General features: G+C 57.5%; 98 protein-coding genes (2 of these 98 cut by a window edge). 70 read left to right on the plus strand and 28 right to left on the minus strand.

The genetic code is table 11. The annotated features are described in order from the left end of the window. The 3 genes from fadI to sixA form a co-directional block, all read left to right on the plus strand. Window positions 1-424, plus strand: partial view of an acetyl-CoA C-acyltransferase FadI gene (gene fadI / locus IEX01_RS16760; protein ID WP_048888519.1) — the final stretch only. It extends 887 nt beyond the left edge of the window; the window shows 424 of its 1,311 coding nt (coding positions 888-1,311); its start codon lies off the left edge, out of view; the stop codon is at window positions 422-424. Beyond that, window positions 424-2,586 (plus strand): fatty acid oxidation complex subunit alpha FadJ, encoded by a 2,163-nt coding sequence (gene fadJ, locus IEX01_RS16765; RefSeq protein ID WP_188724203.1) that lies wholly within the window; start codon window positions 424-426, stop codon window positions 2,584-2,586. The genes fadI and fadJ overlap by 1 nt, the downstream gene beginning before the upstream one ends. 193 nt (window positions 2,587-2,779) lie before the next feature. Continuing rightward, window positions 2,780-3,268, plus strand: a complete 489-nt coding sequence (sixA, locus tag IEX01_RS16770; RefSeq protein ID WP_024558222.1) for a phosphohistidine phosphatase SixA — start codon at window positions 2,780-2,782, stop codon at window positions 3,266-3,268. Between the two features lie 105 nt (window positions 3,269-3,373). On the opposite strand, the gene smrB is transcribed toward sixA, so the two are convergent. Continuing rightward, window positions 3,374-3,925, minus strand: coding sequence for an endonuclease SmrB (smrB, locus tag IEX01_RS16775; RefSeq protein ID WP_024561606.1), 552 nt, complete (start codon window positions 3,923-3,925; stop codon window positions 3,374-3,376). A gap of 165 nt (window positions 3,926-4,090) precedes the next feature. Here smrB and prmB point away from each other — a divergent pair, with 165 nt between their 5' ends. The 6 genes from prmB (at window position 4,091) to IEX01_RS16805 (ending at window position 8,674) form a co-directional block, all read left to right on the plus strand. Next, window positions 4,091-5,023: a 50S ribosomal protein L3 N(5)-glutamine methyltransferase gene (prmB, locus tag IEX01_RS16780; RefSeq protein WP_188724204.1), complete on the plus strand. Its 933-nt coding sequence runs from the start codon at window positions 4,091-4,093 to the stop codon at window positions 5,021-5,023. Window positions 5,024-5,096: 73 nt separating this feature from the next. Then, window positions 5,097-6,182, plus strand: coding sequence for a chorismate synthase (aroC, locus tag IEX01_RS16785; protein WP_024561607.1), 1,086 nt, complete (start codon window positions 5,097-5,099; stop codon window positions 6,180-6,182). A 4-nt stretch (window positions 6,183-6,186) separates the two neighbouring features. After that, complete coding sequence (gene mepA, locus IEX01_RS16790; protein ID WP_188724205.1) at window positions 6,187-7,011, plus strand: penicillin-insensitive murein endopeptidase; 825 nt, start codon at window positions 6,187-6,189, stop codon at window positions 7,009-7,011. Between the two features lie 10 nt (window positions 7,012-7,021). Further along, window positions 7,022-7,819, plus strand: a complete 798-nt coding sequence (locus IEX01_RS16795) for a sulfite exporter TauE/SafE family protein (RefSeq protein ID WP_024558227.1) — start codon at window positions 7,022-7,024, stop codon at window positions 7,817-7,819. Beyond that, entirely contained in the window at window positions 7,819-8,367 is a 549-nt protein-coding gene (locus IEX01_RS16800; RefSeq protein ID WP_024558228.1) for an elongation factor P hydroxylase, read from the plus strand. Before IEX01_RS16795 ends, IEX01_RS16800 begins: the two co-directional genes overlap by 1 nt. A 28-nt stretch (window positions 8,368-8,395) precedes the next feature. Then, window positions 8,396-8,674, plus strand: a complete 279-nt coding sequence (locus IEX01_RS16805) for a YfcL family protein (RefSeq protein ID WP_024558229.1) — start codon at window positions 8,396-8,398, stop codon at window positions 8,672-8,674. 112 nt (window positions 8,675-8,786) lie between these two features. Here the strand turns inward: IEX01_RS16805 and mnmC are convergent, their stop codons facing one another. Continuing rightward, entirely contained in the window at window positions 8,787-10,787 is a 2,001-nt protein-coding gene (mnmC, locus tag IEX01_RS16810; protein WP_188724206.1) for a bifunctional tRNA (5-methylaminomethyl-2-thiouridine)(34)-methyltransferase MnmC2/FAD-dependent 5-carboxymethylaminomethyl-2-thiouridine(34) oxidoreductase MnmC1, read from the minus strand. A 156-nt stretch (window positions 10,788-10,943) separates the two neighbouring features. Here mnmC and fabB point away from each other — a divergent pair, with 156 nt between their 5' ends. Both fabB and IEX01_RS16820 read left to right on the plus strand, forming a co-directional pair. Next, window positions 10,944-12,161 (plus strand): beta-ketoacyl-ACP synthase I, encoded by a 1,218-nt coding sequence (fabB, locus tag IEX01_RS16815; protein ID WP_024558231.1) that lies wholly within the window; start codon window positions 10,944-10,946, stop codon window positions 12,159-12,161. 798 nt (window positions 12,162-12,959) lie between these two features. Then, window positions 12,960-15,794: an autotransporter serine protease gene (locus tag IEX01_RS16820; RefSeq protein WP_188724246.1), complete on the plus strand. Its 2,835-nt coding sequence runs from the start codon at window positions 12,960-12,962 to the stop codon at window positions 15,792-15,794. A gap of 51 nt (window positions 15,795-15,845) precedes the next feature. On the opposite strand, the gene flk is transcribed toward IEX01_RS16820, so the two are convergent. Next, window positions 15,846-16,847 carry a flagella biosynthesis regulator Flk gene (gene flk, locus IEX01_RS16825; RefSeq protein WP_024561727.1) on the minus strand — a complete coding sequence of 334 codons (1,002 nt, stop codon included), beginning with the start codon at window positions 16,845-16,847 and terminating at the stop codon, window positions 15,846-15,848. A 121-nt stretch (window positions 16,848-16,968) separates the two neighbouring features. Here flk and pdxB point away from each other — a divergent pair, with 121 nt between their 5' ends. The 15 genes from pdxB (at window position 16,969) to hisP (ending at window position 31,251) form a co-directional block, all read left to right on the plus strand. After that, window positions 16,969-18,105 carry a 4-phosphoerythronate dehydrogenase PdxB gene (gene pdxB / locus IEX01_RS16830; RefSeq protein ID WP_188724208.1) on the plus strand — a complete coding sequence of 379 codons (1,137 nt, stop codon included), beginning with the start codon at window positions 16,969-16,971 and terminating at the stop codon, window positions 18,103-18,105. 67 nt (window positions 18,106-18,172) lie between these two features. After that, the gene (locus tag IEX01_RS16835) at window positions 18,173-19,186 is read left to right on the plus strand and encodes an aspartate-semialdehyde dehydrogenase (RefSeq protein WP_024561728.1); all 1,014 of its coding nucleotides are present in this window, start codon (window positions 18,173-18,175) and stop codon (window positions 19,184-19,186) included. After that, window positions 19,186-19,998, plus strand: a complete 813-nt coding sequence (gene truA, locus IEX01_RS16840; RefSeq protein WP_024558236.1) for a tRNA pseudouridine(38-40) synthase TruA — start codon at window positions 19,186-19,188, stop codon at window positions 19,996-19,998. The genes IEX01_RS16835 and truA overlap by 1 nt, the downstream gene beginning before the upstream one ends. Before the next feature lie 25 nt (window positions 19,999-20,023). Then, complete coding sequence (locus tag IEX01_RS16845) at window positions 20,024-20,683, plus strand: DedA family protein (protein WP_028020010.1); 660 nt, start codon at window positions 20,024-20,026, stop codon at window positions 20,681-20,683. A 151-nt stretch (window positions 20,684-20,834) separates the two neighbouring features. Next, window positions 20,835-21,758, plus strand: a complete 924-nt coding sequence (gene accD, locus IEX01_RS16850; protein WP_188724209.1) for an acetyl-CoA carboxylase, carboxyltransferase subunit beta — start codon at window positions 20,835-20,837, stop codon at window positions 21,756-21,758. A gap of 71 nt (window positions 21,759-21,829) precedes the next feature. Further along, window positions 21,830-23,098 (plus strand): bifunctional tetrahydrofolate synthase/dihydrofolate synthase, encoded by a 1,269-nt coding sequence (gene folC, locus IEX01_RS16855; RefSeq protein WP_188724210.1) that lies wholly within the window; start codon window positions 21,830-21,832, stop codon window positions 23,096-23,098. Further along, on the plus strand, window positions 23,088-23,807 hold the full coding sequence (gene dedD / locus IEX01_RS16860; protein ID WP_024556195.1) for a cell division protein DedD: 720 nt from the start codon (window positions 23,088-23,090) through the stop codon (window positions 23,805-23,807). The genes folC and dedD overlap by 11 nt, the downstream gene beginning before the upstream one ends. Window positions 23,808-24,037: 230 nt before the next feature. Beyond that, window positions 24,038-24,523, plus strand: coding sequence for a colicin V production protein (gene cvpA / locus IEX01_RS16865; RefSeq protein WP_024556196.1), 486 nt, complete (start codon window positions 24,038-24,040; stop codon window positions 24,521-24,523). A 39-nt stretch (window positions 24,524-24,562) separates the two neighbouring features. After that, window positions 24,563-26,080: an amidophosphoribosyltransferase gene (purF, locus tag IEX01_RS16870; RefSeq protein WP_024556197.1), complete on the plus strand. Its 1,518-nt coding sequence runs from the start codon at window positions 24,563-24,565 to the stop codon at window positions 26,078-26,080. 72 nt (window positions 26,081-26,152) lie between these two features. Then, window positions 26,153-26,776, plus strand: a complete 624-nt coding sequence (locus tag IEX01_RS16875) for a UbiX family flavin prenyltransferase (protein WP_505675670.1) — start codon at window positions 26,153-26,155, stop codon at window positions 26,774-26,776. A gap of 326 nt (window positions 26,777-27,102) precedes the next feature. Continuing rightward, the gene (gene argT / locus IEX01_RS16880) at window positions 27,103-27,885 is read left to right on the plus strand and encodes a lysine/arginine/ornithine ABC transporter substrate-binding protein ArgT (RefSeq protein ID WP_024556199.1); all 783 of its coding nucleotides are present in this window, start codon (window positions 27,103-27,105) and stop codon (window positions 27,883-27,885) included. A 281-nt stretch (window positions 27,886-28,166) separates the two neighbouring features. Continuing rightward, a complete protein-coding gene (gene hisJ / locus IEX01_RS16885) occupies window positions 28,167-28,949 on the plus strand; it encodes a histidine ABC transporter substrate-binding protein HisJ (RefSeq protein WP_024561365.1) in 783 nt (260 codons plus the stop codon). Window positions 28,950-29,064: 115 nt separating this feature from the next. Continuing rightward, window positions 29,065-29,751, plus strand: coding sequence for a histidine ABC transporter permease HisQ (locus IEX01_RS16890; protein WP_024556201.1), 687 nt, complete (start codon window positions 29,065-29,067; stop codon window positions 29,749-29,751). After that, window positions 29,748-30,467 carry an ABC transporter permease gene (locus tag IEX01_RS16895; protein ID WP_024556202.1) on the plus strand — a complete coding sequence of 240 codons (720 nt, stop codon included), beginning with the start codon at window positions 29,748-29,750 and terminating at the stop codon, window positions 30,465-30,467. Before IEX01_RS16890 ends, IEX01_RS16895 begins: the two co-directional genes overlap by 4 nt. Window positions 30,468-30,477: 10 nt before the next feature. Next, window positions 30,478-31,251 (plus strand): histidine ABC transporter ATP-binding protein HisP, encoded by a 774-nt coding sequence (gene hisP, locus IEX01_RS16900; protein WP_024556203.1) that lies wholly within the window; start codon window positions 30,478-30,480, stop codon window positions 31,249-31,251. Between the two features lie 33 nt (window positions 31,252-31,284). On the opposite strand, the gene IEX01_RS16905 is transcribed toward hisP, so the two are convergent. Further along, window positions 31,285-32,232, minus strand: coding sequence for a sugar-binding transcriptional regulator (locus tag IEX01_RS16905; RefSeq protein ID WP_188724211.1), 948 nt, complete (start codon window positions 32,230-32,232; stop codon window positions 31,285-31,287). 191 nt (window positions 32,233-32,423) lie between these two features. Between IEX01_RS16905 and dalD the strand changes: the two genes are divergently transcribed. The 3 genes from dalD to IEX01_RS16920 all read left to right on the plus strand — a co-directional run bounded on the left by dalD (window position 32,424) and on the right by IEX01_RS16920 (window position 36,649). Further along, window positions 32,424-33,818, plus strand: coding sequence for a D-arabinitol 4-dehydrogenase (dalD, locus tag IEX01_RS16910; protein WP_188724212.1), 1,395 nt, complete (start codon window positions 32,424-32,426; stop codon window positions 33,816-33,818). Between the two features lie 11 nt (window positions 33,819-33,829). Beyond that, the gene (xylB, locus tag IEX01_RS16915; protein ID WP_188724213.1) at window positions 33,830-35,299 is read left to right on the plus strand and encodes a xylulokinase; all 1,470 of its coding nucleotides are present in this window, start codon (window positions 33,830-33,832) and stop codon (window positions 35,297-35,299) included. Between the two features lie 69 nt (window positions 35,300-35,368). Further along, a complete protein-coding gene (locus tag IEX01_RS16920) occupies window positions 35,369-36,649 on the plus strand; it encodes an MFS transporter (protein ID WP_188724214.1) in 1,281 nt (426 codons plus the stop codon). A gap of 28 nt (window positions 36,650-36,677) precedes the next feature. Here IEX01_RS16920 and IEX01_RS16925 read toward each other — a convergent pair whose 3' ends face one another. From IEX01_RS16925 to yfcG, 3 genes are all read right to left on the minus strand, one after another. Then, a complete protein-coding gene (locus tag IEX01_RS16925) occupies window positions 36,678-37,571 on the minus strand; it encodes a TIGR01777 family oxidoreductase (RefSeq protein ID WP_048888511.1) in 894 nt (297 codons plus the stop codon). Window positions 37,572-37,589: 18 nt separating this feature from the next. Continuing rightward, entirely contained in the window at window positions 37,590-37,955 is a 366-nt protein-coding gene (gene folX / locus IEX01_RS16930; protein ID WP_024556209.1) for a dihydroneopterin triphosphate 2'-epimerase, read from the minus strand. Between the two features lie 77 nt (window positions 37,956-38,032). Next, window positions 38,033-38,662 (minus strand): GSH-dependent disulfide bond oxidoreductase, encoded by a 630-nt coding sequence (gene yfcG, locus IEX01_RS16935; protein WP_024556210.1) that lies wholly within the window; start codon window positions 38,660-38,662, stop codon window positions 38,033-38,035. 153 nt (window positions 38,663-38,815) lie between these two features. On the opposite strand from yfcG, the gene yfcF reads away from it, so the two are divergent. From yfcF to yfcD, 3 genes are read left to right on the plus strand one after another with little or no spacing between them, the layout of a single operon-like run. Continuing rightward, window positions 38,816-39,460: a glutathione transferase gene (gene yfcF / locus IEX01_RS16940; protein WP_188724215.1), complete on the plus strand. Its 645-nt coding sequence runs from the start codon at window positions 38,816-38,818 to the stop codon at window positions 39,458-39,460. 59 nt (window positions 39,461-39,519) lie between these two features. Next, window positions 39,520-40,071 carry a phosphodiesterase gene (gene yfcE / locus IEX01_RS16945; protein WP_188724216.1) on the plus strand — a complete coding sequence of 184 codons (552 nt, stop codon included), beginning with the start codon at window positions 39,520-39,522 and terminating at the stop codon, window positions 40,069-40,071. A gap of 55 nt (window positions 40,072-40,126) precedes the next feature. Further along, a complete protein-coding gene (yfcD, locus tag IEX01_RS16950; protein ID WP_024556213.1) occupies window positions 40,127-40,669 on the plus strand; it encodes an NUDIX hydrolase YfcD in 543 nt (180 codons plus the stop codon). A 65-nt stretch (window positions 40,670-40,734) separates the two neighbouring features. On the opposite strand, the gene pta is transcribed toward yfcD, so the two are convergent. Further along, window positions 40,735-42,873: a phosphate acetyltransferase gene (pta, locus tag IEX01_RS16955; protein ID WP_024556214.1), complete on the minus strand. Its 2,139-nt coding sequence runs from the start codon at window positions 42,871-42,873 to the stop codon at window positions 40,735-40,737. An 84-nt stretch (window positions 42,874-42,957) separates the two neighbouring features. Continuing rightward, window positions 42,958-44,160, minus strand: a complete 1,203-nt coding sequence (gene ackA / locus IEX01_RS16960) for an acetate kinase (protein WP_024556215.1) — start codon at window positions 44,158-44,160, stop codon at window positions 42,958-42,960. Window positions 44,161-44,494: 334 nt separating this feature from the next. Between ackA and yfbV the strand changes: the two genes are divergently transcribed. From yfbV to IEX01_RS16980, 4 genes are all read left to right on the plus strand, one after another. After that, window positions 44,495-44,950 (plus strand): terminus macrodomain insulation protein YfbV, encoded by a 456-nt coding sequence (gene yfbV / locus IEX01_RS16965; RefSeq protein WP_024556216.1) that lies wholly within the window; start codon window positions 44,495-44,497, stop codon window positions 44,948-44,950. 89 nt (window positions 44,951-45,039) lie between these two features. Next, window positions 45,040-45,534 carry a YfbU family protein gene (locus IEX01_RS16970; RefSeq protein ID WP_024552764.1) on the plus strand — a complete coding sequence of 165 codons (495 nt, stop codon included), beginning with the start codon at window positions 45,040-45,042 and terminating at the stop codon, window positions 45,532-45,534. A 12-nt stretch (window positions 45,535-45,546) separates the two neighbouring features. Then, window positions 45,547-46,212: a sugar phosphatase gene (locus IEX01_RS16975; RefSeq protein ID WP_024556217.1), complete on the plus strand. Its 666-nt coding sequence runs from the start codon at window positions 45,547-45,549 to the stop codon at window positions 46,210-46,212. Between the two features lie 138 nt (window positions 46,213-46,350). Further along, entirely contained in the window at window positions 46,351-48,180 is a 1,830-nt protein-coding gene (locus IEX01_RS16980; RefSeq protein WP_188724217.1) for an SLC13 family permease, read from the plus strand. 13 nt (window positions 48,181-48,193) lie between these two features. On the opposite strand, the gene yfbR is transcribed toward IEX01_RS16980, so the two are convergent. Continuing rightward, entirely contained in the window at window positions 48,194-48,793 is a 600-nt protein-coding gene (gene yfbR / locus IEX01_RS16985; RefSeq protein WP_024556219.1) for a 5'-deoxynucleotidase, read from the minus strand. Window positions 48,794-48,872: 79 nt separating this feature from the next. Then, window positions 48,873-50,087, minus strand: a complete 1,215-nt coding sequence (gene alaA / locus IEX01_RS16990; protein ID WP_188724218.1) for an alanine transaminase AlaA — start codon at window positions 50,085-50,087, stop codon at window positions 48,873-48,875. A 958-nt stretch (window positions 50,088-51,045) separates the two neighbouring features. Here alaA and lrhA point away from each other — a divergent pair. The 14 genes from lrhA (at window position 51,046) to nuoN (ending at window position 67,729) form a co-directional block, all read left to right on the plus strand. Further along, window positions 51,046-51,981, plus strand: coding sequence for a transcriptional regulator LrhA (gene lrhA / locus IEX01_RS16995; RefSeq protein ID WP_024560396.1), 936 nt, complete (start codon window positions 51,046-51,048; stop codon window positions 51,979-51,981). Between the two features lie 640 nt (window positions 51,982-52,621). Then, window positions 52,622-53,068 (plus strand): NADH-quinone oxidoreductase subunit NuoA, encoded by a 447-nt coding sequence (gene nuoA, locus IEX01_RS17000; RefSeq protein WP_034882306.1) that lies wholly within the window; start codon window positions 52,622-52,624, stop codon window positions 53,066-53,068. Window positions 53,069-53,083: 15 nt separating this feature from the next. Continuing rightward, window positions 53,084-53,758 carry a NuoB/complex I 20 kDa subunit family protein gene (locus IEX01_RS17005; protein ID WP_024552772.1) on the plus strand — a complete coding sequence of 225 codons (675 nt, stop codon included), beginning with the start codon at window positions 53,084-53,086 and terminating at the stop codon, window positions 53,756-53,758. 88 nt (window positions 53,759-53,846) lie between these two features. Next, window positions 53,847-55,658 carry an NADH-quinone oxidoreductase subunit C/D gene (nuoC, locus tag IEX01_RS17010; RefSeq protein ID WP_024556224.1) on the plus strand — a complete coding sequence of 604 codons (1,812 nt, stop codon included), beginning with the start codon at window positions 53,847-53,849 and terminating at the stop codon, window positions 55,656-55,658. Between the two features lie 2 nt (window positions 55,659-55,660). Further along, window positions 55,661-56,161 (plus strand): NADH-quinone oxidoreductase subunit NuoE, encoded by a 501-nt coding sequence (gene nuoE, locus IEX01_RS17015; protein WP_024560395.1) that lies wholly within the window; start codon window positions 55,661-55,663, stop codon window positions 56,159-56,161. Further along, window positions 56,158-57,495 (plus strand): NADH-quinone oxidoreductase subunit NuoF, encoded by a 1,338-nt coding sequence (gene nuoF / locus IEX01_RS17020; protein ID WP_024556226.1) that lies wholly within the window; start codon window positions 56,158-56,160, stop codon window positions 57,493-57,495. Before nuoE ends, nuoF begins: the two co-directional genes overlap by 4 nt. A 128-nt stretch (window positions 57,496-57,623) precedes the next feature. Beyond that, window positions 57,624-60,350, plus strand: coding sequence for an NADH-quinone oxidoreductase subunit NuoG (gene nuoG, locus IEX01_RS17025; protein ID WP_024556227.1), 2,727 nt, complete (start codon window positions 57,624-57,626; stop codon window positions 60,348-60,350). Continuing rightward, window positions 60,347-61,324 carry an NADH-quinone oxidoreductase subunit NuoH gene (nuoH, locus tag IEX01_RS17030; protein ID WP_024556228.1) on the plus strand — a complete coding sequence of 326 codons (978 nt, stop codon included), beginning with the start codon at window positions 60,347-60,349 and terminating at the stop codon, window positions 61,322-61,324. The genes nuoG and nuoH overlap by 4 nt, the downstream gene beginning before the upstream one ends. 14 nt (window positions 61,325-61,338) lie before the next feature. After that, window positions 61,339-61,881, plus strand: a complete 543-nt coding sequence (gene nuoI, locus IEX01_RS17035; protein WP_024556229.1) for an NADH-quinone oxidoreductase subunit NuoI — start codon at window positions 61,339-61,341, stop codon at window positions 61,879-61,881. 10 nt (window positions 61,882-61,891) lie between these two features. After that, window positions 61,892-62,455, plus strand: coding sequence for an NADH-quinone oxidoreductase subunit J (gene nuoJ, locus IEX01_RS17040; RefSeq protein ID WP_024556230.1), 564 nt, complete (start codon window positions 61,892-61,894; stop codon window positions 62,453-62,455). Beyond that, window positions 62,452-62,754 (plus strand): NADH-quinone oxidoreductase subunit NuoK, encoded by a 303-nt coding sequence (gene nuoK / locus IEX01_RS17045; protein ID WP_024556231.1) that lies wholly within the window; start codon window positions 62,452-62,454, stop codon window positions 62,752-62,754. Before nuoJ ends, nuoK begins: the two co-directional genes overlap by 4 nt. Then, window positions 62,751-64,589 carry an NADH-quinone oxidoreductase subunit L gene (gene nuoL, locus IEX01_RS17050; protein ID WP_024556232.1) on the plus strand — a complete coding sequence of 613 codons (1,839 nt, stop codon included), beginning with the start codon at window positions 62,751-62,753 and terminating at the stop codon, window positions 64,587-64,589. The genes nuoK and nuoL overlap by 4 nt, the downstream gene beginning before the upstream one ends. A 116-nt stretch (window positions 64,590-64,705) precedes the next feature. Then, the gene (nuoM, locus tag IEX01_RS17055) at window positions 64,706-66,235 is read left to right on the plus strand and encodes an NADH-quinone oxidoreductase subunit M (RefSeq protein ID WP_024556233.1); all 1,530 of its coding nucleotides are present in this window, start codon (window positions 64,706-64,708) and stop codon (window positions 66,233-66,235) included. A 6-nt stretch (window positions 66,236-66,241) separates the two neighbouring features. Continuing rightward, on the plus strand, window positions 66,242-67,729 hold the full coding sequence (gene nuoN / locus IEX01_RS17060) for an NADH-quinone oxidoreductase subunit NuoN (protein WP_024556234.1): 1,488 nt from the start codon (window positions 66,242-66,244) through the stop codon (window positions 67,727-67,729). A gap of 52 nt (window positions 67,730-67,781) precedes the next feature. Here the strand turns inward: nuoN and rnz are convergent, their stop codons facing one another. Then, entirely contained in the window at window positions 67,782-68,696 is a 915-nt protein-coding gene (gene rnz / locus IEX01_RS17065) for a ribonuclease Z (protein ID WP_188724219.1), read from the minus strand. Window positions 68,697-68,769: 73 nt separating this feature from the next. Here rnz and IEX01_RS17070 point away from each other — a divergent pair, with 73 nt between their 5' ends. The 8 genes from IEX01_RS17070 to menE all read left to right on the plus strand — a co-directional run bounded on the left by IEX01_RS17070 (window position 68,770) and on the right by menE (window position 76,726). Next, on the plus strand, window positions 68,770-69,219 hold the full coding sequence (locus tag IEX01_RS17070; RefSeq protein WP_028020009.1) for a GNAT family N-acetyltransferase: 450 nt from the start codon (window positions 68,770-68,772) through the stop codon (window positions 69,217-69,219). Window positions 69,220-69,289: 70 nt separating this feature from the next. Next, window positions 69,290-69,598, plus strand: a complete 309-nt coding sequence (gene elaB, locus IEX01_RS17075) for a stress response protein ElaB (RefSeq protein WP_024556236.1) — start codon at window positions 69,290-69,292, stop codon at window positions 69,596-69,598. A gap of 111 nt (window positions 69,599-69,709) precedes the next feature. Further along, entirely contained in the window at window positions 69,710-70,999 is a 1,290-nt protein-coding gene (gene menF / locus IEX01_RS17080; RefSeq protein ID WP_024560393.1) for an isochorismate synthase MenF, read from the plus strand. Between the two features lie 82 nt (window positions 71,000-71,081). Continuing rightward, complete coding sequence (menD, locus tag IEX01_RS17085) at window positions 71,082-72,752, plus strand: 2-succinyl-5-enolpyruvyl-6-hydroxy-3-cyclohexene-1-carboxylic-acid synthase (RefSeq protein WP_188724220.1); 1,671 nt, start codon at window positions 71,082-71,084, stop codon at window positions 72,750-72,752. Further along, on the plus strand, window positions 72,749-73,531 hold the full coding sequence (menH, locus tag IEX01_RS17090) for a 2-succinyl-6-hydroxy-2,4-cyclohexadiene-1-carboxylate synthase (protein ID WP_188724221.1): 783 nt from the start codon (window positions 72,749-72,751) through the stop codon (window positions 73,529-73,531). The genes menD and menH overlap by 4 nt, the downstream gene beginning before the upstream one ends. Further along, window positions 73,528-74,385 carry a 1,4-dihydroxy-2-naphthoyl-CoA synthase gene (gene menB / locus IEX01_RS17095; protein ID WP_024556240.1) on the plus strand — a complete coding sequence of 286 codons (858 nt, stop codon included), beginning with the start codon at window positions 73,528-73,530 and terminating at the stop codon, window positions 74,383-74,385. Before menH ends, menB begins: the two co-directional genes overlap by 4 nt. Beyond that, window positions 74,385-75,350, plus strand: coding sequence for an o-succinylbenzoate synthase (menC, locus tag IEX01_RS17100; RefSeq protein ID WP_188724222.1), 966 nt, complete (start codon window positions 74,385-74,387; stop codon window positions 75,348-75,350). Before menB ends, menC begins: the two co-directional genes overlap by 1 nt. Further along, window positions 75,347-76,726, plus strand: coding sequence for an o-succinylbenzoate--CoA ligase (gene menE / locus IEX01_RS17105; RefSeq protein WP_188724223.1), 1,380 nt, complete (start codon window positions 75,347-75,349; stop codon window positions 76,724-76,726). The genes menC and menE overlap by 4 nt, the downstream gene beginning before the upstream one ends. A gap of 18 nt (window positions 76,727-76,744) precedes the next feature. Here the strand turns inward: menE and IEX01_RS17110 are convergent, their stop codons facing one another. Next, a complete protein-coding gene (locus IEX01_RS17110) occupies window positions 76,745-78,193 on the minus strand; it encodes a catalase (RefSeq protein WP_188724224.1) in 1,449 nt (482 codons plus the stop codon). Window positions 78,194-78,471: 278 nt separating this feature from the next. On the opposite strand from IEX01_RS17110, the gene IEX01_RS17115 reads away from it, so the two are divergent. From IEX01_RS17115 to glpQ, 4 genes are all read left to right on the plus strand, one after another. Further along, window positions 78,472-79,014 (plus strand): YfaZ family outer membrane protein, encoded by a 543-nt coding sequence (locus tag IEX01_RS17115; RefSeq protein ID WP_024556244.1) that lies wholly within the window; start codon window positions 78,472-78,474, stop codon window positions 79,012-79,014. Window positions 79,015-79,106: 92 nt separating this feature from the next. Next, the gene (locus IEX01_RS17120; RefSeq protein ID WP_188724225.1) at window positions 79,107-80,303 is read left to right on the plus strand and encodes a nicotinamide mononucleotide deamidase-related protein YfaY; all 1,197 of its coding nucleotides are present in this window, start codon (window positions 79,107-79,109) and stop codon (window positions 80,301-80,303) included. A 348-nt stretch (window positions 80,304-80,651) separates the two neighbouring features. After that, window positions 80,652-82,004, plus strand: coding sequence for a glycerol-3-phosphate transporter (glpT, locus tag IEX01_RS17125; protein WP_024556246.1), 1,353 nt, complete (start codon window positions 80,652-80,654; stop codon window positions 82,002-82,004). Window positions 82,005-82,013: 9 nt separating this feature from the next. Further along, entirely contained in the window at window positions 82,014-83,072 is a 1,059-nt protein-coding gene (gene glpQ, locus IEX01_RS17130; RefSeq protein ID WP_188724226.1) for a glycerophosphodiester phosphodiesterase, read from the plus strand. Window positions 83,073-83,110: 38 nt separating this feature from the next. On the opposite strand, the gene yfaE is transcribed toward glpQ, so the two are convergent. The 4 genes from yfaE to ubiG form a co-directional block, all read right to left on the minus strand. Further along, window positions 83,111-83,365, minus strand: a complete 255-nt coding sequence (gene yfaE, locus IEX01_RS17135; protein WP_024556248.1) for a class I ribonucleotide reductase maintenance protein YfaE — start codon at window positions 83,363-83,365, stop codon at window positions 83,111-83,113. A gap of 1 nt (window position 83,366) precedes the next feature. After that, the gene (gene nrdB / locus IEX01_RS17140) at window positions 83,367-84,497 is read right to left on the minus strand and encodes a class Ia ribonucleoside-diphosphate reductase subunit beta (protein ID WP_024556249.1); all 1,131 of its coding nucleotides are present in this window, start codon (window positions 84,495-84,497) and stop codon (window positions 83,367-83,369) included. A gap of 141 nt (window positions 84,498-84,638) precedes the next feature. Beyond that, window positions 84,639-86,924, minus strand: coding sequence for a class 1a ribonucleoside-diphosphate reductase subunit alpha (nrdA, locus tag IEX01_RS17145; RefSeq protein WP_024556250.1), 2,286 nt, complete (start codon window positions 86,922-86,924; stop codon window positions 84,639-84,641). Between the two features lie 343 nt (window positions 86,925-87,267). After that, window positions 87,268-88,002, minus strand: a complete 735-nt coding sequence (gene ubiG, locus IEX01_RS17150) for a bifunctional 2-polyprenyl-6-hydroxyphenol methylase/3-demethylubiquinol 3-O-methyltransferase UbiG (protein WP_048888501.1) — start codon at window positions 88,000-88,002, stop codon at window positions 87,268-87,270. 158 nt (window positions 88,003-88,160) lie between these two features. Here ubiG and gyrA point away from each other — a divergent pair, with 158 nt between their 5' ends. Then, complete coding sequence (gyrA, locus tag IEX01_RS17155; protein ID WP_024556252.1) at window positions 88,161-90,806, plus strand: DNA topoisomerase (ATP-hydrolyzing) subunit A; 2,646 nt, start codon at window positions 88,161-88,163, stop codon at window positions 90,804-90,806. Window positions 90,807-90,933: 127 nt separating this feature from the next. Continuing rightward, window positions 90,934-93,783, plus strand: coding sequence for a two-component system sensor histidine kinase RcsC (gene rcsC, locus IEX01_RS17160; RefSeq protein WP_188724227.1), 2,850 nt, complete (start codon window positions 90,934-90,936; stop codon window positions 93,781-93,783). A 77-nt stretch (window positions 93,784-93,860) separates the two neighbouring features. On the opposite strand, the gene rcsB is transcribed toward rcsC, so the two are convergent. Next, window positions 93,861-94,511 carry a response regulator transcription factor RcsB gene (rcsB, locus tag IEX01_RS17165; protein WP_024554072.1) on the minus strand — a complete coding sequence of 217 codons (651 nt, stop codon included), beginning with the start codon at window positions 94,509-94,511 and terminating at the stop codon, window positions 93,861-93,863. Window positions 94,512-94,527: 16 nt separating this feature from the next. Next, the gene (gene rcsD, locus IEX01_RS17170) at window positions 94,528-97,179 is read right to left on the minus strand and encodes a phosphotransferase RcsD (protein ID WP_034882303.1); all 2,652 of its coding nucleotides are present in this window, start codon (window positions 97,177-97,179) and stop codon (window positions 94,528-94,530) included. 865 nt (window positions 97,180-98,044) lie between these two features. Between rcsD and IEX01_RS17175 the strand changes: the two genes are divergently transcribed. From IEX01_RS17175 to IEX01_RS17200, 6 genes are all read left to right on the plus strand, one after another. Continuing rightward, on the plus strand, window positions 98,045-99,166 hold the full coding sequence (locus IEX01_RS17175) for a porin OmpC (RefSeq protein ID WP_024556255.1): 1,122 nt from the start codon (window positions 98,045-98,047) through the stop codon (window positions 99,164-99,166). A gap of 107 nt (window positions 99,167-99,273) precedes the next feature. Next, complete coding sequence (gene apbE / locus IEX01_RS17180; RefSeq protein WP_188724228.1) at window positions 99,274-100,317, plus strand: FAD:protein FMN transferase ApbE; 1,044 nt, start codon at window positions 99,274-99,276, stop codon at window positions 100,315-100,317. A gap of 73 nt (window positions 100,318-100,390) precedes the next feature. Next, window positions 100,391-101,461: a bifunctional DNA-binding transcriptional regulator/O6-methylguanine-DNA methyltransferase Ada gene (gene ada, locus IEX01_RS17185; RefSeq protein WP_188724229.1), complete on the plus strand. Its 1,071-nt coding sequence runs from the start codon at window positions 100,391-100,393 to the stop codon at window positions 101,459-101,461. Continuing rightward, window positions 101,461-102,108: a DNA oxidative demethylase AlkB gene (alkB, locus tag IEX01_RS17190; protein ID WP_188724230.1), complete on the plus strand. Its 648-nt coding sequence runs from the start codon at window positions 101,461-101,463 to the stop codon at window positions 102,106-102,108. Before ada ends, alkB begins: the two co-directional genes overlap by 1 nt. Before the next feature lie 78 nt (window positions 102,109-102,186). Continuing rightward, on the plus strand, window positions 102,187-103,833 hold the full coding sequence (locus tag IEX01_RS17195) for a multidrug ABC transporter permease/ATP-binding protein (RefSeq protein ID WP_024556259.1): 1,647 nt from the start codon (window positions 102,187-102,189) through the stop codon (window positions 103,831-103,833). A gap of 281 nt (window positions 103,834-104,114) precedes the next feature. Further along, window positions 104,115-104,561, plus strand: a complete 447-nt coding sequence (locus tag IEX01_RS17200) for a type II secretion system protein N (protein WP_188724231.1) — start codon at window positions 104,115-104,117, stop codon at window positions 104,559-104,561. Window positions 104,562-104,655: 94 nt separating this feature from the next. Here IEX01_RS17200 and iagB read toward each other — a convergent pair whose 3' ends face one another. The 9 genes from iagB to gspI all read right to left on the minus strand — a co-directional run. Beyond that, window positions 104,656-105,090 (minus strand): type III secretion system invasion protein IagB, encoded by a 435-nt coding sequence (gene iagB, locus IEX01_RS17205; RefSeq protein ID WP_024556261.1) that lies wholly within the window; start codon window positions 105,088-105,090, stop codon window positions 104,656-104,658. 57 nt (window positions 105,091-105,147) lie between these two features. Then, a complete protein-coding gene (locus IEX01_RS21755; RefSeq protein ID WP_188724232.1) occupies window positions 105,148-107,727 on the minus strand; it encodes a PKD domain-containing protein in 2,580 nt (859 codons plus the stop codon). A 229-nt stretch (window positions 107,728-107,956) separates the two neighbouring features. After that, on the minus strand, window positions 107,957-110,677 hold the full coding sequence (locus IEX01_RS17215) for a glycosyl hydrolase family 18 protein (protein WP_188724233.1): 2,721 nt from the start codon (window positions 110,675-110,677) through the stop codon (window positions 107,957-107,959). Between the two features lie 213 nt (window positions 110,678-110,890). After that, window positions 110,891-111,694 (minus strand): prepilin peptidase, encoded by an 804-nt coding sequence (locus IEX01_RS21760; RefSeq protein ID WP_281732752.1) that lies wholly within the window; start codon window positions 111,692-111,694, stop codon window positions 110,891-110,893. Beyond that, window positions 111,691-112,170, minus strand: coding sequence for a type II secretion system protein M (locus IEX01_RS17225; RefSeq protein WP_028020006.1), 480 nt, complete (start codon window positions 112,168-112,170; stop codon window positions 111,691-111,693). The genes IEX01_RS21760 and IEX01_RS17225 overlap by 4 nt, the downstream gene beginning before the upstream one ends. Beyond that, window positions 112,167-113,333 (minus strand): type II secretion system protein GspL, encoded by a 1,167-nt coding sequence (gene gspL, locus IEX01_RS17230; RefSeq protein ID WP_188724234.1) that lies wholly within the window; start codon window positions 113,331-113,333, stop codon window positions 112,167-112,169. The genes IEX01_RS17225 and gspL overlap by 4 nt, the downstream gene beginning before the upstream one ends. 13 nt (window positions 113,334-113,346) lie before the next feature. Further along, window positions 113,347-114,399, minus strand: coding sequence for a type II secretion system minor pseudopilin GspK (gene gspK, locus IEX01_RS17235; RefSeq protein ID WP_028020005.1), 1,053 nt, complete (start codon window positions 114,397-114,399; stop codon window positions 113,347-113,349). After that, window positions 114,396-115,118 carry a type II secretion system minor pseudopilin GspJ gene (gene gspJ / locus IEX01_RS17240; protein ID WP_024561810.1) on the minus strand — a complete coding sequence of 241 codons (723 nt, stop codon included), beginning with the start codon at window positions 115,116-115,118 and terminating at the stop codon, window positions 114,396-114,398. Before gspJ ends, gspK begins: the two co-directional genes overlap by 4 nt. Next, window positions 115,111-115,343, minus strand: partial view of a type II secretion system minor pseudopilin GspI gene (gene gspI / locus IEX01_RS17245; protein WP_024556269.1) — the 3' portion only. 142 nt of this gene lie beyond the right edge of the window; only the last 233 of its 375 coding nucleotides appear in the window; its start codon lies off the right edge, out of view — the gene reads right to left on this strand; it ends in the stop codon at window positions 115,111-115,113. Before gspI ends, gspJ begins: the two co-directional genes overlap by 8 nt.

Here is a 115,343-nt window from a genome sequence, read left to right on the forward strand (position 1 = left end):
GCCGCTGGGCTACCTGAGAAGCTACGCTTTTACCGCAGTCGATGTGTGGGAAGATATGCTGCTCGGCCCCGCCTGGTCGACGCCGCTGGCGCTGGAGCGCGCCGGACTTACGCTTAACGATATAACTCTGTTCGACATGCATGAAGCCTTCGCCTCGCAGACGCTCACGAATTTAAAAATGCTGGCAAGCGATCGTTTTGCCCGTGAGGTGCTTGGACGCGATCGCGCGACGGGCGACGTGGATGAGTCAAAATTCAACGTGCTGGGCGGCTCCATCGCCTACGGGCATCCGTTTGCCGCCACCGGCGCGCGCATGATTACCCAAACCTTAAACGAACTGCGCCGCCGCGGCGGCGGCTTTGGCCTGGTGACCGCCTGTGCGGCGGGGGGCCTTGGCGCGGCAATGGTGCTGGAGGCCGAATAATGGAATCGACATCCGCGTTTTATCTTCACGTTCGCCCGGATAACGTGGCGGTGGTAACTATCGACGTGCCGGACGAGAAAATGAATACCCTGAAGGCGGAGTTTGGTCCGCAGGTGCGCGCCATTCTTCGGCAAATTCGCGATAACAAAGCGCTGGAAGGGGTTGTGTTTATTTCCGGCAAGCCGGACAACTTTATCGCCGGCGCTGATATCAACATGATAGCCAGCTGCAAAACGGCCCAGGAGGCGGAAGCGCTGGCGCGCCAGGGGCAGCAGATCATGGCGGATATTCATGCGCTGCCGATCCCGGTCGTGGCGGCGATTAACGGTCCGTGTCTCGGCGGTGGGCTGGAGCTGGCGCTGGCCTGCCATCGCCGCGTCTGCACCGACTCCCCTAAAACGCTGCTGGGCCTGCCGGAAGTGCAGCTGGGGCTGCTGCCCGGTTCCGGCGGCACTCAGCGCCTGCCGAGGCTGACTGGCGTTAGCACGGCGCTGGAGATGATCCTCGCCGGCAAGCAGCTGCGTCCGCGCCAGGCGCTGAAAGTGGGGCTGGTGGACGATGTGGTGCCATCCTCTATTTTGCTGGATGCCGCCGTAGCGCTGGTAAAAAAAGGGCGCGGCAACGGGCGGCGTTTGCCGGTGCGCGAACGCGTGCTCGCCGGGCCGCTGGGCCGTGCGCTGCTGTTTAAAATGGTGACAAAGCAAACCGAGCAGAAAACCCATGGCAACTATCCGGCGGCGCGGCGCATCATCGATGTCGTACGCACCGGGCTTGAGCAGGGGAGCGCGAGCGGCTACGACGCTGAAGCGAAAGCGTTTGGCGAGCTGGCGATGACGCCGCAGTCGGCGGCGCTGCGCGGTATTTTTTTCGCCAGCACCGAGCTTAAAAAAGAGACTGGCAGCGAGGCGCAGCCGAGGCCTCTTCGCGCAGTGGGCGTGCTGGGCGGCGGGCTGATGGGCGGCGGCATCGCTTATGTCACCGCCAGTAAGGGCAAGCTGCCGGTTCGCATCAAGGATATTAATGAAAAAGGCATCAGCCACGCGCTGAAACACAGCTGGGATCTGCTTGAGAAAAAGGTGCGCCGCCGCCATCTCAAAGCAACAGAGCGCGACAGCCAGATGGCGTTAATTTCCGGTTCCACCGATTACCGCGGCTTTCATCATCGCGATATCGTGGTGGAAGCGGTCTTTGAAGACCTGGCGCTCAAGCAAAAGATGGTGCAGGAAGTGGAGCAGCACGCCGCGCCGCATACGATTTTCGCCTCGAATACCTCTTCACTGCCGATTGGCGATATCGCTGCGAACGCGGCGCGGCCTGAACAGGTCATCGGCCTGCATTATTTTAGCCCGGTCGACAAAATGCCGTTGGTGGAGGTGATTCCGCACGCCGGCACCAGTGCGGAAACCATCGCCACCACCGTGCAGCTTGCCAAAAAGCAGGGCAAGACGCCGATTGTGGTGGCCGACTGCGCCGGGTTTTACGTCAACCGTATTCTTGCTCCCTATATGAATGAAGCGATGCGCTGCCTGATGGAAGGGGAGAGCATTGAACATATTGATGACGCGCTGGTGAAGTTTGGTTTCCCGGTTGGTCCGATCCAACTTTTGGATGAGGTAGGCATTGACGTAGGCACTAAAATTATCCCGGTGCTGGAAAAAGCGTATGGCTCCCGCTTCAGCGCGCCGCACGACGCCGTTGCAGCAATATTGAAGGACGATCGCAAAGGCAGAAAAAATGGCCGCGGTTTCTATCTTTATCCTGCGAAAGGGCGTAAAAGCAAAAAACAGCCAGACCCGGCTATTTATACGTTAACCGGCGTGAAGCCCGTCAACCGGCTTACCGGGGCGCAAATCGCCGAACGCTGCGTCATGATGATGCTTAACGAGGCGGCGCGCTGTCTGGATGAAGGGGTAGTGCGCTCGCCGCGCGATGGGGATATCGGCGGCGTGTTCGGCATTGGTTTTCCGCCGTTTCTTGGCGGCCCGTTCCGCTATATGGATAGACTGGGCGCGGGTGAGGTGGTCGCGACGCTGCAACGTCTTACCGCCCAATATGGGGAGCGTTTCGCCCCTTGCGACAGGCTGATACGGATGGCCGAAGAACGCCTCGTTTTCTGGTCTGAATTGAACCAGAAGGAAAAAATTGAGGTCAAACAAGAGTAACATCCGCTGTGGATGAAGCGCCGGTCGGTCAGTTTGTAAACGTTGATTGACTATACTTGCAGCAATAAGGTAAAAAACAGCGTTTCATCTGAAGTACGGATCAGGCACAATGCCCGGCCGCCCTGATAACCTTACTGGTTGTGTTATACCCGAAGGGGAAAAGGGCGATTCTGGTTAACAAAAGCGGTGCAATATGCAAGTTTTTATCATGCGTCACGGCGACGCAGCACTCGATGCCGCCAGTGATTCGGTTCGTCCGCTAACCCATTGCGGTTGTGATGAATCCCGTCAAATGGCGACCTGGTTAAAAGGTCAAAAGGTGGATATCGAACGTGTTCTGGTGAGCCCTTTCCTGCGAGCCGAACAGACACTGGATGTCGTACGGGAGGCAATGAATTTGCCGGAAACACAAGACATCCTGCCGGAGCTGACGCCTTGCGGCGATGTTCATCTGGTAGGGGACTATCTGCAGGCGCTGGCGAAAGAGGGGATAGCCTCGGTGCTGGTGATTTCGCACCTGCCGCTGGTCGGTTATCTGGTCTCTGAGCTTTGCCCTGGCGAAACGCCGCCTATGTTCACCACTTCCGCTATCGCTAACGTTACGCTGGATAACGAAAGCGGCAAAGGGGTGTTCAACTGGCAGATGAGCCCCTGCAATCTCAGAATGAAAAAAGCGATTTAACGCCAGTCGCATGAAAAAAGAGCCGCTCAGTGCGGCTCTCTGCTTTTTTGGCCCGGCGCGTTCTTTATATGCCCGCCATCTGCTTTGCAGCGCGCAAACGTCGGTTCAGGGCAACTGCGGCGGCTGCCACTCTTCCACTTCAATCAGCACCACCAGCGCGGCGTCGCCGCCATACTCTTTCGGCGCCTGATGAAACGCCATCACGTGAGGATGCTGCGCAAGCCACAGCGGCGTCTGCTGCTTAAGAATATGTTTGCCGTGGCCGTGCATCACGCAGGCGCAAAAAACATGCTCGCGGCGGCAGGCGGCGATAAGCGCGCCCAGTTCCTGTTTCGCCTGCATCTGCGTCAGGCCGTGCAGGTCGAGAAACAGCTCGGGGGAGTAGTCGCCCCGGCGCAGCTTTTTCAGTTCGAAATGATCGACGCCCGGGCGCACGTAGCGCATCGGCCCGTCGCTGTTCAGCAGCGGCTGGAACTCATCGGAAAAATAGTGGCTGTTATCCACTTGCTCCTGCAACAGGCGCTTTGGCGGCACCTCGCTCAGTTTCTTACGCGGCGGCGGATGGACGATGGTGTCCTGCTTTATCTGGCGGGTTCCGCGCATCAACTCACGGAACAGCGCGCTTTCTTCCTCGCTCAGCGATGGCTTCTTTTTCATCTCGTTCTCGTCTTAAGCATTTTGGGGCAGTTTACCTGACTTCGTGCGCGTGCCAAATAAAACGCCCAATTCCCGGCCTGCCGCGTCGGCGAATGCTGATTTATCGCCGTCTTCATGGCAAACTAGCCGCCGAATGTAAACGCGGTGCGGCCTGCGGAGGGCAATGTGGATAAAATTTTCGTCGATGAAGCAGTTAATGAACTGCACACCATTCAGGATATGCTGCGCTGGGCGGTTAGCCGGTTTAGCGCGGCGAACATCTGGTATGGTCACGGCACGGACAACCCGTGGGATGAGGCGGTGCAGCTGGTGCTGCCCACGCTCTGGCTACCACTGGATATCCCGGAAGATATGCGCACCGCGCGCCTGACCTCCAGCGAGCGTCACCGCATCGTTGAACGCGTGATTCGCCGCGTTAACGAGCGTATTCCGGTGGCCTACCTCACTAACAAAGCCTGGTTCTGCGGCCACGAGTTTTTTGTGGATGAGCGCGTGCTGGTGCCGCGTTCGCCCATCGGCGAGCTTATCACCAACCGCTTCGCCGGGCTGATTGACCATCAGCCGCAGCACATTCTGGATATGTGCACCGGCAGCGGCTGCATCGCCATCGCCTGCGCTTATGAATTCCCGGAAGCGGAAGTGGACGCAGTCGACATCTCCACCGATGCGCTGGCGGTCACCGAACATAATATTGAAGAGCACGGCATGATCCACCACGTTACGCCGATCCGCTCCGATCTCTTCCGCGACCTGCCGAAAGTGCAATACGACATCATCGTCACAAACCCGCCTTACGTGGATGAAGAAGATATGTCCGACCTGCCGGGCGAATACCGCCATGAGCCGGAGCTGGGGCTCGCTGCGGGCAGCGACGGGCTGAAGCTGGCGCGCCGCATCATGGCCTGCGCGCCGGATTACCTCACCGACAACGGCATTCTGATTTGTGAAGTGGGTAACAGCATGGTACATCTGATTGAGCAATATCCGGATGTCCCCTTCACCTGGCTTGAGTTTGACAACGGCGGTGATGGCGTCTTTATGCTGACCAAAGCGCAGCTTATCAGCGCGCGCGAACACTTCAGCATTTACCGGGATTAATCCGTACCTTGCGGGCCTGCGCGCCCGCATTCACTCCTTTCACATATAACGATGACAACGGTAAGGAGCCGTGATGGCAGGGAACAGTATTGGACAATTCTTTCGCGTAACGACCTTCGGTGAATCCCACGGTCTGGCGCTGGGCTGCATCGTGGACGGCGTGCCGCCGGGCATTCCGCTTACCGAAGCGGACCTGCAGCACGACCTCGACCGCCGCCGCCCCGGCACCTCTCGCTATACCACACAGCGCCGCGAACCGGACCAGGTGAAAATCCTCTCCGGCGTGTTTGAAGGTGTCACCACCGGCACCAGCATCGGCCTGCTGATTGAAAACACCGATCAGCGCTCGCAGGATTACAGCGCTATTAAAGATGTGTTTCGTCCCGGCCATGCTGATTACACCTACGAACAAAAATATGGCCTGCGCGACTACCGCGGCGGCGGGCGCTCCTCAGCGCGTGAAACCGCGATGCGCGTGGCGGCGGGCGCCATCGCTAAAAAATATCTGGCGCAGAAATTCGGCGTGCAGATCCGCGCCTGCCTGACGCAGATGGGCGATATTCCGCTGGAAATCAAAGCGTGGGATCAGGTGGAGCAGAACCCGTTTTTCTGTCCGGACCCGGATAAAATCGACGCGCTGGATGAACTGATGCGGGCGCTCAAGAAAGAGGGCGACTCGATCGGCGCGAAGGTGACTGTCGTGGCGGACGGCGTACCGCCGGGCCTCGGCGAGCCGGTATTCGACCGTCTTGATGCTGATATCGCCCATGCGCTGATGAGCATCAACGCGGTGAAAGGGGTGGAAATTGGCGAAGGTTTCGGCGCGGTGGCGCTCAAGGGCAGCCAGAATCGCGATGAAATCACCAAAGCGGGATTCCAGAGTAACCATGCGGGCGGCATTCTCGGCGGCATCAGCAGCGGCCAGCAGATCGTCGCGCATATCGCGCTGAAGCCCACCTCCAGCATTATGGTGCCGGGCCGTACCCTCAACCGCTTCGGCGAAGAGGTTGAGATGGTGACGCGCGGGCGCCACGATCCCTGCGTGGGGATCCGCGCGGTGCCGATCGCCGAAGCGATGCTGGCTATCGTGCTGATGGATCACCTGCTGCGTCAGCGCGCCCAGAACGCCGACGTCAGCACAACACTGCCTCGCTGGTAAACGCATGAAAAAAGCACTCTGCGCGCTGCTGGCTCTCTGTGCCAGCAGCGCGGTTTTCGCCGCCACACCGTGGCAAAAAATCAGTCGTCCTATTCCCGGCAGCGCCCAGTCTATCGGCGCGTTTTCCAACGGCTGTATCGTGGGCGCGCAAGCGCTGCCGCTTAACGACGATGCTTATCAGGTGATGCGCACCGACCAGCGTCGCTATTTCGGTCATCCGGATCTGGTGCGTTTTATCCAGCGCCTCAGCGGTGAAACGCATCGCCTCGGTATGGGCACCGTCCTGGTAGGTGATATGGGAATGCCCGCGGGCGGACGGTTTAACGGCGGTCACGCCAGCCACCAGACCGGGCTTGATGTCGATATCTTCCTGCAACTGCCGAAAACGCGCTGGAGCGCCGCACAGCTGCTCAAGCCCCAGGCGCTGGATCTGGTGGCGCGCGACGGAAAATCGGTTGTGCCTTCATTGTGGAAACCGGAAATCGGTGGGCTTATCAAGCTTGCCGCGCTGGATGATGAAGTGACGCGTATTTTTGTCAATCCGGCCATTAAGCAGCAACTTTGTCTGGACGCCGGGCCGGATCGCGACTGGCTGCGCAAAGTGCGCCCGTGGTTCCAGCACCGCGCCCATATGCATGTGCGCCTGCGCTGTCCGGCTGACAGCCTTGAGTGCGAAGAGCAAGCGCCGCCGCCGCCAGGCGATGGCTGCGGCGAGGAGCTGCAAAGTTGGTTTATCCCCGCCAAACCAGGCGGACAGGCGCCAGTGAAGAAAGCGCCACCACCGCCACCGCCTTCCTGTCAGGCGCTGCTGGATGAGCATGTACTTTAAGGATAAGTAAATGGATCTCTTTATGGTTTCCCCGCTGCTGCTTGGCGTGTTGTTTTTCGTCGCCATGCTGGCGGGGTTTATCGACGCGCTGGCGGGCGGCGGCGGGCTGCTGACCGTGCCTGCGTTGCTGGCGGCAGGCATGTCGCCCGCGCAGGCGCTGGCCACCAATAAGCTGCAGGCGTGCGGCGGTTCAATCTCTTCCTCGCTCTATTTTATCCGTCGCGGCGTGGTGGATCTCAAATCGCAGAAGCTTAACATTCTGATGACCTTCATCGGTTCGACTACCGGCGCGCTGCTGGTGCAGCATGTGAAATCTGACGTGCTGCGCCAGATCCTGCCGCTGCTGGTTATCGGCATCGGCCTCTATTTTCTGCTGATGCCGCGCCTTGGCGAAGAGGACCGGCAACGTCGTCTCTATGGCCTGCCTTTTGCGCTGGTGGCCGGGGGCTGCGTGGGCTTTTATGACGGCTTCTTCGGCCCTGGCGCAGGCTCGTTTTACGCGCTGGCCTTTGTCACGCTCTGCGGCTATAACCTTGCTAAATCCACCGCTCACGCCAAGGTGCTGAACGCCACCTCGAATATTGGCGGCCTGCTGCTGTTTATTATCGGCGGCAAAGTGGTGTGGGGGACCGGATTTATTATGCTGGCGGGGCAGTTTTTGGGCGCCCGCCTGGGTTCAAGACTGGTGCTGAGCAAAGGCCAGAAGCTTATTCGCCCGATGATAGTGATTGTCTCGGCGGTCATGAGCGCCAAACTTTTATATGACAGCCATGGAACGGAAATTCTGCAAGCCTTAGGGATAAACTAATGAGTAAAGAACACCATTACCAACAGCTAATAGAGATATTCGACGGCTGCTTTGCCGGAGAATTTAATACCCGTCTGATTAAAGGCGACGATGAGCCTGTTTATCTTCCGGCTGACGACGACGCGCCTTACAACCGGGTGGTTTTCGCCCACGGTTTTTACGCCAGCGCTTTGCATGAGATTTCGCACTGGTGTATTGCGGGCAAAGCGCGGCGCGAGCTGGTGGACTTCGGCTACTGGTACTGCCCGGACGGACGCGACGAAGCCACGCAGCACCAGTTTGAAGATGTTGAAGTAAAGCCGCAGGCGCTGGAATGGCTCTTTTGCGCGGCGGCGAATTTTCCGTTTAACGTTAGCTGCGACAACCTGAGCGGCAATTTTGACCCGGATCGCATCGCTTTTCAGCGTCGGGTGCACGCTCAGGTGATGACCTATCTGGAGCAGGGGATCCCGACGCGCCCGGCGCGTTTTATCGCTGCTCTGCAAGATTACTACCAGACGCCGCCGTTTACGGCGGAGCAATTTCCATGGCCGGAAGACTTGTGCTGATCGCCATAGTACTGAAAGAGGAAAGAAGATGATCGCGGAATTTGAAGCACGCATTCTGGCGCTGATTGACGACATGGTAGCGCATGCCAGCGATGATGAACTGTTCGCCAGCGGCTACCTGCGCGGGCACCTGACGCTGGCGGTAGCCGAGCTTGAGCAGGGCGACGACCATTCGCCGGAAGCGGTGTATGCGAAAGTGACCAACAGCCTTGAAACCGCCATTCACGCCGGCGAGCTCTCCCCGCGCGACCAGGCGCTGGTGCTTGGCATGTGGGATAACCTGTTCCAGCAGGCGAAGTTGAAGTAACCCTCGGGGCTTAACTTGCATCGCTCCTCTTCCTGACGGCGAGGAGCGGTTCAGGTATGCATGAACCGCTCCGGGCAGGTAAACGTAGCGCCTTTCCCACCCGCTGCGACACTCACTTCACCGCTTTTCCTTTCAGCAGCTTTCGCACCCACAGACGGTTGGGGTTCAGCGCCGCAAGCGTTGCGCTATCCAGCGGCAGCGGGTCATCGTTCATTTGCGAAGCGAGAATTTCCGCAGCCAGCGGCGCGCTGCACAGCCCGCGGGAGCCAAGCGCGCCCAGCATAAAGAGATTGGCGTGAACCGGGGCGGGGGCGGCGTTTTCCGGCGCGGCGGCAAGCGTCGCGTATTGCGAAAGCGTGGCTTCGTAGTCCGCCACGTTGCCCACCATCGGCAAATGGTCGCGCGTTGCGCACCTTACGCCGCAGCGCGCTTCGCCGCCGCTGACATCGACTTCCTGCGTCCAGTCAGCTTGCGGCAGGCAGTCAATCAGCCGCTGGCGGTTATGCTGCTGATCCGCTTCGTTATAAACCATTTGCTCGCGTCCGCGATGATAGCTTGCGCCGATACAGTGCATGCCGTTGGCCGGGTTTTGCGGCGTCAGGTAACCGTCATAGCAGAGCACCTGGCGCAGCTTGGCAAGCAATGGCGCGGTAGGAATATGGCTTACCTGGCCGCCGACCGGGTAAACCGGCAGCGGCGCCGTCTGTTCAAAGCGGCTTATCTGCCAGCCGTTCGCCAGCACGGCGGCCTGATGGTAAGCCTGCTCGCCGTTATCAAAATCGAGCCTCCAGCCGGTTTGCTCCTGCGCGAGCGCAGTAACGCGGCGACGATAATGCGTTTTTAACCCCAGCTTGCAGGCAAGCTCCAGCACGCCCGCCGTGAGTTGGGCGGGGCACAGCCAGCCGCCCTGCGGATATTCAATGCCGCCGCAGCCGGTGCGTACGCCCGCACGCGCTTCCACTTCCTGCGCCGTAACCGCCCGCGCCAGCGGCTGGGGCAAATCCAGGCTCAGCATCTGGTCAATCTTCTGCTGGCTTTTTTCATCGAAGCCGAGCTGCGTGACGCCGCACCAGTCGTGGTCGAATGACACCGGCAGGCTGTCGTAAAGACGACGCGCAAACGTAAAAGCAGCGGGGAAAAAGCGTGCCAGCGCGGCGTCGTGCTGGCTTAGCAGCGGATAAAGCGCGCCCTGGCGGTTGCCGGATGCGCCCTGAGCCGGATCCTCATCTTCACAATAAAGCGTCACCTGCCAGCCGCGGCGTAACAGCGCGAGCGAGAACAGGGCGCTGGCGATGCCGCCGCCGATAACCGCGGCTTCCCGGGCGGAGGCAGGCGAACGGGCAAACCAGGGCGCGCGCGAAACGGCGTCGTCTCGCTCTTCAAGGATGCCGGTCAGCATTTCGCGCTTGCGCCCAAAGCCTTTGCGCTTTTGCATGGTAAAACCCGCCTCCTGCAAACCCCGGCGTACAAACCCGGCTGAGGTGAATGTCGCAAGCGTGCCTTCTTTACGCGCCAGGCGCGCCATCGCCGAGAAGAGCTTCGGCGTCCACATATCAGGGTTTTTCGCTGGCGCAAAGCCGTCCAGAAACCAGGCGTCTACCTGCTGGTTGAGCGAATCATCCAGTTCATCGACAAGCGAGTTGATATCCCCAAACCAGAGATCGAGCGTGATGCGCCCGTCGTCCAGCAGCAAACGCTGGCAACCCGGCAGCGGCAGCGGCCATTGCTGCTGCAGCTTTTGCGCCCACGGCGCGAGTTCAGGCCAGTGGGCGTGCGCTTGCCTGAGATCCTGCGCGGTTAGCGGAAATTTTTCGAAGCTGATGAAGTGCAGGCGCTGAAGGGGCGCCTGCGGGTGGGCATGGCGAAAAGCGTCAAAGGCCTGCCAGAGCGTTAAGAAGTTGAGACCAGTGCCGAAGCCGCTTTCGGCGACGACTAACGACGAACGGGGATGCGTGAGGAAGCGTTCCGGCAAGTGATTGCCGCCGAGAAAAACATAACGGGTTTCTTCCAGCCCATTATCATTAGAAAAGTAAACGTCATCAAAATCTCGGGAAACAGGTGTACCCTCACTATTAAAGTCAAGGCTGGCCGGTTGTATCGCGTTAAGTTTCACGTAAGTTGCTCGTCTGACAGGCGGTGGCACGATCTTAACGATGTGTGTAAAGCGGTGCAAATTTCCTGATATTTTGGCTGATCGGACTTGTTCGGCGTACAAGTGTACGCTATCTTGCGACACGAATCTTACAAAGTGCGACTACAGAGGTATTGAATGAAACGTGCAGTGATTACTGGCTTGGGCATCGTTTCCAGCATCGGTAATAACCAGCAGGAAGTCCTGGCATCTCTGCGTGAAGGGCGCTCGGGGATCACTTTCTCTCAAGAATTTCTCGATTCCGGTATGCGCAGCCACGTCTGGGGTAACGTAAAACTGGACACCACGGGCCTGATTGACCGCAAAGTGGTTCGTTTCATGAACGATGCCTCTATCTATGCGTACCTTTCGATGCAGGAAGCCATCAAGGATGCAAACCTGAGCGAAGAGGTTTATCAGAACAACCCGCGCGTTGGCATCATCGCCGGTTCCGGCGGCTCTTCCAAAGCACAGGTATTTGGCGCAGACGCAATGCGCAGCCCGCGCGGTCTGAAAGCGGTTGGTCCGTATGTTGTGACCAAGGCTATGGCTTCCGCGGTCTCCGCTTGCCTGGCGACGCCGTTCAAAATCCACGGCGTGAACTATTCCATCAGCTCCGCTTGCGCGACTTCCGCACACTGCATCGGCAACGCGGTTGAGCAGATCCAGCTTGGCAAACAGGATATCGTTTTTGCCGGCGGCGGCGAAGAGCTGGGCTGGGAAATGGCCTGTGAGTTCGACGCCATGGGCGCGCTCTCCACCAAATACAACGAAACGCCGGAAAAAGCGTCCCGCACCTATGATGCGAACCGCGATGGCTTTGTTATCGCAGGCGGCGGCGGTATGGTCGTTGTGGAAGAGCTGGAGCACGCGCTGGCGCGCGGCGCTCACATCTATGCTGAAATCGTCGGCTACGGCGCGACGTCTGACGGCGCAGATATGGTTGCTCCGTCGGGCGAAGGCGCGGTGCGCTGCATGAAGATGGCGATGCAGGATCTCGACGCGCCAATCGACTACCTGAACTCGCACGGCACTTCCACGCCGGTGGGCGACGTGAAAGAGCTGGGCGCTATCCGTGAAGTGTTCGGCAACAATACCCCGGCCATTTCCGCCACCAAAGCGATGACCGGCCACTCTCTGGGCGCCGCAGGCGTGCAGGAAGCTATCTACTCCCTGCTGATGCTGGAGCACGGCTTTATCGCGCCGAGCATTAACATTGAAGAGATGGATGAGCAGGCGGAAGGTCTCAATATCGTAACGGAACCGACCGTGCGCGAGCTGACGACCGTGATGTCTAACAGCTTCGGCTTTGGCGGCACCAACGCCACGCTGGTTATGCGTAAGCTGAAAGCGTAAAACGCTACCCGATAAAAAGAGCGCGAAAGCGCTCTTTTTTTTGCCTTTTTACCAGCTTCGCCCGGCGGCATCGCTGCTTCAGGCTCCCCTCAATGCCCGCTATTTTTCGGTACTGATAGTAAAGGAAATCATAAACAGGCTGTTTCAACTGGCTATTAATTCAGGGTTGTGTCTCTTTAAAAGAAATAGTTCCCCGACAGGTGGTATTAAAACCCGACGTCTTATTTTTATATTGAGAACCGCCGGGATTTAGATATTAAAAGGAAAGGAAAATACCGCTAATAATAAGGCGGAGGATTAATTCTTTAGTCTGCTAATTAATAAGGCTGCATCACCCTTGTTGTTAAAAAGTTGGATGCTCGTTTTGTCTGTATCATCCTCCGGTTTTCCTCACCGCCCCAGCCCTGGCAAGGGCTCAGGAGACGAGCCTGGCCTGGGGGTTGCCTCCGCCTAAGCAAAATTTATCTCCTTGTATTTAAACTAATTACATAAAAAACATTCTGCTGCATATATCTAAAATTAAAGTTTTACTGAATCAGGCCGATAGAGTTTAGCGCCACTAAAGCAAGCAAAAAGAAATATCACCTGTTTATTTTGATAATTCTTCCTGCAATGAGCAGTGCCATTCTGCTGCTGGCGGCATTTATGCAGACATACGAAAGCCGAAATTTTTAATTTGCGGAATTCAGGGAAAACTTTTTTATAAAGGCGTTAAATCGCCCGGGAGTTGTTATGCCCTCAAAAAAGTCTTTGGGTAAACGGACTTTTTCGATTACAGGGAAATCAGTTTTGATTGTGATGCTCTCTGCTTGCAGCGGTGGCGGTGGCGGCGGTGGCGGTGGCGGTGACCACAGCGGCACCGTTAACGGCGTCACGGGCGACGGCGCCAGTAAGACGAGCGCGCAAAACAGCGGCGGCGCGGGTAATAACGCCAGTCCGGGCAACGACAGCGGCGTTGTGGCAACCCCGCCGGCCAACAAGACGATTTTAAAAGCGCCTGTTGCTCAGCCTGGTGGGCCTGCGCTTTCCGCAGGTGAAACCGTTGTCAGCACGCCATGGAACCAGAACCTTTTCACCACCAACGCGGCGGCGGCGCGCGCGGCAGGCGTGAACGGCGCAGGCGTTACCGTTGGCGTTGCGGATACGGGCATCGACAGCCAGAACCCGGCATTGCAGGGCGCCGTGACGGGCGTGCTCAATTATGTCGACCCGGCAACCAACAACCTTAACGTAGAAGATGTGCGCGGCCACGGCACGTCGGTCGCCCAGACGCTGGCGGGACGTACAGCCAGCGTTTTCTCCGGCGGCACCGCTTCCGGCGCGTCGCTTATCAGCGCCCGTATTATCCCCGACAGCAGCAACACCGCCTACAGCCTTTCCCTGGCTCAGGTGAACAGCGACCTGGCGCGCGCGGGCGCGAAAATCATCAACAATTCATGGGAAATCCCGAACTGGGACACGACGAATAGCGCGACAACCAACTATTACGTCAACGCCTGGAAGCCGTTTATCGCCCAGGGCGGGCTGGTGGTTTTTGCAAGCGGCAACAGTTCCGCCGCTAACCCGAGCACCATCGCCAGCCTGCCAGTTGTTTCAGGCTCGCAGGAACTGGAAAAAGGCTGGCTGGTGGTGACGGCGACCAACAACCTGAATGCTATCGCCTCTTACGCGAACCGCTGCGGCATCAGCAAATACAATTGCCTCGCCGCGCCGGGTAACGTTTATGTGCTTGAGGAAGACGAGCAGGGCAACGCGCAGCTGCGCCTGGTGAACGGCACCTCTTTCGCCGCGCCGCAGGTCTCAGGCGCGGCCGCGCAGGTCTGGCAGCAGTTCCCCTATTTCTCAAACGATCTGGTACGCCAGACGCTGCTTGGCACCGCCGCCGACCTCGGCGCGCCGGGGGTGGATGAGGTTTATGGTTACGGCATGCTCGACGTGGGCAAAGCCATCAAAGGCCCGGCGAAGTTCGACTGGGGCGATGTCAGCGTCTCGTTTGATGGTTACAGCTCGACCTGGCGCAACCCCATCAGCGGCGCAGGCGGGCTGATCAAAAACGGCACCGGCACGCTGGTGATGACGGAAGAAGCCACCTATACCGGCGCGACCCGCGTACTGGGCGGTATTCTCTCCGGCAAGAGCATCGCCTCTTCCGCAAGCGTCGGCAGCGCAGGCGCTCTCGACATGCGCGGCGTAAAGGGCGATGTTGATAACCGTGGATATGTGATCCTGCGCGATGGCGAAACCCGCTTCGGCGGCAACTACACGCAGTATGGCGAAGGGCATCTTGCTTTCATGCTGGGCTCTACGCTTAACGTTGCGGGTAATGCCGCGCTGGATGGCGATCTTCATGTGTTGGGCGTGCCTCAGGGTTACGTTACCAAAAGCCAGCAGGAGGTGATCAACGCCGGGTCGGTGCAGGGGCAATTCAGCAGCTTCACGCAGGAGCCAGGCGTGTTCCTGGACGCTTCGGTAGGTTACAGCGCAAACCAGGTCTGGCTGAATATTCAGCGCCTTCAGGCCACGCAGGTGAGCGGCGTAAATTACACGCCAGCCGCCGCTTCCGGCGCAACGCGCCTTGAGCAGGCTTTTGTGCAACTGGATAACCAACCGGCGGACGCGCAACAAACCGCGTTTGCGGCGACGGCGGCGCAAATTCAGCAAGCGCCGACGGCGCAGGCGGCGCAGGCGACGCTTGAGAGCCTTTCCGGGCAGCTTCCGGCGGCGGGCAGCGCGATGGCCTATCAGTCCATCAACCTGAGCCAGCGCCGCGACGCAGAGCATATCGCGCAACTGATGGACGCGCCGCAAAGCCGCCAGTGGGCGGAGCGTTTCTCCTGGAACGGCAGCCTTGGCCATGCCGGTTTTGCGCCAGTCAACTACGCCGCGAACGGCTGGGTAACGGGGCAGGATACCTTTATCGACAGCAACACCTTTATCGGCAGTTCGCTGATGTTTGGCGACACCTCCGGCAGCCTGAGCAGCGGCGGTGAAAGCAGTCGCGGCACGCTGAATGAAGCGGCGCTTTACGGCGGCAAAATCGTTGGCGGTTACTATGTGACCGGCCGTATGGCTTCCGGCTACTACGACGGCGATCAGCGCCGTATGCTGTGGCTTGGCAGCCAGGCCGAGCGCGTCAGCAGCCGTCAGAGCGGCAGCTGGTTTACGCTTGGCAGCGAGAGCGGTTACCGCTTCAGCGGCGAGCAGTGGCAGGTTACGCCGTTTGCGGACGCGCAGTATATCAGCCTGCGTCAGAGCGCCTTCGAAGAGCAGAGCCGCAGCGGCTTCGGTCTGAAGGCGGATGACCAGACCACCGGCCGCTGGCAGGCAGGCGTGGGTTTGCGCACCCGCTATACGCAGGAACTGCTGAAATATGGTCGCATTGGCGTCGGTTTCCAGACGCATTATCAGCGCACCGTCAGCCAGGAAAGCGGCCGTTATCAGGCAAGCTTTACCGGTGTTGACCAGGCTATGCCGCTGGCGGGTGTCACGGCGCCGCAGGATGTCTGGACGACGGGCGTGAGTGTGATGTGGCAATTTAACGATGATTACAGCCTGTCGTTTGGCGGTGAGCATACCCTCAGCGACGGCCGGAGCGACGCGCAGCTCGAAGCAGGCTTCAGCGTCGGCTTTTAATCCCGAGTAATAAAACAAAAGGCTCCCTGCGGGGAGCCTTTTTTATTGCGGCTAGATAACCAGCCAGAGCAGAAGCAGCACGATGACAAACGCGAACAGCGCTAGCCCCGGGCGGGCCGAGAGGTTTTTCATCGGCTCGATAACCGAGGCGATAAGCGGGTTATAGATAGGCTGGATGTTACGCACTTCAAGGCTTTCCGGCGAACGTTCGGCGCGGCGGACAAACACCTGGTTTAGGATATCCTGCACCTGGGCGGTGGTCAGCAGAGTTTGCGGCGTGGCTTGATAGCGCTGCTGGGCGTAATCGCTCATCTCTTGCCATTCCCGCGGCTCCATCGGCTGGCGCAGCGCGGCCTGCACGCTGTGCAGCGTGGGCGAAGGCTGCTGGGCGAGCGTCTGGCGCGCCGTAAGCCAGGTCGTCAGCAGGGCGAAATGTTTCGCCGGGATCAGCTCGCCGGTTTTCACGCCGGAGAGTTCCAGCATCGACTGCCAGATGAGCTTCGGCGACTCGCCCGTGGCGGCGGCAAGCTTCGTCACCAGTTGGTTAAGCGTATTGTGCTCGGCAGGCTGCAACGGGCGGTCGGTGGCCGGGCGCTGCTGCGGCTGCGGAATATTCAGCTGATTATTCTGTAAAAGCGTCAACACGCTTTTAAGCTGGTCCGGCGTAAGCTGATTCAGCGCCGTATGGCCAAACTGCTGGCGAATGTAATCGCTCGCCGCCTGGCGGTTGTTGCCCACGCTCAGCAACTCGGTAAGCTGCGACAACACCTGGCGGTTGGCATGGGTTTGCTGCGCGCTGGTCAGGCGCTGGTTCAGGTTTTGCTCGGCGGCGGGAAAATGGCGCGAGAGCAGGGGGGCGTCGCTTTTAAGCCCTAAATCATGCTTCATGCCTGCCCACACTTCCGCGCTCTGTTGCTGAGTCAGCGCAACAAGGCGGGTAATGAGGCGCTCCAGCACGGTGCGCTGCTGAGTGGAAAGCGGCTGCTCTTGCGGTGGAAGTGCGGAGGGCGGCTCGCCGGGAGGGCGCGCCGTAGCGCCCTGAATGGGTTGCATCATCAATAATCCTTAACTGACCGGATGTTGTCGCGAAACATTAGCAGGCTGTTAAGTATGCCTGGCGGCGAGATTATGGCACACTTACCGGTTATCTCCCGCACAAAACAGGTACTGAAACGTGAAAATCCTCGTTGATGAAAATATGCCTTACGCCCGTGAGCTTTTCAGCCGCCTTGGCGAGGTAAAAGCGGTGCCGGGCCGTCCAATCCCGCAGAGTGAACTGGACGACGCCGAAGCGCTGATGGTGCGCTCGGTGACGAAGGTCAACCGCGACCTGCTTGCCGGTAAACGCATAAAATTCGTCGGCACCGCCACCGCCGGTACCGATCACGTTGACGAAGCGTATTTACGCGAGGCGGGCGTCGCCTTTTCCGCCGCGCCCGGCTGTAACGCCATCGCTGTGGTGGAGTATGTTTTCTCCGCGCTGATGGGGCTTGCCGAGCGCGACGGCTTTGCGCTTACCGACCGCACCGTCGGCATCGTCGGCGTCGGCAATGTCGGCTCCCGCCTTCAGGCGCGGCTGGAAGCGCTGGGCGTGCGCACGCTGTTGTGCGACCCGCCGCGCGCAGAGCGGGGCGACGACGCCGATTTCCGGCCGCTGGACGAGCTGGTTAATGAGGCGGATATCCTGACGTTCCACACGCCGCTTTATAAAGAAGGCGCTTACAAAACGCTGCATCTGGCCGATGAGGCGCTGATCCGCCGCCTCAAGCCCGGCGCCATTCTTATCAACGCCTGCCGCGGGCCGGTGGTGGATAACGCCGCGCTGCTGAAATGCCTGAACGAAGGGCAGAAGTTAAGCGTGGTGCTGGATGTGTGGGAGCCGGAGCCGGAACTCAACCGCGACCTGCTGAATAAAGTGGACATCGGCACCGCGCACATCGCCGGTTACACCCTGGAAGGCAAAGCGCGCGGCACGACGCAGGTGTTTGAAGCATTCAGCGCGTTTATCGGCCAGGCGCAGCAGGTTGCCCTCGATACGTTGCTTCCCGCGCCGGAGTTTGGCCGCATTACGCTGCACGGGTCGCTCGATCAGGCAACGCTAAAAAGACTTATCCATCTGGTGTATGATGTGCGCCGCGATGATGCGCCGCTGCGTAAAGTGGCGGGCATCCCGGGTGAGTTTGATAAGCTTCGCAAGAACTACCTTGAGCGCCGCGAATGGTCGTCTCTGTATGTGCAGTGCGACGACGCCGCCAGCGCTGAACTGTTGCAAAAGCTTGGCTTTAACGCTGTTTATCATCCGGCCCGTTAACCACTTTCTCTCATTCCCCGCCCGTAGCGCGCGGGGAATGCTTTTTTATTGTCTGGAGTAAACCACCATGTCTGAAGGCTGGAACATCGCCATACTGGGCGCCACGGGCGCCGTGGGAGAGGCCCTGCTCGAACTGCTTGCCGAGCGTCAGTTCCCGGTGGGCGAACTTTATCCTCTGGCCCGTGCGGAAAGCGCGGGCGAAACGCTGCGTTTCGCAGGCAAAAGCGTGCAGGTTCAGGATGCCGACGCGTTTGACTGGACTCAGGCGCAGCTCGCCTTTTTCGTTGCCGGCGTCGAAGCTTCCGCGCGATATGCGGAAGAGGCGACTAACGCGGGGTGTCTGGTTATCGACTCCAGCGGCCTGTTCGCGCTGGAGCCGGATGTGCCGCTGGTCGTGCCGGATGTTAACCCGTTTGTGCTGGCCGATTACCGCAACCGTAATCTGGTGGCCGTGGCGGACAGCCTGACCAGCCAGCTGCTGTGCGCGCTCAAACCGCTGATTGACGAAGGCGGCCTTTCCCGCATTCAGGTCACCAGCCTGCTTTCCGTTTCCGCGCAGGGCAAGGCGGCGGTGGATGCGCTGGCGGGGCAGAGCGCGAAGCTGCTCAACGGCATTCCGATTGATGAAGACGATTTCTTTGGCCGCCAGCTGGCGTTCAACCTGCTGCCGATGCTGCCAGACAGCGAGGGCAGCGTGCGTCAGGAGCGCCGTCTGGTGGATGAAGTCCGTAAAGTATTGCAAGACGAGGGACTGATTATCTCTGCAAGCCTCGTGCAGTCGCCGGTTTTCTACGGCCATGCGCAGATGGTGAATTTTGAAGCGCTGCGCCCGCTGGCGGCGGAAGAGGCGCGCGACGCCTTCGCGCGCGGCGAGGATATCGCCCTTTCTGAAGAGAGCGAATTCCCGACGCAGGTGGGCGACGCATCCGGCAATGCTCAGCTTTCCGTAGGCTGCGTGCACAACGATTACGGCATGCCGGAGCAGATCCAGTTCTGGTCGGTGGCGGATAACGTCCGCTTTGGCGGCGCGCTGATGGCGGTAAAAACCGCGGAGAAACTCCTTCAGGAGTATTTCTACTGATGTCGGAAAGTCTGGAAAAGTCGGTAATGAAAATCGCGCTCGGCATCGAGTACGACGGCAGTAAATATTATGGCTGGCAGCGTCAGCAGGAAGTGCGAAGCGTGCAGGAGAAGCTTGAGAAAGCGCTTTCGCAGGTGGCGAACGAGCCTGTCACCATCTTTTGCGCCGGGCGCACCGACGCGGGGGTACACGCCACCGGGCAGGTTGTGCATTTCGAAACCACGGCGCAGCGTAAGGACGCAGCCTGGACGCTGGGCGTAAATGCGAATTTACCTGGTGACATCGCCGTACGCTGGGTAAAAGATGTGCCGGAAGATTTTCACGCGCGTTTTAGCGCCACGGCGCGCCGCTATCGTTACGTTATCTATAATCATCGCCTGCGCCCGGCGGTGTTGCAGCAGGGCGTGACCCATTACCACCTGCCGCTGGACGCCGAACGTATGCACCGGGCGGCGCAGTGCCTGCTTGGCGAAAACGACTTTACCTCGTTTCGCGCCGTGCAGTGCCAGTCGCGTACGCCCTGGCGCAACCTGATGCACATCAATGTAACGCGCTATGGCGCTTACGTGGTGGTGGATGTCAAAGCGAACGCTTTTGTACATCATATGGTGCGCAATATCGTCGGCAGTCTGATGGAAATCGGCTGCGGCAACCAGCCGGAAACCTGGATGGCGGAACTGCTGGCGGCGAAGGACAGAACCCTTGCCGCCGCCACAGCGAAAGCGGAAGGGCTCTATCTGGTTTCGGTGGACTACCCGGCGCATTTCGCGCTGCCCAGACCGCCGATGGGACCCCTTTTTTTAGCTGACTGAATGCTGTTGAGGAAGGCAAAACATGATGGATGCTATCCGCTTTATCGTTGATTTTATTTTGCACATCGATGTGCATCTGGCCGAACTGGTGGCCGCCTACGGCGTCTGGGTTTACGCCATACTGTTCCTGATTTTGTTCTGCGAAACGGGGCTGGTGGTGACGCCGTTTTTACCGGGCGACTCGCTGCTGTTTGTGGCGGGGACGCTCTCCGCGCTGCCTTCCAACGATCTCAACGTGCATCTGATGGTCGTACTGATGGTGATTGCCGCTATTCTTGGCGATGCGGTGAACTACACTATCGGGCGTCTGTTCGGCGCGAAGCTTTTCAGCAACCCGGACTCGAAAATCTTCCGGCAGAGCTATCTTGATAAAACGCATGCGTTTTACGAGCGCCACGGCGGCAAGACGATTATTCTGGCGCGCTTCGTGCCGATTGTGCGTACTTTCGCGCCGTTCGTCGCTGGCATGGGCCATATGTCCTACCGCCATTTCGCTTTCTATAATGTGATTGGCGCGCTGTTGTGGGTGCTTATCTTTACCTACGCTGGATATTTCTTCGGCACCATACCGTTGATTCAGGAAAACCTGAAAGTGGTTATGGTGTTGATTATTCTCGCGTCTGTCTTGCCGGGCGTTTATGAAGTGGTGCGCCACAAGCGCGCCGCGGCGCGGCAGTCAAAATAACGGCCATAAGCGGTTCGACCACTTTTTTATCCAAAGTCGCGGGCCGTTATGGTTTAATGAACAGCATTTATGGTCTGTCGGGGGCAAAAATGGCATTATGCGCCCCCACAGAAAAACTGGCATCGACCAGGTTCAGGCAGAAAGGTCATCAATGAGCTGGATTGAACGAATTCTCAATAAAAGCAATATTACCCCCACCCGCAGGGCGAACATTCCGGAAGGCGTGTGGACCAAGTGCGACAACTGCGGCCAGGTGCTTTATCGCGCCGAGCTGGAGCGCAACCTGGAGGTCTGCCCGAAGTGCGACCACCATATGCGCATGGCGGCCCGCGATCGTCTGCACAGCCTGCTGGACGAAGGTTCACTGGTGGAACTGGGTAGTGAGCTTGAGCCGAAAGATGTGCTGAAGTTCAAAGATTCCAAAAAATACAAAGACCGTCTGGCAACCGCCCAGAAAGAGACCGGCGAAAAAGACGCGCTGATCGTTATGAAAGGCACCCTGCATGGGATGCCGGTTGTCGCGGCGGCCTTTGAGTTTGCTTTCATGGGCGGCTCCATGGGTTCTGTCGTCGGCGCGCGTTTTGTCCGCGCCGTTGAGCAGGCGCTGGAAGATAACTGCCCGCTGATTTGCTTCTCCGCCTCCGGTGGCGCGCGTATGCAGGAAGCGCTGATGTCGCTGATGCAGATGGCGAAAACCTCTGCGGCGCTGGCGAAAATGCAGGAGCGCGGCTTGCCGTATATCTCCGTGCTGACCGACCCGTCCATGGGCGGCGTCTCCGCGAGTTTCGCAATGCTGGGAGACCTTAATATCGCCGAGCCGAAAGCGCTGATTGGCTTCGCCGGCCCGCGCGTTATCGAGCAAACCGTACGTGAAAAACTGCCGCCGGGCTTCCAGCGCAGCGAGTTTCTGATCGAAAAAGGCGCTATCGATATGATTGTCCGCCGTCCGGAGCTGCGCCTGAAGCTTGCCAGCATTCTGGCGAAGCTGATGAATCTGCCGGCGCCGAACCCGGATGCGCCGCGCGAAGCGGTCGTGGTTCCGCCCGCGCCGGAACAGGGTCAGCAAGAGGCCTGATAGTCTTGAAGGGCAGGCCGCACCGGCGCTGCCCTTTTTCTTTTCTGAACCGTAACCAGGATACGGGCATCATGGAACAGCAATCTATTCCGCAAGCCACGTCGCCTCTGGCCACGTGGCTTTCTTATCTGGAAAACCTGCACAGTAAAACCATCGACATGGGTCTTGAGCGCGTCTCCCGCGTGGCGGCCGCGCTTGGCGTAACCAAACCCGCACCGTTCGTTTTCACCGTCGCGGGCACTAACGGCAAGGGCACCACCTGCCGCACGCTGGAAGCGGTGCTGATGGCGGCCGGCTACAAGGTCGGGGTGTACAGTTCCCCGCATCTGGTGCGGTATACCGAACGCGTGCGCGTGCAGGGCAAAGAATTGCCCGAGGCGCGCCATACCGCCTCCTTCGCGGAAATCGAAACGGCGCGGGGCGAAACCTCGCTCACCTATTTCGAATACGGCACGCTCTCGGCGCTGTGGCTTTTTAAGCAGGCGCAGCTGGATGTGGTTATCCTCGAAGTCGGGCTGGGCGGCCGTCTGGATGCGACTAACCTGGTGGACGCGGATGTGGCTGCGGTCACCAGCATCGCGCTCGATCATGTTGACTGGCTGGGGCCGGATCGCGAAAGCATCGGTCGCGAAAAAGCGGGCGTTTTCCGCCAGGGCAAACCGGCCGTGGTGGGCGAGCCGGATATGCCCCACACCATCGCCGACGTGGCCGCGGAGAAAGGCGCGCTGCTGCTGCGCCTCGGCGCAGACTGGAACTATGAGGTGAGTGAAAGAGGCTGGCGGTTTACTGACGCTCAGGGCGCGCTTGAAAACCTGCCGCTGCCGCAGGTGCCGCAGCCTAACGCCGCCACGGCGCTCGCCGCGCTGCGCGCAAGTGGGCTGGCGATAAGCGAAGAGGCTATCCGCGAGGGAATTGCCCGCGCAACGCTGCCGGGACGTTTTCAGATTGTGAGCGACTCCCCGCGCCTGATCCTCGATGTGGCGCATAATCCTCATGCGGCGGCTTACCTGGCCGAACGCCTGCGTCAGTTGCCAACGCGCGGCCGGGTGCTGGCGGTGATCGGCATGCTGCATGACAAAGATATCGCCGGGACGCTGGCCTGTCTGGAGCCTGTAGTCGATAGCTGGTATTGTGCCCCTCTGGAAGGGCCCCGTGGCGCCAGCGCAGAGCAGTTAATTGAGCATCTCGGCGCAGGCGAGGTTTTCGCAAGCGTGGCCCAGGCCTGGCGTGCGGCGATGGCGCAGGCGCAGGCGTCAGATACGGTGCTGGTGTGTGGGTCGTTCCACACGGTAGCGCAGGTAATGGAAGAGATGGACGCGGGGAGAACCGGTGGCGAGTAAGTTTCAGAACCGATTAGTGGGAACCATTGTGCTGGTGGCGCTCGGGGTAATCGTGCTGCCCGGGCTGCTTGACGGAAAGAAAAAGCATTATCAGGATGAGTTCGCCGCTATTCCTCTGGTGCCGAAACCAGGCGACACGAACGAACCCGATATGCTGCCGGCGGCCACTCAGGCGCTGCCGGCTCAGCCGCCGGAAGGGGCGGCGGAAGAGGTGAGGGCGGGCAACGCGGCGACCTCTTCTATTGATACCACGCGCCTGCCGGCGGAAACCGGCGCGGGCATTGACGAAGTACCGGAAGAGGTGCAGCCGAAGCCCAAACCGAAGCCGGTTGAGAAACCTAAGCCGGTAGAGAAGCCGCAGAGCAAACCGCAGCGCGATAAAACCGATGAGCAGTTGGCGATGCTGAGCGAAGAGGAAAAGCCTGCCGCGAAGCCGACCCAGAACAAACCGGAAGCGCCGCCTGCCGGTAAAGCCTACGTGGTGCAGCTGGGCGCGCTGAAAAATGCCGACAAAGTAAATGAAATTGTTGGTAAACTTCGCGCCAGCGGCTATCGCGTTTATACCTCGCCTTCAACGCCGGTGGCGGGGAAAATCACCCGCATCCTGGTTGGCCCGGAAGCGTCAAAAGATAAGCTTAAAGGTTCGCTTGGCGAACTGAATAAGATTTCCGGCCTTAATGGCGTGGTGATGAACTATAGCGTGAACTGATAAAAGCGCGCCGGTCAGGCGCGTGAATCGGCCAGCCGCCAGCGAAGCGGTCAGGGCAATAAGTAAGCGAAACGGGCCTTAACCGCGGCGCGCGGGATAATGGCGTTGAATCTTTTTTCAACGCCATTTTTTATTGAAGTGGGATAAGGAAACCCTACGCAAACGTTTTCTTTTTCTGTTAGAATGCGCCCCGAACTGGACGTCAGGGCGATTTATCGTGGGACACATTCATGGTCTGGATAGATTACGCCATTATTGCGGTGATCGGCTTCTCCTGTCTGATTAGCCTTATCCGCGGGTTTGTGCGGGAAGCGTTATCACTGGTGACGTGGGGCTGTGCTTTCTTTGTCGCCAGCCATTACTACACTTACCTGGCAGTCTGGTTCACTGGCTTTGAGGACGAACTGGTACGAAATGGGATTGCTATCGCGGTGCTGTTTATCGCGACGCTTATCGTCGGTGCGGTGGTCAACTATGTGATTGGCGCGCTGGTGGAGAAAACCGGCCTGTCGGGGACAGACAGGGTGTTGGGGATCTGTTTCGGTGCTTTACGAGGAGTGCTGATTGTCGCCGCCATTCTGTTCTTTCTGGATACCTTTACCGGCCTGTCGAAAAGCGAAGACTGGCAAAAGTCGCAGCTCATTCCGCAATTCAGTTTCATCATCAGGTGGTTTTTTGATTACCTGCAAAGCTCGTCAAGTTTCTTACCCCGGTAATCGTGCCGGGGGCAGGCTTTGAATTGAGGAAAAGACAACATGTGCGGTATTGTCGGTATCGCCGGTGTTATGCCGGTAAACCAGTCGATTTATGACGCGTTAACGGTGCTTCAGCACCGTGGGCAGGATGCCGCAGGCATCATCACCATTGATGCTAACAACTGCTTCCGTCTGCGTAAGGCAAACGGTCTGGTGAATGATGTATTCGAAGCCCGCCATATGCAGCGTTTGCAGGGCAATATGGGCATCGGCCATGTGCGCTATCCGACCGCAGGCAGCTCCAGCGCTTCCGAGGCGCAGCCGTTCTACGTCAACTCCCCGTATGGCATCACGCTTGCCCACAACGGCAACCTGACCAACGCCCATGAGCTGCGCAAAATGCTGTTCCAGGAAAAGCGCCGCCATATCAACACCACCTCCGATTCCGAAGTTCTGCTGAATATTTTTGCGAGCGAATTAGATAACTTTCGCCACTATCCGCTGGAAGCGGACAACATTTTCGCCGCCATCGCCGCCACCAATCGCCTGATTCGCGGCGCTTACGCTTGCGTGGCGATGATCATCGGCCACGGCATGGTCGCTTTCCGCGACCCGAACGGCATCCGTCCGCTGGTGCTGGGCAAGCGCGACGTGGGCGACGGCCGCACCGAGTATATGGTCGCTTCTGAGAGCGTGGCGCTGGATACGCTGGGCTTTGAGTTCCTGCGCGACGTGGCGCCGGGTGAGGCAGTTTACATCACCGAAAAAGGCCAGCTCTTTACCCGCCAGTGCGCGGATAACCCGGTGAGCAATCCGTGCCTGTTTGAATATGTGTATTTCGCGCGTCCGGACTCGTTCATCGACAAGATCTCTGTCTACAGCGCCCGCGTGGGCATGGGCAAAAAGCTCGGCGAGAAAATCGCCCGCGAGTGGGAAGATCTGGATATCGACGTGGTTATTCCTATCCCGGAGACCTCCTGCGATATCGCGCTCGAAATTGCCCGCATTCTGGACAAGCCGTACCGCCAGGGGTTTGTGAAAAACCGCTACGTGGGCCGCACCTTTATCATGCCGGGTCAGCATCTGCGCCGTAAGTCGGTGCGCCGCAAGCTTAACGCCAACCGCGCCGAGTTCCGCGATAAGAACGTGTTGCTGGTGGATGACTCCATCGTACGCGGCACCACTTCTGAGCAGATTATCGAGATGGCGCGCGAAGCGGGCGCGAAAAAGGTTTACCTCGCTTCCGCCGCGCCGGAGATTCGCTTCCCGAACGTTTACGGCATTGATATGCCAAGCGCCAATGAGCTTATCGCCCACGGTCGCGAAGTGGACGAAATTCGCCAGATTATCGGCGCCGACGGGCTGATTTTCCAGGATCTCAACGATCTGATCGAGGCGGTGCGCGCTGAGAACCCGGACATTCAGCAGTTCGAATGCTCTGTGTTTAACGGCGTGTATGTGACCAAAGATGTGGATCACAACTATCTGGAATACCTGGATTCCTTGCGTAACGACGACGCCAAAGCGGTGATGCGGCAGAACGAAGTGGAAAACCTCGAGATGCATAACGAAGGCTAAGCTTTCCGCTTCACTTTGATAAAACGCGAACTTTTCAGTTCGCGTTTTGTTTTTCAGGGGCGGCAGATTTGCATCTCGCGGCGTCTTGCGGCAAAGTCAGCGCAACATCAAAGCAGGGGCGATAGCATGAAACGACTCATAGTGGGCATTTCCGGGGCGAGCGGCGCGATTTATGGCGTGCGCCTGTTGCAGGTATTGCAGAACCTTGCGGAAATTGAAACCCATCTGGTGATGAGTCAGGCGGCGCGCCAGACGCTGTCACTGGAAACGAATTTTTCCCTGCGCGAAGTGCAGGCGCTGGCGAATGTGGTGCATGACGCCCGGGATATCGCCGCCAGCATCTCTTCCGGTTCGTTTAAAACCGACGGCATGGTCATTTTGCCTTGTTCGATTAAAACCCTTTCCGGCATTGTTAACAGCTATACCGACGGGCTGCTCACCCGCGCGGCGGACGTGGTGCTGAAAGAGAGAAGGACGCTGGTGTTGTGCGTACGCGAAACGCCGCTGCACCTGGGCCATCTGCGGTTGATGACCCAGGCGGCGGAACTGGGCGCGGTGATTATGCCGCCAATGCCGGCGTTTTATCACCGTCCGCAAAGCCTGGACGACGTGATTAACCAGACCGTTAACCGGGTGCTGGATCAGTTTGACATTACGCTGCCGGAAGATCTTTTCGCCCGCTGGCAGGGCGCCTGATCGCGGTAAGCTGCGCCAATAACGTGCAATACCGTGCGGCGCGCCTCATTTTGGGGCGATTCTGTAACAGCGATCATATCCTGCAAAATTAATCCCACCTTTTTGCTTTTCCCGCTGAGATTCCGAGGCGGGGAGTGCTATCTTTCCCTCAGATAACGTTGTTGCAACCTTCCATTAACATTATTTGGCGCAATTTTCAGGCGCAGAAAAGTGGCATGAGAAGTGCAATACGATAGCTGTTACACACAACAACACAACACAACACAACACAACACAACACAACACAACGCAACAGATAATAAAATCAGCAAACTTGAGGGTAATGTATGAAGAAGAAGGTGCTCGCTCTGTCTTTACTGCTCGGCCTGACTGGCGCGTCGAGCGTATTCGCAGCGCTCCCACAGACGGTTCGTATTGGTACGGATGCCACCTATGCGCCGTTCTCTTCAAAAGATGCGAAGGGCGACTTTGTCGGCTTTGATATCGACCTTGGCAACGAGATGTGCAAGCGCATGCAGGTGAAATGCACCTGGGTTGGCAGCGACTTTGACTCCCTGATCCCGTCTCTGAAGGCGAAGAAAATCGACGCCATTATCTCCTCACTCTCCATCACCGAAAAACGTCAGCAGGAAATCGCGTTTTCCGACAAGCTCTACGCTGCCGATTCCCGTCTGATCGCCGCGAAAGGCTCGCCCATTCAGCCGACCATCGACTCGCTGAAAGGCAAACACGTGGGCGTGTTGCAAGGCTCCACGCAGGAAGCGTATGCCAATGAAAAATGGCGCAACGCGGGCGTGGATGTGGTGGCTTACCAGAACCAGGACTTGATCTACTCCGACCTGACGGCAGGTCGCCTGGATGCCGCTTTGCAGGATGAAGTGGCCGCCAGCGAAGGCTTTCTGAAACAGCCGGCCGGTAAAGGGTACGATTTTGCCGGCCCGTCGGTGAAAGATAAGAAATATTTCGGCGACGGCACCGGCATTGGCCTGCGCAAGGATGACGCCGAGCTGAAAGCGGCATTCGATAAGGCTTTCGCCGAGCTGCGTAAAGATGGCACTTACGACAAAATGGCGAAGAAATACTTCAACTTTAATGTCTATGGCGATTGATACTCATCGGTAACGCGACGGCCCGGTAACACGGGCCGTCAGATTAACTGGCGGTTCGCTTGTAAAGGCGTGCTTTTTCCTGGTGCGCGCCTGGCTAAGTTGCATCATCGCGGTGCAATTGACGCACCAGAATGGGGCGATACTGCATAGTTAAGCATTTGAGAGCGGAAAAGGTGCATGCGCACCGATAATTTTTTGCTTTAGAATGCACAAAAATGGCACGATAACTGCACCTTCCAGGTTATAAAAAAGTGTCCATTGCGCGTTTACTGAGGATTAATATGAAAAAACGGCTGTTATCGCTTTCTCTGGTGCTGGCTTTTTCCAGCGTTTCCATGGCCTTCGCCGCGATCCCCCAAAAATTACGTATCGGTACCGACCCCACTTACGCGCCTTTTGAATCCAAAAACGCGCAGGGCGAACTGGTGGGATTTGATATCGATCTGGCGAAAGAGCTTTGCAAGCGTATTCAGACGCAGTGCACCTTTGTGGAGAACCCACTTGATGCGCTCATCCCTTCGCTGAAAGCGAAAAAAATCGACGCCATCATGTCTTCGCTCTCCATTACTGAGAAGCGCCAGCAGGAAATCGCCTTCACCGACAAGCTTTACGCCGCCGATTCTCGCCTGGTGGTGGCCAAAGGCTCGCCCATTCAGCCCACTCTTGAGGCGCTGAAAGGCAAACGCGTGGGCGTGCTGCAGGGCACCACGCAGGAGACGTACGGCAATGTGCACTGGGCGCCGAAAGGGGTTGAGATTGTCTCCTACCAGGGGCAGGACAATATTTACGCCGACCTGACGGCGGGCCGCATCGACGCCGCGTTCCAGGATGAGGTAGCTGCCAGCGAAGGCTTCCTCAAGCAGCCCATCGGCAAAAACTACCAGTTCGGCGGCCCGTCCATTAAAGACGAGAAACTGTTCGGCGTGGGCACCGGCATGGGGCTGCGTAAAGAAGATAACGAGCTGCGCGAAGCGCTGAATAAGGCGTTTGCGCAAATGCGCGCCGACGGCACCTACGACAAGCTGGCGAAGCAGTATTTCGATTTCAACGTATACGGTGACTAACGTTCGCCTGTAGCAGCACGTTTAAGGAGAAAGGCTTGCGGGCCTTTCTCTTAACGTCAGCGGCAAGGCGAAACGCGTTACCCGCAAAGACCGCACTGACGACAGGACTGGCAGCATGTTGTATGGGTTTTCAGAAGTGATTTTACAGGGGGCCATCGTCACGCTTGAACTGGCGATAAGCTCCGTCATCCTTTCCGTTATTATTGGCCTTGTCGGCGCGGGCGCGAAGCTTTCCCGCAACCGTCCGCTGGCATTGGTGTTCGAAGGCTATACCACGCTTATTCGCGGCGTACCGGATTTGGTGCTGATGCTGCTGATTTTCTATGGCCTGCAGATTGCCCTCAACACCGTTACCGACGCGATGGGAATGGATCAGTTTGATATCGACCCGATGGTCGCGGGCATTATTACGCTGGGCTTTATCTACGGCGCGTACTTTACCGAAACGTTCCGCGGCGCCTATATGGCGGTGCCGAAAGGGCATATCGAGGCGGCGACCGCTTTTGGCTTTACGGGCTCGCAAACCTTTCGCCGCATTCTGTTTCCGGCCATGATGCGTTACGCGCTGCCGGGCATCGGCAACAACTGGCAGGTGATTTTAAAAGCCACGGCGCTGGTTTCCCTGCTGGGGCTGGAAGATGTGGTCAAAGCGACCCAGCTTGCCGGGAAAAGCACCTGGCAGCCGTTCTACTTCGCGATTGTCTGCGGGGTTATCTATCTGGTGTTTACTACCGTGTCAAACGGCGTGCTGCTGCTGCTTGAGCGCCGCTACAGCGTGGGCGTGAAGAGGGCAGACCTGTGATCGAGATTATTCAGGAATACTGGAAATCCTTGCTGTGGACCGACGGTTACCGCTTTACCGGCGTGGCTATCACGCTCTGGCTGCTGATCGCTTCCGTGGTGATGGGCGGCATTCTGGCGCTGTTTCTGGCGATTGGCCGCGTCTCCAGCAATAAGTTTATTCAGTTCCCCATCTGGCTGTTTACCTATGTGTTCCGCGGTACGCCGCTCTATGTCCAGCTGCTGGTGTTCTACTCCGGCATGTATACGCTTGAGGTGGTGAAGGGCACCGAGCTGCTCAACGCCTTCTTTCGCAGCGGGCTGAACTGTACGGTGCTGGCGCTGACGCTTAACACCTGCGCCTATACCACGGAGATTTTCGCCGGCGCCATTCGTTCCGTGCCGCACGGCGAAATCGAAGCGGCGCGCGCCTACGGCTTTTCGCGCGTGAAAATGTATCGCTGCATTATTCTGCCTTCGGCGCTGCGCATCGCGCTGCCGGCTTACAGCAACGAAGTGATCCTGATGCTGCACTCTACGGCGCTGGCCTTTACCGCCACGGTGCCGGACCTGCTGAAGATAGCCCGCGACATCAACTCCGCTACCTATCAGCCGTTCACCGCCTTTGGCATTGCCGCGGTGCTCTATCTGATAATTTCTTATGTTCTGATTAGCCTCTTCCGCAAGGCGGAAAAGCGCTGGCTGGGGCACGTTAAACCCGTTTCCTCGTCGCACTGAGTGATCACGCATGTCTGAGAATAAATTAAACGTTACCGATCTGCACAAACGCTACGGCGAACATGAAGTGCTGAAAGGGGTTTCGCTGAAAGCGAACGCCGGGGATGTTATCAGCATCATCGGCTCTTCCGGCTCCGGGAAAAGCACATTCCTGCGCTGCATTAACTTCCTCGAAAAGCCGAGCGAAGGGTCTATCGTCGTTAATAACCAGAACATTACGCTGGTGCGCGATAAAGATGGCCAGCTTAAGGTGGCGGACAAAAATCAGCTTAGGTTGCTGCGCACCCGCCTGACCATGGTGTTCCAGCACTTTAATCTCTGGAGCCACATGACGGTGCTGGAGAACGTAATGGAAGCGCCGATCCAGGTGTTGGGCTTAAGCAAGCACGAAGCCCGCGAACGCGCGCTGAAATACCTCGCTAAGGTAGGTATTGACGAGCGCGCCCAGGGCAAATACCCGGTGCACCTCTCAGGCGGCCAGCAGCAGCGCGTTTCCATCGCCCGCGCGCTGGCGATGGAGCCGGAAGTGCTGTTGTTCGACGAACCCACCTCCGCGCTCGACCCGGAGCTGGTGGGCGAAGTGTTGCGCATTATGCAGCAGCTCGCCGAAGAGGGGAAAACGATGGTGGTGGTGACCCACGAGATGGAGTTCGCCCGCCACGTTTCCACCCACGTTATCTTCCTGCATCAGGGAAAAATTGAAGAGGAGGGGGCGCCGGACGAACTCTTCGGCAACCCGAAAAGCCAGCGCCTGCAACAGTTTCTGAAAGGGTCGCTGAAGTAATATGCAGGCTGCCGGCTTGCCCGGCAGCCTTTATCACAGCGACAGTAGCCGGTTCGCCGTGGCTTCATCCGTCACCAGTCCGTTTACCCAGCGCCCCGCCACAGCCGCGCGAATGGCGGCAAACTTACGCTCGCCGCCCGCGAAGCCGATAATATTTCGTGTGGTGTTCGCCTCAAGCGGCACGCTGGTCAACAGCGCATCCAGTTCACTGTAGATTCGCTCTCCTTGCTGGTTGAAAAAATGGCCGAGCATTTCGCCCGCGGCGCCTTTGCTTTGCAGGTCGCTGACCTGTTGATCGGTAATAAATCCTTCCGCGTTCAGGGGGCAGCCTGGCGAAACCTCGCCGATGCCAAGGAAGATGACGCTGGCGTTTAATGCGCGTTGAGTGACGCGCTGATAAACCTGATGTCGGCACCACATTTCACGATCGTCAGGGCTGTCGGCATAGAGCGGCGCGGGAATAAAGAAATATTTACCCTGCATCTTTTCCGCCATTTTCAGCGGCACATCGTAGCGCGTGCCTGAGTCATCCCGCGCGATAGCGCCAATCATAGAAACGCAGTGATGCTGCGGACGCTCTGTCCAGGGCAGGGCATCGATAATGGCGCGCAAGGTTTTACCCGAACCGATGCCGAAGGTGTGCGGTGTGTCTTCGCTAATAAACTGCGACATCACTTCTGCGCCTTCTACCGCCAGCATCTGCTGTACGGCGTCATCATCAAGCTGGCCTGAAGGAACCACGCGGCAAAGCGTTAGCCCGAACTTTGCGCTCAGCGCCTGCGCCAGGGCAAGACAATGGGTAACCGGATGCGCAATCTTAACGCTCACCATGCCTTGCTCGCGGGCGGTAGATACTAATCTCTGGGCGACCTGGCGAGAAAGCCCCAGCGACTGAGCAATCTCCTGCTGTGTTAATCCCGCCACGTAATACATCCATGCGGCGCGCGCCGCCAGCTCCTGTTTTTTCTCTTCTTTGTTCATGCCCGCTCCTCAATTTTTCTGCCGCTAGTTTACGGCCTGACGCTATGTTTTGTTAGCCGGGCAATTGTCATGTTAAAGAGCAAATGACCATTTTGTGATGGTTGTCGCTGAATAGTTTCCGGGGTCGCAACTACCATATAACAAACGGGCAAATGCTCAATTAAATGGCAAATGTTTAAATGGGAGGGTGTATGGCTGCTCAGTCTGTCTGGATGCATATTGGCGCAGGGTCTTTTCATCGGGCGCATCAGGCCTGGTATCTGCATAAGCTTATTGAACAGGGCGACGATAGCTGGACTATCGCATTGGGCAATGTGCGTGACGATGCGCGCGACCTGCTGGAGCGGCTCGCGGCGCAAAACGGCGAATACATGCTGGAGACCGTGTCCCCGCAAGGCGACCGCCGCTACGAAAAAATCACCTCTGTACGGAAAGTACTGAAGTGGGATAGCGAAATTAGCGAGTTGGTGAAGCAGGGCGCCAGCGAAGAGACCCGCGTTATTGCCTTCACCGTTACCGAAGGCGGTTATTATCTTACGCCGGAGCACGAGCTCGATAGCGAGCAGTCCGATATTCAGGCGGACCTGAAAGGGGAAATCCGCACTCTGTATGGCGCGCTTACCCGCATACTTAAACAGCGTATGGCCGAAGGCGGCGCGCCCGTCACACTGTTGAATTGCGATAACCTGCGTCACAATGGCGAACGTTTTCGTCACGGCTTTCTCTCATTCCTGAAAGCAAAAGAAGAAACCGCGCTTTATGCGTGGGTGAATCGCCAGACGACCTCCCCCAATACCATGGTCGACCGCATTACGCCACGTCCCACTGCCGATGTAGCGGAGCGGGTAAAAGCCGCGACCGGCATGGCGGACCGTGCACCTGTCATGGGCGAATCGTTTATCCAGTGGGTGATAGAAGATGACTTTATCGCCGGCCGCCCGGCGCTGGAAAAAGCCGGCGTTGAGCTCGTTGATTCCGTCCTGCCGTGGGAAGAGGCGAAAATCCGCATCCTTAACGCCACGCATAGTTGCATCGCCTGGGCGGGAACGCTGGCAGGGCTTTCTTATATTGACGAAAGCACCCGCGAGCCCGCCATACGGCAAATGGCATGGGACTATGTTTCGCAGGATGTCATTCCTTCTCTCACACCTGGTACGCTTGATTTAGCGCAATACCGGGATGTGGTGCTGGCCCGTTTTAGCAACCCCTACATCAAAGACACCAACCAACGCGTAGCCGCCGATGGGCTGTCAAAAATTCCGGGCATGGTGACGCCTACGCTTATCGCTTGCTATGCGCGAGGCCACGAACCGCGAGCCAGCGCGGTGTTGCCTGCGCTTTTCTTCCTGTTCCTGCGGCGCTGGGCGCAGGGGCAACTGCCTTACGAATATCAGGATGGCGTAATGCAGCCCGCGCTGATGGCCGCGCTTTTCGCAAGCCCCGATCCCTTAAAAGCGTTTACCGCCAACGAAGCGCTGTTCGGCGAGCTGGCGCATCAGCCCTCGTTCCATGCGCTGATGAAACGTACCGTCGCTCGGTTAGAGGAATGGGTAGAAGAAACCACCGGGCAACCGCTGACAGCCTGACGGGAGGCGCTATGTACCTCGGCATTGATATTGGCACATCAGAGCTTAAAGCCTTGCTGCTGGATGAGCAGGGGGAAATCGTGGCGTCGCAGCATGCGACGCTGACGGTACAGCGTCCGCACCCGCACTGGGCGGAACAGGATCCGCACGCCTGGTGGCAGGCGACCTGCCAGGTTGTGGCAGCGTTACGTCAGCAGGCGCCGCAGGCCTGGTCTTCTGTGCGCGCCATAGGACTTTCGGGCCAGATGCACGGAGCCGTATTACTGGATAAGAGTGGAAACGTATTGCGTCCCTGCATTTTGTGGAATGACACGCGCAGCGCTCCGGAGTGCGATGACCTGCGCGTGCGCCACCCGGAAATGATGGCGATAAGCGGCAACATGATCATGCCGGGGTTTACCGCCCCGAAGCTGCTCTGGGTGGCGCGCCATGAGCCAGAAATATTCCAAAAGGTTGATAAGGTTCTGCTGCCAAAAGATTACTTACGCTGGCGCCTGAGCGGCGAATTTGTCTCCGATCCTTCCGATGCGGCAGGCACGCTGTGGCTTGATGTAGCAAAACGCGACTGGTCAGAAACGCTGCTGGCGGCAACTGACCTGCGTCGTGAACAAATGCCGCGCCTGGTGGAGGGCAGTGCGGTGAGCGGCGTGTTGCGGGCTTCACTCGCGACGGAATGGGGACTCAGCGCGGATGTCGTGATAGCGGGCGGCGGTGGCGATAACGCCACGTCGGCGGTGGGCGTGGGGGCAATAAACCCCGGCGATGCGCTGATCTCGCTTGGCACCTCGGGTGTCATTTTTGTCGTCAACGATGCGCTTCAGGCGGACCCAACATCCGGAGTACATGCGTTTTGCCATGCTCTGCCGACGCGCTGGCACCAGATGAGCGTTATGCTCAGCGCCGCAAGCTGTCTGCGTTGGATATGTAACCTGTTGGGCGTTACGGAAAGCCAACTGATGGCGGAGATGGCGCGTCTTTCTGATGAGGAAAAAAGGCGGGCGCCGATCTTTCTGCCCTATCTGAGCGGCGAACGGACGCCGCATAACGATCCCCACGCCACCGGCAGCTTCTTTAACCTGCGACATGAAACCTGTCGCGCGCTATTAGGGTACGCGGTGATTGAAGGGGTTACCTTCGGCCTGGCTGATGGCATGGCGGTGCTGGGAACGGCCCGGGATACCATTACGTGCTGCAGCCTGACAGGCGGAGGGGCGCGCAGCCCGCTCTGGGCGCAACTTATCGCCGATGTGCTGCAGGTGCGCGTGGTAACTCATCCTGCAAGCTCCTCGGGCGCGCTTGGCGCGGCGCGGCTCGGCTGGCTGGCGAAAGGAGGCGAAGAGCAAAAGGTCTGCCGCAAACCGCCCGTCTTACACACCTTTGAACCCGATGATGCGCGTCATCCCTGGCTTGCGCAGCGGCTGGCTCTGTTCCGCCTGCTTTATCAACAGCAGCAGCAGGCCCGCGAATTATTACCCGACTAATTAAGACAAACGACCCGGAAACTGTCGTCGTTTCCGGTCTACCTGTACCCAAATTAAGAGGACGGTGTTATGCAATCTCAACAATACTGGTTTGGCCTGCCCAGACATTTGCTGTGGGGGTTTATCGCTATTGCCATCTTCATGAGCGGTGATGGCTTTGAGATGGCGTTTTTATCCAAACACATTACCGATCTCGGGTTCAGCCCGGCGCAATCGGCGATGGTTTTTGCCGTTTACGGCTTTGCCGCCGCGCTGGCGGCCTGGGCATCGGGCGTCGTCGCGGAGCTTATCACCCCGCAAAAAGCGATGCTGATCGGCTTTGTGCTGTGGATTGTGATGCATGCGTTGTTTATGGCGCTCGGCTTAGGACTGCGCAATTATCCTTTAATGCTGCTGTTTTACGGCATCCGCGGGCTGGCTTATCCGCTGTTTATTTACTCTTTTATGATGATGCTGGTACAGGTACTGCCGCGTGAGAAGCTGGCGGCGGCGACGGGCTGGTTCTGGGCGATGTACTCGGTCGGTATTGGCGTGGTGGGAAGCTATCTGCCAAGTTTTACCATTCCGATGATAGGCGAAAGCGGCACGCTGTGGATGGCCATTGGTTGGGTTGCGCTGGGCGGCATCACCGCGTTTATTAGTCTGCGCACCGTGCCGGTGGACCGCTCGCGGGTAAATTTGCCGATGAAAGAGAAAATGGCCGAGTTGAGCCGGGCGGCGACCATTCTGTTTACCAACCGCGACATTTTTTACGCCTGTCTGATTCGTATTATTAACACGCTGTCGCTTTTCGGTTTTGCCATCATTATGCCGCTGCTGTTCGTTGACCGTCTTGGCTTCACCATTTCCGAATGGCTGCAAATCTGGGCAGTGTTCTTCTTCGTAACGATTTTTACCAACATTATATGGGGGATTACCGGTGAGTATATCGGCTGGATCCGTCAGGTGCGCTGGTTTGGCTGTCTGGGCATGGCGGTCTCCAGCCTGACCTTTTACTACCTGCCGCTCTGGGCGGGACACAACTTCGCGATGGCGCTGATCCCGGCGGTTATGTTGGGGATTTTCGTCGCCGCCTTTGTGCCGATGACGGCAGTGTTCCCGACGCTTGAGCCGCATCACAAGGGCGCTGCGGTATCGATTTATAACTTGTCCGCTGGCATGAGTAACTTTCTCGCCCCCGCGATCGCATCGCTCATTTTGCCTTTCTTCGATATAGAAGGCGTAGTATGGGCCTATACCGGGCTGTACGTTTTTGCGGGCGTGCTGACTTTCATTATCAACGTTCCACAGCCGAAACGCGCCTCAAAAGCGGCGAAAGCCGCCGACGCCTACGCTGAACAACGTATCTGAATGCCGGGCCACGCAAGTGGCCCTTTTTTCACCGCACCACATCATGCAGCGCTTCTTCCAGGTCATACCAGCGAAAGCCGAAGCCGGACTCTTCAAGCCGCTTCGGCAGCGCGCGCTGGCCGCCCAGCACCAGCACGGCGGATTCGCCCATGATCAGGCGCACGGCGCTTGCCGGCGCGCGCATAAAGGCGGGGCGGTGCAGCACGTGGCCGAGCGCATGCGCGAACTGCTCGTTGCGAACCGGATAAGGGGAGACCATATTGAACGGCCCGCGCAGGTCGTTGTTCAACAGCCAGAGGATGGCGTTGACCATGTCATCAACGTGGATCCAGGCGAGATACTGACGGCCGCTGCCGATAGGCCCACCGAGACCGGCGCGAAAAAGCGGCACCAGTTTGCCAAGCATGCCGCCTTTCGGCGCCAGCACCGCGCCGGTGCGCAGCAGGCAGACGCGGGTTTTGTCGCTCTGCGCCCCGCAGGCGATTTGCTCCCAGCGGGCGCAAAGTTTATGGGTGAATTCGTTATGCGGCGGCTCGTCTTCATTTACCACCACTTCGCCCAGATCGCCGTAATATCCTGTAGCGGAGCCGGAAATCAACACCTCTGGCGGGTTTTCGCCGGCGTGAAACATCTCCACCAGCCGCTGGGTTGTCTGCCAGCGGCTCTGGCATAACCGCTGCTTTTGCGCCTCCGTCCAGCGCTTGTCGGCTATCGGCTCGCCCGCAAGGTTAATGACGGCGTCAAACTCGTCGAGATTTTCATGATCGGTAAGCCCCTTCCACAGATTGACGCGGGCGTCGAACGTGGCGCGGGCTTTGTTGAGATCGCGAGTGACGACGGTGACGTGGTGACCCAGCTCCAGCAGGCGCGGCACAAGGTGACGGCCAATCAGGCCGGTGCCGCCAGTTATCAGGATATTCATGCAACCTCCCGGTTGCGCTTAGCGTCGCCAGCTCATGGTCATTGAGACGGAATCGGCGTAACGCAGCGCGTGAAGTTTATCTATCTCCACTTCAGCATAGGTGACCCAGGCGTGATCGCGCGCGATATTGAGCACATCCTGGGTTAATTTCTCCAGCAGGGAGAAGCGGTTGCTCTCGACATGCTGAATTATCTGCTTGGTAATGGTGCGGTAGTTCAGCGCGTCGTTGATGTCTTCGCTGGCGCGCGCTTTCTCCGCCGGATAGTGGATCGTCACGTTAATGACGATATCCTGTCGGTTTGCTATCTCTTCTTCTTTAATACCGATAAAAGTGCGCAGGCGCAGGTTTTTGACGCGAATAATGGCGTCTGGCTGCTGTGTCATGCCGGTTTCCTCCGTGGGGCTAAGTGGCGCCTATCATACAGGAGGAAGCGAAGCGCGCCCATGCCGGGCGCGCATTGTCAGACGGTTTCCGCGCGTTTCCAGGCGCGCTCCGTGGCCGGGCGGTTCTGAATGCGGGTAAACCAGTTATTGACTGCCGGATAGGTGTTGAGATCGATACGCTGGCGCTCGTGAGACACCACCCACGGATAGGCGGCGATATCCGCGATGCTGTAGCCGTCGCCGCCGAGCCAGGGCGTCTTCTCCAGCCGTTTGTTGAGCACGCCATACAGGCGCTGCGTCTCCACCTGATACCGTTCAATGGCGTAGGGCACCGGTTGCGGCGCGAAATGATTAAAGTGGTGATTTTGCCCAAGCATCGGGCCGAAGCCGCCTACCTGCCAGAAGAGCCACTGCAGGGTCGCCTGCCGCTCGCGCAGTTCAGGACTCAGCAGCTTGCCGGTTTTCTCTGCTAAATAGAGCAAAATGGCGCCGGATTCGAAAATGCTCAGCGGGCCGCCGCCGTCGGCGGGGGCGTGGTCGATAATGGCCGGAATTTTATTATTGGGCGAAATGGCGAGAAATTCGGGTTTGAACTGCTCTCCTTTGCTGATATCCACGCGGTGCAGGCGATAATCGAGTTCAGCTTCCTCCAGAAACAGCGTCACTTTGTGACCGTTCGGGGTGGGCGCGTAGTACAGGTCGATCATAACAACTCCCGTCAGAACGTAATGAAAATTCCTCTTCCGGCAAGTATAGGCGCAAAGCGTGCGCACGCAGGTGACGCGGGGGGTACTGGCAGGTGACAGCCCGATGTTTTGCTGTATATTTTTTAATTTTACCCCTGAAGCCTGCGAGGAAATATGTCCACACCTGCTATTACGCTATGGTCCGATGCCAATTACTTTAGTCCGTACGTTATGTCCGTTTACGTGGCGCTTCAGGAAAAGGGGCTTGATTTCTCGCTGAAAACCATCGATTTGTCGAGTGGAGAGCATCTCAAGCCCGGCTGGCGAGGCTTTGACTCAACCCGCCGGGTGCCGCTGTTGCAGGTGGGCGATTTTTTTCTTAGCGAATCCTCCGCGATTGCTGAATATCTGGAAGAGCGTTTCGCCCCGCCGGTCTGGAGCCGCCTTTATCCGCATGAGCTGGAAAAGCGCGCCCGCGCACGGCAGGTGCAGGCGTGGCTGCGCAGCGATCTGCTGCCGATACGCGAAGAGCGACCTACGGAAGTGGTGTTTGCCGGCGAGAAAAAAGCGCCTTTAAGCGAGGCGGGTCGCCGGGCGGCGGACAAACTCTTCGCGCTTGCCCAGTCGTTGCTGGTGGAAGGGCAGCAGAACTTGTTCGGCGAATGGTCGATTGCCGACACCGATTTAGCGCTCATGCTCAACCGCCTCGTGCTTAATGGCGATGCGGTGCCGGAACGGTTGGCGGATTATGCGGCGTTTCAGTGGCAACGGGCTTCCGTTCAGCGTTTTATCGCACTCTCTGCGAAGCATCCGGGCTGATAAGCCAGGCGGGATACGCTATCATTCGCCAACCGAATACAGACTTACAAAGGTGAGTTATGAAACTGATGATTGCATCGGATATTCATGGTTCGCTACCGGCTACCGAGCGCCTCCTTGCCTTATTCGGGCAGAGCGGCGCCCGCTGGCTTATTCTGCTTGGCGATTTGCTTTATCACGGCCCGCGCAATGCGCTGCCGGAAGGTTACGCGCCAGCGGAAGTGGCCGAACGGCTCAACACGCTGGCGGATAAAATTCTTTGCGTGCGCGGCAACTGCGACAGCGAAGTGGATCAGATGCTGTTGCAGTTCCCCATTACCGCGCCCTGGCAGCAGATACTGCTCGAAAAGCAGCGTCTGTTTTTGACTCACGGTCATCTCTATCACCCGGAAAACTTGCCGCCGCTGGGGGCAGGCGATGTGTTTGTCTCAGGACACACGCATATTCCGGTGGCGGAGCGCCGTAACGATATCATCTTCTTCAATCCAGGCTCCGTCAGCATTCCCAAAGGGGGCTTCGCCGCGAGCTATGGCATGCTGGAAGATGACGTTTTGAGCATTAATGCGCTGGATAATTCTGCGGTTATTGCGCAGATTTCAATTAACCCGTAAGTTGAGCTATTAATCATAAACGCGCCGTAAGAGCGCTTAGCGAGAAGGTTTCCCGATGGTGGAGCAGAGTCATTTGGCAGGCACGGAATGGGTGGATATTGTCAACGAGGACAATGAGGTGATTGCGCAGTCGAGCCGCGAACAGATGCGCGCCGAACGGCTGCGTCACCGCGCGACGTATATCGTGGTGCACGACGGGATGGGCAAAATCCTCGTGCAGCGCCGCACAGAAACCAAAGATTTCCTGCCTGGCATGCTCGACGCCACCGCAGGCGGCGTGGTTCAGGCGGATGAAGCGCTGCTGGAAAGCGCCCGCCGCGAAGCGGAAGAGGAGCTTGGCATCGCAGGCGTGCCTTTCGCTGAACACGGGCAGTTCTATTTCGAAGATGAAAACTGCCGCGTCTGGGGCGGACTGTTCAGCTGTGTAACCCACGGTCCGTTCGCGCTGCAGGAGAGTGAAATCAGCGAGGTGTGCTGGATGTCGCCGGAAGAGATCACCGCTCGCTGCGATGAGTTCACGCCGGATACCTTAAAAGCGCTGGCGCTGTGGCTCAGCCGTAACGCCAATACCGAATCCAGCAAGGCGGAAGAAGCGTAATCGCGACGTTTTGCAGAAAATAAAAAAGGCAGCCACATGGCTGCCTTTTTCGTTGCCGCAGCAGATTACTGCTGGGAAGCCTGAATCGCGGTCAGGGCGATGGTGTAGACGATATCGTCAACCAGCGCGCCGCGGGACAGGTCGTTTACCGGCTTACGCATACCCTGCAGCATCGGCCCGATGGAGATCAGGTCTGCGGAACGCTGTACGGCTTTGTACGTGGTGTTGCCGGTGTTCAGATCCGGGAAGATGAACACGGTAGCGCGACCCGCAACCGGCGAGTTCGGCGCTTTGGACTTCGCGACATCCGCCATCACCGCGGCGTCATACTGCAGCGGGCCGTCGATCATCAGATCCGGGCGTTTTTCCTGCGCCAGACGAGTCGCTTCGCGTACTTTCTCAACGTCGCTACCCGCGCCGGAGTTGCCGGTGGAGTAGGAGAGCATCGCTACGCGCGGCTCAATGCCGAAAGCGGCAGCGGAGTCAGCGGACTGAATAGCGATTTCCGCCAGCTGCTCTGCGGTCGGATCCGGGTTGATCGCACAGTCGCCGTAAACGTAAACCTGCTCCGGCAGCAGCATAAAGAACACGGAAGAAACGAGCGAGCTGCCCGGCGCCGTTTTGATTATCTGCAGCGGCGGACGGATGGTGTTGGCGGTGGTATGTACCGCGCCGGAAACCAGGCCGTCGACTTCATCCTGCTCCAGCATCAGTGTACCGAGCACCACGTTGTCTTCCAGCTGTTCGCGAGCCACCGCTTCGGTCATGCCTTTGCTCTTACGCAGCTCAACCAGACGGGCGACATAGCTTTCGCGAACCACTTCCGGATCGACGATTTCAATGCCGGTGCCGAGCTCAACGCCCTGCGCGGCCGCCACGCGGCTGATCTCATCCGGGTTGCCTAACAATACGCAGGTCGCGATGCCGCGCTCGGCGCAGATGGCAGCCGCTTTTACGGTACGCGGTTCGTCGCCTTCCGGCAGCACAACGCGTTTGCCCGCTTTACGCGCCAGCTCGGTCAGCTGGTAACGGAACGCCGGCGGAGAGAGACGGCGGCTGCGCTCGGAAGTGGCAGACAGGGAATCAATCCACTCGGTGTTGATGTGGCTTGCCACATATTCCTGTACTTTCTCGATGCGCTCGTGGTCATCCGCAGGCACTTCAAGGTTGAAGCTCTGCAGGCTGAGCGAGGTCTGCCAGGTATTGGTGTTGACCATAAACACCGGCAGGCCGGTGGCGAAAGCGCGCTCGCACAGCTTGTTGATGCGGGCGTCCATTTCGTAGCCGCCGGTCAGCAGGATAGCGCCGATCTCCACGCCGTTCATCGCGGCCAGGCACGCGGCAACCAGCACGTCCGGACGGTCTGCGGAGGTGACCAGCAGCGAGCCCGGGCGGAAGTGTTCCAGCATGTGCGGAATGCTGCGCGCACAGAAGGTGACAGACTTCACGCGGCGGGTTTTGATATCGCCTTCGTTAATGATAGTGGCGTTCAGGTGGCGAGCCATGTCGATGGCGCGGGTGGCTATCAGATCAAAGCTCCACGGCACCGCGCCCAGTACGGGCAGCGGGCTGACGGTCTGCAGATGCTGCGCATCGATGCTGACCACTTTCGCTTTCGTGGAGTCGTCGAAAATCTCAGAGAGATCCGGACGGGTGCGGCCCTGCTCGTCAACCGGCGCGTTCAGCTTGTTGACGATAACGCCGGTAATGTTGCCGTTTTTCGTGCCGCCGAAGCTGCTGCGAGTCAGTTCAATGCGCTCTTTCAGCTGTTCCGGGTTGTCGGTGCCCTGAGACATCACGAACACGATTTCCGCGTTCAGCGTCTTGGCGATTTCATAGTTCAGCGACTGGGCGAACTGATGTTTGCGGGTCGGCACCAGGCCTTCCACCAGCACCACTTCAGCGTCTTTAGTGTTCTCGTGGAAGCGAGCAATGATCTCTTCCATCAGCACGTCTTTCTGGTTGCTGGAAAGCAGCGATTCGACGTGGCTCATACGCAGCGGTTCAGCAGCCGGCAGGTTGCTGTTGGCGCGCACGATAGCGGTGGTCTGATCGAGCTTGTCGCCGCCGGTACGCGGCTGGGCGATAGGCTTGAAGACGCTCAGACGAACGCCTTTACGTTCCATAGCGCGGATAACGCCGAGGCTGACGCTGGTCAGGCCGACGCTGGTTCCGGTAGGAATAAGCATGATAGTACGGGACACGGTTTATCCTCTTTCGTTCGTTGCGGCCAGAATCCTCTGGCGCGACACAAAACAACACCGCCAGCACAGGCTGGCGGTGGGGTATCAGGCGGTCAGACGGCTGGCGTCCTGAGCGATAACCAGTTCTTCGTTGGTCGGGATGACCACGGCGAGGGTGGTGCCTTCTTTGTTGATGAAGCCAGACTTGCCGAAGCGGGCGGCCAGGTTGCGCTCGTGGTCCACTTCAAAGCCGAGCACGCCCAGCTTGCCGAGGGAGAGTTCACGCACCATGGCGGCGTTCTCACCAATGCCGCCGGTGAAGACCACGGCGTCCAGACGGCCTTCCATCAGCGCGGTGTAGGAGCCGATGTATTTCGCCAGGCGGTGGCAGTAAACGTCCATCGCGCGCTTCGCGTCTTCTTTCGCTTCGTAGTTGTCTTCAACGTAGCGGCAGTCGCTGGTAACTTCAGTCAGACCCAGCAGGCCGGACTCTTTGGTCAGCAGCTTGTTGATCTGATCAACGCTCATGCCCAGCGCATCGTGCAGATGGAATACGATAGCCGGGTCGATGTCACCGGAACGGGTGCCCATCACCAGACCTTCCAGCGGGGTCAGACCCATAGAGGTATCCACGCATTTGCCGTTACGGATAGCGGAGACCGAGCCGCCGTTGCCCAGATGGCAGGTAATGATATTCAGCTCTTCCACCGGCTTGTTCAGCATTTTGGCCGCTTCCTGGGTTACATAGAAGTGGCTGGTGCCGTGGGCGCCGTAACGGCGGATGCCGTGCTCTTTGTACAGTTTGTACGGCAGGGCGTAGAGATAAGACTCTTCAGGCATGGTCTGATGGAACGCGGTGTCAAATACGGCCACGTTTTTCTTAGCCAGTTTCGGGAAAGACTTCAGCGCTTCAGCGATGCCGATAAGGTGAGCCGGGTTGTGCAGCGGGGCGAAAGAGGCTGCATCTTTGATGCCCTGGATGACCGAGTCGTCAATCACGACTGAGCTGGTGTACTTCTCGCCGCCATGTACGATACGATGACCAATTGCGGTCAGCTGTGCGGAGAGTTCAGGTTTTTGTGCCAGAATAGTATTAACGATGAAGTTCAGCGCTTCGCTGTGCGCAGCGCCTGCGCCCAGCGCAGCTTCCTGCTTACCGCCATCCATTTTCCATTTGATGCGGGCTTCAGGAAGATGGAAACACTCGGCCAGACCGGAGAGGTACTCTTCACCATTAACAGCATCGATGATTGCGAATTTCAGTGAGGAGCTACCGCAGTTGAGAACCAGTACTAACTTACTCGACATGGAAGTACCTATTATTGATACGTGGCTAAAAAAACGTCAGGGAGTCTCTGAGCGTAGCGCAAGATGACGCCGACATTTATGATTAACGTCATGCCAGGCGAACATTCTGCCATGACAAGAAATACACATGAGTTTACGCCATTTTGCGCGTTTTTTCGGCAACGGCGTTTTATGAATTAGTTTGACAGCGTCCGGCGCCCGGTCTACGCCATCACAGGCGCGCACAGGATACTCGATCGCGGCGAGGATTGACAAAATATTTTGAACGTTGTCATGTACAGTTGTTATCTTGCACGATTATTTTATTTTTTATACTTGAAGTTGAGGTGACGCCATGTCTACACCCGAAAATCGCCCGGTGAGTTTCTTCAGTCTGTTCCGTCGTGGGCAGCACTATGCGAAGACGTGGCCTCTTGAAAAACGCCTCGCTCCCGTCTTTGTTGAAAACCGCGTTATCCGCGCCACCCGCCATGCAATCCGCTTTATGCCGCCGATTGCCGTATTTACGTTATGTTGGCAAATTGCCCTTGGCGGGCAGCTGGGCCCGGCGGTTGCGACCGCGCTATTCGCCCTGAGCCTGCCGATGCAGGGGCTGTGGTGGCTTGGCAAACGTTCGGTCACGCCGTTGCCACCTTCGGTATTGCAATGGTTTTACGAAGTGCGCGGCAAGCTGCAGGAGGCGGGACAGGCGCTGGCGCCGGTCGAAGGCAAACCCGACTATCAGGCGCTGGCCGATACGTTAAAGCGCGCGTTTAAGCAGCTCGACAAAACTTTCCTTGATGATTTGTAATTGACCCCGGGTTGCGCATATAAAGGAAGGCACACTTTTTCTGTGCTCTCAGGCCTTTTATGCGCGCGCTACGCGCTCAGGAGTCAATAATGGAAATGACCAACGCCCAACGTCTGATCCTCTCGAATCAGTACAAAATGATGACCATGCTCGACCCGGATAATGCCGAGCGTTATCGCCGTCTGCAGACGATTATTGAGCGCGGCTACGGCCTGCAAATGCGCGAACTGGATCGTGATTTCGGCCAGCTTCCCGAAGAGACCTGCCGCACCGTTATCGACATTATGGAAATGTATCACGCGCTACGCGTCTCCCGGGAAAACCTGAAAGATAACCAGACGATTGACGAGCGCCGCGTGACGTTTCTTGGCTTTGACGCTGCTACCGAAGCGCGTTACCTCGGCTACGTACGTTTTATGGTCAACACCGAAGGACGCTACACGCATTTCGACGCGGGCACGCACGGCTTTAATGCGCAAACCCCGATGTGGGAAAAATACCAGCGCATGCTGAAGGTCTGGCAGTCCTGCCCGCGTCAGTATCACCTGAGCGCCAATGAAATTATGCAAATTACTAACGCCTGACGGGAGCTGCATGTGAAGTGTAAAGGATTTTTGTTCGACCTCGACGGTACGCTGGTGGATTCGCTGGCGACCGTTGAGCGCGCCTGGTGCAGCTGGGCCGATCGTTTCGGCATCAGCCATGAAGAGGTTTTAAGCTTTATTCATGGCAAGCAGGCCATTACCTCGCTGCGCCATTTTATGCCCGGCCGGAGCGAAGAGGAGATTGCCGCCGAGTTTTCCCGACTCGAGCAAATTGAAGCTTCCGATACCGAAGGTATTGTGGCGCTCCCGGGCGCGAAGGCGCTGCTCGCGCAATTGAACGAGGCGGACATTCCCTGGGCTATTGTGACCTCAGGTTCAATGCCGGTCGCCTCGGCGCGCCGTAAGGCAAGCGAGCTGCCGCTGCCGGAAGTGTTCGTCACGGCGGAGCGGGTTAAGCGGGGGAAACCAGAGCCGGATGCTTACTTGCTTGGCGCGCAGCTGCTGGGCCTGGCGCCTGAAGAATGCGCGGTTGTGGAAGATGCCCCGGCGGGCATTCATTCCGGCCTTGCCGCTGGTTCGCCCGTCATTGCGGTAAACGCGCCTGAAACCACGCCGCGTCTGGATGAAGCTGCGCTGGTCATTACGCGTCTGGATGAGCTGACGATTGAAAAAATGCCGGACGGCACCGTTAGCGTCAGTAAAAAGACGCATTCATGATGTAACCCCGGATCGCCTCTGCGCGAACCGGTTATTGTTAACCTTCCATCACGGCGAGAAATGGTTTCTCGCCGTGCTTCTCTTTCAGGCAACCACTGAACCCGGCATAACCGGGAGCCATGAAAACAAGGACAGGTTGTGAACGGTGAACTGATTTGGGTACTCAGTCTGCTGGCGGTAGCGGTGGCGCTTTTCGCTACCGGCAAGGTGCGTATGGACGCCGTGGCGCTGCTGGTTATCATCGCGTTTGTCTTAAGCGGTACCTTAACACTCAACGAAGCCTTTGCAGGCTTTAGCGATCCTAACGTCATTCTTATCGCCGCGCTGTTTATCATCGGCGATGGCCTGGTGCGCACCGGCGTCGCCACCAAAATGGGCTCGTGGCTGATGAGCGTGGCGGGAAGCAGCGAAACCAGAATGCTTATCCTGCTTATGCTCACCGTCGCGGGGCTGGGTGCGTTTATGAGCTCGACTGGCGTCGTTGCCATTTTCATTCCGGTGGTGCTTAGCGTCTGCTCGCGCATGAAAATTTCGCCTTCGCGCCTGATGATGCCGCTGAGCTTCGCCGGGCTTATCAGCGGCATGATGACGCTGGTCGCCACGCCGCCCAATATGGTGGTTAACAGCGAGCTGCTGCGCGAAGGGTTTAAAGGGTTTGAGTTCTTTGACGTCACGCCGCTTGGGCTGGCGATTCTGCTTTGCGGCATCGTCTACATGCTGCTGTTTCGCTTCATGCTCAAAGTGAGCGGCGCCGCAGACCAGGCAAGCTGGAAACGCCGCACCTTTCGCGATCTGATTAAAGATTATCATCTTACGGGCCGCGCCCGCCGGCTGGCGATTCGTCCGGGTTCGCCGATGGTCGGCCATCGGCTGGACGATTTGAAATTGCGCGAGCGCTATGGTGCGAATGTGATTGGCCTTGAGCGCTGGCGGCGCTTTCGCCGGGTTATCGTAAACGTGACGGGCGTCACGGAGTTTCGCGCCCGCGACGTGCTGCTGATAGATATGTCCGACCCTGAAGTGGACCTGCGTCAGTTTTGCAGCGAACAGCAGCTTGAACCGATGATCCTGCGCGGCGAATATTTCTCTGACCAGGCGCTGGATGTCGGGATGGCGGAAGTGTCGCTGATACCGGAATCGGAAATCATTGGTAAAAGCGTGCGCGAAATCGGTTTTCGCACACGTTATGGGCTGAATGTCGTAGGGCTGCGGCGAGACGGTGCGGCGCTGAAAGGCGCCATCGTTGATGAGCCGCTGATGCTTGGCGATATCTTGCTGGTAGTCGGAGACTGGAAACTCATCAGCAAGCTAGGGGGCAGGGGCCATGACTTCCTGGTGCTTAATTTGCCGGTAGAGGAAAGCGATGCCTCGCCCGCCCATAGCCAGGCACCGCATGCTATTTTTTGCCTGGCGCTTATGGTGGCGATGATGTTGCCCGATGAAATTCCCAATCCCATCGCCGCGATCATCGCCTGTCTGCTGATGGGCAAATTTCGCTGTATCGATTTGCAAAGCGCTTATAAGGCGATCCACTGGCCGAGCATTATTCTTATCGTCGGCATGATGCCTTTTGCGCTGGCGCTGCAAAAAACCGGTGGCGTCGACTTGGTGGTACGCGGGCTGATGGAGCTCGGCGGCGGGTATGGTCCTCAGGCGATGCTGGCGTGTCTGTTTGTTTTGTGCGCGGCGACGGGGCTGTTTATCTCCAATACCGCGACGGCTGTGCTGATGGCCCCTGTCGCGTTAGCGGCAGCGAAATCCATGGGCGTATCGCCTTATCCTTTCGCTATGGCGGTGGCGATGGCGGCATCCGCCGCCTTTATGACCCCGGTCTCGTCGCCCGTCAATACGCTGGTGCTGGGGCCGGGGCGTTACTCATTCAGCGATTTTGTGAAACTCGGCGTACCCTTTACGCTGATGGTTATGATCATCTGCGTAGTGATGATCCCGCTGTTGTTCCCTTTCTGAAGCGGGCAGCGGATTAAAGCGCGGAGTCCTGGCTTATCTCATCCAGCGAAAGATGGAAGCTTGGGACAAACATCTCAATGAAATAGTCCATTTCGGCGCTGCGCCGCTCATCAAGCGTTTTTTCCAGGCGGCTTTTTGCCAGTAAAAATTCGTTGTTGCCGGCAGAGAGCTCTTCAAGGCATTTCAGATAAGCGCATAGCGCATCCGCCTGTTTTACTACTGCTTTTTCTTCATCGCTGTAATGGTGCTCATCAATCAACGGCGCGAAAAGATCGCGCAGTTCTTCCGGCACCATCTCCACCAGTTTTTGTTGGGCAATCTTCTCGATGGCCTTGTACTCATGGGCGATTTGCGTGTTGAAATATTTTACCGGCGTCGGCAAATCGCCGGTCAACACTTCGCTGGCGTCGTGATACATCGCCAGCAGAGCAATACGCTCAGCATTCAGCTCGCCGCCAAACTTGCGGTTCTTAATCACCGCCAGGGCGTGCGCCACCATCGCCACCTGCAGACTGTGCTCGGAGACATTTTCCGTACGCACGTTGCGCATCAGCGGCCAGCGATTGATAAGTTTAAGACGGGAAAGATAAGCGAAGAAGTGACTCTGATTCATAATGGGCTCTGTCTGTTACCGCGACAAAAAACCATTGTGGAGGGAGGCGGGGGAAGATGCAAATCTTCCCCTGAACGTTTTACTGATGGTAACCCGAAAGGAAACGGCCGAATTTAGTAATGGCTAAATCCAGCTCATCGATACGCGGCAAGGTAACGATGCGCACATGGTCCGGCCACGGCCAGTTGAACGCAGTGCCTTGTACCAGCAGCACTTTTTCCTGCAACAGAAAGTCCAGCACCATTTTCTGGTCGTCGTGGATATTAAAGCGCTTAGCGTCAATCTTTGGGAACATATAGAGCGCGCCGCGCGGTTTCACGCAACTGACTCCTGGAATATCATTGATCAATTCCCAGGCGCGGTTGCGCTGATCGTATAGCCGTCCGCCCGGCACGATAAATTCGCTGATGCTCTGGTAGCCGCCAAGCGCGGTCTGAATCGCATGTTGCGCCGGCACGTTAGCGCACAGGCGCATCGAGGCAAGCATCTCAAGCCCTTCGATATAGCCTTTGGCATGCTTTTTCGGTCCGTTCAGCACCATCCAGCCCTGACGGAAACCCGCGACGCGGTAAGTTTTCGATAACCCGTTAAAAGTGACAGTCAGCAGATCCGGCGCCAGCGCGGCGATAGAGTGGTGCTCTGCGTCGTCATAAAGAATTTTGTCGTAAATTTCGTCCGCAAAAATTATGAGATTATGCTGGCGCGCAATTTCGACCACTTCCAGCAGCAGCTCTTTTGAATAGACTGCGCCGGTGGGGTTATTCGGGTTGATGATAACGATGCCGCGCGTGCGGGGAGTGATTTTTGCGCGAATGTCGTCCAGGTCCGGGAACCAGTCGGAGGATTCATCACACAGGTAATGCACCGCTTTACCGCTGGAGAGAGAGACGGCCGCCGTCCATAACGGGTAATCCGGCGCCGGTACTAACATTTCATCACCGCTGTTAAGCAGCGCCTGCATAGCCTGAACGATCAGTTCAGACACCCCATTGCCGATGTGGATATCCTCTACGGTCACATCGCGCATTCCCCGCGCCTGATAATGCTGCATGATAGCTTTACGGGCGGAATAGAGACCTTTTGAATCGCTATAGCCCTGCGCGGTGGGCAGGTTGCGAATCACATCGACGAGTATTTCATCCGGGGCGTCGAACCCGAATGGGGCAGGGTTGCCGATATTGAGTTTCAGGACTTTATTGCCTTCCTCTTCCAGACGCTTTGCTTCTTTAAGCACCGGGCCGCGGATGTCGTAACAGACATTATCAAGTTTGCTGGATTTTTCGATGGGTGACATGGATCTGACCTTCAATGTTATCCCGCGTCCTGCCGTGGAAACGGGTGGCGACAATGTACTCCTCCCGTTACGGCTTTTGAAGTGCGAAGTCGTTAGGTTTCTTCTATTCTTCAAAAGCGGTTTGTTTAAAAAAGAAGCTTTAGCGATTGAATTTTGCGAATTAAATGTCTAAATTATTTTTTGTTTGCAGATTATTAACCTGGTTAATGATGTTTTTATGGTAAGTTATAACAATCGCGGCGGACGCAAGCCCTATTTTCTCTCTTCGGGTCACGTTAAGCGGCGATCACTCTAAAAAAATGAATATTAACCCTGCTCATCAATCCTGGAAATGATCGGTAAAAAGCGGCTATTGTTGTGAATCCTTTGTTACGTTTTGCGCTTTTAATAATAAGAAATAATAAAGTTTATTTAATATAACTTTTAACGTTGCCTTTATTAAGTATGTATTTATAAACAGCTTATTAGGAATACTTCGATAATTTGCGTAGGCTATTAAAAAAATCCTCAATATGAGATAGTATGACCTGGTTACTGATGTCGATTCCCTGGCGTCTCTGCCGGGTATCACACCTGTTTCGCCAGTTTATCGTGATACTTAATTGTTTCTTATCGATATTCCCGAGCGGTGCTTAGCTTCAGCATAACGTGGCTTTCATATAAGAGGAAAGCCCCTAATGGCCTCGCTGTAGCCAATCGGTAAAATTCAAGTGCACCGCCAGTAATTTAATTAAATATACCGGATGAATGTGCAAAATATTTGAATGTATGGCATTAACTTTATTTATTAAAAGTAAGCTTAGCCGGATTTTCGTGCTGCAATAACCTCGGAAAATAAGAGTAGTTTGCCCTTGTTGATCGAAGCCGGATGCGCACGCCAAATGGAATTGCCTTCTTTACGACACATAGCTTTTAAACCAAGGCCGCCTGGTAGCGTAACCTGACAGTGAATAACAATATGATAAATGCAAATCGTCCGATCCTTAATCTTGACCTCGATCTGCTCCGGACCTTTGTGGCGGTTGCCGATCTGAATACCTTTGCAGCGGCGGCGGCGGCGGTATGCCGAACGCAATCGGCAGTAAGCCAGCAGATGCAGCGCCTGGAACAGCTGGTGGGAAAAGAGCTGTTCGCACGCCACGGTCGTAATAAATTATTGACTGAGCATGGCATTCAGTTGCTTGGCTATGCGCGAAAAATTCTTCGCTTCAACGATGAAGCATGCACATCATTAATGTTTAGCAGCCTGCAAGGGGTGCTGACGATTGGCGCTTCGGATGAGTCTGCCGATACCATTTTGCCCTTCCTTTTAAACCGCATTAGTTCGGTTTATCCGAAGTTAGCGCTCGATGTGCGCGTTAAACGCACCCCGTTTATTTTAGAAATGCTCAATCAACAGGAAGTCGACCTTGTTGTCGCTACCGCCTGTCCCCCAAATTTTGAGAGTCTCGTGCTGCGGACGTCGCCGACGATGTGGTATTGCGCGGCGGATTATAATCTGCAAAAAGGGGAGCCCATTCCTCTGGTTCTGCTGGATGAAAGCAGTGCTTCACGTGACGTTATCCTTGAGAGTCTTAACGCGGCGAAACTTCCCTGGCGCATCGCTTATGTCGCTTCTACGCTTCCTGCTGTGCGGGCGGCGGTTAAGGCGGGCCTTGGCGTTACTGCGCGGCCAGTCGAAATGATGAGTCCGGATTTGCGGGTGCTCGGCGCCTCTGAAGGCTTGCCGATAATGCCGGAAACGCAATACTTGCTGTGCCGTAATCCGAAAGGGCAGAACGATCTCGCTCAGGTCATATTCCAGTCCATGGAAAACAGCTACACCCCATGGAATTACGCCGCAACGGCGGACGACGACGATGACTCAATGATGCCTGACGGCGATTTCGAATAATCGAAGCGATAAACTGGTAACAATTTGTAAACTGTCAGAAAGCCCCTTCAGCGCCCTTTAAACTCTTAAAGGGCTTATTTTTACACAATTCACATTGATAGTCCGCAAAGACAAGTGCGCAGAATGTTTAATTCCCGCGATTTTTTACGGGTATTGATGGTGCTTTCCTGCGGCTGACATTTCCACGTACTTTTGCCTAAAAACCCGTCGCCTTGTTAAAAATTGACCAGCATTGTTGTTCTTTTTTGCTAGAAATTAACAAAAGCGTGTCTCAGATCAAGAAAATACCCCTGCTAAGGGGGATGAATAGTTGCCATTTCCTGCCAGAATAAGGAGGCAATTTTAATCAACTCACTTTACGGACACGATTCAACAGCGCTAAAAATGGCGTTCAGGCAACAAAATGGGTTGTAAAACGGCATCAAATGTTAATAGGGTTGCGTGGATGTAAACTAATGTGAGGATTCTTTTGTTAAAGTTGACAAAAGGTTATAGAAAGGAGTAAAAAACCCCATCAATTTGCTGCCTAAATCACAATTCTGGTAGTGATTGTAAGGTTTATTGTTCCTCCCTTTAAATCGATGTGGTGTTCATCTGCCAGCAAGAGCAGGGGTCTTAGCGCCACTTTTTGAGTTAAGCAATGCGTATGTCAACATCCACTGAAGTCATCGCTCATCACTGGGCATTCGCTATCTTTCTTATTGTTGCAATTGGTTTGTGTTGCCTGATGCTGGCAGGCGCCTGGTTCTTAGGCGGACGCGCACGCGCGAGGCACAAAAACATTCCTTTTGAATCAGGTATCGATTCGGTGGGCACCGCCCGCTTGCGTCTTTCCGCAAAGTTCTATCTGGTGGCTATGTTCTTCGTCATCTTTGACGTTGAAGCCCTTTATCTCTACGCATGGTCGACATCGATTCGCGAAAGCGGTTGGGTCGGCTTTGTCGAAGCCGCAATTTTCATTTTAGTGCTACTGGCTGGTCTGGTTTATCTGGTGCGTATCGGCGCGCTGGACTGGACGCCCGCGCGTTCACGTCGCGAGCGTATTAACCCTGAGCAGAGCGGTCTCACTAATCGTCATACGCAGTAACAGCGAGGCAATAAGATGGATTACACGCTCACCCGCATAGATCCCAACGGTGAGAACGACCGTTACCCTCTGCAAAAACAGGAGATTGTCGCCGATCCCCTGGAACAGCAGGTTCACCGCACCGTCTATCTGGGCAAGCTCGAGAACGCCCTGCACGACATGGTGAACTGGGGTCGCAAAAACTCAATCTGGCCTTATAACTTCGGCCTTTCATGCTGCTACGTAGAGATGGTGACATCGTTTACGGCAGTGCATGACGTCGCTCGCTTCGGCGCAGAAGTGCTGCGCGCCTCTCCGCGTCAGGCGGATCTGATGGTTATCGCGGGTACGCCATTTACCAAGATGGCGCCGGTGATTCAGCGTCTCTACGATCAGATGCTTGAGCCGAAATGGGTTATCTCCATGGGCGCTTGCGCGAACTCCGGCGGTATGTACGACATTTACTCTGTGGTGCAGGGCGTCGATAAGTTCCTGCCGGTTGACGTTTATATTCCTGGCTGCCCGCCGCGTCCTGAAGCTTACATGCAGGCGCTGATGCTGCTGCAGGAGTCGATTGGCAAAGAACGCCGCCCGCTGTCGTGGGTCGTTGGCGATCAGGGCGTTTATCGCGCCAATATGCAATCAGAGCGCGAACGTAAACGCGGCGAACGTATTGCTGTTACAAACTTGCGTACGCCAGACGAAATTTAATTGCGCCTGCGGGCGGTGGTTCTTCTCTTTGCATATCACTCTATAACAGCGCGAAGCCACTCCCGTCAGTCACCACAGAACCATTGCAATGGTGATTACTATGACCGATTTAACCGCGCATGAAGCCGCCCAGCCAGTCTGGCAAACCCGGGATCATTTAGATGACCCGGTCATCGGCGAACTGCGTAACCGTTTTGGGCCGGATGCCTTTACTGTTCAGGCTACCCGCACCGGGGTTCCGGTAGTGTGGGTTAAGCGCGAACAATTACTGGAAGTTGGCGATTTTCTAAAAAAACTCCCCAAACCCTATGTCATGCTCTATGACTTGCATGGCATGGACGAACGACTGCGCACGCACCGCGAAGGGTTACCCGCCGCGGATTTTTCCGTTTTCTACCACCTGCTTTCTATCGATCGCAACCGCGACATCATGCTGAAAGTAGCGCTCAGCGAAAACGACCTGAACGTGCCGACGTTTACTAAACTCTTCCCGAACGCTAACTGGTATGAGCGTGAAACCTGGGAAATGTTTGGCATTACCTTTAACGGCCACCCGCACCTGACGCGCATCATGATGCCGCCGACATGGGAAGGGCACCCGCTGCGTAAAGATTACCCGGCACGCGCGACCGAATTCGATCCGTTCGAGCTGACTAAAGCCAAGCAGGATCTGGAAATGGAGGCGCTGACCTTCAAACCAGAAGACTGGGGCATGAAACGCAGCACGGAGAATGAGGATTTCATGTTCCTCAACCTCGGCCCGAACCACCCGTCAGCGCACGGTGCGTTCCGCATTATTCTGCAGCTGGACGGCGAAGAGATTGTCGACTGCGTGCCGGATATCGGTTATCACCACCGCGGCGCGGAAAAGATGGGCGAGCGTCAGTCCTGGCACAGCTATATTCCGTATACCGACCGTATTGAATATCTCGGCGGCTGCGTTAACGAAATGCCTTATGTGCTGGCGGTTGAAAAGCTGGCGGGCATTGTCGTGCCGGATCGCGTCAACGTGATTCGCGTTATGCTTTCTGAGCTGTTCCGCATCAACAGTCATCTGCTTTATATCTCTACGTTCATTCAGGACGTAGGGGCGATGACGCCGGTCTTCTTCGCCTTTACCGACCGTCAGAAAATTTACGACCTGGTCGAAGCGATTACCGGTTTTCGTATGCACCCGGCATGGTTCCGCATCGGCGGCGTCGCGCACGACCTGCCGCGCGGCTGGGATCGCCTGTTGCGTGAATTCCTCGACTGGATGCCGAAACGTCTCGCTTCTTATGAAAAAGCGGCGCTGCGCAACAGCATTCTGAAAGGCCGCTCCCAGGGCGTTGCCGCTTACGGCGCGAAAGAGGCGCTGGAGTGGGGCACCACCGGTGCGGGCTTGCGCGCCACCGGGATCGATTTCGACGTGCGTAAGGCGCGTCCTTACTCTGGCTATGAAAACTTTGACTTTGAAATCCCGCTCGGCGGCGGCGTCAGCGACGCTTACACCCGTGTGATGTTGAAAGTGGAAGAGCTGCGCCAGAGCCTGCGCATTCTTGAGCAGTGCCTCAACAACATGCCGGAAGGCCCGTTCAAGGCGGATCACCCGCTGACCACGCCGCCGCCGAAAGAGCGCACGCTGCAACATATCGAAACCCTGATCACCCACTTCCTGCAGGTTTCCTGGGGTCCGGTGATGCCCGCCAACGAATCTTTCCAGATGATCGAGGCGACGAAAGGGATTAACAGCTACTACCTGACTAGCGACGGCAGCACCATGAGCTACCGCACCCGCGTGCGTACGCCGAGCTTCCCGCATCTGCAGCAGATCCCTGCTGTTATCCGCGGCAGCCTGGTCTCCGACCTTATCGTCTATCTGGGTAGTATCGATTTTGTAATGTCTGATGTGGATCGCTAACTATGCACGAAAATCAACAACCACAGGCTGAGGCTTTTGAGCTGAGTGCGGCAGAGCGTGAGGCGATTGAGCACGAAAAGCATCACTATGAAGACCCGCGTGCGGCGTCCATTGAAGCGCTAAAAATCGTCCAGAAGCAGCGTGGCTGGGTGCCGGACGGCGCCATTTACGCTATTGCCGACGTGCTGGGTATTCCGGCGAGCGACGTGGAAGGGGTGGCGACATTCTACAGCCAAATCTTCCGCCAGCCCGTAGGCCGCCATGTTATTCGCTATTGCGACAGCGTGGTATGCCATATCACCGGCTACCAGGGCATTCAGTCCGCTATTGAAAAGCACCTGCAGATCAAGCCGGGCCAGACCACTTTCGACGGCCGCTTCACGCTGCTGCCGACCTGCTGCCTTGGCAACTGCGATAAGGGGCCGACCATGATGATTGATGAGGACACTCACAGTTATCTGACGCCGGAAACTATCCCTGACCTGCTGGAGCAGTACAAATGAAAACCATTATTCGTACTGCCGAAACCCATCCGCTGACCTGGCGTCTGCGCGATGACAAACAGCCGGTCTGGCTTGAGGAATATCAGAGCAAAAACGGCTATGCGGGCGCGCGTAAAGCGCTGACCGGCATGGCGCCGGACGAGATCGTCAATGCGGTAAAAGACGCCGGGCTGAAAGGCCGCGGCGGCGCGGGCTTCTCCACGGGTCTTAAGTGGAGCCTGATGCCGAAAGACGAATCCATGAACATCCGTTACCTGCTGTGTAACGCCGATGAGATGGAGCCGGGCACTTATAAAGACCGCCTGCTGATGGAGCAACTGCCGCACCTGCTGGTGGAAGGCATGCTCATTTCCGCCTTCGCGCTGAAAGCGTACCGCGGCTACATCTTCCTGCGCGGCGAATACATTGAAGCCGCTGAACGGTTGCGCCGCGCTATTGCCGAAGCGACCGAAGCGGGCCTGCTTGGCAAAAACATTCTGGGTTCCGGTTTCGACTTCGAACTTTTCGTGCATACCGGCGCAGGCCGATATATCTGCGGCGAAGAGACGGCGCTGATTAACTCGCTGGAAGGCCGTCGCGCCAACCCGCGTTCCAAGCCGCCATTCCCGGCCTCCAGCGGCGTATGGGGCAAGCCGACCTGCGTAAACAACGTAGAAACGCTCTGCAACGTGCCGGCTATCCTCGCGAACGGCGTGGAGTGGTATCAGGGGCTGTCGAAAAGCGAAGACAATGGCACCAAGCTGATGGGCTTCTCCGGCCGCGTGAAAAACCCGGGCGTCTGGGAACTGCCGTTTGGTACGACTGCGCGTGAAATCCTGGAAGATTACGCGGGCGGCATGCGCGATGGTTTGAAGTTTAAAGCCTGGCAGCCGGGCGGCGCAGGGACAGACTTCCTCACCGACGCTCACCTCGACCTGCCGATGGAATTTGCGAGCATCGGCAAAGCGGGCAGCCGTCTGGGTACGGCGCTGGCGATGGCGGTGGATCACGAAATCAACATGGTTTCGCTGGTGCGCAACCTGGAAGAGTTCTTCGCGCGCGAATCCTGCGGCTGGTGTACGCCATGCCGCGACGGTTTGCCATGGAGCGTGAAAATCCTGCGCGCGCTGGAGCGCGGCGAAGGGCAACCGGGCGATATCGAAACCCTTGAGCAGCTTTGTCGCTTCCTGGGGCCAGGTAAAACCTTCTGCGCCCACGCGCCAGGCGCCGTAGAGCCGTTGCAAAGCGCGATTAAATATTTCCGTGAAGAATTCGAAGCGGGCATCAAACAGGATTTCAGCAATACCCATCGCATCAGTGGTATTCAGCCAAACCTGTTAAAAACACGTTGGTGATTCCCCTCAGGCGGCTGCTTTTCTGATAAAGAAGCGCCGCCAGCGCTCTCCCGCCGGGAGAGGCAAGGGATAAAAGAATTTTGATTAACGCCCGGCGCTAAGCCGGGCCAACTGGAAGCATGCTGACTATGGCTACGATTCATGTAGACGGCAAAGAATACGAGGTGGACGGAGCGGACAACCTGCTGCAGGCGTGTCTCTCCCTCGGCCTTGATATTCCTTACTTTTGCTGGCATCCGGCGCTGGGGAGCGTCGGTGCCTGCCGCCAGTGTGCGGTAAAGCAATATCAGAACGCGGAAGATACCCGTGGCCGCCTGGTGATGTCCTGTATGACTCCGGCATCCGATGGAACCTTTATCTCAATTGATGACGCTGAAGCGAAGCAGTTCCGCGAAAGCGTGGTGGAATGGCTGATGACCAACCATCCCCACGACTGCCCGGTCTGTGAGGAAGGGGGCAACTGCCACCTGCAGGATATGACTGTCATGACCGGTCATAGCTTCCGCCGCTACCGTTTTACTAAACGTACTCACCGCAACCAGGATCTCGGTCCGTTTATCTCTCACGAGATGAACCGTTGTATCGCCTGCTACCGCTGCGTGCGTTACTACAAAGACTATGCCGACGGCAAAGATCTGGGTGTTTACGGCGCGCACGATAACGTCTACTTCGGTCGTCCGGAAGATGGCGTGCTGGAGAGCGAATTCTCCGGTAACCTGGTAGAAATCTGTCCGACCGGCGTTTTCACCGACAAAACGCACTCCGAGCGCTACAACCGTAAGTGGGACATGCAGTTTGCGCCAAGCATTTGTCAGCAATGCTCGCTGGGCTGCAACACCAGCCCTGGCGAACGTTATGGCGAACTGCGCCGCATTGAAAACCGCTACAACGGCACCGTAAACCATTACTTCCTGTGCGACCGTGGTCGTTTCGGCTATGGCTACGTGAACCTGAAAGATCGTCCGCGTCAGCCTGTGCAGCGCCGCGGCGACGACCTTATCACCCTGAACGCCGAGCAGGCGATGCAGGGCGCAGCGGATATTCTGCGCCAGTCGAAGAAAGTTATCGGCATCGGCTCGCCGCGCGCCAGCGTGGAAAGCAACTTCGCGCTGCGTGAGCTGGTGGGTGCGGAAAACTTCTATACCGGTATCGCCGCAGGCGAGCAGGAACGTTTGCAACTGATGCTGAAAGTGCTGCGCGAAAGCGGCATCCATACGCCAGCGCTGCGTGAAATTGAATCTTACGACGCCGTACTGATTCTGGGTGAAGATCTGACCCAGACTGGCGCTCGCGCCGCGCTGGCGGTTCGTCAGGCGGTGAAAGGGAAAGCGCGCGAAATGGCAGCGGCGCAGAAAGTAGCCGACTGGCAGATTGCGGCCATTCTGAACATCGGTCAGCACGCCAAACACCCGCTGTTCGTCACGAACGTTGACAGCACCCGTCTGGATGATATCGCCGCATGGACTTACCGTGCGCCGGTAGAAGACCAGGCGCGTCTGGGCTTTGCTATCGCCAACGCGCTCGACGCTGCCGCTCCGGCAGTAGAAGGGCTCGACCGCGACCTGCAAAACAAAGTGGATATCATCGTTCAGGCGCTGGCCGGGGCGAAAAAGCCGCTGATTATTTCCGGTACTAACGCCGGCAGCGCAGAGATTATCCAGGCGGCGGCAAACGTAGCGAAAGCCCTCAAAGGGCGCGGCGCGGATGTCGGCATCACCATGATTGCCCGTGCGGTAAACAGCGTTGGCCTTGGCATGATTGGCGGCGGCTCGCTGGATGAAGCGCTGCACGAGCTTGAAACCGGCAGCGCCGATGCGGTGATCGTGCTGGAAAACGACCTGCATCGTCACGCTTCCGCGACCCGCGTAAACGCAGCGCTCGCGAAGGCGCCGCTGGTGATGGTTATCGATCATCAGCGCACTGCGATTATGGAACATGCACATCTGGTGCTCTCTACCGCGAGCTTCGCCGAGAGCGATGGCACCGTGATTAACAACGAAGGCCGCGCTCAGCGCTTCTTCCAGGTGTACGACCCGCACTACTACGACAGCAAAGCGACTATGCTGGAAAGCTGGCGCTGGCTGCACTCCCTGCACAGCACGGTACAAAGCCGTGAAGTGGACTGGACGCAGCTGGACCATGTTATCGACGCCTGTATCGCAAAGCTGCCGCAGCTGGCGGGTATTAAAGACGCGGCGCCGGACGCCTCTTTCCGCATTCGTGGTCAGAAACTGGCACGTGAGCCGCACCGCTACAGCGGTCGCACCGCAATGCGCGCCAACATCAGCGTGCACGAGCCGCGTCAGCCGCAGGATAAAGACACCATGTTCTCCTTCTCGATGGAAGGAAACAACCATCCGGACGCGCCGCGTTCTCAGGTGCCGTTCGCCTGGGCGCCAGGCTGGAACTCCCCGCAGGCCTGGAACAAATTCCAGGACGAAGTGGGCGGCCATCTGCGTCACGGCGACCCTGGCGTGCGCCTCATCGAGGCCTCTGCGGGCGAACTGGAGTACTTTACGGTAGTACCGGAACGCTTCCAGCCGCAGGAAGGGCAGTGGCGCATCGCGCCGTACTACCACCTGTTTGGCAGCGATGAGATGTCTCAGCGTTCACCTGTCTTCCAGACGCGTATGCCGCAGCCGTACATTAAGCTCAACCCGGCAGATGCCGCGAAGCTTGGCGTTAACGCGGGCTCGAAGGTCTCCTTCAGCTATGAAGGGCAGACCGTAAGCCTGCCGCTGCAACTCTCCGAAGGGCTGGCGGCGGGGCAGGTGGGTCTGCCGATGGGGATGCCGGGCATCGCGCCGGTGCTGGCGGGCGCTCGTCTTGAAAATCTGCAGGAGGCTGCGCAATGAGTTGGTTAACACCGGACGTTATTGCCGTCCTGCTCGGGATCCTGAAAGCGGTTGTCATCCTGCTGGTCGTGGTTAGCTGCGGCGCGTTTATGAGCTTCGGCGAGCGTCGTCTGCTGGGCCTCTTCCAGAACCGCTATGGACCGAACCGCGTGGGCTGGGGCGGTTCGCTTCAGCTGGTAGCGGATATGATCAAGATGTTCTTCAAAGAGGACTGGGTTCCGCGGTTTACCGACCGCGTTATCTTTACTCTGGCGCCGATGATCGCCTTCACCTCGCTGCTGCTCGCCTTCGCCATCGTGCCGGTGAGCCCGACCTGGGTGGTAGCCGATCTCAACATCGGGATCCTCTTCTTCCTGATGATGGCGGGTCTGGCGGTTTATGCGGTGCTGTTCGCCGGCTGGTCCAGTAACAACAAATACTCACTGCTGGGCGCCATGCGTGCTTCCGCCCAGACGCTGAGCTATGAAGTGTTCCTGGGGCTTTCGCTGATGGGCGTGGTGGCGCAGGCGGGTTCATTCAACATGACCGACATCGTCAATAACCAGGCGCATCTGTGGAACGTTATTCCGCAGTTCTTTGGCTTTGTGACTTTCGCCATCGCGGGCGTTGCGGTGTGTCACCGTCACCCGTTTGACCAGCCGGAAGCCGAGCAAGAACTGGCCGATGGTTATCACATCGAATATTCCGGCATGAAGTTCGGTCTGTTCTTTGTGGGCGAATACATCGGCATCGTTACCGTTTCCGCACTGATTGTGACCCTGTTCTTCGGTGGCTGGAATGGCCCGTGGTTACCGCCTTTCATCTGGTTCGCGCTCAAAACCGCGTTCTTCATGATGATGTTTATTTTGATTCGCGCCGCATTGCCGCGTCCTCGCTATGACCAGGTGATGTCCTTTGGCTGGAAAGTGTGCCTGCCGCTGACGCTTATCAACTTGCTGGCAACCGCCGCGGTTATTCTCTGGCAGGCATCGTAAGGGGTGATTAAGCCATGACATTAAAAGAATTAGTGGTTGGTTTCGGCACCCAACTACGCAGTATCTGGATGATCGGCATGCACGCGTTCTCAAAACGCGAAACGCGCATGTATCCAGAAGAGCCGGTTTATCTGCCGCCGCGCTACCGCGGCCGTATCGTGCTGACGCGCGATCCGGACGGTCAGGAGCGCTGCGTTGCCTGTAACCTGTGTGCGGTAGCCTGCCCGGTAGGCTGTATCTCTTTGCAAAAAGCGGAGACGAAAGACGGTCGCTGGTATCCGGAGTTTTTCCGCATCAACTTCTCACGCTGCATTTTCTGCGGTATGTGCGAAGAGGCTTGCCCGACCACCGCTATCCAGCTGACGCCGGATTTCGAGCTGGGCGAGTACAAGCGTCAGGATCTGGTTTACGAGAAAGAGGATCTGCTGATCTCCGGTCCGGGCAAGTACCCGGAGTACAACTTCTACCGGATGGCGGGTATGGCGATCGACGGCAAAGACAAGGGCGAGGCGGAGAACGAAGCCAAGCCTATCGACGTCAAGAGCCTGTTACCTTAAGGAGTCAGGAATGGAATTCGCGTTTTATATCTGCGCCCTTGTGGCGGTCCTGACCACCGTACGGGTGATCACCCATACCAATCCGGTGCATGCGCTGCTGTACCTGATAATCTCGCTGCTGGCGATTGCAGGCGTGTTCTTCTCGCTGGGCGCTTATTTCGCCGGCGCGCTGGAAATCATCGTCTATGCGGGCGCCATCATGGTGCTGTTCGTGTTCGTGGTGATGATGCTCAACCTCGGCAACTCGGTTATTGAGCAGGAGCGCGGCTGGCTTAAGCCGCAGCTCTGGATTGGTCCGGGCCTGCTCTCCGCCGTTTTGCTGGTGGTGATGGTCTACGCCATTCTTGGCGTTAACGATCAAGGCATCGACGGCACGCCAGTCAGCGCGAAAGAGGTTGGCGTGGCGCTGTTCGGCCCTTACGTGCTGGCGGTGGAACTGGCTTCTATGCTGCTGCTGGCGGGCCTGGTTGTGGCCTTCCATCTCGGTCGTGAAGAGTCGGCAGGCGACGTCGTCAGCGTGCGCGGCGGTTCCCCTGCGGAACAGGCGAAAAGAAAAACGGAGGAGCACGTATGATCCCGTTACAACATGGACTCATCCTCGCGGCCATTCTGTTCGTCCTCGGACTGACCGGCCTTATTATCCGTCGCAATCTGCTGTTCATGCTGATTGGCCTGGAAATCATGATTAACGCCGCCGCGCTCGCCTTTGTGGTCGCGGGCAGCTACTGGGGCCAGACCGACGGTCAGGTGATGTATATCCTGGCGATTAGCTTAGCGGCTGCGGAAGCGAGCATCGGCCTTGCGCTGCTGCTGCAACTCCATCGCCGTCGCCAGAACCTGAATATCGATTCAGTAAGTGAGATGCGTGGATGAACCTCCTCTGGTTAACAATTCTTTTGCCATTGATTGGCTATGTATTGCTCGCGTTCTCGCGCGGTCGCTGGTCGGAAAACCTTTCCGCCACGGTGGGCGTGGGCTCTGTCGGGCTGGCGGCGCTGGTTACCGCTATCGTTGGCTTTGATTTCTTCAGCAACGGCAAACAGGCTTTCACTCAGCCGCTGTGGACCTGGATGTCGGTGGGCGATTTTAATATCGGCGTTAACCTGGTGCTGGATGGCCTGTCGCTGACCATGCTTTCCGTGGTGACCGGCGTAGGCTTCCTGATCCACATGTTCGCTTCCTGGTATATGCGCGGCGAAGAGGGGTACTCTCGCTTCTTCGCCTATACCAACCTGTTTATCGCGAGCATGGTGGTGCTGGTACTGGCTGACAACCTGCTGCTGATGTATCTCGGCTGGGAAGGCGTGGGCCTCTGCTCTTATCTGCTGATCGGCTTCTACTACACCGATCCGAAGAATGGCGCAGCGGCGATGAAGGCGTTTGTCGTCACCCGCGTGGGCGATGTCTTCCTCGCTTTCGCGCTGTTCATTCTCTACAACGAACTCGGCACGCTGAACTTCCGCGAAATGGTTGAACTGGCGCCGCAGCACTTTGCTAACGGCAATGAAATGCTGCGCTGGGCGACGCTGATGCTGCTTGGCGGCGCGGTAGGTAAATCTGCACAGCTTCCGCTGCAAACCTGGCTTGCGGACGCGATGGCGGGCCCAACGCCGGTTTCCGCGCTGATCCACGCGGCGACCATGGTTACCGCGGGCGTTTATCTCATTGCCCGCACCCACGGCCTGTTCCTGATGACGCCGGACGTGCTGCATCTGGTCGGCATCGTTGGCGCCATTACGCTGGTGCTGGCTGGTTTTGCCGCTCTCGTGCAGACCGACATCAAACGTGTGCTCGCTTACTCCACCATGAGCCAGATTGGCTATATGTTCTTGGCGCTTGGCGTACAGGCGTGGGATGCGGCGATTTTCCACCTGATGACCCACGCGTTCTTTAAAGCGCTGCTGTTCCTCTCGTCCGGCTCCGTCATTCTGGCGTGCCACCACGAGCAGAACATCTTTAAAATGGGCGGGCTGCGCAAGTCCATTCCGCTGGTGTACGCCTGCTTCCTGGTCGGCGGCGCGGCGCTGGCGGCGTTGCCGATCGTCACCGCAGGCTTCTACAGTAAAGATGAAATTCTGTGGGGCGCAGCGGCCAACGGTCATAACTACTTAATGCTGGCGGGTCTGGCGGGGGCGTTCCTCACCTCCATCTATACCTTCCGCATGATTTTCATCGTGTTCCACGGCGAAGAGAAAATTCACGCTCATGCAGGGAAGGGGATTACCCACCACCTGCCGCTAATCGTTCTGCTGGTGCTTTCCACCTTTGTGGGCGCGCTGATCACACCGCCGCTGGCGGGCGTGCTGCCGGAAAGCAACTTCGGCCACGAAGGCAAAATGACAGTGGAAATCGCTTCGGGCGCCATCGCCATCATCGGCATCCTGATTGCCGCCTGGCTGTGGCTTGGCAAACGCACGCTGGTCGCTTCTGTGGCCAACAGCGCGCCGGGCCGCTTCTTCGGTACATGGTGGTTCCACGCCTGGGGCTTCGACTGGCTGTATGACAAAGTCTTCGTCAAACCTTTCCTCGGTATCGCCTGGCTGCTGAAACGCGATCCGTTGAATGCGCTGATGAACATTCCGGCTATCCTCTCCCGCTTCGCAGGCCGCGGTCTGCTGTTTAGCGAGAGCGGTTATCTGCGCTGGTATGTGGCATCCATGAGCATCGGCGCGGTCGTGGTGCTGGCGCTGCTGATGGTATTGCGTTGAGTTTGCAAGAATAAGTGAATTTTCTTTGCTGAGAATTCGTTGAAAATCAGGTCCCAGCGGACAGGCGGCTATGGCAGTGAGCCTGTCCGGGACTTTAACAAGGAATATTGATTGCCATGTTATTACCCTGGCTAATATTGATTCCCTTTATCGGCGGCTTTTTCTGCTGGCAGACGGAGCGCTTCGGCGTAAAAATGCCACGCTGGATTGCCCTGATTACCATGGGGCTGACGCTGGCGCTCTCGCTGCAACTCTGGTTGCAGGGCGGCTATTCACTGACGCAGGCGGCAGGGTTGCCGCAGTGGCAGTCAGAATTTGTTTTGCCGTGGATCCCGCGCTTTGGCATTACTATCCATCTCGCTATCGATGGGCTCTCCCTGTTGATGGTCGTGCTGACCGGCCTGCTTGGCGTGCTGGCGGTGCTCTGCTCCTGGAACGAGATTGAGAAATATCAGGGCTTCTTCCACCTCAACCTGATGTGGATTTTGGGTGGCGTAATCGGCGTCTTCCTTGCCATTGATATGTTCCTGTTCTTCTTCTTCTGGGAAATGATGCTGGTGCCGATGTACTTCCTGATTGCGCTCTGGGGCCATAAGGCCTCCGACGGGAAGACGCGTATTACCGCCGCCACCAAGTTCTTTATCTACACCCAGGCGAGCGGTCTGGTGATGCTGATCGCTATTCTGGCGCTGGTGTTTGTTCACTTCAGCGCGACCGGAGAATGGACCTTTAACTACCAGCAACTGCTGAAAACGCCGATGTCCCACAACGTGGAATGGCTGCTGATGCTCGGCTTCTTTATCGCGTTTGCGGTGAAAATGCCGGTGGTACCGCTGCACGGCTGGCTGCCGGATGCCCACTCCCAGGCGCCGACCGCCGGTTCTGTCGACCTCGCGGGCATTTTGCTGAAAACTGCCGCCTACGGCCTGCTGCGCTTCTCCCTGCCGCTGTTTCCGAACGCGTCGGCGGAGTTTGCTCCCATCGCCATGTGGCTTGGCGTTATTGGCATTTTCTACGGCGCGTGGATGGCTTTCTCGCAGACCGATATTAAGCGCCTTATTGCTTACACCTCCGTTTCCCACATGGGCTTTGTGCTGATTGCTATTTATACCGGCAGCCAGCTGGCTTATCAGGGCGCGGTTATCCAGATGATTGCCCACGGTCTTTCCGCCGCCGGCCTCTTCATTCTCTGCGGTCAGCTTTACGAGCGTCTGCACACGCGTGACATGCGTCTGATGGGCGGTTTGTGGAGCAAGATCAAATGGCTGCCGGCGATGTCGATGTTCTTCGCCGTAGCGACGCTGGGTATGCCAGGCACCGGTAACTTTGTTGGCGAATTCATGATCCTCTTCGGCAGCTTCCACGTGGTGCCGATGATCACCGTCATCTCGACCTTCGGCCTGGTTTTCGCCTCTGTTTATTCACTGGCGATGCTGCACCGCGCTTACTTCGGCCAGCCGAAGAGCGAAGCGGCCCGTCAGGAGATCCGCGGAATGTCGCTGCGCGAGCTGTTCATCATTCTGCTGCTGGTGGCGCTTCTGGTACTGCTCGGCTTCTATCCGCAGCCGATTCTGGATACATCGCATTCCGCGATGAGCAATATCCAGCAGTGGTTTACTGATTCTGTTTCTACTACAAGGCCGTAATTCGCCATGACAATATCACTCCAACAATTGATCGCGCTGCTACCGCTGCTCGTCGTCGGCTTGACGGTAGTGGTTGTGATGCTCTCCATTGCGTGGCGACGCAACCACTTTTTAAATGCCACGCTGTCGGTCATCGGCCTGAACGCCGCGCTGCTGTCGCTCTGGTTTGTCGGCCAGGTGGGGCCGATGGATGTTACCCCGCTGATGCGGGTTGACGGCTACGCCATGCTCTACACCGGCCTGGTGTTGCTGGCGAGCCTTGCCACTTGCACCTTCGCCTATCCGTGGTTGCAGACTTATCCGGATAACAAAGAAGAGTTTTATCTGCTGGTGCTGATTGCCGCGCTCGGTGGCATTCTGCTGGCTAACGCTAACCATCTGGCCTCGCTGTTCCTCGGCATTGAGCTTATTTCGCTGCCGCTGTTTGGCCTGATTGGTTACGCTTTCCGCCAGAAACGCTCGCTGGAAGCCGCTATTAAGTACACCATTCTCTCTGCCGCAGCCTCTTCCTTCCTGCTGTTTGGCATGGCGCTGGTGTATGCGCAGTCCGGCAGCCTGTCGTTTGTCAGCCTCGGCAAGAGCCTGGCGGACAACATGCTGCACGAACCGCTGCTGCTGGCGGGTCTTGGCCTGATGATTGTCGGTCTTGGCTTTAAACTCTCTCTGGTACCGTTCCACCTCTGGACGCCGGACGTTTACCAGGGCGCGCCTGCGCCGGTTTCTACGTTCCTCGCTACCGCCAGTAAAATCGCTATTTTCGGCGTGGTGATGCGTCTGTTCCTCTATGCGCCGGTTGGCGACAGCGAGGCGGTGCGCGTGGTGCTGGGCATTATTGCCTTTATCTCCATCATCTTCGGTAACCTGATGGCGCTGAGCCAGACCAACATCAAGCGTCTGCTCGGCTACTCCTCCATTTCTCATCTGGGCTACCTGCTGGTGGCGCTGATTGCGCTGCAAAGCGGCCAGATGTCGATGGAAACCGTTGGGGTCTACCTGGCCGGTTACCTGTTCAGCAGCCTTGGCGCGTTTGGCGTGGTGAGCCTGATGTCCAGCCCGTATCGTGGCCCGGACGCGGATTCGCTCTACTCTTACCGCGGCCTGTTCTGGCACCGTCCAATCCTCTCCGCCGTCATGACCGTAATGATGCTGTCGCTTGCGGGCATTCCGATGACCCTTGGCTTTATCGGTAAGTTCTACGTGCTGGCCGTGGGCGTGCAGTCGAGCCTGTGGTGGTTGACGGCGGCGGTGGTGGTAGGTTCCGCAATTGGTCTCTACTACTACCTGCGTGTGGCGGTGAGCCTCTACCTGAGCGCGCCTCAGCAGCTCAACCGCGACGCGCCGTCCAATTGGGCGTGGAGCGCCGGCGGTGTAGTGGTGCTGCTTTCCGCTCTGGTGGTGCTGGTGCTTGGCGTATGGCCGCAGCCGCTGATTACGCTGGTGCAAATGGCGCAGCCGCTGGCCGGCGCCGTGCAGGCCGCGCAGGTTATGCCATAAGCTTGTCGATGTAAGAAAAAACCGCCGCTTGTCGGCGGTTTTTTTATGGGCGCTATACCGTGATAGTCAGGAAATCTTCCGCCAGTTCGCTCGCCGGGAAAATGGCGCGCGCCTCTGACAGCAGCCGGAGGCAGGCCGCTGCGTCATAGCGGGAGCTGAAATGGGTCATGATGAGCCTGAGCGCCCGCGCCTCGCGCGCCAGTTCCGCCGCCTGATGGGTTGTGGAGTGTCCCCGGCTGTTGGCTTTCTCCGCCATGGCCGCCTCAAGCGTGGTTTCATGCACCATGACGTCTACCTCTTGCGCCAGCCGCAATGCCCCCGGCGTCGGGCCGGTATCGCCGAAAATCGCCAGCTTTTTGCCTTTTTGCGGTTCGCCCAGGTAATCGCGTCCGTCAATCTCGCGGCCATCTTCCAGCCTTACTGTTTCGCCTCGTTTGAGGCGCTGAAAGAGCGGGCCTGGCGCAACCCCTGCGCGAGTCAGCCGCTGGGCATCCAGCTTGCCGGGTTTGTCGTGTTCTTCAATGCGGTAGCCATAACACTCGACGGGATGTGCAAGCGCAACCGCGCTGACCTTCATTTCCCCGTCGTCAAACACCAGCCCCTCTGTGATTTCATGAATGGTCAGCGGAAAGCCCGCCCAGGAGCCGCTGAGCTTAAGCGACATGTTAATAAACTCCCGAATGCCCGCTGGCCCATAGATGGTAAGCGGCGCCTCGCTGCCTGCCATTGAGCGGCTGCACAGCAGCCCAGGCAGACCGAAAATATGGTCGCCGTGAAGGTGAGTAATGAAGATTTTATCGATCCTGCCGGGGTTAAACGCAGTGCGCAGCATCTGGTGCTGGGTGCCTTCGCCGCAGTCGAATAACCATAAACCGGGCCGGGCAAGAAGAGGGTTGAGCACCATGGCCGATACGTTGCGGTTGCGGGTTGGAACGCCCGCTGAAGTGCCAAGAAAAGTCAGTTCCATAGAAAGGGTGCTCCCGTCTGGCGATAAAAGCCTTTAGTATAGCGATGAACCCCCTGTCACCAAGGAGCTTTTCATGATCCGCTGGCAAGACCTGCACCACAGCGAACTCGATGTGCCCACCCTATATGCGCTGTTGAAACTGCGCTGCGACGTTTTCGTCGTTGAGCAAAATTGCGTTTATGCCGATATTGACGGCGATGACCTGGTGGGAGAAAACCGTCATCTGCTGGGCTGGCGCGACGGCGAGCTGGTCGCTTATGCGAGGATTCTGAAAAGTGTCGAAGAAGAGGCGCCTGTAGCCATTGGTCGGGTCATTGTCTCTCGCGCCGCCAGAGGCGAAAAACTGGGTTATCAATTGATGGAGCAGGCCCTGGCTTCCTGTCAGCGGCACTGGCCGCAGCGGGCGATATACCTTGGCGCGCAGGCCCATCTGCAACCTTTTTACGCAAGCTTTGGCTTCCGGCCGGTGACGGAAATTTATGACGAAGACGGCATTCCTCATATCGGCATGGCGAAGGAATAGCAGTTACGCAAAAAGCGTGGCGTTGTCTATAGTTAGCAGACGGGTATTCACCAAAACACGGAGAACAGTTATGTCCGACTCACAACCGTATGAACCTCGTCTTGATGATGATCTCACTCTGCTGAGCGAAACGCTGGAAGAAGTCTTACGCTCCTCGGGCGACCCAGCCGATCAGAAGTATATTGAGCTTAAAGCCCGCGCAGAGCAGGCGCTGCACGATGTTAAAGCTCGCGTCAGCAATGCTTCAGACAACTACTACTATCGCGCGAAAAAAGCGGTTTACCGCGCGGATGACTACGTGCACGAAAAACCCTGGCAGGGCGTAGGAATTGGCGCTGCCGCAGGCCTGATATTTGGTCTTCTGCTGGCCCGTCGTTAATTCTTTACGCTCCAGCCGCCCTGAAATCACACCGCTGCGGCGGTGTGTCGTTTTATTCGGCCCTGCAGCCACATATAATGCAGGGTTTTTAAGGGAGGGGAGAGGTAGGTAGTGTTATCCATAGAAGATGCGTTACAGCGGCTTGCAGACCGGCTGACGACGCCCTTACCAGACCAACCTGGTCTGCGCCGTTTGTGTACGCCTGTCACTCTAAGCGATGCCAGTGACCCGCTCGCCTGGCTTGCAAGCCAACCGTTTTTCCCTCAGTTCTACTGGCAGCAGCGCAGTGGCAGCGATGAAGCCGCCGCACTTGGCGCGCTTAAACGATTCAATTCTTTGCCGCAAGCGCAGGCTTTTCTCCAACAGGCGGATGAGCCTGAATTGCGCATCTGGGGCCTGAATGCCTTCAATCCTCATGAAGGCGACTTGTTTCTCTCTCGTCTCGAATGGCGACGACATGAAGGCCAGGCCTGGCTCTGCCTGCACCTCTGGAGCGAAACGTCGCTGAAAGAAGATGCCCGGCAGGCGACCGCTTTCCTGAACGCGCTCCAGCCTGCCAGACTGCTGCCGCCGCTTAATTCACGGCTGGTAGAAGAATGTCATATTCCCGATAAAGAAGGCTGGTGCGACCGGGTTCGTCTTGCTACCCGCGCCATACATCAGCAGGAGATGGATAAAGTGGTGCTGGCCCGCGCCAGCGATCTGCGTTTTGGCCGACCCGTCTGCGCGGCGGCGCTGATGGCTGCCAGCCGCCGGGTTAACCTCAACTGCTACCATTTCTATATGGCTTTCAGTGAGCACGACGCCTTTCTTGGCTCCAGTCCCGAGCGGCTCTGGCGACGCATCGACAGGGCGTTGCGTACCGAGGCGCTGGCGGGCACTATCGAAAATCATCCCGACGATCATCGCGCCTGGGCGCTTGGCCAGTTGCTGTTGGCCGATGACAAAAACCAGCGCGAAAACTTGCTGGTAGTGGAAGATATTTGCCAGCGTATAGAAAAACTCGGAGACGGCTACGACGTGCTGCCCCCGCAGGTGCTGCGCCTGCGCAAGGTGCAACACCTGCGCCGCTGTATCTGGAGCACGCTCTTTCAGCCGGACGATGCGCTGTGTCTGCAACAGTTGCAACCCACTGCGGCTGTCGCCGGGCTGCCACGCGAAGCGGCGCGGCTTTTTATTGGCGAACATGAACCTTTCACGCGCGGTTGGTATGCCGGTTCCGCAGGTTATCTCTCCCTTCAGCAATCTGAGTTCTGCGTGTCGTTGCGCTCGGCGCAGGTGACGGGCGATACGGTACGCCTCTACGCAGGCGCCGGGATCGTATCGGGGTCCGACCCGGAGCAGGAGTGGCAGGAGATTGAGAACAAAGCGGCAGGTTTGCATACGCTGCTGTGCCGCTAAGCGCCACAATCCCGATTCATATCAAAATACATGATGCCATAATCCTTATAATAACCGGGCAAAATTGATACCGGACAACATCATGTCGATAAGCTCCTTCAACCGACGCTGGGCTGCGGTCATCCTTGAGACGCTGACGCGCCACGGCGTGCGTCATATCTGTATCGCTCCCGGCTCACGCTCCACGCCGTTGACGCTGGCGGCGGCGGAAAATCGCGCCTTTATCGCCCATACCCATTTTGACGAACGCGGCCTTGGCCACCTGGCGCTGGGGCTGGCGAAGGGGAGCGGCGAGCCGGTAGCGGTGATTGTGACGTCCGGCACCGCCGTGGCGAACCTTTATCCGGCCATCATCGAAGCCGGGCTTACCGGTGAAAAACTCATTATGCTGACGGCCGACAGGCCGCCGGAGCTTATCGACTGCGGCGCGAATCAGGCCATTCGTCAGCAAGATATTTTTGCTTCTCACCCTGGCGTTTCTGTCGCGCTGCCCCGTCCCACGGCCGATATTCCCGCCCGCTGGCTCGTTTCTACGCTTGATGAAGCGATGAGCGGCGTGAAAGCGGGCGCGGTGCATATTAACTGCCCGTTTGCCGAGCCGCTTTACGGCGAGCTGGACGACTCGGGGCTGGCCTGGCAGCAGGCGCTGGGGGAATGGTGGCAGAGCGACCAGCCCTGGCTGCGTGTGAGCGAGGGGCAGGCGTGCCTCAAACAGCGCGACTGGTTTTTTTGGCGGCAAAAGCGTGGCGTGGTTATTGCGGGCAGGCTCTCGGCCGGCGAAGGCGAGCTGGTCGCCGCCTGGGCGAAAACGCTCGGCTGGCCGCTGATTGGCGACGTGCTGTCGCAGACGGGGCAGCCGCTACCCTGCGCGGATTTATGGCTGAGCAATCGCCGGGCGACCGAATTGCTGTCGCAGGCGCAGTTGGTTATCCAGTTTGGCGCCAGCCTTACCGGTAAACGGCTGCTGCAATGGCAGGCGGCCTGCACGCCGGACGAGTACTGGCTGGTGGACTCGCTGCCCGGACGACTTGACCCGGCGCACCACCGCGGCCGCAGGCTGACGGCCAATATCAGCGACTGGCTTGAGCTTCACGCCGCGCAGAAACGCGCCCCGTGGGCGATGGCGCTTAAGGCGATAGCGCAAGAGGCCAGTCAGAGCGTCGAGCAGGCGACGCACGCCTTCGGCGAAGCGCAGCTGGCGCACCGGATTGCGGAACTGCTGCCGCAGGCGGGCCAGCTTTTTGTCGGCAATAGCCTGGTGGTGCGGCTGGTGGACGCGTTTGCACAGCTTCCGGCGGGCTACCCGGTCTTCAGCAACCGCGGCGCGAGCGGCATTGACGGACTCATTTCTACCGCCGCCGGGGTTCAGCGCGCCACCGCGCGCCCGACGCTTGCCATACTCGGCGACCTTTCGGCGCTATACGATCTCAACTCCCTTGCCCTGTTGCGTGAGGCCTCTGCGCCTGTCGTCCTTATTGTCGTTAACAATAACGGCGGCCAGATTTTCTCGCTGCTGCCGACGCCTGCCGCCGAGCGTGAAAAATATTACTGCATGCCGCAAAACGTCACCTTCGGGCATGCTGCGGCAATGTTCGGGCTCAACTACGCCCGGCCCGAAAGTTGGCAGGCGTTATGCGATGCGGTGGAGACGGGGTGGCGCACGCCGGGTGCTACGATTGTTGAACTTATCGTGTCGCCCACTGAAGGCGCGCAAACGCTGCAGCGGCTGGTTGCGCAGGTAAGCCAGGCATGAAGCTTCACGCAAAAGTTAAGCGGAGCGCTTTCGCCAATCAGCCCTGGCTGGTCTGGTTGCACGGTTTTTTGGGTAACCATGAAGAGTGGCTGCCTGTAGCGACCCTGCTGCCGCAGTGGTCGCATCTTTTTATCGATCTTCCCGGACACGGCGAGTCGTCGTGCATAGCGGCGCAGAATAGCCAGCAGGTGAGCAAATGGCTCGCTGAAACTGTAAGTAGTTACAACATCCTTAGATACTGGCTGGCAGGCTATTCGCTTGGCGGGCGGATAGCGATGCAGTATGCCTGCCAGCAAGAGATAAGCGGATTACTGGGCGTGATTGTCGAAGGCGGTCATCCCGGCCTGACAAGCGCCGCTGAGCGGGAGGCGAGGCGCGAAGCGGACGGCCGCTGGGCGCAGCGTTTACGCGAGCAGCCGCTCTCCCTGGTGCTGGATGCCTGGTATCGCCAGCCGGTTTTCGCTTCGCTCACCGAAGCGCAGCGCGCCGCGTTAGTTACGCTGCGCAGCCGCAATAATCCGCAGGCGCTTGCCGCCATGCTGGAGGCAGCGTCGCTTGGCCGCCAGCCCGATCTGCACGCGCCGCTGGCAAAGCTCGGCTTGCCGTTTCATTACCTGTACGGTGAAAAAGATAACAAATTCGGCGCGCTTGCGACGCAACTTACCGCATCGCGCCACCCTATTGCCGCAGCCGGCCACAACGCCCATCGGGAAAATCCGCAAGCGGTGGCGAACTGCATCACTGACATTTTGCTGCAACATGCTAAGGAAGAACCATGATTTACCCTGATGAACAGCGGCTCTATGCGCCGGTCGAATGGCGGGATTGCTCAGAAGGCTATCGCGACATTCGTTACCATAAATCCATCGACGGCATCGCGAAAATCACCATTAACCGTCCCGAAGTACGCAACGCGTTTCGCCCGCTCACCGTTAAAGAGATGCTGCAGGCGCTGGCGGACGCGCGCTATGACGATAATATCGGCGTTATTATTCTCACCGGCGAAGGGGAAAAAGCGTTCTGCGCGGGCGGCGACCAGAAGGTGCGCGGCGACTACGGCGGTTATCAGGATGATTCCGGCGTACATCACCTCAACGTGCTCGACTTTCAGCGCCAGATCCGCACCTGCCCAAAGCCGGTGGTGGCAATGGTGGCGGGCTATTCCATCGGCGGCGGTCACGTATTGCATATGATGTGCGACCTGACCATTGCGGCGGAAAACGCCATCTTCGGCCAGACCGGACCTAAAGTCGGCTCCTTTGACGGCGGCTGGGGCGCTTCCTATATGGCGCGCATCGTCGGGCAGAAAAAAGCGCGGGAAATCTGGTTCCTTTGCCGTCAGTACGACGCGCAGCAGGCGCTGGATATGGGGCTCGTGAATACGGTAGTACCGCTGGCGGAGCTGGAAAAAGAGACGGTGCGCTGGTGTCGTGAAATGCTGCAAAACAGCCCGATGGCGCTGCGCTGTCTGAAAGCGGCGCTCAACGCCGACTGCGACGGCCAGGCGGGCTTGCAGGAGCTGGCGGGCAACGCCACCATGCTGTTCTATATGACCGAAGAAGGCCAGGAAGGGCGCAACGCGTTCAACGAGAAGCGCCAGCCGGACTTCAGCAAGTTTAAGCGTAACCCGTAATGCGACGCGCTCAGGTTTACCGCTATTCGCTGCCGATGGACGCAGGCGTAGTGCTGCGCGAACGGCGGCTGAAATGTCGCGAAGGGTTGCTGGTTCGCCTTGGCGAAGGCGAGCGCGAAGGGTGGGGCGAGGTGGCGCCGCTGCCAGGCTTCAGCCTGGAGACGCTGGAAGAGGCGCAGGCGGCAACCGTTGCCTGGGCTCAAGCCTGGCGCAGCGGTCAGGCGGTTTCGCTGCCCGGTCTGCCAGCCGCCGATTTCGGCGTAAGCTGCGCGCTGGCGGAGCTTGGCGGCGAACTGCCGCTGAAGGCGGATTTCCGCGTCGCGCCCTTGTGCAGCGGCGACCCGGACGAACTCTTCGCCACGCTTTCCGCGATGCCGGGCGAGAAAATCGCCAAGGTAAAAGTCGGGCTTTATGAAGCGGTTCGCGACGGCATGGTAGTTAATCTGCTGCTGGAGGCGTTGCCCGACCTGCGTCTGCGCCTTGACGCCAACCGCAGCTGGACGCCGCTTAAGGCCCGACAGTTCGCAAAATATGTCAACCCGGCGAACCGCCCCCGCATTGCGTTTATTGAAGAACCCTGCCAGCGCCGCGAGCAGTCGCGCGAGTTCGCCCGCGAAACGGGCATCGCCATCGCCTGGGACGAAAGCCTGCGGGAAGCGGATTTTACTTTTGACGCCGAACCCGGCCTGAGCGCGGTAGTTATCAAACCCACGCTGACCGGAAGCCTCCATAACGTGCGCGAGCAAATCGCGCAGGCGCACGCGCTGGGGCTTGAGGCGGTAATAAGCTCTTCTATTGAATCGAGTCTCGGGTTAACGCAACTGGCGCGCCTGGCCGCCTGGCTCACGCCGATGACCGTACCGGGGCTGGATACGCTCTCTTTAATGCAGGCGCAACTGGTGCGCGAGTGGCCGGGCAGCGCGCTGCCTTGCTGGCCGGTGGAAAATCTGGAGCCGCTGCTATGAGCTTCACCACATGGCCGTGGCGCCACTGGCGAGCAGAGCGCGGGGAAGCGATAGCCCTGCGCACAGCCAGGGAGCACTTTACCTGGCGACAATTATGCGAGCGTGTCGACGCGCTGGCGACGGGCTTTCATCAGCAAGGCGTCAGAGAAGGCGCGGGCGTCGCTTTGTGCGCTAAAAACAGTCCGCAAGCGCTCTTCGCTTGGCTTGCGTTGTTGCAGTGCGGCGTGCGGGTCTTGCCGCTTAACCCGCAGCTCCCTGCATCTATGCTCGCGCAACTACTGCCTGCGCTTTCACTGGACTACGCGCTGGTTTGCGGCGACGCGCCGCCGCCGCCGGGCTTGCCGCTGCTTGCCATGCGCGAAGAAGCCGCCGCTGCGCATGCGGTTGGCTGGCAGGCTGAACGCTTTGCGTCCATGACGCTCACTTCCGGCTCGACAGGCTTGCCGAAGGCGGCGGTGCACAGCGCCGGCGCGCACCTTGCCAGCGCCGCCGGGGTGCTGGGTGAAATTCCCTTTGCCAGCGGCGATTGCTGGCTGCTCTCCCTGCCGCTCTATCATGTCTCCGGGCAGGGCATTTTCTGGCGCTGGCTGCTGGCGGGCGCGGGCCTTGCGACGCGCGAATCGCAACCGCTGGCGCAGGCGCTGGCGGGCTGTACCCACGCTTCGCTGGTGCCTACTCAGCTGTGGCGGCTGCTGGAAGAAGGGCAGGCTATCCCGTCCCTTAAAGCGGTGTTGCTGGGCGGCGCGGCGATTCCGGTGGCGTTAACCGAAGCGGCGCATAAGCGCGGCATCGCCTGCTGGTGCGGCTACGGCCTGACCGAATTCGCTTCTACCGTCTGCGCGAAAAAAGCGGACGGGCAGAGCGACGTCGGTTTTGTTCTGGCAGGACGGGAAGTGAAAATCGTCAACAACGAGATTTGGCTGCGCGGCGCGAGCATGGCGGCGGGATACTGGCGTGAAGGCGGCGTACAGCCGCTGACAAATCGCGAAGGATGGTTCGCCACCCGCGATCGCGGCGCCTGGCTTGGCGAAAGGCTGCGCGTGCTGGGGCGTCTGGACAATCTCTTTTTCAGCGGCGGCGAAGGCATTCAGCCGGAAGAGGTGGAGCGGGTCATCGCTGCGCACCCGCATGTGCGGCAGGCTTTCGTAGTGCCGCTGGAAGACAAAGAGTTTGGCCACCGTCCGGTGGCGGTGGTGGAGTGCGACGAAGAGGCGCGCCCAGAGGCGCTTGCGTCATGGGTGCGAGATAAACTGGCGCGCTTTCAGCAGCCGGTGCGCTGGCTCCCGCTGCCCGAGAGTATAAAAAACGGCGGGATTAAAATCTCCCGCCGTCAGCTTTCAGAATGGGTGGTTAACGAACTCTCCCCCAGCCATTAATGGAGGAGGCCAGCGCGGTTAGCGTTTCGCTTTCAGCGCCGCCAGCGCGGCCGCCACGCCCGCGCCATATTCCGGGTGCACTTCGCTGAAGATGCCTATCTGGCGCTCCTGAATAAACGCCGGCACGCTCTGGATATCCTCCGCGATGCGGTTGTACATGCGCTGACGCTCTTCCTCGCCGATGAGGTTGAACAGCGCGCGCGGCTGGGTGAAGTAATCGGTATCTTCGCGGTGGTTCCAGTGATCCGCCGCGCCTTCCATGCTCAGCGGCGGCTCGCTGTAGTCAGGCTGCTCCTGGAATACGCCAAAGCTGTTCGGCTCGTAGGTCGGGCCGTTGCCGCTGTTGCCGTCCACGCGCATCGCGCCGTCGCGATGGTAGTTGTGGAACGGGCAGCGCGGCTTGTTCACCGGGATCTGGTGATGGTTTACCCCAAGGCGATAACGGTGCGCGTCGCCATACGAGAAGAGACGTCCCTGCAGCATGCGGTCCGGAGAAAAGCCGATGCCCGGCACGACGTTCGCCGGCGACATGGCGACCTGCTCCACTTCCGCAAAGTAGTTGTCCGGATTGCGGTTCAGCTCCAGCACGCCCACTTCAATCAGCGGATAGTCGGCGTGCGGCCAGACTTTCGTCAGGTCGAACGGGTTATACGGCGTCTGCGAAGCTTCCGCTTCCGGCATGATCTGCACGTAAAACTTCCAGCGCGGGAAATCACCTTTTTCGATGGACTCGAACAGGTCGCGCTGGGCGCTTTCACGGTCTTCGGCAATCAGGCGCTTCGCGTCGTCGTCCATCAGGTTATGAATGCCCTGTTCGGAACGCAGGTGGAATTTAACCCAGAAACGTTCGTTATTGGCGTTGATAAAGCTAAAGGTGTGACTGCCGAAGCCGTGCATTTCCCGGTACGAGCGCGGCAGGCCGCGGTCGGAGAAGTCGATAGTCAACTGGTGCACCGTTTCCGGCTGCAGCGAGAAAAAGTCCCATTTGTAGGTCGGGTTGCGCAGGTTGGTGCGCGGGTCGCGCTTCACTACATGGTTGAGATCGGGGAATTTCAGCGGATCGCGCAGGTAGAAGACTGGGGTGTTGTTGCCCACCAGATCCCAGTTCCCCTCTTCGGTGTAAAACTTAATGGAAAAGCCGCGAATATCGCGTTCGGCGTCGGCCGCGCCGCGTTCGCCCGCCACCGTTGAGAAGCGGATAAACAGATCCGTTTTCTTGCCGATCTGCGAGAAGATTTTCGCACGGGTGAAATCGGTAATATCCCGGGTTACGGTAAAGGTGCCATAGGCGCCGGAACCCTTCGCGTGCATGCGGCGCTCGGGGATCACTTCGCGATCAAAATGCGCCAGTTTCTCCAGGAACCAGACATCCTGCAGCAGCATAGGTCCACGACGTCCCGCCGTCATGGAGTTATTGTTATGGGCCACCGGTGCGCCTGACGCCGTGGTTAATCCTTTTTTACTCATCGTTTTTCTCCCGCAACAGGTAAGTCGTTTGATTGTAATTGTCTATTGATTACTGAATTATCCTCGGCGATATTTTTAGATTAATCGTTGATCCTGGGCAATCTGGCTGTTCCTATTGCAGTTATCTTTGCCACCTTTCGTTAAGCAAAAAGATTCATTTTCACCTGGTTACAAGTCCAGGCTAACGCTAAAGCCCTGATACATTGCTTCCCCGCCGGATAGCGGTACAATGCCGCTGCTTTTTTTGGGATCCTTTTTGCTTATTTGAGATACACGGAATGAAAAAATTACTGATTGCGGGCGTGAGCGGGCTGCTCTTCGTGGCTTCCCAGGCGAACGCGCTGAGCGTGGGCGGCGAAGTGGGTGAGCATTACACCAATATTACCGGCGGCTTCGGCACCGAAAGCACTGGCCTTGCGCTGAACGGCAACTGGGCGCACAACGATGACCACGGCGATATCGCCGGTCTCGGACTTAACTTCAACCTGCCGCTGGGGCCGTTTATGCTCTCTCCTGGCGTAAGAGGCGTTTACCTGAATCCGAAAGCGGGTAGCGAAGGTTACGCGGCGGCAGTTGGCGGCGGCGTGAAATTGCCGATCGGCCAGAGCTTCTCGCTGTTTGGCGATTACTACTACTCTCCGGATTCGCTCTCCAGCAGCATTGATGATTATCAGGAAGCGAACGTCGGCGCGCGCCTCTCTGTTCTGCGTCCGCTCAGCATCGAAGCGGGCTATCGTTACATTAACGTCAGCGGTAAAGATGGCGACCGCGACAGCAAACTGGCCGACGGCCCGTACGTCGGCGTCAGCGCAGCCTTCTGATCCTCCAGGCGCGGCGTCCGTCGCGCCTTTTCTTCCCCTTTCTCCCGCCCGCTTGCGCTATAGTGAAGCGTTCCCTTTGTGTGGAGAAAATAATGCTGAAAGTAGAAATGCTCTCGACGGGCGACGAAGTGCTGCACGGCCAGATAGTCGATACCAACGCCGCATGGCTTGCGGATTACCTCTTTGAGAACGGCTTTCCCATGACCCGTCGCAACACGGTGGGCGACAATCTTGAGGCGCTGACGGCCATTTTGCAGGAGCGCAGCCAGCAGGCGGACATCGTGATTGTGAACGGCGGTCTCGGGCCGACCAGCGACGATCTTAGCGCCGAAGCCGCAGCGAAAGCGGCGGGCGTCGGGCTGGAGCTGCATGAAGAGTGGCTCGCGCATATGGAGCAGTTTTTCTCCTCCCGCGGGCGCGTGATGGCCCCGAGCAACCGCAAACAGGCGATGATCCCGGCAGGCAGCGAGATGGTGGACAACCCCGTCGGTACCGCCTGCGGTTTCGCCATGACGCTTAACCGCGCGGTCATTTTCTTCACGCCTGGGGTGCCTTCGGAGTTTCGCCAGATGGTGCAGCAGCAGATAGTGCCGCGCCTGCGTCAGCGCTTCCCGGAGGTCGAACCGCCGGTTTGTCTGCGTCTCACGACCTTTGGGCGCTCGGAAAGCGATCTCGCGCAGAGCCTTGACTCGCTTACGCTGCCGCCGGGTGTGGTGATGGGCTACCGCTCCTCCATGCCGATTATCGAACTGAAACTGACCGGCCCTGCGAAGGCGCGCGAGGCGATGGAAGCGGTGTGGCCGAAGGTTCGCGAGGTGGCGGGAGAAAGTCTGATTTTCGAAGGAACGGAAGGGCTGCCAGCCCAGCTTGCCCGCCGCTTGCAGGAAAAACCGCTGCGTCTGTCGCTCAGCGAACAGTTCACCGCCGGGCTGCTGGCGCTGCAACTGCGTTCTGCGGGCGCGCCGCTGCTGGATAGCGAGGTGTTGACGGACCGCGATGAAACGCTGCAGGAAGCCGCACAGCGGGCTGCGGCGCTGGTGCAGAAGGCGGGCAGCGAGCTGACGCTGGTGGTGGGCGCCATGCGCGACGAGCAATTAAATATTGTGCTGTGCACGCCGGTCGGACTGCACGCGGTGCGCCTCAAATTCAGCGCTAACCGCCATGAGCTGCGCACTCGTCAGGAAGTCTGCGCCATGATGGCGCTGAACATGCTGCGCCGCTGGCTCAACGACGCACCTGTTACTTCAGAGCACGGCTGGGTGCAGGTGGTGGAAGCCTTCAGTCAGTAACGCCTGCGGCTTACCCTTGCAAAACGCAGCGGGCGGAAGCCTGCTGCGTGACATTGCTTTATTCTCCGCCCCTCAGCATGCGCTCACGCATTACAGTGCTTTTCATTTTTTGCCGATCAGAATCACAAACCTAAATTTTTATGTTGGTTAGCGAGCGTATTCGACCATCAAGCGAAAACAAAAGAACATAAAAAAGGCAAAAAATCTTCGTTTGTCATAAAACTGTAACAATATGTGCGATGTTTCACAGCAATTATGACAAAGCTCCCGTATTCTCCTGCGCGAAAACAAACATAAGCGGCGCAAATGACTTCGTGTCCGCAGATCAATACCTGCCAGGAGAATGTAATGCTAAGTATTTTCAGACCTGCCGCCCATCAGGCGCGGCTTCCCGCGGATCGTGTCGATCCCGTTTATCGCCGCCTGCGCTGGCAGATCTTCATGGGAATTTTCTTTGGCTACGCAGCCTACTATCTGGTGCGCAAAAACTTCGCGCTTGCCATGCCTTATCTGGTGGAGCAGGGTTTTTCCCGCGGCGACCTCGGGTTTGCGCTTTCCGGTATTTCCATTGCTTATGGTTTTTCGAAGTTCATCATGGGTTCGGTCTCGGACCGTTCAAACCCGCGCGTTTTCCTGCCGGCCGGGCTTATTCTGGCGGCGGCGGTGATGTTGTTTATGGGTTTCGTGCCCTGGGCGACCTCCAGCATCATGGTGATGTTTGTGCTGCTGTTTCTTTGCGGCTGGTTCCAGGGAATGGGGTGGCCGCCGTGCGGGCGCACCATGGTGCACTGGTGGTCGCAGAAGGAGCGCGGCGGTATTGTTTCGGTCTGGAACTGCGCCCATAACGTGGGCGGCGGCATTCCGCCGCTGCTGTTCCTGCTCGGCATGGCCTGGTTTAACGACTGGCATGCGGCGCTCTATATGCCTGCTTTCGGCGCTATTTTGGTCGCCATTATCGCCTTCGCCTTAATGCGCGACACGCCGCAATCCTGCGGTCTGCCGCCGATTGAAGAGTACAAAAACGACTACCCGGACGACTACAGCGAAAAAGATGAGCAGGAGCTGACAGCGAAGCAGATCTTCATGCAATACGTGCTGCCGAACAAGCTGCTGTGGTATATCGCTATCGCAAACGTGTTTGTCTACCTGCTGCGCTACGGCATCCTCGACTGGTCGCCGACTTACCTGAAAGAGGTGAAGCACTTCGCGCTGGATAAATCTTCCTGGGCCTATTTCCTGTATGAATATGCCGGGATCCCGGGGACGCTGCTCTGCGGCTGGATGTCCGATAAAGTCTTTAAAGGCAACCGTGGCGCGACCGGCGTCTTCTTTATGACGCTGGTTACTATCGCGACTGTCGTTTACTGGATGAACCCGCCGGGCAACCCGAACGTGGATATGGCCTGCATGATAATCATCGGCTTCCTGATTTACGGCCCGGTAATGTTGATTGGCCTGCATGCGCTGGAGCTGGCGCCGAAAAAAGCGGCGGGTACGGCGGCGGGCTTTACCGGCCTCTTCGGCTACCTCGGCGGTTCGGTGGCGGCGAGCGCGATTGTCGGTTACACCGTTGATTTCTTCGGCTGGGATGGCGGCTTTATGGTGATGGTGGGCGGCAGCATTCTCGCCGTACTGTTGCTGGTGGTTGTCATGATAGGCGAGCGTAAACGCCATCAGGAATTGCAGGAAAAACGCGCTTAAGGAGCACAGATGAAGCTTAAAACAACGCTTATGACGCTGGCGCTTTGCGCCGTGGCGGGGAGCGCGGCGGCGATCGATAAAATCGTGATTGCGCACCGCGGCGCGAGCGGCTACCTGCCGGAGCATACATTGCCGGCTAAAGCGATGGCCTATGCCCAGGGGGCGGATTTCCTTGAGCAGGATCTGGTGATGACAAAGGATGACCAGCTGGTGGTGCTGCATGACCACTACCTGGATCGCGTCACCGACGTGGCGGAACGGTTTCCCGACCGGGCGCGTAAAGACGGGCGCTATTACGCCATCGACTTTACGCTCGCGGAGATCAAATCCCTGAAATTCACCGAGGGGTTTGATCTCGAAAACGGCAAAAAGGTGCAGACCTTCCCGGGCCGTTTTCCGATGGGCAAATCAGATTTCCGCGTGCACACCTTTGAAGAGGAAATTGAGTTCGTTCAGGGGCTGAACCACGCAACCGGCAAGCGCATCGGCATCTATCCGGAGATTAAAGCCCCTTGGTTTCACCATCAGGAAGGGAAAGATATCGCGGCGAAGGTGCTCGGGGTGTTGAAGCAGTATGGCTATGTTGCAAAGCGAGATGCTGTGTACCTGCAATGCTTCGACGCTAATGAGCTTAAGCGCATTAAAACCGAGCTTGAGCCGAAGATGGGGATGGATCTGAAGCTTGTGCAGCTTATCGCGTACACCGACTGGAACGAAACCCAGCAGCAGCAGCCAGACGGCACCTGGGTTAACTACAGCTACGACTGGATGTTCAAACCTGGCGCAATGAAAGAGATTGCGAAATATGCCGACGGCATTGGCCCTGATTACCACATGCTGGTGGCGCCAGGGTCGACAAAGGGGAACGTGAAGCTCACGGCGATGGCGCAGGAAGCGCATGCCAGCCGCTTGCCTGTTCATCCTTACACCGTGCGCGCCGATAAGCTTCCGGATTACGTCAGCGATGTGAATCAGCTTTATGAGGTGCTTTACCGCCAGGCCGATGTGGAAGGGGTGTTTACCGACTTCCCGGACAAAGCGGTGCAGTACCTGCACAAAAACCAATAAAAAAGGGGCTTCGGCCCCTTTTGCTTTTCTGTAAGAGATTACATCTCTATTTCTATGTCCCCCTGCGCTTTGCAGCAGCAGGGGAGAATTTCGCCTGGCTGAATAAACGCCAGCGGCTCGGTAAGCCAGGTGACCTGGCCTGTAACCAGTTTCGTGCGGCATGAGCCGCAGTAGCCTTCGCGGCACTGGTATTCCACCGCCACCTTGTGCGATTCGAGTGCAATAAGCAGCGAAGGATGCTCCTCGTCGCACTCAAGCTGTGAACCGGTGAGGCGAAGCGTAACGCGGCACATATCAGAGCTGGAAGCTGCTAAGATCGTCGTGGTCGATTTCAGAATCGATCTGGCCGACCAGATAAGAGCTCACTTCCACTTCCTGCGGCGCCACCTGCACGTTATCGGAAACCAGCCAGGTGTTGATCCACGGGATCGGGTTTGAGCGGGTCTTAAACGGCAGATCCAGACCCACCGCCTGCATGCGGATGTTCGTAATGTACTCGACGTACTGGCAGAGGATATCTTTGTTCAGGCCGATCATCGAGCCGCCCTGGAACAGGTATTCCGCCCACTCTTTTTCCTGCTGCGCCGCCAGCACGAACAGGTCGTAACACTCCTGTTTGCACTCTTCGGCTATCTGCGCCATCTCGGGGTCATCTTCGCCGCTGCGCATCAGGTTCAGCATATGCTGGGTGCCGGTGAGGTGCAGCGCTTCGTCGCGGGCAATCAGACGAATAATTTTGGCGTTGCCTTCCATCAGTTCGCGCTCGGCGAAAGCGAAGGAGCAGGCGAAGCTGACGTAGAAGCGAATCGCTTCCAGCGCGTTCACGCTCATCAGGCACAGGTAGAGCTTCTTCTTCAGCTCGTGCAGGTTCACGGTAACGGTTTTGCCGTTCACGCTGTGGGTGCCTTCGCCCAGCAGATGCCAGTAGCTGGTCAGCTCGATCAGGTCATCATAGTAATGAGAGATGCCTTCGGCGCGCTTTAAGATCTGCTCGTTGGTGACGATATCATCAAACACCAGCGCCGGGTCGTTCACGATGTTGCGGATGATGTGCGTATAAGAGCGCGAGTGGATAGTCTCGGAAAAGGCCCAGGTTTCAACCCAGGTTTCCAGCTCCGGAATAGAGATAAGCGGCAGCAGCGCGACGTTCGGGCTGCGGCCCTGAATGGAGTCCAGCAGCGTCTGGTACTTCAGGTTGCTCAGGAAGATATGCTTTTCATGCTCCGGCAGCGCCTGGAAATCGATGCGGTCGCGGGAGACATCCACCTCTTCCGGACGCCAGAAAAACGAAAGCTGCTTTTCGATAAGCTTTTCGAAAATTTCATATTTTTGCTGATCGTAGCGCGCTACGTTGACCGGCTGGCCGAAGAACATGGGTTCAAGAAGCTGGTCGTTTTTCGTCTGTGAAAAAGTGGTGTAGGCCATGACGTAAATCCTGTGAAACGGCTTTGTTGATAAGAGGCGATTTGAGTACGCCTCTCACCCCGGCCCTCTCCCCGCAGGGGCGAGGGGGAAAAGAGAAACCCTCTTCACCGGGAAGAGGGCTGCTTCAGGTCAACGACCTTCTTAAATCTTACAAGCGCCGCTTTCGCAGCCGTCGTCCTGAATGGACGGCGCCAGGTCATCCTGGGCATCTTCCGCACCGTCGCGGGTGTTCTGGTAGTACAGCGTTTTCACGCCGAACTTGTACGCGGTGAGCAAGTCTTTCAGGAGCTGCTGCATCGGCACTTTGCCTGACGGGAAGCGCTGCGGGTCGTAGTTGGTGTTCGCCGAAATCGACTGGTCGATGAATTTCTGCATCAGACCCACCAGTTGCAGATAGCCGTCGTTGTTCGGCATTTCCCACAGCAGTTCATACTGCTCTTTCAGGTGTTCGTAATCCGGCACCACCTGACGCAGAATGCCGTCCTTCGACGCTTTGATGCTGATGTGGCCACGCGGCGGTTCAATGCCGTTGGTGGCGTTGGAAATCTGCGAAGAGGTTTCCGAAGGCATCAGCGCCGACAGAGTGGAGTTGCGCAGGCCGTGCGTTTTGATCGATTCGCGCAGGGTTTCCCAGTCGTAGTGCAGCGGCTCGTTAGCAATCGCATCCAGGTCTTTTTTGTAGGTGTCGATTGGCAGGATGCCTTTGCTGTAAGTGGTTTCGTTGAACCACGGGCAGGCGCCTTGCTCTTTCGCCAGCTCGTTAGACGCCTTCAGCAGGAAATACTGAATAGCCTCGAACGTTTTGTGCGTCAGGTTGTTGGCGCTGCCGTCGGAGTAACGCACGCCGTGCTTCGCCAGGTAGTAAGCGAAGTTGATAACGCCGATACCCAGCGTACGGCGACCCATCGCGCCGCGTTTTGCGGCCGGGATTGGGTAATCCTGGTAGTCGAGCAGGGCGTCAAGGGCGCGTACCGCAAGAATAGCCAGCTCTTCCAGTTCGTTCAGGTTCTCAATCGCGCCAAGGTTAAAGGCAGAGAGGGTGCAGAGCGCGATTTCGCCATTCTCGTCGTTGACATCTTCCAGCGGTTTGGTCGGCAGCGCGATTTCCAGGCACAGGTTAGACTGGCGCACCGGCGCGACAACCGGGTCAAATGGGCTATGGGTGTTGCAGTGGTCAACGTTCTGGATGTAGATGCGGCCGGTGGAGGCGCGCTCCTGCATCATCAGCGAGAAGAGCTCGGACGCTTTGATGCGCTGCTTGCGAATGCTGTCGTCTTTTTCATATTTCACATACAGACGTTCGAACTCATCCTGGTCGGCGAAGAACGCGTCGTACAGGCCCGGTACGTCGGACGGGCTGAACAGGGTTATCTCTTCACCTTTCAGCAGACGGGTGTACATCAGCTTGTTGATCTGCACGCCGTAGTCCATGTGACGCACGCGGTTCGCTTCGGTGCCGCGGTTGTTCTTCAGCACCAGCAGGCTTTCCACTTCCAGATGCCACATTGGGTAGAAGAGGGTCGCCGCGCCGCCGCGAACGCCGCCCTGGGAGCAAGATTTCACCGCGGTCTGGAAATGCTTGTAGAACGGGATGCAGCCGGTATGGAACGCTTCGCCGCCGCGAATGGGGCTGCCGAGCGCGCGAATGCGGCCGGCGTTGATGCCGATGCCCGCGCGCTGGGAAACATATTTCACAATCGCGCTGGAGGTGGCGTTGATGGAGTCCAGGCTGTCGCCGCACTCGATAAGCACGCAGGAGCTGAACTGGCGAGTCGGGGTGCGCACGCCGGACATGATCGGCGTCGGCAGCGAAATTTTAAAGGTGGAGACCGCGTCGTAGAAGCGTTTCACGTAATCCAGACGGGTTTCACGCGGGTAGCCGGAGAAGAGGCAGGCCGCAACCAGTATGTAGAGGAACTGCGCGCTCTCGTAAATTTCGCCGGTGACACGGTTCTGAACCAGGTATTTCCCTTCCAGCTGCTTAACGGCCGCATAGGAGAAGTTCATGTCGCGATGATGGTCGATAAAACCGTCCATCTGCTGGAACTCTTCTTCCGTGTAGTCTTCCAGCAGATGTCTGTCGTATTTGCCCAGCTCAACCATGTTGACGACATGAGCATAAAGCTTCGGCGGCTCAAACTGGCCGTAAGCTTTTTTACGCAGGTGGAAGATAGCCAGGCGCGCGGCCAGGTACTGGTAGTCCGGGGCGTCGCGGGAGATAAGATCCGCCGCGGCCTTGATGATGGTTTCATGAATGTCGGAGGTTGTGATGCCATCATAGAACTGAATGTGAGAACGCAGCTCCACCTGAGAGATGGATACGTTGTTCAGCCCTTCAGCCGCCCAGTCGAGAACACGATGAATTTTGTCCAGATCGATGCGCTCTTTACGGCCATCACGTTTTGTCACCAGCAGACTCTGATTCATGTGAAATATACCTGTCCGTGAAATAGAAATATCCCCCGCTTATTCACAGGGCTAACTTTGTGATTAACTCTGTGGATAAATACTATATATAGGGGGTTTGAGATAAGTGAAACGCTATATGGTGAGTATTCTAGTCTGGATTCTTTTGAGAACAAGGCTTGATTTCAACGTTAATTTGCGGTTACGAAACGATGAAATTATCTAAGTGCGCGTCTTATAAGGGCTGAAGGTCGTGTCAATATCAGAAGAAAAAAAATGAAAATATGATCGAACGCCGATTTCCTGGTCAGCCAAAAAATTGCGCAACAGAACGCTGCGCAATTTTTAATACGAAAAGCTTATATCAGGCAGGGTTTTTGGCTTCAGTATGCAACATATAATTTACATCAACCCCAGGCGCGAGCTTGAAGCGGTTGGTTATCGGGTTGTAGTGCAGACCGATAATATGGCGCTCTTTTAATCGCTGGGTTTCGTCCACCCAGCCGAGCAATTCCGCAGGTTTGATGAATTTTTTCACATCGTGCGTGCCTTTCGGCACCATGCGCAGCACATATTCCGCGCCGACTACCGCCATCAGCCAGGCTTTGCCGTTGCGGTTTAAGGTAGAGAAGAAAACGTGGCCGCCGGGTTTAACCAGCTTCGCGCACGCCTGAACTACCGAGCGCGGGTCCGGCACATGTTCAAGCATCTCCATGCAGGTCACCACGTCATAAGCGCCCGCGTTCTGGAGAGCGTGCTCTTCCACCGTTTGCTGTACGTAATCCACCTGAACGCCGCTTTCGAGCGCATGCAGGCGCGCCACCTGCAGGGGCTCGAAGCCCATATCGAGTCCGGTCACCGATGCGCCTTCGCGGGCCATGCTTTCAGCCAGAATGCCGCCGCCGCAGCCGACATCCAGCACGTTTTTGCCGAACAGGCCGCCTGAACGCTCGACGATATAGCCAAGGCGCAAGGGATTGATGCGATGCAGCGGTTTAAACTCGCCTTCCAGATCCCACCAGCGCGACGCTACGGCTTCGAATTTGGCAATTTCTTCGTGGTCAACGTTGCGCGCAACGGGGGGTTTTTCAGCATTCATCAGCGCATTTACTCCTTTCTTCGCAAGAGCGTCGAGTATAACAGGCAAAACAGGGGAATAAAGCGCTCTGCGGGTCTATTCCGCTTACTGATAATCACCCGCTTGTGTTATAATTTCCGACCTTTGAATCCGGGACACAGTAGAGGGATAACGGTCAGATGAGCGACCTTGCCAGAGAAATTACACCGGTCAACATTGAGGAAGAGCTGAAGAGCTCCTATCTGGATTACGCGATGTCGGTTATTGTCGGCCGCGCGCTTCCGGATGTCCGAGATGGCCTCAAACCCGTTCACCGCCGCGTACTTTACGCCATGAACGTGTTGGGCAACGACTGGAACAAAGCCTACAAAAAATCCGCCCGTGTTGTCGGCGACGTAATCGGTAAATACCATCCCCACGGTGACTCCGCGGTTTACGACACAATCGTGCGTATGGCGCAGCCGTTCTCGCTGCGCTACATGCTGGTCGACGGCCAGGGCAACTTCGGCTCCATCGACGGCGACTCCGCAGCGGCGATGCGTTATACCGAAATCCGCCTGGCGAAAATCGCCCATGAACTGATGGCCGACCTTGAGAAAGAGACGGTCGATTTCGTTGATAACTACGACGGCACGGAAAAAATTCCGGAAGTCATGCCGACGAAGATCCCGAACCTGCTGGTTAACGGCTCGTCCGGCATCGCGGTCGGGATGGCGACCAACATTCCGCCGCATAACCTTACCGAAGTGATTAACGGCTGCCTCGCTTATATCGAGGACGAAGACATCAGCGTAGAAGGGCTGATGGAGTACATCCCAGGGCCAGACTTCCCGACCGCCGCGCTGATTAACGGCCGCCGCGGCATCGAAGAGGCGTACCGCACCGGTCGCGGCAAAATCTATATTCGCGCCCGCGCGGAAGTGGAAGCGGATGCGAAAACCGGCCGCGAAACCATCATCGTGCATGAAATTCCGTATCAGGTGAACAAAGCGCGCCTGATTGAGAAAATCGCCGAGCTGGTGAAAGAAAAACGCGTTGAAGGCATCAGCGCGCTGCGCGACGAGTCTGATAAAGACGGCATGCGCATCGTCATTGAGATTAAGCGTGACGCAGTGGGCGAGGTGGTGCTGAATAACCTGTACTCCCAGACCCAACTACAGGTCTCCTTTGGCATCAACATGGTGGCGTTGCACCATGGCCAGCCGAAGATCATGACGCTGAAAGAGATTCTGGCCGCGTTTGTCCGTCACCGTCGTGAAGTGGTGACGCGTCGCACGATTTTCGAACTGCGCAAAGCGCGCGAACGCGCCCATATCCTTGAAGGTCTGGCGGTCGCGCTGGCGAATATCGACCCGATCATCGAGCTTATCCGCCGTGCGCCGACGCCAGCGGAAGCGAAAGCGGGCCTGGTTTCCGCAGGCTGGGATCTTGGCAACGTGGCCGCCATGCTCGAGCGCGCCGGCGATGACGCCGCGCGTCCGGAGTGGCTGGAGCCGGAGTTCGGCATTCGCGATGGCAAATACTACCTGACCGAACAGCAGGCTCAGGCGATCCTCGACCTGCGTCTGCAGAAACTGACCGGTCTTGAGCACGAAAAACTGCTCGACGAGTACAAACAGCTGCTGGATGAGATTGCCGAGCTGCTGCACATCCTCTCCAGCGCCGATCGTCTGATGGAAGTCATTCGTGAAGAGCTGGAAGCGATCCGCGACCAGTTTGGTGACGAGCGCCGTACCGAAATCACCGCGAACAGCGCCGATATCAACATTGAAGATCTGATCAACCAGGAAGATGTGGTGGTCACCCTGTCTCATCAGGGCTATGTGAAGTATCAGCCGCTTTCGGATTATGAAGCGCAGCGCCGCGGTGGGAAAGGCAAATCCGCCGCGCGTATTAAAGAAGAGGACTTTATCGATCGTCTGCTGGTGGCCAACACCCACGATACGATCCTCTGCTTCTCCAGCCGCGGCCGTCTCTACTGGATGAAGGTCTACCAGTTGCCGGAAGCGAGCCGCGGGGCGCGCGGTCGTCCTATCGTCAACCTGCTGCCGCTGGAAGCGAACGAGCGCATCACCGCCATTCTGCCGGTGCGCGAATACGAAGAAGGCGTCAGCGTCTTTATGGCGACCGCCAGCGGCACCGTGAAGAAAACGGCGCTTACTGAGTTCAGCCGTCCGCGTACCGCCGGCATCATCGCCGTCAACCTGAAAGAGGGCGACGAGCTGATTGGCGTCGACCTCACCGCGAAGGATGACGAAGTGATGCTCTTCTCGGCGCAGGGTAAAGTGGTGCGCTTCAAAGAAGACGCCGTGCGTCCGATGGGCCGTAACGCCACTGGCGTGCGCGGCATCCGTCTGGCGGACAGCGACAGCGTCGTTTCGCTTATCGTGCCGCGCGGCGAAGGGGCTATCCTCACCGCCACGCAGAACGGTTACGGCAAACGTACGCCGGTTGAAGAGTATCCGACCAAATCCCGCGCCACCAAGGGCGTTATCTCCATCAAGGTGACCGAGCGCAACGGCGCGGTGGTCGGCGCGGTGCAGGTAGACGAGTGCGACCAGATCATGATGATCACCGATGCCGGTACGCTGGTGCGCACCCGCGTTTCGGAAATCCGTGAAGTGGGCCGTAACACCCAGGGCGTTATCCTCATCCGCACGGCGGAAGAGGAAAACGTGGTGGGTCTGCAGCGCGTGGCCGAGCCGGTGGATGACGAAGAGCTCGACTCCATCGACGGCAGCGTCGCGGAAGGCGACGACGAAATCGCATCTGAAGTTGAAGAAGACGATATCGACGACGCGGAAGAAGACGACGCAGACGAGTAATTCGTTTGTTCTGTGTCCTAAGGGCCGGGAAACCGGCCCTTTGCTTTGCCGTTGCGACCTTGGGTTTTTACGGCTACCTTAAACGACATTCTTTTTTTATCACCTGTCGACGGCTACCGGTGCCACCTTGAAATACTTCGTCTCTTTTCGCACGACGCTTAAAGTCTCGCGCTATCTGTTCCGGGCTTTAGCCTTACTGCTGTGGCTGCTTATCGCGCTGTTTTCAGTGTTTTATATTGTTGGCGCGCTTCATGATAAAGAGGCGGAAATCCATCAGGAATTCAACCTCAGCTACGACCAGGCGCAGCGCTATATTCAGCGCACCTCGGACGTCATGAAAGAGCTGAAGTACATTGCGGAAAACCAGCTCCAGAACGACGATAAAACCCTGAAAATGACCCAGCGGTCTGACGACCGGCTCGACACGCCGACCTTTGTGCCGCTCTTTCCCGATTCAGACTGCAATACTCTGGGCAACGCCTGGCGCGGCTCGCTGCAGTCGCTCTCCTGGTTTTTACGTTACTGGCACGATAATTTTTCAGCGGCCTACGACCTCAATCGCGTCTTTTTGATTGGCTCAGATAATCTCTGTATGGCCGATTTTGGGCTGCGCGATATGCCGCTTGAGCGTGACAAAACGTTGCAGGCGCTGCACGAGCGCATCATGAAGTATCGCAACGCGCCGCAGGAAGAGCGGGGCAACAGCCTTTACTGGGTAGGGCAGGGGCCGCGTCCTGGCATCGGTTATTTCTACTCCCTGACGCCGGTCTATCCGGGCAACCGACTGCAGGCGCTGCTTGGCATTGAGCAAACCATCCGCATGGAGAACTTCTACACCCCCGGCAGCCTGCCGATGGGCGTGACTATCCTGGATGAGAGCGGCCATCCGCTGCTTTCCTTAACCGGGCCGGAAACGCGCATCGAGCCGGACCCGCGCTGGGTGCAGGAACGCACCTGGTTTGGCTATACCGCCCGCTTTAAGCAACTCATCCTCAAGAAAACGCTGCCGCCGTCTTCGCTCAGCATTATCTACTCCGTGCCGGTGGATATGGTGCTGGAGCGCATCCGCATGCTTATCCTTAACGCCGTATTGCTGAACGTGCTGGTGGGGATTGTGCTCTTTACGCTGGCGCGCATGTATGAACGGCGCATTTTCATTCCGGCGGAAAACGATGCCCAGCGGCTGGAGGAGCATGAGCAATTCAACCGTAAGATTGTCGCCTCCGCGCCGGTGGGGATTTGCATTCTCCGTACCGTAGACGGCACCAATATTCTTTCGAACGAACTGGCGCACAATTACCTCAACATGCTCACCCATGAAGACCGCCAGCGGCTCACGCAGATTATTTGCGGCCAGCAGGTTAACTTCGTCGACGTGTTGACCAGCAATAACACCAACCTGCAAATCAGCTTCGTGCATTCGCGCTACCGTAATGAGAACGTGGCTATCTGCGTACTGGTGGATGTTTCCGCACGCGTGAAGATGGAAGAGTCGCTGCAGGATATGGCGCAGGCGGCGGAGCAGGCGAGCCAGTCGAAATCGATGTTCCTCGCGACGGTGAGCCACGAACTGCGCACCCCGCTTTACGGCATTATCGGTAACCTCGACCTGCTGCAAACCAAAGCGCTGCCGAAAGGGGTCGACAGGCTGGTGACGGCGATGAACAACTCGTCGAGCCTGCTGCTTAAAATCATCAGCGATATTCTCGATTTCTCGAAAATTGAGTCCGAGCAGTTGAAAATCGAGCCGCGCGAGTTCTCCCCGCGGGAAGTGATGAGCCATATCACCGCCAACTATCTGCCGCTGGTGGTGCGCAAACAGCTCGGCCTTTACTGTTTTATCGAGCCGGATGTGCCGCTGACGCTGCAGGGCGACCCGATGCGTCTGCAACAGGTCATCTCCAACCTGTTAAGCAATGCCATCAAGTTCACCGACATCGGCTGCATTATTCTGCATGTGCAGGTCGAAGGGGATTACCTGAGCTTCCGCGTGCGCGATACCGGCGTCGGCATCCCGGCGAAAGAGGTGGTGCGTCTTTTCGACCCGTTCTTCCAGGTCGGCACGGGCGTGCAGCGCAACTTCCAGGGCACCGGGCTGGGCCTCGCGATTTGCGAAAAACTCATCAGCATGATGGATGGCGATATCTCGGTAGATACTGAACCTGGCATGGGCAGCCAGTTCACCGTGCGCATTCCGCTTTATGAGGCGCAGACGCCGCCGAAAGCGAGCATCGACGGTCTGGCGGATAAACGCTGCTGGCTCGCCGTGCGAAACGCCTCGCTGAACCACTATCTCCAGACGCTGCTTGAGCAAAACGGAATTCGGGTGCAGTGCTATGAAGGCGAAGAGCCAGATAAAGAAGACGTGCTGATTACCGACGATGAGCTTGACGGCGCCTGGCGCGGCCGCGCCGCGATTATTTTCTGCCGTCGCCATATCGGCATCCCGCTTGAGCGAGCCGCCGGCGTCTGGCTGCACAGCGTCGCTTCGCCGCATGAAGTCATCACGCTGCTTGGGCGCATTTACAGCATTAATGTCGCGGTGCCTGCGGGCGCGTCTGCGTTGCAGGCTGCCGCCAGCAATACCGAGCAGAACGACGACATGATGATTCTGGTGGTTGACGATCATCCTATTAACCGTCGCCTGCTGGCCGACCAGCTTGGTTCGCTCGGCTATCAGTGCAAAACCGCCAATGACGGCGTGGATGCGCTTAACGTACTCAGTAAAAATCATATCGATATTGTGCTGAGCGACGTTAACATGCCGAACATGGATGGTTATCGCCTGACGCAGCGCATCCGCCAGTTGGGGCTGACGCTGCCGGTAGTTGGCGTGACCGCTAACGCGCTGGCGGAAGAGAAGCAACGCTGTATCGAATCGGGCATGGACAGCTGTTTGTCCAAGCCGGTTACGCTGGATGTGCTTAAGCAGACGCTTGCCGTCTATGCCGAGCGGGTGCGCCGGGCGCGAGGATAAGCGGGAATAAAAAAAGCGCGACGGGTGAACGTCGCGCTTCGATAAAAAAGCCCTCGCTACTCTGCGAGGGCTTTTTTTTAGTCTTTGTCCGCAGGCGTCAGGCTTACGGAAGAGAGGTAGTTAAGCAGGGCGATATCGTTATCAACGCCAAGCTTCATCATCGCCGATTTTTTCTGGCTACTGATGGTTTTGATGCTGCGGTTTAGCTTCTTGGCGATTTCCGTCACCAGGAAACCTTCTGCGAAGAGGCGCAGCACTTCGCTCTCTTTCGGCGACAGGCGTTTATCGCCATAGCCGCCCGCGCTGATTTTCTCAAGCAGACGGGAAACGCTTTCCGGCGTGAACTTTTTGCCTTTTTGCAGCGCAGCCAGCGCTTTCGGCAGATCGGTCGGCGCGCCTTGCTTAAGCACGATGCCTTCGATATCCAGATCCAGTACGGCGCTCAGGATAGCCGGGTTATTGTTCATGGTCAGAACGATAATGGACAGGTTCGGGAAATGGCGCTTAATGTATTTGATAAGAGTAATGCCATCGCCATATTTATCGCCCGGCATAGAGAGATCGGTGATAAGGACGTGTGCGTCAAGCTTTGGCAGGTTATTGATCAATGCTGTGGAATCTTCGAACTCACCGACAACGTTCACCCACTCGATTTGTTCAAGAGATTTACGAATGCCGAACAGAACAATCGGATGGTCATCGGCAATAATTACGTTCATATTGTTCATGTATTAGGCTACCTTGCTACAGCAAGCTTTTGACGTAAGCGTCAATGTCGCTGATATATTTTTCTATGGTTGGTGCATCATTCTCGCGAATGTGATGCTCCAGCGTTTCACATAGCTGCTTGCCGGGTATCAGATTCAGCATCGCAAACACCCCTTTCAGGCGATGCGCTGTCAGCGCAAGCGAAGCAAAGTCGCCTGCTGCTGATTCAGTATACAGCCTCTGAACATCGTCCGGTACCGTGTCGACAAACAGCGCGTAATAGCCGCTGGCATGGAGCTGCGTATTCTCATCGCCGCCCAAAGGTGACTCGGGAACTTCTTCCTGTGCCAGCTGCTCCTCTATAAGTTGTAGCACTGCTTCCTGCATAGCATTACTGATGTTGAAATTGACGCGGAACTTACCGTTACCGATTCGCTTCACGCCGTCCTCATCATCGCTTAAAAGCAGGCCATTGGCAGTAAGATTAGACGGATTATCTGTTAAAAAGATATCAAACTCTTGACTTGCCAGTCTTTCATCTGGCGTGATGCAGGTCGCTCCCCACTGTTCAAGCTGGCGAACCACCACATTTCGCACCTCGTTGGAGGTGACATCCACCATCGCTACCACGTCATCCAGCAGGCCTTCTTCACGCTCGGTTTCATCAACCGGCTCCGCCGCCATCGTAACGTGCAGAGAATAGCGGGTGCCGAGATCCTGACGCGATTTAATGTTCAGGCTGCCGCCAAGACGGCGGGCCAGCTGGTTGCACAGCCAGAAGGTCAGGCCGTTCGCCTTGCCGAAGCGGTCGCCCGTGGTGTCGTTCAGGAACGGGAAGTGAAGGTTATCAATTTCTGCGTTATGAATGCCGTCGCCGGTATCGAGAATGCGCAGCAGCAGCCGCTCCTTCTCATGCTCTTCGGCGCTAATCTCCAGCGTGATTTTGCCCATCTGCGTGGTGGTCACGGAATAGTGCAGCAGCATCAGTACGATCTTACGCAGCGCTTCGCGGTCGCCATGGCGCTCTTCATTGGCGGGCAACTGGTTATTGATAAGCAGCTGCAACCCCTTGCGTTTGATAACGGGCAATACTTCCGGCACGACTTCGTCAATAAGATCCTGAATGACGAAGGCGCTGCTGTGGCTCTTCCAGTTATCCGCCTCCAGTTGATTCGCCAGCTGGATTTCGTCCACCAGGCGCACAATGCGGTCGGCCTGATCCGCAAGCGCCAGGCTTTCCTGGGTATGCAGTGCGGTAGCCTGCTCCGCCAGTTGCTTCACCGGCGCGCTTAGCGCTTCGCCCATGTGGTGCATAAAGGCAACGCGGCCCTGCTGGTTTTTCTCATACAGACGCTGCGCCTGCTTAAGCTTTTTGTTCACCAGAATTTCGCGGTCCTGATCGCGAATGATAAAAATCTGCGTGCGCGAAGCGACCTGGCTGCGGAACTGGCGAATCTCATAAAGTTCGTTATTCACCGTCGCCTGAATCACCCCCTGGTGCTGGTCCGCCATTGAGGTGATGTTCTGCAGGTTAAGATGCGGTAACAGGTGATCGGCAATCTTATTGCTGATAACCGTACGGTTAGTTTCCTGGTCATGCACCAGCAGGCCGAGCGGCAGCAAAGAGACAATCTCTTCGTTTAACGCGCGCAGCATATGCAGTTCTTTATTATTGCCACCCGGCGTTTCCTGGGCGCGGGGCGCAGGCTGGTTGCGAAACGTGGTGTAGCCGAACAGCGCCAGCGCCAGCAGGCCCAGGTTCAGCAGCAGCGGCAGCAAAATGTTTTGCAGCGTGTCCATCATCAGCGTGCCGAACGGCACTTCCCATACCAGTCGCAGACTGGTGGAGCTCAACGGCGAGGCGATTTCGATGCGCGAGCTGTTGAAGTTAATGGTGACGCTATCGGGCGTTTCTTTGTCCGTACCGGACAACGTGGCCTGGCTGTTGTCCTGCTCAAGGCGGAAGCTTTCCAGCGGCATGCCCGGCGGGATCAGATCGTTGATGGGCAAATCAAACGCCACCACGGTCGCGAGGTGCCCGGGCTGGTTGAAGGTGGTGCGCAGCGTAAAGTAAAGGCCGTTTTGCCAGGCAAGACGGCGCAGCGGCGAAAAGCTTTCTCGCTCGTCCAGTGCGTTAGCCTGTTGCAGCATTTCCGCACGGCGAGAATCGACAATAGTGCCGACAGAAGATTCTTTAAAGCCGGAGGAGAGATCTTTCAGCGGCAGGGTAGAGATGAGGATCATGCTGTTATCCTGGCCGTTCAGGTAGTACATCGACCAGGGCACGGTTTCAGCGCCCCACAGCGTATCAAGGTATGTTGAGATGCGCTGAGTCATCTCCAGCGTAGAGCTGTCATGAGAGCCGAAAATCAGCGCTTCGGTCTTCCGGCGCGGCTTTTCCAGATAATAGACATCCTGACGTAACCGGGTTTCCTGAAGGTTGGCGCCTTCAGGGGCGGAAGGCGAGGCGGCGATATTGTCATAAATCTGCCAGGTGGCGTAACGCCAGGTATCGACCCGTTTGTGCATGGCGCGGGTGATATCCACTATCTGATAGCTTCGGTCTTTCAGCCAGGCGTTAACCGCGCTCTGCACCATTACGCCCAGCGAGACCAGCAGCACCACGATCAGCAATAAAAAGAAACGGGTAATGCTGCCCGGCATCAGGGAAAACTTGTTGGGGATCATCGCGTCTGACTGACTCATCGTTGTGTGCAATCCACCGGCCATACGCCGTCATCAAAAAGAACTCTGCTTGCTGCCTGTATCGGGAAAACGTCTCACTGTTACAGCACGGGGCGGCAAAGGGCAGGGCGTTTCCGGACGTTCGCCAGTATCGCAAATCATGCAGTATAAAGCGAAACGTATGATTTTCCAGATGGATGATAACTGCGCTAAATAAAAAGCGGCTGCGCAAGGCGTAACGCCTTGGCACGTTGTGTAATAAAAAAACAGAGTGAGGATGAAAAGCGAGCGGTTGCGATTAAGCCAGACGGAAAAGCACTAAATAACAAACAAGCAATTATAGAGTATGTGCAGGAAATTTACCTTAAACCCTAAGTTGATTGTTTAATAGTCGTTAAGATTTATCTCAATATGGTGGGGAAATAACGAGGCGGGTAAATTCAGCAAAAAAAAACCGGATGCGTGCATCCGGATATAATAGGGGTAAAACGAACATTCAGATTTGAATGACGGTAATAAATAAAGTTAATGATGATAGCGAGAGTAATTTTAGTCGCGAACGCGCCAGATGTTTTGGCAATCAGTGCGGTAAAAAATATCATGCACTATGTTCATGATTTATATATTTTATTTTATGTTTTTTGATATTTAGTGCGGATGTTTTTAGCAATTAGTGCGAATAAAAAGTTCCCTCTTATTAATATTTGGTTACACCTACAGGTACAAAAGATACATCTTCAAAGTTTTCGTATCATATTCGCGTTGGATTCTTCCGATTTTTTGCGGAGAATGGTTTCGCCGGCTGACCTAAAAAGCGTCAGTACGCAGTGGCAAATAAAAAGGCATATAACAATAGAGGGTTAATAAGATGAAAGTTAAAGCACTATCCCTCCTGATCCCAGCTCTGCTGGTAGCAGGTACCGCACAGGCGGCTGAAATTTATAACAAAGACGGCAACAAATTAGATCTGTTCGGTAAAGTTGACGGTCTGCACTATTTCTCTGACGACGCGGGTAACGACGGCGATCAGACCTACATGCGTATTGGCTTCAAAGGCGAAACCCAGGTTAACGACCAGATCACCGGTTACGGCCAGTGGGAGTACCAGGTTCAGGGTAACAACGCGGAAACCTCGAACAACGCCTGGACGCGTGTGGCTTTCGCGGGCGTGAAATTCGGCGACGCGGGCTCTTTCGACTACGGTCGTAACTACGGCGTTATCTACGATGTGACCTCCTGGACCGACGTTCTGCCGGAATTCGGCGGCGACACCTACGGCGCGGATAACTTCATGCAGCAGCGCGGCAACGGCTTCGCAACCTACCGCAACACCGATTTCTTCGGTCTGGTTGATGGTCTGAACTTCGCGCTGCAGTATCAGGGTAAAAACGGCAGCGTCAGCGGTGAGAACGACGTGGCTGGCGGCCGCAGCCTGCTGAAACAGAACGGCGACGGCTACGGCGCATCTCTGACCTACGATCTGGGCGAAGGCTTCGCTATCGGCGCTGCAGCTACCTCCTCCAAGCGTACCGCTGACCAGAATGCGGCGGGCGTTTACGGTAACGGCGACCGTGCTGATGTGTATAGCGGCGGCGTGAAATACGACGCTAACAACATCTACCTGGCGGCGGAGTACTCTCAGACTTACAACGCTACCCGTTTTGGTACGTCTAACGGCAGCGGTCGTACTACGGGTTATGGCTTTGCTAACAAAGCGCAGAACTTCGAAGTGGTTGCGCAGTACCAGTTCGACTTTGGTCTGCGTCCGTCCGTGGCTTACCTGCAGTCCAAAGGTAAAGACATCGAAGGCGGTTACGGCGATCAGGATCTGCTGAAATATGTTGATGTGGGCGCGACCTACTACTTCAACAAAAATATGTCCACCTATGTGGATTACAAAATCAACCTGGTGGACGACAACGACTTTACCCGTGCCACCGGCATTGGTACTGACGATATCGTCGCGCTGGGCCTGGTTTACCAGTTCTAAGCTTGTATATCTGCGTAAGGGGCCTGCGGGCCCCTTTTTTATTGCTCCGCCGCCAACGTCGCCCACTTTTGTTGTACCCTGTCGCCGCGTAAGTTTGAGGATATAAAATGAAGTTTCACTCTCTTTGCGCGAGCCTTATGGCCTGCGCATTACTTCTTGCCGGCTGCGACAATTCATCATCAACCGAAGCGCAGCCCCTTGTGCTGGAAGGCAAAACCATGGGCACGTTCTGGCGCGTAAGTCTGGCGGGCATTGAACGCGCGCGCGCAGAAGAGTTGCGCAAGAAAATCCAGGCGCAGCTCGACGGCGACGACCAGCGGCTTTCTACCTGGAAAAACGACTCGGCGTTGATGCGCTTTAACCATTCCCGCAGCACGCAGCCCTGGCCGGTGGACGAGTCGATGAGCGATATCGTGACGCTGTCGTTGCGCATCGGCGCAAAAACCGATGGCGCTATGGACATCACCGTCGGCCCGCTGGTGAATTTATGGGGATTCGGCCCCGACAAGCAGCCGGTGAAAACGCCGGATGACAGACAAATCGCGGCGGCGAAGGCGCGCACCGGCCTGCAGCATCTTTCGGTGATAAACCGCGCAGGACAGCAGTATCTGCAAAAAGATCTGCCGGATCTTTATGTGGACCTTTCAACCGTCGGCGAAGGGTACGCGGCCGATGGTCTGGCGCGCCTGATGGAGCGCGAAGGGATAAGCCGCTATCTGGTCTCTGTCGGCGGCGCGCTCTCAAGCCGGGGTGACAACCCGCAGGGGCAGCCGTGGCGCGTGGCTATCCAGAAGCCGACCGACCAGCAAAACGCCGTTCAGGCGATTGTCGATATTAACGGCCACGGCATCAGCACTTCCGGCAGCTACCGCAACTACTATGAGCTCGACGGTAAACGGCTTTCGCACGTTATCGACCCCGCCACCGGACGGCCAATCACCCATAAGCTGGTTTCCGCGACCGTTATCGCGCCCACGGCGCTGGAGGCGGATGGCTGGGATACCGGGCTCATGGTCCTGGGGCCGGAGAAAGCCAAAGCGGTGGCGCTGAAAGAGGGCCTTGCGGTCTATCTGGTCACTAAAGAGGAGGACGGGTTCTCGGCCTGGATGTCGCCGTCGTTTCACGCTTTTCTGCTGAGTGATAAAAATTAAAAAGCAAGAAGGCGGGTTTTTCACGCGTGCCGTAAGGGCAGAGTAGGGCTACCTTATAAAAGAGGAGTCTGTTATGAAACGCGACGATTTTACGTCTGAGCAGGCGCGCTGGCAGGCGGTGGAAAGCCGCGATGCCCGTGCGGACGAGCGCTTTGTCTTCGCGGTGGTGACCACCGGCATCTTCTGCCGTCCCTCCTGCCGCGCCCGTCGCCCGCTGCGCGACAATGTTCGTTTTTACCCCGATGCCGCCGGCGCGCTGGCCGCGGGGTTTCGTCCCTGCAAGCGCTGCCAGCCCGATAAGACGCCGCCGCAGCAGCAGAAGGCGATGCGTATCGCCGCCGCCTGCCGACAAATGGAGACGAGCATCGCCCCGTTAACCCTCGCGGAGCTGGCGCAAAGCGCGGCGATGAGTCCTTACCACTTTCATCGGCTGTTTAAATCGGTAACCGGGCTTACACCCAAAGCCTGGCAGCAGGCGCTGCGGGCGCAAAAGCTGCGTAAGGCGTTGCGCGACGGTGAGAGCGTGACCGGGGCGATTTACGCCTCCGGCTATGCCTCCGGCAGCGCTTTTTATCGCGAAGCCGACGCGGCGCTTGGCATGACGCCGCGGCAATATTTACGCGGCGGCGAAAGCGCCCCGGTCGACTGGACGATAGTTTCCTGCCAGTTGGGCCTGTGTCTGGTGGCGCAAAGCGAACGGGGAGTCTGCGCTATTTTGCCTGGCGAAAGCCGCGAGCGGCTTGAATCCGAGCTATTAACGCTCTTTCCCCATGCGCAACCTTCGCAGGACACCGATTTTCACGACCGCGTCGCGCAGGTGGTGGCGTTTCTTGACGCACCGGCAGGAGAGTGGACGCTGCCGCTCGACATTCGAGGCACCGCCTTTCAGCAGCAGGTCTGGCAGGCGCTGCGCGCCATTCCCGCCGGCAGCACGCTCAGCTACAGCGAACTGGCGCAAAAGATTGGCAAGCCTGGCGCCGTGCGGGCGGTGGCGAGCGCCTGCGCCGCCAATAAACTGGCGGTGGCGATCCCTTGTCACCGTGTTGTGCGCAGCGACGGGGCGCTCTCGGGCTACCGCTGGGGCGTCGAGCGCAAGGCCGCATTGCTGGCGCGCGAAGCAAAAATAAAGAAAAAGGAGAGCTAATGGATCTGTTTGCCGACCAGCCACCCTGGCGGGAGCCGCTTGATGACGGCGCGGTGATATTGCGCCGGTTCGCCTTCGCCACCGCCGCTGAACTGCTGGCGACTATCGCGCAGGTGGCGGCGCAGTCGCCGTTTCGCCAGATGGTTACGCCGGGCGGCTATACCATGTCGGTGGCGATGACCAGCTGCGGCCCGCTCGGCTGGACCAGCAGCCGCAGCGGCTACCGCTACGCGCATCACGACCCGCTTAACGGTAAACCCTGGCCTGAAATGCCGCCCGCCTTTCGCACGCTTTGCGACGACGCGGCCCGGGCGGCAGGCTATTCCGATTTCCAGCCGGACGCTTGTCTGATTAACCGCTACGCGCCGGGGGCGAAGCTCTCGCTGCATCAGGATAAGGACGAGCCTGACCTGCGCGCGCCCATTGTTTCCGTCTCGCTTGGGCTGCCTGCGGTGTTTCAGTGGGGCGGCCTCAAGCGCAGCGATCCGGTTAAAAGGCTGCTGCTTGAGCACGGCGACGTCGTGGTATGGGGCGGGCCGTCGCGCCTTTATTATCATGGCGTCCAGCCGTTGAAGCCTGGCTGTCATCCCGATACCGGGCCCTGGCGTTACAACCTTACCTTCCGCCAGGCGGGCGACGGCGAATAAAAATAAGAATTATTCTTGCCGTCGCGTTCGCGCCGTTTAAACTGCTCGCTGTTTTGTTTTCTGTGGGTAGCCGCTTTTATGGAACTTCTGCGCCTTGTCTGGCGCCAGTACCGTCTGCCGTTTGTGCTGGTGCTGGCGTTAAGCCTCGCCAGCGCCGCGCTGGGTATTGGCCTTATCGCTTTTATTAACCAACGTCTCATCGCGACCGTCGATTTATCGCTTGCGGTATTGCCGGCGTTTCTCGGCCTGCTGTTGCTGCTGATGGCCGTGACGCTCGCCTCGCAGCTGGCGTTAACGATGCTCGGCCACCATTTTGTTTATCGCCTGCGCAGCGAATTCATCAAGCGCATTATGGATACGCCGGTTGAACAAGTGGAAAAGCTCGGCAGCGCCACGTTGCTGGCGGGGCTTACCAGCGACGTTCGTAATATCACGGTCGCCTTTGTGCGTTTGCCGGAGCTGGTGCAGGGGATAATTCTGACGATCGGCAGCGCCGTTTACTTAGGCTGGCTGTCGTCGAAAATGCTGCTGGTCACCGCCGTGTGGATAGCTATCACGCTGTGGATAGGCTACCTGCTGGTGCAGCGCGTTTATAAGCACATCGCCACGCTTCGTGAAGTGGAAGAGAGCCTTTACAACGACTTCCAGACCCTGCTGGAAGGGCGTAAGGAGCTGGCGCTCAACCGCGAGCGCGCCGAATACATTTTCGACCAGGTTTACAAGCCGGATGCGCAAAGCTACCGCCAGCACATTATTCGCGCCGACACCTTCCATCTGAGCGCAGTGAACTGGTCCAACATCATGATGCTTGGCGTAATTGGGCTGGTGTTCTGGATGGCGAACGGTCTTGGCTGGGCCGATACCAACGTGGCGGCGACCTACTCGCTGGCGCTGCTCTTTTTACGCACGCCGCTGCTTTCCGCCATGGGGGCGCTGCCGACGCTGCTTACCGCTCAGGTGGCGTTTAACAAACTGAAGCAGTTCCAGCTGGCTGATTACGAGCCCGCCTTTAAACGCCCGCAAAAGTTTGCCGACTGGCAAACGCTTGAGCTTCGCGACGTCACCTTTAAATACAGCGACGGCAGCTTCGGCGTTGGGCCGCTGAATCTTACGATCAAGCGCGGCGAACTGCTGTTTCTGATTGGCGGCAACGGCAGCGGCAAATCCACGCTCGCCATGCTGCTCACCGGCCTTTATGAGCCTGCCAGCGGCGACATTTTGCTCGATGGCGAGGTGATTGCCGCAAGCGAAATGGAGGCTTATCGCCAGCACTTCTCGGCGGTCTTCACCGACGTCTGGCTTTTCGACAAGCTGCTGGGGCCGCAGGGCGAAGAGGCCGACCCGGCGCTGGTGGACGCGTGGCTGAACCGGCTGAAAATGGCCGGGAAGCTGGAGCTGGATAACGGCAAAATTCTTAACCTTAAGCTTTCGAAAGGGCAGAAAAAGCGCGTGGCGCTGCTGCTGGCGCTGGCGGAAGATCGCGATATTATCCTGCTGGATGAATGGGCGGCGGATCAGGACCCTCATTTCCGCCGCGAGTTTTATCAGGTACTGCTGCCGCTGATGCAGCAGATGGGTAAAACCATCTTCGCCATCAGCCACGACGATCACTATTTTATTCACGCAGACCGTCTGCTGGAGATGCGCCAGGGCCATTTAAGCGAGTTGACCGGCGACGAGCGGGCGCTGGCGAGCCGCGATGCGGTGGCGCGCACCGGCAGTTAATCGTAACGAGGCGGCTGGCTGTTAACCGGCCGCAATATCATCCCGGTTTATTTATTCACTCTTTCTGAAAGTCGAATTCTGCGCTGCTTAATTGTTCCTTTTTGGTTAACTTCTTCTATTAATTAAGGAAAAGGTCCTTTTTTGATTTATTGTGCTGGTGAATGATTCGCTGGCTAATAAAATTCGGGGTTGTTAGAATTCTCTCATTAAATATGACGCCGTAAATCCTCAAGTGAATTACGGCAATAATTCCAGCTTAAATTTAAATAGTGAAGAATATGATGACCCCTGCTATTAAAAAATATTTCGCGCCGGCGTTATGCGGCATTATCGCTCTGGCCGGAGTGGCGCAGACCGCCAGCGGCTGGTTGAGCTGGTCGCAGACGCGCGAGCAGCTTGCAGCCGCCCCGGTCGTGGCCAGTACGCCCGCAGCGCCCGTCACGCTTGCGCTCTTTAACGCGGCGCCGACCACGCCTGACGTTCAGGCAAGCGCGCCGCAGCTGGCGCTGGATATCAGCGGTATTATTTTCAGCGATGATAAAGATCTTTCCGCCACGGTGGTTAAACAAGGAAACGAGCAGGTTATTTATCATGTCGGGGAAACGCTGAAAGGGTACGAAAATGCCCGGGTGACCGGCATCAGCAAAGATCATATTCAGGTGAATTATCAGGGCGTCGATCAGAATATTAAATTGCCGGCGCCGGACTATCAAAAACAGAGCGCATAATCGCTTCTCGCTAAAACCGGTGGCGACAGAAAATTCAGAGAGTGGGTTTTAGCGAGCCTGTTAATAACATAACCGGTGGGAAAGCGCTTGCCGGTTATAATCCCTTTAAGCGCTGATAGCGCTGCCACACTTTCCAGGCATAGCGCATACGCAAACCGTGGCGGCTTTCGCTGGTGCCTGCGTTATACGCGCCGATGGCCTCCCAGGTATAGCCGTAGGTTTTTACCATCTGCGATAAGATGGAGGCGCCGACCAGCACCGACACGCACGGATCCTGCATCAGCAAAACTTCATCAACGCCAAGCTTACGCAATCGCGCAAAATGGGTGCTGTTGATTTGCATCAGCCCCACGTCATAGCTGCCGTTCGTGTTGACGTTTATCGCTTCAGGGTTCATGCCCGATTCCACCTGCGCGATGGCGTTAAGCAGCTTCGGGTCGAGATTAAAATAGTAAGCCGCCTCGTCCCAGCAGGTAGCCTGCGCCATCAGGCTCACGGCGTAAAGCGGCAATGCGAAACAGGCTTTCATGCTTTTCTCCTGACTGACAGGGCGCCGCCGCGCGCGGCGCCCTGGGCAGACTTCTGATTAACGTTTGATCCAGGCATCAGCCCAGTTCAGACCTGCGCCCGGCGCGTATGACCAGGCTGCGCCTTTACACCAGCCGGCATAAGGGAACGGTTTACACTCGTAAATATTGCCGTCTTTACCTTTCACGCGAGTGCCCGCCTTGTACTGGCTAATGTTCTGCGGATAAACGTACTGGAAGTCGCCGCCTGAGGGCTGCGGCAGCGGGTTTATCTGCAGCGTGGTCGACGCGTTAGCGCTCAGGCCGCTCTGGTCAGTTACCCTTACCGCCAGCGGGAACGACTGCGTGGCGGTGACGTTCGAAGCGACGATGGTCAGCGTATTGCTGTCCTGCCCCGTAACCTGGCCAATTCCGCTCGGCACCGTCCAGCTCCAGCGCAATTGTTCGCTGCTGCTGTCCGGGTCGGCGGCGGTGGCGGTAACCACAATAGTACTGCCGCTTTGTCCCTGGAAGGAGGAGGCCAGATTAATCGTGGGCGCGACGGGCTGAGACGCTTCCAGCACCGTGACTGAGGTGTCCGCATAGGCGCTGTGCTGCCCGTCGTTGACCGTCAGGCGGAAGCCATACTCGGCATGCTGCGAAGAAGGCGGTGTGAAGGTGCTGCGCGCCTGATTCGCATTGCTGAGCGTTACGCTCGGCCCGCTGGTTTGCTGCCACTGGTAGGTCAGCGTATCGCCGTCCGCGTCGGCTGAGCCGGAGCCGTCAAGGGTAACCGCCTGCGCGCCCTGCACCGTCTGGCTAACCCCGGCGTTAGCCACAGGCGCAACGTTAGACGGTGTTGGCGTTGGGGTTGGTGTCGGCTGGCTACCGCCGCCGCTGCTGCTGCTTGCCGAAGTGAACGGCGAGAAGGCGTCGCTGAAGGCATAGAGCGGCGCCTGCTGGGCGGTCAGGCCGCTGTTTTCCGGGCCGACATAACCTTGCTGTCCCGGTTGGTCGCGGGCTATCGACCAGATGCCTATCATCCCAAGCTGCCGCTCCTGCGCCTGCTGCATGACGAGGCGCGCATCGGAGAGGTAAAAAGTTTCACCCTGTACGTCGTTGTAGCCAATCATCGGCGTGGTGCCGAGCATCGCGTTAATCGCGCTGTCGCTCTTCTCCGGCCAGATCTTCTTCACCTGCTGGAACAGGTTGTCGATAGCGGAGGTGGCGCATTTGCCGTGAATATTCTGCCCCTCTTTACCGGAAGACTGACAAACGGTGTTGCCGTAATCCATGGTCATGACGTTTACGCCGGTCAATTCCACGCCTTTGGCTTTCGCGTCTTCCAGCACATAGATGCCTTCCGGCGTCAGGCCGGTCGGCAAAATAGGCAGCGTAAACAGCAGCCCCACCTTGCGGCCTTCCTGTTTCCAGCGCTCCTGAACCATCTTCAGCGCGGTATTGCGCCGCTGGATAGATTCGTGGTCGGCGACCCAGTTGCCTTCGATATCGAAATCCAGCACCTTCAGATTCAGGTTATCGACGATATCGTAGTAGTGCTGTTGCAGGTCGTTGACGTTTTTACAGGCTGCGGCCAGCGGCGAGTTGTTGGCGCCGCCGATAGAGACCTGCACGTCGCCGCCTGCGTCGCGCAGCGCCTTGATTTTACTGTACTGCGTGTAATCGTTGATGTTATAGGCTGTCCCCCAGGTGGGCAGACAGGTGTTCGCATCTTTGGCGACGATAAACGCCAGCGTGTAGTGGGTTATCTTTTTGCTCGACGCCAGCGAGGCGAGATCGGGAATGGTATTCAGGGTGAAGTCGACATACGGGGCGTAAACGTGCGCAGGCCACTCCGACTTCGGCGTGCCGACCCGCTCTTTGGTGCCTGCCCAGTCAATGAAAATGCCCCACGGGGAAGGATCGCTCGGCTGCACATGCTGCACCGTGGCGAGCGAAACGTAAGGCTGCCCCTGGAATCTCACCAGCGATCCGGCCGGGTACAGTTTTTGTACATCCAGCGTCGGCGCGCTCGCCAGCTCCTGATCGGTCCATACCTTCAGCGTGCCAAGCGGCTTCCAGGGCTGACTGTTGTCGCCGGTGGGGTTCTGGTTTTGCTCTTTTGACGGATCCTGGTCGACGTTGTAGAACCAGGCTTTGTAGCCCTGGCCGTTCACCATCACCACATCGCCTTGTTGATACACCTTGCCCGCCTGCCACTGCGGCACGGCGACATACGCCATCCACGGGTTCGGTTCGCCGGGCGCGAACGAGGAGGGCGGAATGGGCATCAGCGCTTTATAGCTCACGCCATCTTTAGAAACTTTGTCATCTTTCTGGTAACTCTGGGCGCTGCTGTAATCGGGCAGCTTTGTCGCGGGCGCGCCGCTTGCAATATCGCAGTTTGAAGGGTTGCCGAATTGGGTAATTTCAATGGCCGTCGCGGCGCGTACCTGGCGCCACGGGTTGCTCGGGTCGTCGGAGGTCGGGCAGTTGCTGGCGCCGACCCACCAGGCGTTGCTATACACGTTGCCGGCGAAAATAACCTGATACGTATCGCCGCCTTCCTGTCCATTCCACGCTTCCAGCGCCAGCGCCGGGGCCGCCGCGCCGCACAGGCTCAGTATGCCAATGGCCTGGGCTAATAGTTTTCTTTTCATAGCGAATGACCTTTGTTTGGTTGACTTAACTGCGGGGTTGGCTGAGATGTTGTGCGTAGTCCGCCCGAAGGGGGCTATACGCGGCAGGGTGACAGGCAACGCTGCGAGACTTCCGCAGCGCCGCCCGCGTCAGACCTGTCATTCACCTTTGCCGGCGCGAGCGCGTCTTCGCGCCGGCGTGCCAACGTTCAGGCGTGTGCTTCGTGGCGCAACACGCCCGGCTGGCAGGTTACTGACACTCCGACGTCCCTGTTTTCACCCAGACATCAGCTTTGCCGGGTTCGTCCCCTTTGGTCCACCACTTAGCACGCCACTGCGAACCGGCGTAGTCGGTGGTCTCGCCGCCGTTGTAAACCACATCTGCCCGCCAGGACATTTTCACCTGGCTAACCAGCTGCCACTGGTCGGCGTCAAAGCCCGGTGCGTTGTTCTGCGTCCAGTATTTAGCTTTCCAGACCAGGTTGTTGTAGCTGACCGTTTCGCCGCCGTTATACACCTTGCTGGCAGACCAGGCCGGGTACTTGCTGGCGTTCGGGTCGGTTGGGGTAGCGCAACTGCCGCCGGAGCCTCCGGTGCCGCCGGTGCCTGTACCGTCATCCGGGGTCGGTTCCGGTTCAGGTGTCGGTTCTGGCGACGGGCCCGGGGTCGGATCCGGCGATGGCAACGGCTCTTCATCGTTCTGGCGCGGTGTAACGGTAATGCTGACCGACTGCTGAGTGCTGGTCTTACCGTCGCTGACGTTAACCGAGATGTTAAACGACTGGTTGGCAGTCACATCCGGCGCGGTAATGCTCAGATCCGCCGTATTGTTGCCTTCCGGCGCAAACTCAGACGGTACGGTCCACTGGTAAGTCAGCGGATCGTTGTCCTCGTCCAGCGCCTGAGCATGGAGGTTCAACTGCTGGCCCGCCTGAAGCGTGACAGCCTCAAACGCATTCACCGTTGGCGCATGGTTTGGCGCAGGCGCCTTATCCAGCACCTGAATATTGGCGGTGCTGCTCAGGCCGCCGCTGTCAGTGACTTTAAGCTGGAAGCCATACGTCTTGTCAGTGGTGGTGGCAGGGGCGTTAAAGGTCGCTGTGGCCGTGTTCTTATTGTTAAGCGTCACGGTCGTGCCGGAAGTCTGGCTCCACAGATAGGTGAGCGCGCCGCCTTCCGGATCGTGTGATGCAGAACCGTCAAGCGTAACCTGCGCCGGGCCAGTCACCTGCTGGTCGGTAGCGCTGGCTACCGGCGGCTGGTTGGCCGGGGTTGGCGTTCCGCCGCCGCTGCCGCTGCTCATCAGGCTTTCCTGCATTGCGTTGAGGATATCGCCGTTGTCGGCGTCAATTTCCCAGGCAAACAGGCCGCCCAGGCCTTTGCTCAGGGCATATTTACCCTTCGCGGCCACGGAACGGGCGTCGTCATAGGTAATCAAATCGCCGGTTGATTTTTTGAACAGGTAAGGCGCTTCGGCAGTCGCATCGTAGTTATACTCCCAGCCTGAGCCATTACGGTATTCATTAGCAATCTGGCGATAATCCACGACACCCGCTTCCCAGGTCCCTTTCACTGCGCCGGTTGCGGTGCCGCCGGTGAACGGGTTGTTGTTGGTGTAGCCGGAAACGCCGGTCCAGCCGCGGCCATACATCGCCACGCCCAGCACCAGTTTTTTCGGGTCCACGCCCTGGTCGAGCAGCAGTTTCAGGCCGTTATCGGCGGTGTACTGCGTATCCGGCTTCCACGACGGCGCATATATCGCTGTCTGATGACCGCGGTCGGTCATGCTCCAGGCGCCGTAGAAGTCGTAGCTCATCATGAAGATGTTATCGAGATACTGGCTGGCGGTACGGTAATCGACATTGGCAATCTTGTCGTTACCCACCCCGATTGCAGAGGTGAGCATATACGTTTTGCCGGTTTGCGACGTCAGACCGTTAAGCATGGTGCGCAGTTCGCGCATCAGTGCTGTGTAAGTCTCTTTATCCTGTGGCCCGCCAAGGTTGGGGTTTTCCCCGCCGCCGCCCGGGAATTCCCAGTCGATATCCACACCATCAAAGAATTTCCAGGTCAGCAGGAACTCTCTGACGGAGGCGACAAAGCGATCGCGCTTGGTTTTATCGCTCAGGAAGAAGAACGGGTCGGAAAGCGTCCACCCCCCGATGGAAGGCAAGACTTTCAGGTTAGGATGGGCGAGTTTCAGCGCCATCAACTGACCGAAGTTGCCTTTGTAGGGGTCGTCCCAGGCGGTGACGCCTTTTTGCGGCTTCTGAATAGCCGCCCAGGGGTCATGAATCGAAACCTGGAAATCCTGACGCCCGGAGCAGGAACGCTGCAGCGCTTCGAAGCTGTTGCTGATAGATTTCAGGCTGTCGTTAATCCCGTCGCCGCCGCAAATCGGGATAAAGCCGTACAGCAGGTGGGTCAGGTTATCCGCCGGAATTTTGTCCACGGGATAGTTGCGGTCATAGACCCCCCATTCCGGGAAATAGGCGCCGACTATCTTATTGGGGTGAGTCGAGTATTTTTTGTTCTTCTCACCCGGCGTGGCGACGAGCGGCGTCAGGTGGCTGCCGTCGGTGTCCGCCACGAGAATCAGCTTGCTGTCGCTCTTCGTGCAGCCGCTGGCGTTACAGACTTCAACCTGCGTCTGGTAACGTCCGCCTTTGTTTACCGCAAAGGAGGCTCTGCCGCTGGCGCCGGCTGCGCCGCTCCACACCTGCTTACCGTTCATCAGCACTTTCGCGCTGGTGCCGGTATCGCCGCTCCAGATATTCCATTCAATAACCACGTTGACCGAGTCGTTTCGCTTGACCAACTGGTTATAGGCGGTGGCGGACTGGTCCACCTCCACCAGGGCGAATTTATCCGTACCGCTGCTGATGACCGGCTTGCTGGGTAAAGCCGCCCAGGCAGGCCCGGTGACGGAAGCGATAGCCATCGCCAGCAGAGTTAACTTCATTCGTTTCATTAGTAAGCCCCATATTCAGATAAGTTACCGGCCTGCCATTTTCTGAGGGATTCAGAAAAAGCATGCATCCTAACGACTTGCCTGATAAATGCTATAAAACGGAAGTTCTTAATTTAGTGGTGCCTGGCCTCCTTAATATAAAGATGGTGAGGCATTATTAAGACAAGGTTCGTGGCCCATGTCGTAATAAAGCCGTAATAAGTCGAAGCGTTATTACCCGCCGTAGTGATAACAGATAAAAACCCACAGTCCGGCGAAACTTAAATAACTGCCGAAAGGAAAGGGCAGTGCGGTATTAAGCCGTCTCTCTTTCGCCGCGAACAGCAACCCGATGCAGCTTGCTATCAGGCAGATGTAAGGCAGCGACTGCCAGCCCAGCCAGGCGCCAAGCGCCGCCAGCAGCTTGAAGTCGCCATAGCCCAGCGCCTCTTTGTTCATCGCTAAGCGAAAAAACCAGTAAAGCGCCCATAAAAATCCGTAACCTGCCGCCGCGCCGAGAATAGCGTCATGCAGCGCGACGCTGTCGGAAAAGGTATTAAACAATAAGCCGAGCCATAATAGCGGCAGGGTGAAGCAGTCGGGCAATAATAAATATTGCCAGTCAAGCACGCTTAAAATAATCAGGAAGCTCACCAATAACCATCCGGCCATAATATCGCCAGGGTGGTGAAATACCATCGCCATTAAAACAAAGAGCAACCCGCAGCTTATTTCCACGCCGGGCAGCCAGCGCGGAATAGGCTCGCCGCAGTGATGGCACTGTCCGTGCAAAATAAACCAGCTCACCACCGGAATATTTTCCCACCAGCTCAATGAATGATGGCAGTGGTGGCAGTGGGAAGCGGGAAAGCTCAGGTGATACAGCACCGCGCTGTCCGCTTGCGCAAGCCGCGGCCCTCGCGAAATCACCATGCCGAGAAAACTGCCAACAATCGCCCCCAGCAACAGGCACTGCATATAAAAAAGCAGGGTGTACTCTTCGCGCATCAGGAAGAAGAGTTGCTGCGGCGTACTCATGAGCCTTTCCCCCAGAACAGCGTCATCTCTACCTTTAGCGCGTTGTCGTTTTTCGCAAGCGGCGTCAGGGTAATCGACTCAAGCTGAATGCCGCTTGCGCGATTAAGCGCGACATACCACTGAAAGAGCGCGGCGAAGGCGACAGGCTCAAGCGTAAGCGTCGCTTTTTGTCCCTGAATGGCGAGCTGGCTCGGCGCGAGCTTGTTTGCCTTCAGGCTTTCGGTCAACGCCTGCTGGGGGTTTTCAACCAGCGCCCGGCGCACCCGCAGGTCGTGCTGCTGCGCCTGAGTTAGCATCCAGGTCTGGGTATCGCGGGCGCGATTGATGGCCGCTTTGCCCTCGTCGATGGCGTTTTGCAGCGGCAGCCAGACCCCGTACCACAGGATGAGCCACAGCAGGGCGAAGCCCATCAGCAGCACCAGGGTTCTCTCGCGCGCGTTGCGCGCGCTAAACCAGGCGATAAGTTTCTGCTTCATTTTTTCACCGCCTCCCCTTTCAGTACGGCGGAGAACGGTTTGCCCGCCGCCGCGCTTTTTTCTTCAGTAATGGCGAAGGCGAAAGCGGGTTTCGCCTGGTTGACGAAAGCCTCGACGCGCGCCTTGCCGGGGGCGGTCACGTTCAGAGTAAAGGCGCTCTGCGCGGCGTCATAGCGCACCACGCCCAGTTCGATGTCGTTAAACGCGCTTTTTATCTGATCCAGCTGCGCAATATGCTGAAAGAAATCGTGCTGCGGCGTTTTAAGTTGCTGTGTGAAGTGATACTTCAAATTACTGGTAAAGGACGACTGGGGAAAATAAGCCTTGAACAGCGCCTGCACGCTCGCTTCCGCCGCTTTTTGCTGCGTTTTTATCTGCCATAAGTTGGCAAGCTGCGGCAGCAGGCTTAACAGCAGCGCGAGGACCACCGCGCCGATAAGCGGTTTGCGCCAGCGGCGCACCTCTTCTTTAATATCCGCCTGCTGGCTGAACGCGCCGTGCAGCAGGTTAAATTTTTTCGCCCGCAATTCCGGGACGATAAGGCGCAGCGGGTGCTGCCAGGGCTGCGGCTCTACCGAGTCGCGCCAGGCGGGGATCATCTCGCCGTAGCACTGGTGATTTCCCTCGCCAAGGCGCGCCATGACGGCGGGCAACAGCGTGTCGCTGACCACCGTCGCTTGCGCCTCGCCCGGGCGGATCCACCACTCCTCTTCCAGCGAAGCAAAGGTTGCGCCATCGGGATTAAAGGGCAGCAGCAGGGCGTCTGGCACGGCTTTCACTACCTGCAAACCGGCGTCATGGCAGGCATCCAGCATTTGCTGGAGCAGGGTGGCGTTGATAGCCGCCGCGGTGACTTCATTGCCCACTTTACGCACCACCGTCCAGTGCAGGTCTTCCACGTCGCCCATCAGCGACTCTTCCGCCAGCCAGCTAAACTGCGGCAGCTGGGCGAACGGGCCTTTTTTTGTCAACGTAAAGTCGCGAAACACCACCTCGCTTGCCGGAATAAGCAAGCAGACCGCGTTCGCCAGCGGATGGGACGCCAGTTCGCTAAGCTGCGCCCAGCCTGCAAGCTTAGCGGGTTCGTCCGCCGTGCCCATAGGCCACCACCAGACGGCCTGTTCAGGGTTGGAGCCCGCTCTTATTATTAATGCGTTTTTCATCAGCGCATTCCTTTTAATCGACGAGGCGATAGCGGCGGGACCAGAGCAGCTGGTTGCCCGAGGCGGTATCGACATAAAGGGCGTCCGCGCTGCGAAGCGTTAACGCCTCTGTGTTCCCCGTGTGATACAGGGTGTAAAACTGGCTGTTTAAGGTGAGGTACTTATCAAGGCTCGCCGCCTGGCTCTTCACCGGAAACTGCTGTTCAAGCTGTGTCTTAAACGCCTCGAGCGACTCCCAGCCCGCTTCCGGGCGCTGGTCGATAAGGCGCATCACATCTTCCGCCGTCAGGCTGCCGAAAAAGAGCGCCGAAAGCAGAGGGGCTTCGTCGCGCGTCAGCGTATTGACGTTAATCGCCGTTTTGGTGGCGGGCAGCGCGCAGAGCAGCGTTTTGACTTTCGCGTAATAGGTCAGCGGAAAATCGGGCAACAGCTTCAGCTCGCTGATGGAAAACATCATCTGGCGCGCCGGAACGCGGGGCGGCTTGCGCGCGGCGTAGGCCGGAGCGAAATCCCGCGGCGCGGCGTTCGGGGCGCTGTTCTCCACACCCAGGTAATCCTCCAGCTGTTGATAAACCGTCTCCGCGCTCGCCGGGTTAATGCCGGCGCTGGTGAGCAGGGACTGCACGATTTTCGCCTGCTGCGCTTCGGGCGTTAGCGCCCCCGCATCGTTCGGCGCGCCGGACGCTTCGCCAGCGGCGCTGGCGGCGGGCGCGGCGCTATCGGTCGCCAGCAGCGAATTCACGTTAAAGCAGTTTTGTCCGTCCACCAGTTCGCTCTTCAGCGTCACTTCGCCGTCGATACGTTCCAGCGGCTCTTTCCAAAGCTGCTGGATGGAGCCCGCTTTTTGCGGGTCGGCGATATCTTTCGCCAGTGCGTTCAGCACCTGTTTATCCGCGCCGAGGATGGCCCAGCGCAGCTGCTGTTGGCTCAGCTGATACTGAATGCGCTGCAGATTGCCGCTAAATTGTTGGCTGATTTTCGCCGCCATTACCGACATCAACACCAGCAGGATCAGCACTACCAGCAGCGCCACGCCGCGCTGGCGCCGGTCGCTTCTCAGCTTCATGGTTGCGCTCCTGTGTTGGTGGTGGGTTGAGCGGGCGCGTTGCCCGCGGCATCTGGCTGTTGAGTTTCCTGCGGGCTGGCGTTCGGATCCTGCGCAGGCTCTGTCGGCGTATCCCCTTGCGCGCCTGCCGCCTCGGTCGTTATCGGCCAGCCGTCGGTGACGACAAACACCCAGCGCCACTCTTCGTTATTTTCCAGCGTGACGGTCAACTCCACGCCCTGCGGAATGGCGGTTTTCGAGGTCCAGTCACTACGCCAGCCCTCGGCGAAAAAGCGCCATTGCCCGCTTTTCACATGCTCCAGCACCGGCACCTGCACCCCTTCGACGGGGCTGGCTAAGTCGAGCGCCGGCGCGACCTCGCGCCACAGCGTGTTGTCTTTCAGCCGCCAGGTGACGCGCAAAATATCCGGCTCCTGCGGCCTGCCAAAGCTCGCCAGCCCGTCCTGGGTAGTAAAGGAGAGCGCGTTTTCGCTAAGACGCAGCGCCTGGTCATCGCCGTTGACGGCGCGCGGCAGCATCTGGGTGAGGTCGCGCTCAAGGCGGCTCCAGGTCAGCTGCAGCTGGCTCAGGTTCGCCGTCTGTTTATCGGTGAACGCCGAGTTCTCCATCGCGCCATGGATAATCTGCCAGGCCATCATGCTGATAAGCGCGAACACCATCAGGGCGATCATCACTTCCAGCAGGGTGAAACCCTGTTGCAGGCGCAGGCGGCTATTCATCGCTGCTCCAGACGGAGGCGTCCGTTAACGTCGCCAGCGGGCGCGTTTTCTCCTCCGGGATATAAACCGTGACCTGGTTTTTGCTGGCGCCGTCGGCGTCTTTTACCGCCTGCGTGCGCCACAGCCACATTTGTCCGCCCATTTTCACCGTCCCCTCCTGCGGCTGCTCGCTAAAACGGTTGCTGGCAAGGTGGGCTTCAGCAATGACGTTCTCCGCCACCCAGC

The sequence above is a fragment of the Franconibacter daqui genome (assembly GCF_014644275.1).
Lineage (GTDB): Bacteria > Pseudomonadota > Gammaproteobacteria > Enterobacterales > Enterobacteriaceae > Franconibacter > Franconibacter pulveris.

Coding starts and splice junctions, on each gene's coding strand:
- fadJ (WP_188724203.1), top strand. CDS start 424: ATGGAATCGACATCCGCGTTTTATCTTCACGTTCGCCCGGATAACGTG.
- sixA (WP_024558222.1), top strand. CDS start 2,780: ATGCAAGTTTTTATCATGCGTCACGGCGACGCAGCACTCGATGCCGCC.
- smrB (WP_024561606.1), bottom strand. CDS start 3,925: ATGAAAAAGAAGCCATCGCTGAGCGAGGAAGAAAGCGCGCTGTTCCGT.
- aroC (WP_024561607.1), top strand. CDS start 5,097: ATGGCAGGGAACAGTATTGGACAATTCTTTCGCGTAACGACCTTCGGT.
- mepA (WP_188724205.1), top strand. CDS start 6,187: ATGAAAAAAGCACTCTGCGCGCTGCTGGCTCTCTGTGCCAGCAGCGCG.
- IEX01_RS16795 (WP_024558227.1), top strand. CDS start 7,022: ATGGATCTCTTTATGGTTTCCCCGCTGCTGCTTGGCGTGTTGTTTTTC.
- IEX01_RS16800 (WP_024558228.1), top strand. CDS start 7,819: ATGAGTAAAGAACACCATTACCAACAGCTAATAGAGATATTCGACGGC.
- IEX01_RS16805 (WP_024558229.1), top strand. CDS start 8,396: ATGATCGCGGAATTTGAAGCACGCATTCTGGCGCTGATTGACGACATG.
- fabB (WP_024558231.1), top strand. CDS start 10,944: ATGAAACGTGCAGTGATTACTGGCTTGGGCATCGTTTCCAGCATCGGT.
- IEX01_RS16820 (WP_188724246.1), top strand. CDS start 12,960: ATGCTCTCTGCTTGCAGCGGTGGCGGTGGCGGCGGTGGCGGTGGCGGT.
- flk (WP_024561727.1), bottom strand. CDS start 16,847: ATGCAACCCATTCAGGGCGCTACGGCGCGCCCTCCCGGCGAGCCGCCC.
- IEX01_RS16835 (WP_024561728.1), top strand. CDS start 18,173: ATGTCTGAAGGCTGGAACATCGCCATACTGGGCGCCACGGGCGCCGTG.
- truA (WP_024558236.1), top strand. CDS start 19,186: ATGTCGGAAAGTCTGGAAAAGTCGGTAATGAAAATCGCGCTCGGCATC.
- IEX01_RS16845 (WP_028020010.1), top strand. CDS start 20,024: ATGGATGCTATCCGCTTTATCGTTGATTTTATTTTGCACATCGATGTG.
- accD (WP_188724209.1), top strand. CDS start 20,835: ATGAGCTGGATTGAACGAATTCTCAATAAAAGCAATATTACCCCCACC.
- folC (WP_188724210.1), top strand. CDS start 21,830: ATGGAACAGCAATCTATTCCGCAAGCCACGTCGCCTCTGGCCACGTGG.
- cvpA (WP_024556196.1), top strand. CDS start 24,038: ATGGTCTGGATAGATTACGCCATTATTGCGGTGATCGGCTTCTCCTGT.
- purF (WP_024556197.1), top strand. CDS start 24,563: ATGTGCGGTATTGTCGGTATCGCCGGTGTTATGCCGGTAAACCAGTCG.
- argT (WP_024556199.1), top strand. CDS start 27,103: ATGAAGAAGAAGGTGCTCGCTCTGTCTTTACTGCTCGGCCTGACTGGC.
- hisJ (WP_024561365.1), top strand. CDS start 28,167: ATGAAAAAACGGCTGTTATCGCTTTCTCTGGTGCTGGCTTTTTCCAGC.
- IEX01_RS16890 (WP_024556201.1), top strand. CDS start 29,065: ATGTTGTATGGGTTTTCAGAAGTGATTTTACAGGGGGCCATCGTCACG.
- hisP (WP_024556203.1), top strand. CDS start 30,478: ATGTCTGAGAATAAATTAAACGTTACCGATCTGCACAAACGCTACGGC.
- IEX01_RS16905 (WP_188724211.1), bottom strand. CDS start 32,232: ATGAACAAAGAAGAGAAAAAACAGGAGCTGGCGGCGCGCGCCGCATGG.
- dalD (WP_188724212.1), top strand. CDS start 32,424: ATGGCTGCTCAGTCTGTCTGGATGCATATTGGCGCAGGGTCTTTTCAT.
- xylB (WP_188724213.1), top strand. CDS start 33,830: ATGTACCTCGGCATTGATATTGGCACATCAGAGCTTAAAGCCTTGCTG.
- IEX01_RS16920 (WP_188724214.1), top strand. CDS start 35,369: ATGCAATCTCAACAATACTGGTTTGGCCTGCCCAGACATTTGCTGTGG.
- IEX01_RS16925 (WP_048888511.1), bottom strand. CDS start 37,571: ATGAATATCCTGATAACTGGCGGCACCGGCCTGATTGGCCGTCACCTT.
- folX (WP_024556209.1), bottom strand. CDS start 37,955: ATGACACAGCAGCCAGACGCCATTATTCGCGTCAAAAACCTGCGCCTG.
- yfcG (WP_024556210.1), bottom strand. CDS start 38,662: ATGATCGACCTGTACTACGCGCCCACCCCGAACGGTCACAAAGTGACG.
- yfcF (WP_188724215.1), top strand. CDS start 38,816: ATGTCCACACCTGCTATTACGCTATGGTCCGATGCCAATTACTTTAGT.
- yfcE (WP_188724216.1), top strand. CDS start 39,520: ATGAAACTGATGATTGCATCGGATATTCATGGTTCGCTACCGGCTACC.
- yfcD (WP_024556213.1), top strand. CDS start 40,127: ATGGTGGAGCAGAGTCATTTGGCAGGCACGGAATGGGTGGATATTGTC.
- ackA (WP_024556215.1), bottom strand. CDS start 44,160: ATGTCGAGTAAGTTAGTACTGGTTCTCAACTGCGGTAGCTCCTCACTG.
- yfbV (WP_024556216.1), top strand. CDS start 44,495: ATGTCTACACCCGAAAATCGCCCGGTGAGTTTCTTCAGTCTGTTCCGT.
- IEX01_RS16970 (WP_024552764.1), top strand. CDS start 45,040: ATGGAAATGACCAACGCCCAACGTCTGATCCTCTCGAATCAGTACAAA.
- yfbR (WP_024556219.1), bottom strand. CDS start 48,793: ATGAATCAGAGTCACTTCTTCGCTTATCTTTCCCGTCTTAAACTTATC.
- alaA (WP_188724218.1), bottom strand. CDS start 50,087: ATGTCACCCATCGAAAAATCCAGCAAACTTGATAATGTCTGTTACGAC.
- lrhA (WP_024560396.1), top strand. CDS start 51,046: ATGATAAATGCAAATCGTCCGATCCTTAATCTTGACCTCGATCTGCTC.
- nuoA (WP_034882306.1), top strand. CDS start 52,622: ATGCGTATGTCAACATCCACTGAAGTCATCGCTCATCACTGGGCATTC.
- IEX01_RS17005 (WP_024552772.1), top strand. CDS start 53,084: ATGGATTACACGCTCACCCGCATAGATCCCAACGGTGAGAACGACCGT.
- nuoC (WP_024556224.1), top strand. CDS start 53,847: ATGGTGATTACTATGACCGATTTAACCGCGCATGAAGCCGCCCAGCCA.
- nuoE (WP_024560395.1), top strand. CDS start 55,661: ATGCACGAAAATCAACAACCACAGGCTGAGGCTTTTGAGCTGAGTGCG.
- nuoF (WP_024556226.1), top strand. CDS start 56,158: ATGAAAACCATTATTCGTACTGCCGAAACCCATCCGCTGACCTGGCGT.
- nuoG (WP_024556227.1), top strand. CDS start 57,624: ATGGCTACGATTCATGTAGACGGCAAAGAATACGAGGTGGACGGAGCG.
- nuoH (WP_024556228.1), top strand. CDS start 60,347: ATGAGTTGGTTAACACCGGACGTTATTGCCGTCCTGCTCGGGATCCTG.
- nuoI (WP_024556229.1), top strand. CDS start 61,339: ATGACATTAAAAGAATTAGTGGTTGGTTTCGGCACCCAACTACGCAGT.
- nuoJ (WP_024556230.1), top strand. CDS start 61,892: ATGGAATTCGCGTTTTATATCTGCGCCCTTGTGGCGGTCCTGACCACC.
- nuoK (WP_024556231.1), top strand. CDS start 62,452: ATGATCCCGTTACAACATGGACTCATCCTCGCGGCCATTCTGTTCGTC.
- nuoL (WP_024556232.1), top strand. CDS start 62,751: ATGAACCTCCTCTGGTTAACAATTCTTTTGCCATTGATTGGCTATGTA.
- nuoM (WP_024556233.1), top strand. CDS start 64,706: ATGTTATTACCCTGGCTAATATTGATTCCCTTTATCGGCGGCTTTTTC.
- nuoN (WP_024556234.1), top strand. CDS start 66,242: ATGACAATATCACTCCAACAATTGATCGCGCTGCTACCGCTGCTCGTC.
- rnz (WP_188724219.1), bottom strand. CDS start 68,696: ATGGAACTGACTTTTCTTGGCACTTCAGCGGGCGTTCCAACCCGCAAC.
- IEX01_RS17070 (WP_028020009.1), top strand. CDS start 68,770: ATGATCCGCTGGCAAGACCTGCACCACAGCGAACTCGATGTGCCCACC.
- elaB (WP_024556236.1), top strand. CDS start 69,290: ATGTCCGACTCACAACCGTATGAACCTCGTCTTGATGATGATCTCACT.
- menD (WP_188724220.1), top strand. CDS start 71,082: ATGTCGATAAGCTCCTTCAACCGACGCTGGGCTGCGGTCATCCTTGAG.
- menH (WP_188724221.1), top strand. CDS start 72,749: ATGAAGCTTCACGCAAAAGTTAAGCGGAGCGCTTTCGCCAATCAGCCC.
- menB (WP_024556240.1), top strand. CDS start 73,528: ATGATTTACCCTGATGAACAGCGGCTCTATGCGCCGGTCGAATGGCGG.
- menC (WP_188724222.1), top strand. CDS start 74,385: ATGCGACGCGCTCAGGTTTACCGCTATTCGCTGCCGATGGACGCAGGC.
- menE (WP_188724223.1), top strand. CDS start 75,347: ATGAGCTTCACCACATGGCCGTGGCGCCACTGGCGAGCAGAGCGCGGG.
- IEX01_RS17110 (WP_188724224.1), bottom strand. CDS start 78,193: ATGAGTAAAAAAGGATTAACCACGGCGTCAGGCGCACCGGTGGCCCAT.
- IEX01_RS17115 (WP_024556244.1), top strand. CDS start 78,472: ATGAAAAAATTACTGATTGCGGGCGTGAGCGGGCTGCTCTTCGTGGCT.
- IEX01_RS17120 (WP_188724225.1), top strand. CDS start 79,107: ATGCTGAAAGTAGAAATGCTCTCGACGGGCGACGAAGTGCTGCACGGC.
- glpT (WP_024556246.1), top strand. CDS start 80,652: ATGCTAAGTATTTTCAGACCTGCCGCCCATCAGGCGCGGCTTCCCGCG.
- glpQ (WP_188724226.1), top strand. CDS start 82,014: ATGAAGCTTAAAACAACGCTTATGACGCTGGCGCTTTGCGCCGTGGCG.
- yfaE (WP_024556248.1), bottom strand. CDS start 83,365: ATGTGCCGCGTTACGCTTCGCCTCACCGGTTCACAGCTTGAGTGCGAC.
- nrdB (WP_024556249.1), bottom strand. CDS start 84,497: ATGGCCTACACCACTTTTTCACAGACGAAAAACGACCAGCTTCTTGAA.
- nrdA (WP_024556250.1), bottom strand. CDS start 86,924: ATGAATCAGAGTCTGCTGGTGACAAAACGTGATGGCCGTAAAGAGCGC.
- ubiG (WP_048888501.1), bottom strand. CDS start 88,002: ATGAATGCTGAAAAACCCCCCGTTGCGCGCAACGTTGACCACGAAGAA.
- gyrA (WP_024556252.1), top strand. CDS start 88,161: ATGAGCGACCTTGCCAGAGAAATTACACCGGTCAACATTGAGGAAGAG.
- rcsB (WP_024554072.1), bottom strand. CDS start 94,511: ATGAACAATATGAACGTAATTATTGCCGATGACCATCCGATTGTTCTG.
- rcsD (WP_034882303.1), bottom strand. CDS start 97,179: ATGATCCCCAACAAGTTTTCCCTGATGCCGGGCAGCATTACCCGTTTC.
- IEX01_RS17175 (WP_024556255.1), top strand. CDS start 98,045: ATGAAAGTTAAAGCACTATCCCTCCTGATCCCAGCTCTGCTGGTAGCA.
- apbE (WP_188724228.1), top strand. CDS start 99,274: ATGAAGTTTCACTCTCTTTGCGCGAGCCTTATGGCCTGCGCATTACTT.
- ada (WP_188724229.1), top strand. CDS start 100,391: ATGAAACGCGACGATTTTACGTCTGAGCAGGCGCGCTGGCAGGCGGTG.
- alkB (WP_188724230.1), top strand. CDS start 101,461: ATGGATCTGTTTGCCGACCAGCCACCCTGGCGGGAGCCGCTTGATGAC.
- IEX01_RS17195 (WP_024556259.1), top strand. CDS start 102,187: ATGGAACTTCTGCGCCTTGTCTGGCGCCAGTACCGTCTGCCGTTTGTG.
- IEX01_RS17200 (WP_188724231.1), top strand. CDS start 104,115: ATGACCCCTGCTATTAAAAAATATTTCGCGCCGGCGTTATGCGGCATT.
- iagB (WP_024556261.1), bottom strand. CDS start 105,090: ATGAAAGCCTGTTTCGCATTGCCGCTTTACGCCGTGAGCCTGATGGCG.
- IEX01_RS21755 (WP_188724232.1), bottom strand. CDS start 107,727: ATGAAAAGAAAACTATTAGCCCAGGCCATTGGCATACTGAGCCTGTGC.
- IEX01_RS17215 (WP_188724233.1), bottom strand. CDS start 110,677: ATGAAACGAATGAAGTTAACTCTGCTGGCGATGGCTATCGCTTCCGTC.
- IEX01_RS21760 (WP_281732752.1), bottom strand. CDS start 111,694: ATGAGTACGCCGCAGCAACTCTTCTTCCTGATGCGCGAAGAGTACACC.
- IEX01_RS17225 (WP_028020006.1), bottom strand. CDS start 112,170: ATGAAGCAGAAACTTATCGCCTGGTTTAGCGCGCGCAACGCGCGCGAG.
- gspL (WP_188724234.1), bottom strand. CDS start 113,333: ATGAAAAACGCATTAATAATAAGAGCGGGCTCCAACCCTGAACAGGCC.
- gspK (WP_028020005.1), bottom strand. CDS start 114,399: ATGAAGCTGAGAAGCGACCGGCGCCAGCGCGGCGTGGCGCTGCTGGTA.
- gspJ (WP_024561810.1), bottom strand. CDS start 115,118: ATGAATAGCCGCCTGCGCCTGCAACAGGGTTTCACCCTGCTGGAAGTG.